Annotated in this window: 103 protein-coding genes and 6 pseudogenes (2 of these 109 running past the window's edge); 48 read left to right on the top strand and 61 right to left on the bottom strand. The window is 61.4% G+C overall.

What is annotated here, in order from left to right; genetic code table 11:
• The 13 genes from ASD95_RS24765 to paaF all read right to left on the bottom strand — a co-directional run.
• Window positions 1-276 carry the 5' end (the start) of a cation acetate symporter gene (locus tag ASD95_RS24765; protein WP_056722557.1) on the bottom strand. 1,371 nt of this gene lie to the left of the window's left edge, so the window shows 276 of its 1,647 coding nt (coding positions 1-276); its start codon is at window positions 274-276; its stop codon lies beyond the left edge, outside the window.
• The gene (locus ASD95_RS24760) at window positions 273-581 is read right to left on the bottom strand and encodes a DUF485 domain-containing protein (protein ID WP_046042846.1); all 309 of its coding nucleotides are present in this window, start codon (window positions 579-581) and stop codon (window positions 273-275) included. Before ASD95_RS24760 ends, ASD95_RS24765 begins: the two co-directional genes overlap by 4 nt.
• A 126-nt stretch (window positions 582-707) precedes the next feature.
• The gene (gene paaE / locus ASD95_RS24755; protein WP_056722555.1) at window positions 708-1,784 is read right to left on the bottom strand and encodes a 1,2-phenylacetyl-CoA epoxidase subunit PaaE; all 1,077 of its coding nucleotides are present in this window, start codon (window positions 1,782-1,784) and stop codon (window positions 708-710) included.
• 34 nt (window positions 1,785-1,818) lie between these two features.
• Window positions 1,819-2,352 (bottom strand): 1,2-phenylacetyl-CoA epoxidase subunit PaaD, encoded by a 534-nt coding sequence (gene paaD / locus ASD95_RS24750; protein ID WP_056722553.1) that lies wholly within the window; start codon window positions 2,350-2,352, stop codon window positions 1,819-1,821.
• On the bottom strand, window positions 2,339-3,100 hold the full coding sequence (gene paaC / locus ASD95_RS24745) for a 1,2-phenylacetyl-CoA epoxidase subunit PaaC (RefSeq protein ID WP_056722551.1): 762 nt from the start codon (window positions 3,098-3,100) through the stop codon (window positions 2,339-2,341). Before paaC ends, paaD begins: the two co-directional genes overlap by 14 nt.
• 8 nt (window positions 3,101-3,108) lie before the next feature.
• The gene (paaB, locus tag ASD95_RS24740) at window positions 3,109-3,390 is read right to left on the bottom strand and encodes a 1,2-phenylacetyl-CoA epoxidase subunit PaaB (RefSeq protein ID WP_007943393.1); all 282 of its coding nucleotides are present in this window, start codon (window positions 3,388-3,390) and stop codon (window positions 3,109-3,111) included.
• Between the two features lie 132 nt (window positions 3,391-3,522).
• Window positions 3,523-4,512 (bottom strand): 1,2-phenylacetyl-CoA epoxidase subunit PaaA, encoded by a 990-nt coding sequence (gene paaA, locus ASD95_RS24735; protein ID WP_056722549.1) that lies wholly within the window; start codon window positions 4,510-4,512, stop codon window positions 3,523-3,525.
• 1,148 nt (window positions 4,513-5,660) lie between these two features.
• Entirely contained in the window at window positions 5,661-6,986 is a 1,326-nt protein-coding gene (paaK, locus tag ASD95_RS24730; RefSeq protein WP_056722547.1) for a phenylacetate--CoA ligase PaaK, read from the bottom strand.
• Between the two features lie 99 nt (window positions 6,987-7,085).
• Complete coding sequence (pcaF, locus tag ASD95_RS24725) at window positions 7,086-8,297, bottom strand: 3-oxoadipyl-CoA thiolase (protein WP_056722545.1); 1,212 nt, start codon at window positions 8,295-8,297, stop codon at window positions 7,086-7,088.
• On the bottom strand, window positions 8,290-8,739 hold the full coding sequence (gene paaI / locus ASD95_RS24720; RefSeq protein WP_046042837.1) for a hydroxyphenylacetyl-CoA thioesterase PaaI: 450 nt from the start codon (window positions 8,737-8,739) through the stop codon (window positions 8,290-8,292). Before paaI ends, pcaF begins: the two co-directional genes overlap by 8 nt.
• Window positions 8,732-10,249, bottom strand: coding sequence for a 3-hydroxyacyl-CoA dehydrogenase PaaH (gene paaH, locus ASD95_RS24715; RefSeq protein ID WP_056722543.1), 1,518 nt, complete (start codon window positions 10,247-10,249; stop codon window positions 8,732-8,734). The genes paaI and paaH overlap by 8 nt, the downstream gene beginning before the upstream one ends.
• 3 nt (window positions 10,250-10,252) lie before the next feature.
• Complete coding sequence (gene paaG, locus ASD95_RS24710) at window positions 10,253-11,044, bottom strand: 2-(1,2-epoxy-1,2-dihydrophenyl)acetyl-CoA isomerase PaaG (RefSeq protein ID WP_056722541.1); 792 nt, start codon at window positions 11,042-11,044, stop codon at window positions 10,253-10,255.
• A gap of 51 nt (window positions 11,045-11,095) precedes the next feature.
• Window positions 11,096-11,869, bottom strand: a complete 774-nt coding sequence (paaF, locus tag ASD95_RS24705; protein ID WP_056722539.1) for a 2,3-dehydroadipyl-CoA hydratase PaaF — start codon at window positions 11,867-11,869, stop codon at window positions 11,096-11,098.
• Between the two features lie 349 nt (window positions 11,870-12,218).
• Between paaF and paaY the strand changes: the two genes are divergently transcribed.
• The 3 genes from paaY to feaR all read left to right on the top strand — a co-directional run bounded on the left by paaY (window position 12,219) and on the right by feaR (window position 14,894).
• The gene (gene paaY / locus ASD95_RS24700) at window positions 12,219-12,815 is read left to right on the top strand and encodes a phenylacetic acid degradation protein PaaY (RefSeq protein ID WP_056722537.1); all 597 of its coding nucleotides are present in this window, start codon (window positions 12,219-12,221) and stop codon (window positions 12,813-12,815) included.
• A 139-nt stretch (window positions 12,816-12,954) separates the two neighbouring features.
• Window positions 12,955-13,878: a phenylacetic acid degradation operon negative regulatory protein PaaX gene (paaX, locus tag ASD95_RS24695; protein WP_008003007.1), complete on the top strand. Its 924-nt coding sequence runs from the start codon at window positions 12,955-12,957 to the stop codon at window positions 13,876-13,878.
• A 101-nt stretch (window positions 13,879-13,979) separates the two neighbouring features.
• Window positions 13,980-14,894 (top strand): transcriptional regulator FeaR, encoded by a 915-nt coding sequence (gene feaR, locus ASD95_RS24690; protein ID WP_056722536.1) that lies wholly within the window; start codon window positions 13,980-13,982, stop codon window positions 14,892-14,894.
• Between the two features lie 218 nt (window positions 14,895-15,112).
• Here the strand turns inward: feaR and ASD95_RS30010 are convergent.
• From ASD95_RS30010 to ASD95_RS30005, 5 genes and pseudogenes are all read right to left on the bottom strand, one after another.
• Window positions 15,113-15,340: pseudogene (locus ASD95_RS30010) on the bottom strand (DUF6124 family protein); the annotation flags it as partial.
• Window positions 15,341-15,960: 620 nt separating this feature from the next.
• Entirely contained in the window at window positions 15,961-16,344 is a 384-nt protein-coding gene (locus tag ASD95_RS29290) for a hypothetical protein (protein ID WP_156385722.1), read from the bottom strand.
• Between the two features lie 65 nt (window positions 16,345-16,409).
• On the bottom strand, window positions 16,410-17,186 hold the full coding sequence (locus tag ASD95_RS24680; RefSeq protein ID WP_201783873.1) for a hypothetical protein: 777 nt from the start codon (window positions 17,184-17,186) through the stop codon (window positions 16,410-16,412).
• Between the two features lie 2 nt (window positions 17,187-17,188).
• A pseudogene (locus tag ASD95_RS24675) lies at window positions 17,189-19,175 on the bottom strand (DUF2345 domain-containing protein); the annotation flags it as partial.
• A 1-nt stretch (window position 19,176) separates the two neighbouring features.
• A partial coding sequence (locus tag ASD95_RS30005; RefSeq protein ID WP_236709761.1) for a type VI secretion system Vgr family protein occupies window positions 19,177-20,024 on the bottom strand: 848 nt, incomplete at its 3' end.
• A 595-nt stretch (window positions 20,025-20,619) separates the two neighbouring features.
• On the opposite strand from ASD95_RS30005, the gene ASD95_RS24665 reads away from it, so the two are divergent.
• Window positions 20,620-20,967 (top strand): DUF6124 family protein, encoded by a 348-nt coding sequence (locus ASD95_RS24665; RefSeq protein WP_056722534.1) that lies wholly within the window; start codon window positions 20,620-20,622, stop codon window positions 20,965-20,967.
• Between the two features lie 172 nt (window positions 20,968-21,139).
• Here ASD95_RS24665 and tynA read toward each other — a convergent pair whose 3' ends face one another.
• On the bottom strand, window positions 21,140-23,428 hold the full coding sequence (gene tynA, locus ASD95_RS24660) for a primary-amine oxidase (RefSeq protein WP_056722532.1): 2,289 nt from the start codon (window positions 23,426-23,428) through the stop codon (window positions 21,140-21,142).
• A 232-nt stretch (window positions 23,429-23,660) separates the two neighbouring features.
• Between tynA and ASD95_RS24655 the strand changes: the two genes are divergently transcribed.
• The 3 genes from ASD95_RS24655 (at window position 23,661) to ASD95_RS24645 (ending at window position 27,812) form a co-directional block, all read left to right on the top strand.
• The gene (locus ASD95_RS24655; protein ID WP_056722530.1) at window positions 23,661-24,161 is read left to right on the top strand and encodes a sigma-70 family RNA polymerase sigma factor; all 501 of its coding nucleotides are present in this window, start codon (window positions 23,661-23,663) and stop codon (window positions 24,159-24,161) included.
• Window positions 24,162-24,306: 145 nt separating this feature from the next.
• Window positions 24,307-25,290, top strand: coding sequence for a FecR family protein (locus tag ASD95_RS24650; RefSeq protein WP_056722528.1), 984 nt, complete (start codon window positions 24,307-24,309; stop codon window positions 25,288-25,290).
• A gap of 98 nt (window positions 25,291-25,388) precedes the next feature.
• A complete protein-coding gene (locus tag ASD95_RS24645; protein ID WP_056722525.1) occupies window positions 25,389-27,812 on the top strand; it encodes a TonB-dependent siderophore receptor in 2,424 nt (807 codons plus the stop codon).
• Between the two features lie 83 nt (window positions 27,813-27,895).
• Here ASD95_RS24645 and ASD95_RS24640 read toward each other — a convergent pair whose 3' ends face one another.
• Entirely contained in the window at window positions 27,896-29,047 is a 1,152-nt protein-coding gene (locus tag ASD95_RS24640; protein WP_056722522.1) for an MFS transporter, read from the bottom strand.
• Between the two features lie 165 nt (window positions 29,048-29,212).
• Between ASD95_RS24640 and ASD95_RS24635 the strand changes: the two genes are divergently transcribed.
• Complete coding sequence (locus ASD95_RS24635; protein ID WP_056722521.1) at window positions 29,213-30,205, top strand: diaminopimelate epimerase; 993 nt, start codon at window positions 29,213-29,215, stop codon at window positions 30,203-30,205.
• A gap of 131 nt (window positions 30,206-30,336) precedes the next feature.
• On the opposite strand, the gene codA is transcribed toward ASD95_RS24635, so the two are convergent.
• The 4 genes from codA to ASD95_RS24615 all read right to left on the bottom strand — a co-directional run bounded on the left by codA (window position 30,337) and on the right by ASD95_RS24615 (window position 33,753).
• Entirely contained in the window at window positions 30,337-31,581 is a 1,245-nt protein-coding gene (gene codA / locus ASD95_RS24630; RefSeq protein ID WP_056722519.1) for a cytosine deaminase, read from the bottom strand.
• A gap of 95 nt (window positions 31,582-31,676) precedes the next feature.
• A complete protein-coding gene (locus ASD95_RS24625) occupies window positions 31,677-32,033 on the bottom strand; it encodes an alpha/beta fold hydrolase (protein ID WP_056722517.1) in 357 nt (118 codons plus the stop codon).
• Window positions 32,034-32,241: 208 nt separating this feature from the next.
• Entirely contained in the window at window positions 32,242-32,598 is a 357-nt protein-coding gene (queD, locus tag ASD95_RS24620) for a 6-carboxytetrahydropterin synthase QueD (protein WP_046042818.1), read from the bottom strand.
• 75 nt (window positions 32,599-32,673) lie between these two features.
• On the bottom strand, window positions 32,674-33,753 hold the full coding sequence (locus tag ASD95_RS24615) for a hypothetical protein (RefSeq protein ID WP_056722515.1): 1,080 nt from the start codon (window positions 33,751-33,753) through the stop codon (window positions 32,674-32,676).
• A gap of 307 nt (window positions 33,754-34,060) precedes the next feature.
• On the opposite strand from ASD95_RS24615, the gene ASD95_RS24610 reads away from it, so the two are divergent.
• From ASD95_RS24610 to ASD95_RS24600, 3 genes are read left to right on the top strand one after another with little or no spacing between them, the layout of a single operon-like run.
• Window positions 34,061-34,381, top strand: a complete 321-nt coding sequence (locus ASD95_RS24610) for a PepSY domain-containing protein (protein WP_056722513.1) — start codon at window positions 34,061-34,063, stop codon at window positions 34,379-34,381.
• 3 nt (window positions 34,382-34,384) lie between these two features.
• Window positions 34,385-35,053 carry a response regulator transcription factor gene (locus tag ASD95_RS24605; protein WP_056722511.1) on the top strand — a complete coding sequence of 223 codons (669 nt, stop codon included), beginning with the start codon at window positions 34,385-34,387 and terminating at the stop codon, window positions 35,051-35,053.
• Window positions 35,050-36,363, top strand: coding sequence for a sensor histidine kinase (locus tag ASD95_RS24600; RefSeq protein WP_056722509.1), 1,314 nt, complete (start codon window positions 35,050-35,052; stop codon window positions 36,361-36,363). Before ASD95_RS24605 ends, ASD95_RS24600 begins: the two co-directional genes overlap by 4 nt.
• Before the next feature lie 51 nt (window positions 36,364-36,414).
• Here ASD95_RS24600 and ASD95_RS24595 read toward each other — a convergent pair whose 3' ends face one another.
• The 3 genes and pseudogenes from ASD95_RS24595 to ASD95_RS30450 form a co-directional block, all read right to left on the bottom strand.
• Window positions 36,415-38,091: an MFS transporter gene (locus tag ASD95_RS24595; RefSeq protein WP_056722507.1), complete on the bottom strand. Its 1,677-nt coding sequence runs from the start codon at window positions 38,089-38,091 to the stop codon at window positions 36,415-36,417.
• A 337-nt stretch (window positions 38,092-38,428) separates the two neighbouring features.
• Window positions 38,429-39,022: pseudogene (locus ASD95_RS30455) on the bottom strand (methyl-accepting chemotaxis protein); the annotation flags it as partial.
• Between the two features lie 264 nt (window positions 39,023-39,286).
• Window positions 39,287-40,357, bottom strand: a pseudogene (locus ASD95_RS30450) (HAMP domain-containing protein); the annotation flags it as partial.
• A 442-nt stretch (window positions 40,358-40,799) separates the two neighbouring features.
• Here ASD95_RS30450 and ASD95_RS24585 point away from each other — a divergent pair.
• The 5 genes and pseudogenes from ASD95_RS24585 to ASD95_RS28915 all read left to right on the top strand — a co-directional run bounded on the left by ASD95_RS24585 (window position 40,800) and on the right by ASD95_RS28915 (window position 45,128).
• Complete coding sequence (locus tag ASD95_RS24585; protein WP_056722503.1) at window positions 40,800-42,116, top strand: Na+/H+ antiporter family protein; 1,317 nt, start codon at window positions 40,800-40,802, stop codon at window positions 42,114-42,116.
• 169 nt (window positions 42,117-42,285) lie between these two features.
• Window positions 42,286-43,110 (top strand): annotated as a pseudogene (locus ASD95_RS30445) (cache domain-containing protein); the annotation flags it as partial.
• Between the two features lie 36 nt (window positions 43,111-43,146).
• Window positions 43,147-43,968: a methyl-accepting chemotaxis protein gene (locus tag ASD95_RS30440; RefSeq protein ID WP_409078902.1), complete on the top strand. Its 822-nt coding sequence runs from the start codon at window positions 43,147-43,149 to the stop codon at window positions 43,966-43,968.
• Window positions 43,969-44,122: 154 nt separating this feature from the next.
• The gene (locus ASD95_RS24575; protein ID WP_056722500.1) at window positions 44,123-44,869 is read left to right on the top strand and encodes a C1 family peptidase; all 747 of its coding nucleotides are present in this window, start codon (window positions 44,123-44,125) and stop codon (window positions 44,867-44,869) included.
• Between the two features lie 103 nt (window positions 44,870-44,972).
• Window positions 44,973-45,128, top strand: coding sequence for a metallothionein (locus ASD95_RS28915; protein ID WP_079246731.1), 156 nt, complete (start codon window positions 44,973-44,975; stop codon window positions 45,126-45,128).
• A 27-nt stretch (window positions 45,129-45,155) separates the two neighbouring features.
• On the opposite strand, the gene ASD95_RS24570 is transcribed toward ASD95_RS28915, so the two are convergent.
• A complete protein-coding gene (locus ASD95_RS24570; protein ID WP_056722498.1) occupies window positions 45,156-45,434 on the bottom strand; it encodes a hypothetical protein in 279 nt (92 codons plus the stop codon).
• A gap of 33 nt (window positions 45,435-45,467) precedes the next feature.
• A complete protein-coding gene (locus ASD95_RS24565; RefSeq protein WP_056722497.1) occupies window positions 45,468-45,695 on the bottom strand; it encodes a DUF6555 family protein in 228 nt (75 codons plus the stop codon).
• 94 nt (window positions 45,696-45,789) lie between these two features.
• Between ASD95_RS24565 and ASD95_RS29285 the strand changes: the two are divergent.
• From ASD95_RS29285 to mnmH, 3 genes and pseudogenes are all read left to right on the top strand, one after another.
• A pseudogene (locus tag ASD95_RS29285) lies at window positions 45,790-45,891 on the top strand (quinone oxidoreductase family protein); the annotation flags it as partial.
• A gap of 99 nt (window positions 45,892-45,990) precedes the next feature.
• Window positions 45,991-47,025: a selenide, water dikinase SelD gene (selD, locus tag ASD95_RS24560; protein WP_056722495.1), complete on the top strand. Its 1,035-nt coding sequence runs from the start codon at window positions 45,991-45,993 to the stop codon at window positions 47,023-47,025.
• Entirely contained in the window at window positions 47,025-48,128 is a 1,104-nt protein-coding gene (gene mnmH / locus ASD95_RS24555; protein WP_056722493.1) for a tRNA 2-selenouridine(34) synthase MnmH, read from the top strand. Before selD ends, mnmH begins: the two co-directional genes overlap by 1 nt.
• A 137-nt stretch (window positions 48,129-48,265) precedes the next feature.
• Here the strand turns inward: mnmH and ASD95_RS24550 are convergent, their stop codons facing one another.
• Complete coding sequence (locus ASD95_RS24550) at window positions 48,266-48,937, bottom strand: hypothetical protein (protein ID WP_056722491.1); 672 nt, start codon at window positions 48,935-48,937, stop codon at window positions 48,266-48,268.
• 367 nt (window positions 48,938-49,304) lie between these two features.
• Here ASD95_RS24550 and ASD95_RS24545 point away from each other — a divergent pair, with 367 nt between their 5' ends.
• Window positions 49,305-50,015, top strand: a complete 711-nt coding sequence (locus ASD95_RS24545) for a glutathione S-transferase family protein (protein WP_056722490.1) — start codon at window positions 49,305-49,307, stop codon at window positions 50,013-50,015.
• 117 nt (window positions 50,016-50,132) lie between these two features.
• Here ASD95_RS24545 and ASD95_RS24540 read toward each other — a convergent pair whose 3' ends face one another.
• A complete protein-coding gene (locus ASD95_RS24540) occupies window positions 50,133-51,668 on the bottom strand; it encodes an FAD-dependent oxidoreductase (protein WP_056722488.1) in 1,536 nt (511 codons plus the stop codon).
• 137 nt (window positions 51,669-51,805) lie between these two features.
• On the opposite strand from ASD95_RS24540, the gene ASD95_RS24535 reads away from it, so the two are divergent.
• Window positions 51,806-52,897, top strand: coding sequence for a DUF1615 domain-containing protein (locus tag ASD95_RS24535; RefSeq protein WP_056722487.1), 1,092 nt, complete (start codon window positions 51,806-51,808; stop codon window positions 52,895-52,897).
• 78 nt (window positions 52,898-52,975) lie between these two features.
• On the opposite strand, the gene ASD95_RS24530 is transcribed toward ASD95_RS24535, so the two are convergent.
• On the bottom strand, window positions 52,976-53,140 hold the full coding sequence (locus ASD95_RS24530; RefSeq protein WP_442965838.1) for a hypothetical protein: 165 nt from the start codon (window positions 53,138-53,140) through the stop codon (window positions 52,976-52,978).
• 314 nt (window positions 53,141-53,454) lie between these two features.
• Here ASD95_RS24530 and ASD95_RS24525 point away from each other — a divergent pair, with 314 nt between their 5' ends.
• On the top strand, window positions 53,455-54,078 hold the full coding sequence (locus ASD95_RS24525) for a glutathione S-transferase family protein (RefSeq protein WP_056722483.1): 624 nt from the start codon (window positions 53,455-53,457) through the stop codon (window positions 54,076-54,078).
• 59 nt (window positions 54,079-54,137) lie between these two features.
• Here the strand turns inward: ASD95_RS24525 and ASD95_RS24520 are convergent, their stop codons facing one another.
• On the bottom strand, window positions 54,138-54,578 hold the full coding sequence (locus ASD95_RS24520; protein ID WP_056722481.1) for a CBS domain-containing protein: 441 nt from the start codon (window positions 54,576-54,578) through the stop codon (window positions 54,138-54,140).
• Window positions 54,579-54,908: 330 nt separating this feature from the next.
• Between ASD95_RS24520 and ASD95_RS24515 the strand changes: the two genes are divergently transcribed.
• The gene (locus tag ASD95_RS24515) at window positions 54,909-57,269 is read left to right on the top strand and encodes a DNA polymerase II (RefSeq protein ID WP_162252409.1); all 2,361 of its coding nucleotides are present in this window, start codon (window positions 54,909-54,911) and stop codon (window positions 57,267-57,269) included.
• Here ASD95_RS24515 and ASD95_RS24510 read toward each other — a convergent pair.
• Both ASD95_RS24510 and ASD95_RS24505 read right to left on the bottom strand, forming a co-directional pair.
• Window positions 57,234-57,704 (bottom strand): DUF1810 domain-containing protein, encoded by a 471-nt coding sequence (locus ASD95_RS24510; protein WP_056722477.1) that lies wholly within the window; start codon window positions 57,702-57,704, stop codon window positions 57,234-57,236. The two genes, ASD95_RS24515 and ASD95_RS24510, sit on opposite strands and share 36 nt — an antisense overlap.
• Before the next feature lie 25 nt (window positions 57,705-57,729).
• Entirely contained in the window at window positions 57,730-58,551 is an 822-nt protein-coding gene (locus ASD95_RS24505) for an aldo/keto reductase (protein ID WP_056722475.1), read from the bottom strand.
• A 279-nt stretch (window positions 58,552-58,830) separates the two neighbouring features.
• Here ASD95_RS24505 and ASD95_RS24500 point away from each other — a divergent pair, with 279 nt between their 5' ends.
• The 3 genes from ASD95_RS24500 (at window position 58,831) to ASD95_RS24490 (ending at window position 61,481) form a co-directional block, all read left to right on the top strand.
• Window positions 58,831-59,580, top strand: a complete 750-nt coding sequence (locus ASD95_RS24500) for a hypothetical protein (RefSeq protein ID WP_056722473.1) — start codon at window positions 58,831-58,833, stop codon at window positions 59,578-59,580.
• Window positions 59,581-59,708: 128 nt separating this feature from the next.
• A complete protein-coding gene (locus ASD95_RS24495) occupies window positions 59,709-60,494 on the top strand; it encodes a sulfite exporter TauE/SafE family protein (protein ID WP_056722471.1) in 786 nt (261 codons plus the stop codon).
• Window positions 60,495-60,929: 435 nt separating this feature from the next.
• Entirely contained in the window at window positions 60,930-61,481 is a 552-nt protein-coding gene (locus ASD95_RS24490) for a DUF4174 domain-containing protein (RefSeq protein WP_056722469.1), read from the top strand.
• A 4-nt stretch (window positions 61,482-61,485) separates the two neighbouring features.
• Here the strand turns inward: ASD95_RS24490 and ASD95_RS24485 are convergent, their stop codons facing one another.
• The 5 genes from ASD95_RS24485 to ASD95_RS24465 all read right to left on the bottom strand — a co-directional run bounded on the left by ASD95_RS24485 (window position 61,486) and on the right by ASD95_RS24465 (window position 69,818).
• Window positions 61,486-65,079: an ATP-binding protein gene (locus ASD95_RS24485; protein ID WP_156385720.1), complete on the bottom strand. Its 3,594-nt coding sequence runs from the start codon at window positions 65,077-65,079 to the stop codon at window positions 61,486-61,488.
• A gap of 3 nt (window positions 65,080-65,082) precedes the next feature.
• On the bottom strand, window positions 65,083-65,706 hold the full coding sequence (locus ASD95_RS24480) for a response regulator transcription factor (protein ID WP_056722467.1): 624 nt from the start codon (window positions 65,704-65,706) through the stop codon (window positions 65,083-65,085).
• A gap of 139 nt (window positions 65,707-65,845) precedes the next feature.
• A complete protein-coding gene (ampC, locus tag ASD95_RS24475; RefSeq protein WP_442965734.1) occupies window positions 65,846-66,955 on the bottom strand; it encodes a class C beta-lactamase in 1,110 nt (369 codons plus the stop codon).
• Window positions 66,956-67,115: 160 nt separating this feature from the next.
• Window positions 67,116-68,459, bottom strand: a complete 1,344-nt coding sequence (gudD, locus tag ASD95_RS24470) for a glucarate dehydratase (protein WP_056722463.1) — start codon at window positions 68,457-68,459, stop codon at window positions 67,116-67,118.
• Between the two features lie 12 nt (window positions 68,460-68,471).
• Entirely contained in the window at window positions 68,472-69,818 is a 1,347-nt protein-coding gene (locus tag ASD95_RS24465; RefSeq protein WP_056722461.1) for an MFS transporter, read from the bottom strand.
• Window positions 69,819-70,098: 280 nt separating this feature from the next.
• Here ASD95_RS24465 and ASD95_RS24460 point away from each other — a divergent pair, with 280 nt between their 5' ends.
• Window positions 70,099-70,809 carry a FadR/GntR family transcriptional regulator gene (locus ASD95_RS24460; RefSeq protein WP_056722458.1) on the top strand — a complete coding sequence of 237 codons (711 nt, stop codon included), beginning with the start codon at window positions 70,099-70,101 and terminating at the stop codon, window positions 70,807-70,809.
• A 157-nt stretch (window positions 70,810-70,966) separates the two neighbouring features.
• On the opposite strand, the gene ASD95_RS24455 is transcribed toward ASD95_RS24460, so the two are convergent.
• Window positions 70,967-71,878: a DMT family transporter gene (locus tag ASD95_RS24455; RefSeq protein WP_056722456.1), complete on the bottom strand. Its 912-nt coding sequence runs from the start codon at window positions 71,876-71,878 to the stop codon at window positions 70,967-70,969.
• Window positions 71,879-71,974: 96 nt separating this feature from the next.
• Between ASD95_RS24455 and ASD95_RS24450 the strand changes: the two genes are divergently transcribed.
• Complete coding sequence (locus tag ASD95_RS24450; RefSeq protein WP_056722454.1) at window positions 71,975-72,838, top strand: LysR family transcriptional regulator; 864 nt, start codon at window positions 71,975-71,977, stop codon at window positions 72,836-72,838.
• 102 nt (window positions 72,839-72,940) lie between these two features.
• Here the strand turns inward: ASD95_RS24450 and trhP are convergent, their stop codons facing one another.
• Window positions 72,941-74,266: a prephenate-dependent tRNA uridine(34) hydroxylase TrhP gene (gene trhP / locus ASD95_RS24445; RefSeq protein ID WP_056722452.1), complete on the bottom strand. Its 1,326-nt coding sequence runs from the start codon at window positions 74,264-74,266 to the stop codon at window positions 72,941-72,943.
• A gap of 164 nt (window positions 74,267-74,430) precedes the next feature.
• Between trhP and ASD95_RS24440 the strand changes: the two genes are divergently transcribed.
• A complete protein-coding gene (locus tag ASD95_RS24440) occupies window positions 74,431-75,492 on the top strand; it encodes an AI-2E family transporter (RefSeq protein ID WP_056722450.1) in 1,062 nt (353 codons plus the stop codon).
• Here ASD95_RS24440 and ASD95_RS24435 read toward each other — a convergent pair.
• The 3 genes from ASD95_RS24435 to ASD95_RS24425 form a co-directional block, all read right to left on the bottom strand.
• Window positions 75,489-75,680 carry a hypothetical protein gene (locus ASD95_RS24435; protein ID WP_056722448.1) on the bottom strand — a complete coding sequence of 64 codons (192 nt, stop codon included), beginning with the start codon at window positions 75,678-75,680 and terminating at the stop codon, window positions 75,489-75,491. The two genes, ASD95_RS24440 and ASD95_RS24435, sit on opposite strands and share 4 nt — an antisense overlap.
• 115 nt (window positions 75,681-75,795) lie before the next feature.
• Window positions 75,796-75,990, bottom strand: coding sequence for a hypothetical protein (locus tag ASD95_RS24430; RefSeq protein WP_056722446.1), 195 nt, complete (start codon window positions 75,988-75,990; stop codon window positions 75,796-75,798).
• Between the two features lie 235 nt (window positions 75,991-76,225).
• A complete protein-coding gene (locus tag ASD95_RS24425; protein WP_056722445.1) occupies window positions 76,226-76,600 on the bottom strand; it encodes a hypothetical protein in 375 nt (124 codons plus the stop codon).
• A 246-nt stretch (window positions 76,601-76,846) separates the two neighbouring features.
• Between ASD95_RS24425 and ASD95_RS24420 the strand changes: the two genes are divergently transcribed.
• Window positions 76,847-77,665 (top strand): shikimate 5-dehydrogenase, encoded by an 819-nt coding sequence (locus tag ASD95_RS24420; RefSeq protein WP_056722443.1) that lies wholly within the window; start codon window positions 76,847-76,849, stop codon window positions 77,663-77,665.
• 9 nt (window positions 77,666-77,674) lie between these two features.
• Complete coding sequence (locus tag ASD95_RS24415; protein WP_056722441.1) at window positions 77,675-78,193, top strand: cupin domain-containing protein; 519 nt, start codon at window positions 77,675-77,677, stop codon at window positions 78,191-78,193.
• Window positions 78,194-78,323: 130 nt separating this feature from the next.
• On the opposite strand, the gene ASD95_RS24410 is transcribed toward ASD95_RS24415, so the two are convergent.
• Complete coding sequence (locus tag ASD95_RS24410; RefSeq protein WP_056722439.1) at window positions 78,324-78,968, bottom strand: YceH family protein; 645 nt, start codon at window positions 78,966-78,968, stop codon at window positions 78,324-78,326.
• 172 nt (window positions 78,969-79,140) lie between these two features.
• Between ASD95_RS24410 and ASD95_RS24405 the strand changes: the two genes are divergently transcribed.
• From ASD95_RS24405 to ASD95_RS24375, 7 genes are read left to right on the top strand one after another with little or no spacing between them, the layout of a single operon-like run.
• Entirely contained in the window at window positions 79,141-80,313 is a 1,173-nt protein-coding gene (locus ASD95_RS24405) for an acyl-CoA dehydrogenase family protein (RefSeq protein WP_056722437.1), read from the top strand.
• Window positions 80,310-81,503 carry an acyl-CoA dehydrogenase family protein gene (locus ASD95_RS24400; RefSeq protein ID WP_056722435.1) on the top strand — a complete coding sequence of 398 codons (1,194 nt, stop codon included), beginning with the start codon at window positions 80,310-80,312 and terminating at the stop codon, window positions 81,501-81,503. Before ASD95_RS24405 ends, ASD95_RS24400 begins: the two co-directional genes overlap by 4 nt.
• Before the next feature lie 13 nt (window positions 81,504-81,516).
• Window positions 81,517-82,299, top strand: a complete 783-nt coding sequence (locus ASD95_RS24395) for an SDR family oxidoreductase (RefSeq protein ID WP_056722434.1) — start codon at window positions 81,517-81,519, stop codon at window positions 82,297-82,299.
• A 2-nt stretch (window positions 82,300-82,301) separates the two neighbouring features.
• A complete protein-coding gene (locus ASD95_RS24390; RefSeq protein WP_056722432.1) occupies window positions 82,302-82,760 on the top strand; it encodes a MaoC family dehydratase in 459 nt (152 codons plus the stop codon).
• A gap of 29 nt (window positions 82,761-82,789) precedes the next feature.
• Window positions 82,790-83,992 carry an acetyl-CoA C-acyltransferase gene (locus ASD95_RS24385; RefSeq protein WP_056722430.1) on the top strand — a complete coding sequence of 401 codons (1,203 nt, stop codon included), beginning with the start codon at window positions 82,790-82,792 and terminating at the stop codon, window positions 83,990-83,992.
• The gene (locus ASD95_RS24380; RefSeq protein WP_056722428.1) at window positions 83,993-84,382 is read left to right on the top strand and encodes a steroid Delta-isomerase; all 390 of its coding nucleotides are present in this window, start codon (window positions 83,993-83,995) and stop codon (window positions 84,380-84,382) included.
• On the top strand, window positions 84,379-84,813 hold the full coding sequence (locus tag ASD95_RS24375; protein ID WP_056722426.1) for a nuclear transport factor 2 family protein: 435 nt from the start codon (window positions 84,379-84,381) through the stop codon (window positions 84,811-84,813). The genes ASD95_RS24380 and ASD95_RS24375 overlap by 4 nt, the downstream gene beginning before the upstream one ends.
• Window positions 84,814-85,138: 325 nt before the next feature.
• On the opposite strand, the gene ASD95_RS24370 is transcribed toward ASD95_RS24375, so the two are convergent.
• Window positions 85,139-85,636, bottom strand: a complete 498-nt coding sequence (locus ASD95_RS24370; protein WP_056722424.1) for an SRPBCC family protein — start codon at window positions 85,634-85,636, stop codon at window positions 85,139-85,141.
• Between the two features lie 113 nt (window positions 85,637-85,749).
• The gene (locus ASD95_RS24365) at window positions 85,750-86,520 is read right to left on the bottom strand and encodes an SDR family oxidoreductase (RefSeq protein WP_056722422.1); all 771 of its coding nucleotides are present in this window, start codon (window positions 86,518-86,520) and stop codon (window positions 85,750-85,752) included.
• 158 nt (window positions 86,521-86,678) lie between these two features.
• Between ASD95_RS24365 and ASD95_RS24360 the strand changes: the two genes are divergently transcribed.
• Genes ASD95_RS24360 through dmpG form a run of 4 tightly spaced genes read left to right on the top strand, consistent with a single transcriptional unit; the run spans window position 86,679 to window position 90,285 of the window.
• Entirely contained in the window at window positions 86,679-87,521 is an 843-nt protein-coding gene (locus tag ASD95_RS24360; protein ID WP_056722420.1) for an alpha/beta fold hydrolase, read from the top strand.
• A complete protein-coding gene (locus ASD95_RS24355) occupies window positions 87,518-88,309 on the top strand; it encodes a fumarylacetoacetate hydrolase family protein (RefSeq protein ID WP_056722418.1) in 792 nt (263 codons plus the stop codon). The genes ASD95_RS24360 and ASD95_RS24355 overlap by 4 nt, the downstream gene beginning before the upstream one ends.
• 19 nt (window positions 88,310-88,328) lie before the next feature.
• Complete coding sequence (locus tag ASD95_RS24350; protein ID WP_056722416.1) at window positions 88,329-89,237, top strand: acetaldehyde dehydrogenase (acetylating); 909 nt, start codon at window positions 88,329-88,331, stop codon at window positions 89,235-89,237.
• Window positions 89,238-89,250: 13 nt separating this feature from the next.
• On the top strand, window positions 89,251-90,285 hold the full coding sequence (gene dmpG, locus ASD95_RS24345; protein WP_056722414.1) for a 4-hydroxy-2-oxovalerate aldolase: 1,035 nt from the start codon (window positions 89,251-89,253) through the stop codon (window positions 90,283-90,285).
• A gap of 65 nt (window positions 90,286-90,350) precedes the next feature.
• Here dmpG and ASD95_RS29495 read toward each other — a convergent pair whose 3' ends face one another.
• From ASD95_RS29495 to ASD95_RS24330, 4 genes are all read right to left on the bottom strand, one after another.
• The gene (locus tag ASD95_RS29495) at window positions 90,351-90,518 is read right to left on the bottom strand and encodes a hypothetical protein (RefSeq protein WP_177336459.1); all 168 of its coding nucleotides are present in this window, start codon (window positions 90,516-90,518) and stop codon (window positions 90,351-90,353) included.
• A gap of 203 nt (window positions 90,519-90,721) precedes the next feature.
• The gene (gene nudE / locus ASD95_RS24340) at window positions 90,722-91,270 is read right to left on the bottom strand and encodes an ADP compounds hydrolase NudE (RefSeq protein ID WP_056722412.1); all 549 of its coding nucleotides are present in this window, start codon (window positions 91,268-91,270) and stop codon (window positions 90,722-90,724) included.
• Window positions 91,271-91,357: 87 nt separating this feature from the next.
• Window positions 91,358-92,488 (bottom strand): helix-turn-helix transcriptional regulator, encoded by a 1,131-nt coding sequence (locus ASD95_RS24335; protein ID WP_056722410.1) that lies wholly within the window; start codon window positions 92,486-92,488, stop codon window positions 91,358-91,360.
• Window positions 92,489-92,624: 136 nt separating this feature from the next.
• Complete coding sequence (locus ASD95_RS24330; protein WP_056722408.1) at window positions 92,625-93,668, bottom strand: Rieske 2Fe-2S domain-containing protein; 1,044 nt, start codon at window positions 93,666-93,668, stop codon at window positions 92,625-92,627.
• Between the two features lie 146 nt (window positions 93,669-93,814).
• Here ASD95_RS24330 and ASD95_RS24325 point away from each other — a divergent pair, with 146 nt between their 5' ends.
• From ASD95_RS24325 to ASD95_RS24310, 4 genes are all read left to right on the top strand, one after another.
• Window positions 93,815-94,654 carry an SDR family NAD(P)-dependent oxidoreductase gene (locus tag ASD95_RS24325; RefSeq protein ID WP_056722406.1) on the top strand — a complete coding sequence of 280 codons (840 nt, stop codon included), beginning with the start codon at window positions 93,815-93,817 and terminating at the stop codon, window positions 94,652-94,654.
• A complete protein-coding gene (locus ASD95_RS24320) occupies window positions 94,641-95,567 on the top strand; it encodes an alpha/beta hydrolase (protein ID WP_056722404.1) in 927 nt (308 codons plus the stop codon). Before ASD95_RS24325 ends, ASD95_RS24320 begins: the two co-directional genes overlap by 14 nt.
• A complete protein-coding gene (locus tag ASD95_RS24315; protein ID WP_056722402.1) occupies window positions 95,564-96,679 on the top strand; it encodes a 3,4-dihydroxy-2-butanone-4-phosphate synthase in 1,116 nt (371 codons plus the stop codon). Before ASD95_RS24320 ends, ASD95_RS24315 begins: the two co-directional genes overlap by 4 nt.
• A gap of 242 nt (window positions 96,680-96,921) precedes the next feature.
• The gene (locus ASD95_RS24310) at window positions 96,922-97,380 is read left to right on the top strand and encodes an REP-associated tyrosine transposase (protein ID WP_056722400.1); all 459 of its coding nucleotides are present in this window, start codon (window positions 96,922-96,924) and stop codon (window positions 97,378-97,380) included.
• A gap of 239 nt (window positions 97,381-97,619) precedes the next feature.
• On the opposite strand, the gene surE is transcribed toward ASD95_RS24310, so the two are convergent.
• From surE to ASD95_RS24280, 7 genes are all read right to left on the bottom strand, one after another.
• A complete protein-coding gene (gene surE / locus ASD95_RS24305) occupies window positions 97,620-98,597 on the bottom strand; it encodes a 5'/3'-nucleotidase SurE (RefSeq protein WP_056722398.1) in 978 nt (325 codons plus the stop codon).
• 78 nt (window positions 98,598-98,675) lie between these two features.
• Window positions 98,676-100,013, bottom strand: coding sequence for a DUF1329 domain-containing protein (locus ASD95_RS24300; RefSeq protein ID WP_236709765.1), 1,338 nt, complete (start codon window positions 100,011-100,013; stop codon window positions 98,676-98,678).
• On the bottom strand, window positions 99,904-100,254 hold the full coding sequence (locus ASD95_RS30000; RefSeq protein ID WP_223541592.1) for a DUF1302 family protein: 351 nt from the start codon (window positions 100,252-100,254) through the stop codon (window positions 99,904-99,906). The genes ASD95_RS24300 and ASD95_RS30000 overlap by 110 nt, the downstream gene beginning before the upstream one ends.
• A 187-nt stretch (window positions 100,255-100,441) precedes the next feature.
• Window positions 100,442-102,730, bottom strand: a complete 2,289-nt coding sequence (locus ASD95_RS24295) for a cytochrome c3 family protein (protein ID WP_056722395.1) — start codon at window positions 102,728-102,730, stop codon at window positions 100,442-100,444.
• 186 nt (window positions 102,731-102,916) lie between these two features.
• Window positions 102,917-105,196 carry an arylsulfatase gene (locus ASD95_RS24290; RefSeq protein WP_056722392.1) on the bottom strand — a complete coding sequence of 760 codons (2,280 nt, stop codon included), beginning with the start codon at window positions 105,194-105,196 and terminating at the stop codon, window positions 102,917-102,919.
• A 263-nt stretch (window positions 105,197-105,459) separates the two neighbouring features.
• A complete protein-coding gene (locus ASD95_RS24285; protein WP_056722390.1) occupies window positions 105,460-106,839 on the bottom strand; it encodes a DUF1329 domain-containing protein in 1,380 nt (459 codons plus the stop codon).
• Between the two features lie 23 nt (window positions 106,840-106,862).
• Entirely contained in the window at window positions 106,863-108,440 is a 1,578-nt protein-coding gene (locus tag ASD95_RS24280; protein ID WP_056722389.1) for a DUF1302 domain-containing protein, read from the bottom strand.
• Between the two features lie 266 nt (window positions 108,441-108,706).
• Between ASD95_RS24280 and ASD95_RS24275 the strand changes: the two genes are divergently transcribed.
• Both ASD95_RS24275 and ASD95_RS24270 read left to right on the top strand, forming a co-directional pair.
• Window positions 108,707-110,449: an FAD-binding protein gene (locus tag ASD95_RS24275; RefSeq protein WP_056722386.1), complete on the top strand. Its 1,743-nt coding sequence runs from the start codon at window positions 108,707-108,709 to the stop codon at window positions 110,447-110,449.
• Window positions 110,446-111,324 (top strand): SDR family NAD(P)-dependent oxidoreductase, encoded by an 879-nt coding sequence (locus tag ASD95_RS24270; RefSeq protein WP_056722385.1) that lies wholly within the window; start codon window positions 110,446-110,448, stop codon window positions 111,322-111,324. The genes ASD95_RS24275 and ASD95_RS24270 overlap by 4 nt, the downstream gene beginning before the upstream one ends.
• 97 nt (window positions 111,325-111,421) lie before the next feature.
• Here ASD95_RS24270 and ASD95_RS24265 read toward each other — a convergent pair whose 3' ends face one another.
• Complete coding sequence (locus tag ASD95_RS24265; protein WP_056722382.1) at window positions 111,422-113,002, bottom strand: FadD3 family acyl-CoA ligase; 1,581 nt, start codon at window positions 113,000-113,002, stop codon at window positions 111,422-111,424.
• 72 nt (window positions 113,003-113,074) lie between these two features.
• Window positions 113,075-113,421, bottom strand: partial view of an SDR family NAD(P)-dependent oxidoreductase gene (locus ASD95_RS24260; protein ID WP_056722380.1) — the final stretch only. Its footprint extends 400 nt past the window's final position; 347 of the gene's 747 nt are visible here — the last part of the coding sequence; its start codon lies beyond the right edge, outside the window; the stop codon is at window positions 113,075-113,077.

Here is a 113,421-nt window from a genome sequence, read left to right as displayed (position 1 = left end):
CGCGGAGATGCCGAGGAACGAGGCTGCCGAGATCATGTCGCCGGCAATCGCCAGGCCGTTCTGGAAACCGGTCATGCCGCCGCCAGCGGTGTAAAAGTCGCTGGTTGAGCGGGTGCGAAGTGCCGCCCAGCGAGTGACGCCAAGGGTGAACAGTACGAACACCAGGAACATGCCGATGGCGTTCCAGTTCAGCGGACGGGACGCGCCGTCGGCGGCCATCGCAACATCAGTGACAGCCGCCAGCGGCAGCAGGAACAGCGCGAGAAGGCGGTTCATCGGGCGCACTCCTGCTTGAGTTTTTCATTCAGCGGGTCGATCACGTTGTTGGCGCGATAGACATAGAACCCGGTCAGCGCAAAGGCCAGCCCGACGATGACGACACCCACCAGCATGCCCACGGTGGTCACGCCGCCGCTCAAGGATTGGCCGAGGGTAGAAGGGGAGAAAGCCACCAGCAGCACGAAGCCGTAGTAAATCACCAGCATGGCCAGGCTCAGTGACCAGTACAGCTTCTGTTTACGGCGAACCAGCTGGATGAAATCCGGGTGCTGGCGAATGAGTTCTACTTCCTGGGGTGTCATGACGCGCGCTCCTTTGTTGTTTTTGTTTTGGGTGAAACGGTTGAAAAGATCGCAGCCTGCGGCAGCTCCTACACAGGCATCCGGGCAAGCACATCCCCTGTAGGAGCTGCCGAAGGCTGCGATCTTTCAGAGCTGATCGAAATCCAGCACCACCTTGTCGCTGATCGGGAAGGCCTGGCACGACAGCACGTAGCCGGCGGCCACTTCGTAGTCTTCCAGGGCGTGGTTGCTGTCCATTTCCACTTCGCCTTCGATGACCTTGCACTTGCAGGTCGAGCACACGCCGGCCTTGCACGAGTAGGGCAGCTCCGCACCTTGCTCGTTGCCCGCTTCGAGGATGCTCATGCTGTTGCGCGGCAGGTCGAAGGCCAGGGCGCGGCCGTCGCTGATCACGGTGATCTGGCTGACCGCCGCATCCACTTGCCGGGCGGCTTCGCGGGCGGCGCGTTTTTGCTCGCTGCCGGCGGCGGCGAACAGTTCGAAATGGATGCGCTCAGGTTGCATGCCCTTGGCCTTGAGGCTGTCGCGCACGGTCTCGGTCATTTCCTGCGGGCCACAGATGAATGCCGCGTCGAGGGCTTTGACGTCGAGCCAGCGGCTGAACAGTTGCTCGCACTTGTCGGCGTTGATCCGGCCGTTGTACAGGTCGACATCCTGCTGCTCGCGGCTGAACACGAAGATCAGGTTCAGGCGTTGCAGGTAGCGGTTTTTCAGGTCTTCGAGCTGCTCGCGGAACAGCGCGCCGGAGCTGGAGCGGTTGCCGTACAGCAGGGTGACGCGGCTGTGGGGCTCGGTTTGCAGGGTGGTCTTGATGATCGACAGGATCGGCGTGATGCCGCTGCCTGCGGCCACGGCCAGGTAGTTGCCATGGCGTGCCGGGTCGAGTTCGACGCAGAAGTGCCCGGCCGGTGGCATCACTTCCAGGGTGTGTCCGGCTTTCAGCTGTTCGTTGGCAAACGCCGAGAAGCGTCCGCCGGTGACACGTTTGACGGCAATGCGCAGTTCACCGTCGTTGACCCCGGTGCAGATCGAATAGGAGCGGCGTACTTCTTCGCCGTCCAGTTGGGTGCGCATCACCAGGTGCTGGCCCTGGGTGAAGTGGAAGCTGTCCTGCAAGTGCTGCGGAATCTCGAAGGCGATGGACACCGCGTCACGGGTCTCGGCGCGCACGTCCTTGATGGTCAGGCTGTGAAATTTGCTCATTGTTGTTCTCCAGCTGGGACGGCCGATTCGCCGCTCAGATGCACTTGAAATAGTCGAACGGTTCCCGGCAATCGACGCAGCGGTACAGCGCCTTGCAGGCAGTGGAGCCGAACTGGCTGAGGACCTCGGTGTGGGCGCTGCCGCATTGCGGGCACACAACCTGCGGGCTTTCGCCGAGCAGGCTGCGTTTGCTGGTGCTGCCCTCGGGCGGTGCGATGCCGTAGGCGCGCAGGCGTTCGCGACCGCTGGCGCTGATCCAGTCGGTGGTCCAGGCCGGGGTCAACTTGCGCTCCAATTGCGGCGCCTTGAATCCGGCGAGTTCCAGCGCTTCGCGGATGTCGCTCTCGATCACTTCGGTGGCGGGGCAACCGGAGTAGGTCGGCGTGACCACCACGTGCAGGTGGCCGGCCTGCCAGTCCAGGTCCCGGACGATGCCCAGGTCGACCACGCTGACCACGGGCACTTCCGGGTCCATGACCTCTGCCAGAATCGCCCACGCGGCAGCCAGGTCGGTCGGTTGAGCCGGCCGGGCACCGAGGTCGCTGGCGATCAGCTCACCAGGTTGCATCGGGGTACGCTCGTGGCAGGAACTGCATTTCGGCCAGCAGGATGCCCAGGTGTTCGGTGTGCAGGCCCTTGCGTGCATTCAGGTAGAAGTAGTTCGGCGCCGCAGGAACGGGCAGGGTAGCGCTGGTGAAAATCTGCTCGACCTTGGCTTGCCACTGGGCGGCCACGCTGGCGATGTCCGGGGTGATGCCGGCTTCGCACAAGTGCTGCTCGCTGGCATCAAAGGCGATCAGTTCGACGGTGAAGCGCCAGACTTCGGGGATGGCCGCGAGCATGCGCTTGTGGCTTTCCTCGGTGCCGTCACCCATACGCTCGATCCACTCGCCGGAGCGGCGCAGGTGGTAAGTCACTTCCTTCACCGCCTTGGCGGCGATCCCGGCAATGCGTTCGTCGCTGGACTGGCTCAGGCCCTGCAGCACCGGCAGATGCCAGGCGTCATACAGGAACTGTTTGAGCATGGTCACCGCGAAGTCCCCGTTGGGTTGTTCCACCAGCAGCAGGTTGCGATAAGCGCGCTCGTCACGACGGAACGCCAGGTGATCGGCATCGTGGCCGTCGTCCAGCAGTTCAGCGGCGTATTCCAGCCAGTTGCGCGCCTGGCCCACCAGGTCGAGGCCGACGTTCATCAGCGCCAGCTCTTCTTCCAGCGCCGGGGCCTTGCCGCACCATTGGCACAGGCGCTGGCCCTGGATCAGGGCGCTGTCGCCGAGGCGCAGCAGGTATTCGATCAGATCAGTCTTGTTGTCCATGGTCGACCTCACATGTGCCCGACTTCGGCCGGCAGCTCGTAGAAGCTGGCGTGGCGGTAGACCTTGTCGTCCGACGGATCGAACAGCGGGTCTTTTTCGTCTGGCGACGAGGCGGTGATCAATGCCGAAGGCACCACCCACAGGCTCACGCCTTCACTGCGACGGGTGTAGAGCTCGCGCGCGTTCTCGATGGCCATGGTGGTGTCGGCGGCATGTACGCTGCCGACGTGCTTGTGGTTGAGGCCGTGCTTGCTGCGCACGAAGACTTCGAAGAGGGTCCACTCGGACATTTCAGTTACTCCACATCGATTGCTTCTGTAGGAGCTGCCGCAGGCTGCGATCTTTTGGCGGCTTCGAAACCGCTGAAGATCAAGATCAAAAGATCGCAGCCTGCGGCAGCTCCTACAGGGGGGCGGATTGCCTTATGCGGCGTTCTTGTTTTGTTTTTTGCGGGCGTGGGCGACGGCGGCTTCACGGACCCAGGCACCGTCTTCAATCGCCTTGCGGCGGGTGGCGACGCGTTCCTGGTTGCACGGGCCGTTGCCCTTGAGCACTTCGTAGAATTCGTTCCACTGGATTTCGCCGAAGTCGTAATGACCGCGTTCGGCGTTCCATTTCAGGTCCGGGTCGGGGCAGGTGCAGCCCAGCAGCTCCAGTTGCGGGATGGTCTGGTCGATGAAGCGCTGGCGCAGTTCGTCGTTGCTCTGGCGCTTGATTTTCCAGGCCATGGACTGGGCGCTGTTCGGCGAGTGTTCGTCGCTCGGGCCAAACATCATCAGCGACGGCCACCACAGGCGGTTGATCGCGTCCTGGACCATGTCTTTTTGCGCCTGGTTGCCGTGGCGCATCATGGTCAGGAGGATTTCGTAGCCCTGGCGCTGGTGGAAGCTCTCTTCCTTGCAGATGCGGATCATCGCCCGGGAGTACGGGCCGTAGGAGGTGCGCTGCAGCACCACCTGGTTGACGATCGCCGCGCCATCCACCAGCCAGCCCACCGCGCCCATGTCGGCCCAGTTCAGCGTCGGGTAATTGAAGATGCTCGAGTACTTGGCCTTGCCGCTGTGCAGCTTGGCGACTTCTTCGTCGCGGTCGGCGCCCAGGGTTTCCATGGCGCTGTACAGGTACAGGCCGTGGCCGGCTTCGTCCTGGATCTTGGCCATCAGTTGCAGTTTGCGTTTGAGCGACGGCGCGCGGGTGACCCAGTTGCCTTCGGGCAGCATGCCGACGATTTCGGAGTGGGCGTGCTGGGAAATCTGCCGGACCAGGGTCTGGCGATAGGCATCTGGCATCCAGTTCTTGGCTTCGATCTTGATTTCTGAATCGATTTTTTCCTGGAAGGCGCGTTCCTGTTCGGACATCTCCGAGAGGTCCTTGATGCGCTTGACGCCTGTTTCTACGAGCTGTGCGTACATTTTTGAGTTCCCGCCTTGAATCTGTTCTGGGGCATGGGGGACTTTATAAGCGATACAGAATTTAATATCAAACACAAAATGACGTGTCGTATTTGTTTTTTGTATCGCTTTGGGGGGGTGGTTCTTTGGGAGGGGGTACATATCCGTTTCTTGGGTAGCGGCGGCTGGCGGTTTCGCCCTTACGGCGACTTACTTTTTTTACAAGCGCCTAAAAAAAGTAAGCAAAAAAACGCTCGCCCCGAACGTACGGCCCCTCGCTAAGGCTCGGGGTTCCTTCGCTCCGGCATTCATCCGGGGGCATCGCCTCCGGTCGGCTTCGCTCGACCTCCTCTCGATGTGTTCGGCTGCGCCGAACGGCGNTCCTTCGCTCCGGCATTCATCCGGGGGCATCGCCTCCGGTCGGCTTCGCTCGACCTCCTCTCGATGTGTTCGGCTGCGCCGAACGGCGCTGCGCGCCCATCCCCGGATGAACGCCTCCGCTCAGCCTGCCGAGGGGGCGGGTGGATCAAGATCAAGAGCTGCAGGCGAGCTAACGCTCGGCCTGATGAGTGGTGAGAAGCGGCGCGGTGTGAGCTGCTCTGCTTTTGCTCTTCTGTGGGAGCGAGCTTGGTCCGGGCGGCGTTCCGACGATGGCGGCCTGCCAGCCGACCTGGTTTTGCTGCTGCATACGGTCCAATTGTCGGAGCGGGCTTGCTCGCGAAGACGGCCTGCCAGCCGACCGAAATCTTGCTGATGTACTGAGTACCTGCGGGAGTGAGCTTGGTCCGGGCGGCGTTCCGACGATAGCGGTCTACCGGCTGACCAGGTACCTCCCAGACGAACGACCCCAGCAAACAGGCCGGCCGGTAGGCCACCTCGGACGCTGTTGCGGTGTACGCCCCCTCGTGAGGCCGAATGTCAGGGGCAAGAGCCCTTGGTTACTTGGGGCCGGGCGGCGTTCCGCTTTTCCAAGTGACTCGCTGTAAGAGCGAAACCCTAAGTGGCCGTTACCGCAGCAACGGATATGTACACCCACAAAACAATCATCGACTGACACAAAGCCATCGCGAGCAAGCTCGCTCCCACAGGGATTGCGCTCGGCTCCAGAGCCAGTAAAGCCCCGGCAAAAAAAAGCCCCGCAAAAAGCGGGGCCATAAAGGGTGCAGCAGTCATGCTTTAGGACGTTTATCCAGCACGTGGCAAGCCTTGCCCTCCGACCGCTTGATCGAATGAAACGGCTGCAAAACAATCCGCGAACTGATCCCGATGTACGTCTTGATGTGCTTGCTCAACTCCCCGCAAACAGCCTTCTGCTGTTCATCGGTCAGGTGCTGGTGCTCAGCCTTGAGCTCGACATGCACATCCACGCTGTCCAGGTTGCCATTGCGATACAGATGGATCTCATAGCACTCGGCAAGTTGTTTGACTTTCAGAACCTGTTCCTCGATCTGCGTCGGAAACACGTTGACCCCGCGGATGATCAGCATGTCATCGCTGCGCCCTGTGATCTTGTCGATGCGTCGCATCGGCCGTGCGGTGCCCGGCAGCAGGCGCGTCAGGTCGCGGGTGCGGTAGCGGATCATCGGCAGGGCTTCTTTGCTCAGGGAGGTGAACACCAGTTCGCCCATCTGCCCGTCCGGCAGCACTTCGCCGGTGACCGGGTCGATGATTTCCGGGTAGAAGTGGTCTTCCCAGATGGTCGGGCCGTCCTTGGTTTCCGCGCATTCCATGGCGACACCTGGCCCCATGATTTCCGACAGGCCGTAGATGTCCAGGGCGGTGATGCCCAGGCGTTGTTCGATGGCGCTGCGCAGTTCGGCGGTCCACGGCTCGGCGCCGAAGATGCCCAGGCGCAGGGCCAGTTTGTGCGGGTCGATGCCCTGGCGCTCGATTTCATCGGCGATGTTGAGCATGTAGGACGGCGTGACCATGATGATGTCCGGCTGGAAATCCTTGATCAGTTGCACCTGTTTTTCGGTCTGGCCACCGGACATCGGAATTACCGTGCAACCCAGGCGTTCGGCGCCGTAGTGCGCGCCGAGGCCGCCGGTGAACAGGCCGTAGCCATAGGAAATGTGCACCTTGTCGCCACGTCGGCCACCGCCAGCGCGGATCGAGCGCGCCACCACGTTGGCCCAGGTGTCGATGTCATTCTGGGTGTAGCCGACCACGGTGGGTTTGCCGGTGGTGCCGCTGGAGGCGTGCAGGCGCACGATGTCGTGCATCGGCACGGCAAACATGCCATAGGGGTAGTTGTCCCGCAGGTCGGACTTGGTGGTGAAAGGGAATTTCGCCAGGTCGTCCAGGGACTTGATGTCGTCCGGGTGCACGCCCAACGCATCGAAACGCTGACGGTACAGCGGCACGTTGTTGTAGGCGTGGTTCAGGCTCCAGCGCAGGCGCTCCAGCTGATGCTGGCGCAACTCGTCGATGCTGGCGGTTTCCAGCGGGTCCAGCACAGGATCCAGCACGGCTTTGGCTATTGGCATGTTCATGTGTTCACTCGAATTGTTTTTGTGTTCCAGCCCTTTTGCACAAGGGCTTTGAGTGCATGCCCCAAGGATACCTCTCGGCTCCTTGGGAATCGCGATTCTTTAGTGGGATAGACGCTCGATGATCAGCGCGATCCCCTGGCCTACACCGATGCACATGGTGCACAGGCCGTAGCGGCCGTTACGTTCTTCCAGTTCGTGCAGGGCAGTAGTGACCAAACGTGCGCCGCTCATGCCCAGTGGATGGCCCAGGGCGATGGCGCCGCCGTTGGGGTTGACCCGTGGATCGGTGTCGCTCAGGCCCAGCTCGCGCAGCACCGCCAGGCCTTGTGCGGCGAAGGCTTCGTTGAGTTCGATCACGTCCATGTCGGCCAGGCTCAGGTTGGCCACCTCCAGCACCTTGCGGGTGGCCGGCACCGGGCCGATGCCCATGATCCGTGGTTCAACGCCGGCAGTGGCCATGGCCACGACCCGGCCACGGGCGGTCAGGCCGTGGCGTTTGGCGACTTCCGGGCTGGCCAGCAGCAGGGCGCAGGCCCCGTCGTTGACTCCGGAGGCGTTGCCGGCGGTGATGCTGCCGCCTTCGCGGAACGGCGTGCCGAGTTTGGCCAACTGTTCAAGGGTGGTGTCGCCACGCGGGTGTTCGTCGTGCTCGACCACTTTGGCCGGGCCTTTGCGCTGTGGGATTTCCACCGCGACGATTTCCCTGGCCAGACGTCCGTTGGCCTGGGCGGCAGCAGCGCGTTGCTGGCTACGCAGGGCGAACGCATCCTGATCGGCCCGGGAGATGTTGAACTGTTCGGCGACGTTCTCTGCCGTTTCCGGCATGGAGTCGATGCCGTAGGCCTTTTTCATCAGCGGATTGACGAAACGCCAGCCGATGGTGGTATCGAAGATCTCCGCTGCACGGGAAAACGCTTGCTCGGCCTTGCCCATCACCAGCGGCGCGCGGGACATGGATTCGACGCCACCGACCAGCATCAGCCCGGTTTCGCCGCTGCGAATGGCCCGGGCGGCGGTGCCGATGGCATCGAGTCCGGAGCCGCACAGGCGATTGAGGGTGGTGCCCGGCACGCTGACCGGCAACCCGGCCAGCAACGCCGACATGCGCGCGACGTTGCGGTTGTCTTCGCCGGCCTGGTTGGCGCAGCCGTAGATCACATCATCGACCGTGTTCCAGTCCACTTGTGGGTGACGGCGCAGCAGTTCGCGCAGGGGCACCGCACCGAGGTCGTCGGCGCGCACGCTGCTCAGGACGCCGGCGTAACGGCCAATCGGGGTCCGGACTGCGTCGATGATCAAGGCGTCATTCATTGGGGGTCTCCTGCGTCAGCACCGGGCCGCGCACTTTGTAGGATTTGCCGTGGAACAGGGCGATCAACTGGCCCTGCTGGTTTTCGATGCGCACGTCATAGTTGCCGGTGCGACCGGAACGGCTCTGCTCGATGCAGTCGGCGTTCAGCGTGTCACCCAGGCGTGCCGGGGCGATGTAGTCGATGCTGCAACCGATGGCCACGGTGGCTTCGTTGTAGCTGTTGCAGGCAAAGGCGAACGCCGAATCAGCCAGCGCGAACAGGTAGCCGCCGTGGCAGGTGCCGTGGCCCTGGACCATGTCGGCGCGCACGGTCATGCCCACTCGCGAGCAACCGGGCCCGGCCGAGAGCAGGCGCATGCCCATGCCCTGGCTGGCGGCGTCGCGCTGGAACAGCGATTGCGCGCATTCACTGGCCAGGGTCATGGATTCATGGTTAGTCATGGAATGTTCTCCCTTCGGCGACGCGACGGCGCAGCAGCAGCGACGGCCGGTAGCGTTCTTCGCCATAACTGGCTTGCAGGTTTTCCAGCGTTTCAAGAATGTGCGACAGGCCAATGGCATCGGCCCAGGCCAGCGGCCCTTGCGGATAATTGACCCCGGCGCGCATAGCCAGGTCGATGTCGGCGGCCGAGGCCACGCCTTGCAGCAGGGCGTCGGCGGCCTCGTTGGCGAGCATCGCCACGGTGCGCAGGACGGCGAGGGCCGGGCTGTCGCTGAGCAGGCTGACCTTGAGGCCGGCCCGTTGCAGCAGGGCAACGCCTTGTTCGAGGGCCTGCGGATCAATGCCTGCCGCATGGCTGATGGCGATGCGTTTGGCATTGCCGTAATCGAACGCCAGGTCCAGCAGGATCAGGTTGCGCAGCCCGTCTTCGCGAGCCCGCTGGCAGGCCGTGCGCCCGTCGCTCAAGGCCAGCACGGCATCACCGACCCGCAGCAAGCCTTGGCCGTCGCGCTGGACGATCTCGACGCCTTGTTCATGCAAGCGTGGGAGCAAGCCTTTGGCGATACCGAGGTCGCCTTCCACGGCACAAACCCCGACCTTTGCAGCGCTGCTGATTTCAGTGGCGTGCGGGCGCTCCGCGCCTTGGGCGTAGCTGTAGAAACCCTGGCCGCTCTTGCGTCCCAGGCGCCCGCCGTCCACCAGTTCTTTCTGGATCAGCGACGGCAGGAAGCGCGTGTCCTGGTAATAGGCGTCGAACACCGAGCAGGTCACGGCGTAGTTGACGTCGTGGCCGATCAAATCCGTCAGTTCGAACGCGCCCATGGCAAAACCACCGGCTTCGCGCATCAGCGCATCCAGGGTCGGGCAATCGGCCGCGCCTTCCTGCAACAGACGCAGACTTTCGGCATAGAACGGCCGGGCCACGCGGTTGACGATAAAGCCCGGCGTGGAGCGGGTGTGCACCGGTTTTTTGCCCCAGGCCCTGGTGGTGTCGTACAGGCACTCGGCGAGCGCCGGATCGCTGGCCAGGCCGCAGACCACTTCCACCAGCGCCATGACCGGTGCCGGGTTGAAGAAGTGCAGGCCGAGCAGGCGTTGTGGATGTTCAAGCTGCGCGGCGATGCTGGTGATCGACAGCGACGAGGTGTTGCTGGCGAGGATGCAATGCTCGCCGCAGATGCCTTCGAGCTGGCGGAACAGCGCGCGCTTGACCTCGAGGTTCTCGACGATGGCTTCGATGATCAGGTCGCAGTCGGCCAGGACTTCGATGGCTTCCACCGCTTGCAGGCGGGCAATCGTCGCGCTGCGCGATTCGGCGGACAGCTTGCCGCTCTCGACTCGCTTGCCCAGTTGCCGATCAATGCCTTCAATCGCTTGAGCAGCAGCGCCGGGACGATTGTCCAGCAGCAATACCGGATGGCCGGCCTGGGCCGCGATCTGGGCGATACCGGCACCCATGGCCCCGGCGCCGATCACGGCGATGCGTGCGTTGGTGTTCAGTGCGCTCATGACTCAGCGCCCCTTGAAACTTGGGGCGCGTTTTTCCATGAAGGCACCGACGCCTTCACGGTAGTCCTCGCTGCGCCCGGCCAGGCGTTGCAGGTCTTTTTCCAGCTCAAGCTGTTCGTCGAAGCTGTTGCTCAGGCTGGCGTTGAGGCTGCGCTTGATCAGCGCCAGGCCGTAGGTCGGCTGGGTCGCCAGGTGGCGGGCCAGTTTCAGCGCTTCGTCGCGCAAATCGGCGTCGTCCACACACTGGTAGATCAAGCCCCATTGCTCGGCTTGTTCGGCGCTAAGGCGATTGCCCAGCAGTGTCAAAGCCTTGGCCCGAGCCATGCCGACAAGACGCGGCAGGGTCCAGGTGCCGCCGGAGTCCGGGATCAGGCCGATCTTGCAGAACGCCTGGATGAAACTGGCCGAACGTGCCGCCAGTACCAGATCGCAGGCCAGCGGAATGTTGGCGCCAGCCCCGGCCGCCACACCGTTGACCGCGCAGATCACCGGCAGCGGCAGGTCGCGCAACTGGCGGATCAACGGGTTGTAGAACTTCTCGATGGACTCGCCCAGGTCCGGCACGGCGCTGCCCGGCGCGACATTGCGGTCGCTCAGGTCTTGCCCGGCACAGAAGCCGCGCCCTTCACCGGTCAGCAGCAGTACGCGCACGTCCGGGTTCTGCCGCACTTGCTTGAGCGCTTCCTTCACTTCGCCGTGCATCTGGGTGTTGAAGCTATTGAGCTGTTCCGGCCGATTGAGGCTGAGCAGCGCGACGCCGGCGTCGATGGAAAACAGGATGTGTTCGAAGTTCATGGTCTTGGCGTTCTCTTGGCAGTCGTTCGAATTCGGATGTCAGTGGCCGCTTTATTGCCCGGTGTAAGTCGGGCTGCGTTTTTCCTGGAAGGCTGCAATGCCCTCGTCGCGGTCGCGGGTGCCGGCCAGCACGGTGAAGGCGTGGCGCTCGAAACGCAGACCGCTGGCCAGGTCGGTGTCCATGGCCTTGAGCAGTGCTTCCTTGGCCAGGCGCACCGCCAACGGTGCCTTGGCCGCAATGCTGCGGGCGATGTGCAGGGCGCGCTCGACGGTGAATTCCGGCTGGGTGACTTCGCTGACCAGGCCGGCGCGCTGGGCCTGGCGGGCGTCGATCGGCTCGCCGGTCAGCACCATTTGCATGGCCATGGATTTGCCGACGGCACGCAGCAGGCGTTGGGTGCCACCGGCGCCGGGCATGATTCCGAGGTTGATTTCCGGCTGGCCGAAGCGGGCGTCTTCACCGGCAATGATGATGTCGGCGTGCATCGCCAGTTCGCAGCCACCACCGAGGGCGAAGCCGTTGACCGCGGCGATCAGCGGTTTGCTGAAGCAGGTGATGGTTTGCCACGAAGCCTGGCGCGGGTCGTCGAGGATGCCGACCAGGTTGCGCTCGGCCATTTCCTTGATGTCGGCACCGGCGGCGAAGGCCTTGCGGCTGCCGGTAAGGACCACGGCCCGGGTGTCGGGGTCGGCTTGGGCGATGTTCAGTTCAGCGGCCAGCTCGCCCAGCAACTCGGTGGTCAGGGCGTTCAGGGCTTGCGGGCGCTGCAGGGTAATCAGGCGGACGCCAGGCTCGATCAATTCGACGGCAAGGGTCAGAGGCATGGCGGATGCTCTCACGGTGCACGCTCGGCGTGGTGCCGGCTCGTTATTGGATCGGCCGCAGGGGGCCGGTTTTGCCCAAGTATAGCTATAACGTGATACGTAAATGCAATACAAAAATAGATTTAATGTGTCTTATTGGTGGTGGTTTTGATTTTAAGGCTTTCTGCTTAAAGGTGGTGGATAGCGGGTTTTACCCAGAAAACATTGGGTTTTATGGCGATTTTAGGGGCGCACGGGTATTCGTCGGAAAGGTGCGTTTCAAGTGATACGGTTTTTAGTCTTTGTGCTGTTAAAAGTGATGTGATACAAGATGAGTCATTATTTGCATCGCTTTGTGAAGGAAGCTTCCATGACCTGCTACAGCCTTGATGGCCTGACTCCGGTGGTTGATCCGAGCGCTTATGTGCACCCGTCCGCCGTATTGATCGGTGACGTGATCATCGGCCCCCATTGCTATGTCGGTCCGCTGGCCAGTCTGCGCGGTGACTTCGGGCGGATCGTGCTGGAGGAGGGCGCCAACCTGCAGGACACCTGCGTGATGCACGGTTTTCCCGACAGCGACACCGTGGTCGAACGCAACGGCCACATCGGCCACGGCGCGGTGCTGCACGGTTGCCGGATCGGCGCCGATGCGCTGGTGGGCATGAATGCGGTGGTGATGGACAACGCCCGGATCGGCTCGCGTTCATTCGTTTCGGCGGCGGCGTTCGTCAAGGCCGGTTTCGAATGCCCGGAGCAGTCGCTGGTCATGGGCGCACCGGCCAGCATCAAGCGCAGCCTCAGCGATCAGGAAGTGGCATGGAAACAGGCCGGCACCCGGGAATATCAGCAACTGGCCCAGCGTTGCCTGACGCAGATGCAGGTCTGCGAACCGCTGAGCGAACCGGAGCCTGATCGCCCGCGGATCAGTGACAGTGGGTTGCGGCCAAAGGACAGTACCTCATGAACACCACCCCTGTAGGAGCTGCCGAAGGCTGCGATCTTTTGATCTTGATCTTTCAAAAAACAAAATCAAAAGATCGCAGCCTTCGGCAGCTCCTACGGAGTTTCGGTATATTCCTTTTCTTTTTTCCCACGGAACGCCCATGTCGTCCCTGACTCCCTTGAACCATCTGATTACCCGCTTCCAGGAGCAGACGCCGATCCGCGCCAGTTCCTTGATCATCACGTTGTACGGGGATGCCATCGAACCCCATGGCGGCACTGTGTGGCTGGGCAGCCTGATTCAGTTACTCGAGCCCATCGGCATCAACGAGCGGCTGATCCGCACCTCTATTTTTCGCCTGACCAAGGAAGGCTGGCTGACCGCCGAGAAAGTCGGTCGTCGCAGTTACTACAGCCTGACCGGCACCGGTCGCCGGCGTTTCGACAAGGCCTTCAAGCGGGTCTACAGCACCACGATGCCGGCCTGGGACGGTTCCTGGTGCCTGGTGATGCTCTCGCAGCTGACCCAGGACAAACGCAAACAGGTGCGCGAGGAGCTGGAGTGGCAGGGCTTCGGCGCGATTTCGCCGGTGGTGCTGGCCTGTCCGCGCAGCGACCGTTCCGACGTCAACGCGACCCTGCTCGACCTCGGCGTCCAGGAGGACACCATCGTCTTCGAAACCACCGCCCAGGACGTACTGGCCTCCAAGGCGCTGCGCCTGCAGGTGCGCGAGAGCTGGAACATCGAGGAACTGGCCGCGCACTACAGCGAGTTCATCCAGTTGTTCCGACCGCTATGGCAAGCCCTGCGCGAGCAGGAAAACCTGCAACCGGCCGACTGTTTCCTGGCGCGGGTGCTGTTGATTCACGAGTACCGCAAGCTGCTGCTGCGCGACCCGCAACTGCCGGATGAGTTGCTGCCCGGCGATTGGGAAGGCCGCGCCGCCCGCCAGTTGTGCCGCAACATTTACCGTTTGATCTATGCCAAGGCCGAAGAATGGCTGAACGCCGCGCTGGAAACGGCCGACGGCCCGTTGCCGGATGTGGGTGAAAGCTTCTATCGGCGTTTTGGCGGACTGAAATAGCACGTCATTGTTCAGGGAATGGTGCGGTTCAGGAGATTCGAAGCATCCGATGTCGTGTGGATTGACGTAGACAATAAAAATAAGCCTGCGTGAGGCCTGACATGATTTCTACAACAGCACAGCGCCATGATGGGTTCGACCAGTGGATCCATCAGATCAACCAGATCTGTGGCGCCTTCAACGCACAACCCCTGGGCAGCGAATTTGCCGGGCGCATCCGCGAATACCAGAGCGACGCGCTCAAGCTCAGTTTCGTCGACGCGTGCCAGGCGCGTTTGTACCGTACGCCCCAGGAGGTCGCGGCGGGCGAGGGCGGCAAGTATTTCGCGGTGTTCCAGCTCGAAGGCACAGCGGGCATGGCCCAGGGCAACGACAAGGTCTTGCTGTCCCCCGGCGACATCACGCTGATCGATGCCGCGCGGCCCAGCGACTTCACCTACGGCGAAAACTCCCGGCAGTTGTCGCTGATCCTGCCGTATCAACTGGTCGAGCAAACCCTGCGCTTCAATCAGGTCAAGTGCGGCCACCGGATCGCCGCCACATCGCCCATTGCAATGCTCTCGCACCGGCTGATCCTCGATGCCACCCGCCAGCAGCACCTGACCCGCCAGGAAAGCGAAGCGACCCTGGAAGCGATCGTCAGCCTGCTGCGCCCGGCGATCAGCCAGACCGACGACAGCAGCGATGCCCATGAGCGGATCTTCCGCAAGACGCTGACCTGCATCGACGACAACATTCGCTCCGAAGACCTGTGCCCGGAATGGCTGGCGCGGGAAGTCGGCATGTCCACCCGTGGCCTGTACCGGATGTTTGCCAAGAAAGGATTGGTGGTGGCGCGCTACATCAAGAACCGACGCCTGGATTTGTGCGCCGAATCCCTGCGCCGGTCAGGCAAGGAGGAGAAGTTGTCGGTGCTGGGGTATTCGTGGGGGTTTTCCGATTCGAGCTACTTTTCCACTGCGTTCAAATCGCGCTTCGGCATTGCGCCGGGGGAGTATCGCAAGCGGCATGGTTGATGGGCTTCGGATCACCGAATACCCCCTGTGGGAGCTTCATCCTATACTGGACAAAGTGAAGGCCCGACTTCCTTTCCGTTTTGATCGTATATGTATTGCAGATAAAAAAGTCCATCATCATGCTTCTGAACTACACAAAAAAACGCGTCGTAAAACAAGACACTTTGCCCTGTTGGATTCGTAACGTTTATATCGACTCTCGCGTAATAAACGTGCCTGATCACCTGCTGGATACCCAACAACATGCTGCGTTGAGTGCCATCCACGAACGTGGCGAAATCGGTGGCCATGATGCTGGCGGATGCCAGGGATTCGCAGGCGTGGGCCAGCAGGTCTTCAGTACTGATGTCCGAGGCAATGACGAACATTGTGCTGGGGTTGTGGGGGGCGCAGGTGTTGAGGATGGCGGGTTTTAGGTGGAGATTGGCGGCAGGGTTGTCGGATATTGATTCGGGGGGATTGGGTGTGGGTTTGGGCGTGGTGGAGCTCCTGTAGACATTGGAACCACCAAGACCTGTCGCTAAACAAGTAAGGGTGGCGACTGTACGAAGGTTAGCGAACCGGTTACAGGCAAACCCGGCAGACCCAAAGGTCTCCGACGCACAGCCGCCATAATCAGATTGCAGACATAAATACGTATGCAATCAAGACTGTAGTGCTGATGCCCCTGTAACTGTTCGGGTCGCTAAATTAGCAGCGACACGGAAACGATAAAGACCAGGGCCAAGGCGCACAAGCCGGCGGATTCTGGCGTAGTTGTAGGCAGCGACGCAGGGCGGTGTAGCCTTGCTCCTGATCCTACAGTCATGTCCGACAAGCACATAATTGTGATCAATTGTCATCCAGTACCCCGGACCCGACTCTAACGGCTCTTTTTGAAACTCGAACTTAGGCACACCCGGTAGCACGGTATTTATCTCCAGGTATGTATATCGCCACCGGCCAACCCCTTGAACACCTGCCCCTGCTGGTTGGTAGTTCGGTAGCCGACAAGCAACTTTCTCTGAATAATTTCTGTTTCGATGCTGTCTTCTTGGAAAGTCACTTAGCCGTCCGGCTGGTTTTCTCATGCAACCGACCTCCTAAAAATCTCAGCACCAATGAATACCGCAAAAAGGCATATTACGCCCGAATAAACGAGCACTACCGCCCACTTCATACGGCATTTTATTGAGACTGGTAATCGAGCCAACTCTTCAGGGTCAAGCGTGCCATTTCGTATATGCCTGCTGGGCCAAAGCACACCACCTGACACAATAGATGCCAATATACAGCGTGAAAAAAATGAACGTCCGCCACCCCCGAATGAAGTTATTACATGACTATTTTTAAAATTACCCAGCACCACATCCAAGTCGCGAAATGCGATATAACAATTAATAGCAACACCCGTTAAAGCCAGCATCAAAGGCCCAAAAAACAAAGACAATTTTAAAACAGTAAAAGTCAATTGATCACCCTCTGCCCCTTTATACTATTTTTCAGTTCGCAGCCCCAACAAATCTGACGCCAACATTAGTTAATCTGCCACTTGGTGAACTCATCTAATTCCTCATCGAAAAAATTCACCGTACTTGATGCAAGCCAGCTAAATGAAGTGCCCCCGGCAAGCAGTAGTGCAATTGTGCATACCGGTGCCCCTGGCCCACACACTGCAATAACGGCACTGCCTGCCAAAATAGTCCCCACCACACCCCCTCCAATTACAGCCCCTTGTTTGATCACTTCTTTCGATTTATTTTCCGCGTTCGCGATTTCGTATGCAGCATAGGTAATAGTAACAACAATCAACACCTTACCAGCGACCCTTAACACCTTATTTCGCGTATTGTACTGAGCATTCGGCCGCGCCGAAGACTCAATAATCTCATAGTGAATTGATGTTTTTTGACGAAGTTCCAGATCAACGAACTTTTTGCCAAATTTGTCAATTGCCTTACTATCCAACAGATCCTCTAAGGTTTTAGAAATCATTTTTTTACGTTCTGCGATGGATAATCCATGCGAAGAGGTTTTCGCTCGGACCTCAATCATAATTTTGTTTCGCATCTCGTAGCAGAACTCTGCCGCCTCCTTGACCGAGACTTTGCCGGACTTCACCTGGGTTAGAACTTCAGCTTTAACCCTGCTTACATTTCGATTGTAATTATCACGCTGCCTTGCGTCACTTATAAAATCTGCAGAAAACTTTAGGGCCGCCCCCTCAAAGCTTTCAATAGCTTTTTCTAGAGTGTCATCATCAATTTCGTGTATTTTTCCAGCAAGATAGTGGCGATAAAAAGAATCCATCATAGTTACTCCGCAAGTTCCTTTAGCAATTTTTCAGTGCCACTGATGATCGTGTTTTCTTGCTTGTTCGGGCACTCCACTTCAAATTTGACGCAAGATTTTCCAGAAAAAGAATAAAAGTTCACCTTATTATCGCTATCAAATTCACCTTGCAGAGTCGCCCCGTCATCCATGGTGGCTGTGCACTTTATGCCCTGGTAGTTCAATTCAGGCGGGGCAGAAAAACTGATCCATTTTGTTGACTGCGGAAACTCAATCTTCAGCCCGCCCGGCAACAAGGTATGAGCGCTCATGGTTCGCCCTTCCTTGTCGGTTACACCGGTAAACACCTCGCCCTGTTCAGTAGTGATCCGGTAGCGTGTAAATGCTGCCGGTTCCTGAGCCTCATCTTTCAGGACGTATTCCCCGGAGTAGCCTCCGGGTAGCGGTGTTGTTGGTGTATCCAGACTGGCAGGTCCGAGCTTTTGCACATGCTTGGCACGGTGATAGATATTGCCGGGGGCGCCCTGGTCGAGGTCGCCGTCCTTCAAGCGGACAAAGACCCCTCCGCATTCCAATATCAGCTCTTTCTCAGCGCGGATGTGCACTCGGCCATCCACGCTCTCGATCCTGATATCGCCCTTCGCCAGGGCGTTCAGAAGGCCCTCAAGAGCATGCAAATCGAGGTTGCCCTTGGTCGCCTTGAGCTGCATGTCCGCACTGTGCGCGAGCAGGCTGATTCCATCCTCGGCAGTGGCGGTGATGTTCTGGCCGGCGCTGAGATCGACGTTGTGCGCGGCAACGATGGCCACGCTTTCGCTACCCGAGGACAGGCACACCGCCTCAGGGCTGAGCAGACCTATACCGGCCGGGGCATGCAGCAACAGGCCCGGTTCGGCCAAGCCATTGAGGGCCTGGGTCAGCCGCTGTTGGCTGGCGGTGTCGCCGGGGGTGACCTTGGCCCCGCGGGCCGCCTCGGCCAGGGATCGCGCCAGCGACAATGCACTTTCCAGCTGCGTTATGGCGGCGTCCATGTCGAGTTGCACGCCCTGAGCCTTCTCCTGTTTGTCCGCGCTGATGAAAATGCCCTTGCCCGCCCGAATCGCCCCCCAGGCATCGGTGCGCAACTCAAACCCCTCGCCACGCTTCTGCCGCTCGGCATCCACCACATGCCCGAGGTTGAGCTGGCTCTTTCCGCTGTGGTCGGTGCTGAGCTTGATGTGCTCCTGACCACGGGTGTCGTCCAGCCGCAGCTTGTTGTTGGCCGGGGTGCGCAGCACGTTGCGCTTTTCGTTGTACATGGTGACGTGGTCGGGGTGCTGGCTGTCGTGCAGGGCGTGGGCGATATAGGGGCGGTCGGGGTCGCCCTGTTCGAAGGCCACCGCCACTTCGGTGCCGGCGATCAGCGGCAGGTGCAGGCCGTGGGTGTCGCCCGCGTACGCCCGGGCCAGGCGCAGCCAGGTGCTTTCGCGACCGGCGTCCCAGGTGTCGCGGTCGAACAGGAACTGCACCCGGTAGCGGCCCTCGGCGTCGGTATCGGCGTAGGGGTTGTGGGCCTGCGCGCTGGTCACCCGCGCCGGCACGGTGCCGGCGATCAAGGGTTTGGGCGGCACCTCAGGGCGGAAGCACACCGTCTTCGCGTAGGGGATGGCCTGGAAGCTGCACTCGAAACTGCGGTCGCGGGCGGCGCCGGCCTTGAGCCCGATGATCACCGCCCGCGGCGCGAAGGCCTGGGGCGCGCCGTCGGTGACTTCCAGTACCTGGCCTGGCGCCAGGCGGGCGCTGCTGCTCATGCCGCTGAGGCGAGTGCGGCGGTTGAGGTAACGCTCGTGGCGCAGGCGCGCATAGAAGTAGCCGCTTTCGCACTGCACGTCTTCGGGGAAGGCATGGCGGTCGCCGAGTGCGGTGTAGGGCTCGGCGTAGTGATAGGCCTCGCCGTAGGTGCCCTTGGCGCCGCGCGTCTGGTCGATGTCGCCGTCGAGGTACGCGCGGGCGTCACGGTGGTGGTAGGCGNTCGGCGTAGTGATAGGCCTCGCCGTAGGTGCCCTTGGCGCCGCGCGTCTGGTCGATGTCGCCGTCGAGGTACGCGCGGGCGTCACGGTGGTGGTAGGCGCGGATGTTCACGTGCTGCTCCACCACCTGGTGTTCCGACTGCAGGGCCCAGACGCTGTCCACACCGCTGCTGTTCAGCCCGGAGAGCGGCCGCAGCGGCAACTCGACGTCGAACTGGTAGGCGCGCGGGGAGTCGTGGAACTCGACGACGTCGATACTCAGGCGTTCGTCGCTGGTGAAGCGGTACCAGATGCCGACTTCGGCCAGCAGGCGGGCAATAAAGGCCAGATCGCTTTCGCCGTATTGCATCACCTGCTCGCGCCGGGGGTATTCGCGGTGCAGGTGGAAGAGGAAGTCCTGGCCCCTGAAAGCGTGGCGGCCGCGCAGGATGTGCTCGACGATTTCCGGCACCGAGCGGTGCTGGTAGATCCGGTATTGCCGGCCCCGCGCGAGCAGCGCCAGACGCGGTTGCAGGGTGACTTCGTAGCGCGCCTCGTCGACGGAACCGGACAGGCGTTTGAAGCCTCCGATCACCCCGTGCAAGGTGCGCAGCGGCTTGACCTCGGACGGCTCGAAGATCAGCGACGAGACCTTTTCCGGTAGCGCGTGCAGGCTGAAGCTGGCGGGTTGGCCGAGCATGAGTTCAGCGTCGATGTCGAGCTGGCTGGAGGTGAACTCGATGTGGTAGCTGAAGGGTTGGCTGAGGTGTTCTTCGCCGTGGAAGGCCAGGACGTCGAGGGGGGCGTCTACCTCTCGGACCCAGAGTGTGTGGCGGCTGTGGTCGAAGAAAACGGGCAATACGGGGTGCATGTTGCAGACCTCCCTAGTCTATCGATGCAGGCGGGGAGGCTTCGTTGCCGCCCGCGTTCAAGCGCTCGACAGCTTTCAGGAAGGTAAAAAAGGTTGATATAGGAAGGTTCCGACGCTCGCGTAGGATGCATCCGAGTGTTGATGCTGCGTACCTGTAGGACCGTTCGCGATTTTGTCGGCGCCAGGTGCAGCGGCTGCTTTTCGACAGGGTTGAACCGTTCGGATCGAACGCTACTGCAGAGCGCAAAGCCTGCTTGTTTAAAAGCCCTCAAGGTTACTTCGTGAAAGCCACAGCGCCTTGCGTCGTTGCCTACAGTTACCCCAGAATCCGCCGGCTTGTGCGCTTTGGGACCGCTCGGTAACTTGCTCCGCGTCACTGATTGTCAGTGATCGGGTTTAGTCGCCCGGCTAGTTTTCCTCGGTTGTACCAGTGTCATCCAGTCAGGCATCCGCCTGCACTTGATGGTGGCTGTGCGCATGGCGTCTTCGGGCGCGCCGGGTTTTGGGAAACTTTACCGGTCGACTAACTTGCGCACGGCCACCACCCTTTTGTTTAGTCGCGAGATGGTTGTGGCCCTTACTGGAGAAAATTCCCATGTTCAAGGTCACACCGAATCCGCCGGACACCGGTCCGACATCCTCATCAGTAGAATTCGACTCAAACACCCCCCACGAACCCGCCGACCGCATCCCCTCAGCCGCCGACATCCGAGCCACTCCACGCAAACTGTGCGCGATGTTTTTCGTCAACCCGGAACTCGATACCGCAACCCTGCTGGCCCATGCCTGCGAGTCACTGGCATCGGCCAATGTCATGACCATGGATCTGGCGGATCGAACGGATGGGACAAGTCGCAATACCCTGCTGGGCATCGCGCAAGTCATCCTGTTGGGGGAGTTGGCGGTGAACCGGGCGCTGGACCGGATCGATGCGGTTGGGTAGAGGATCAGCGATCGGGATGTTGCGGGACACACTGATGGAATTGCCTGAATACTGATGGACCCTTGTGGGAGCGAGCCTGCTCGCGAAAGCGGAGTGTCAGTCGACATCATTGTCATCTGATACACCGCCTTCGCGAGCAAGCTCGCTCCCACAGGTATTGCATACGACCTGTTTACTTCGGCGAGCTGAGGTTCAACGTCGGCGTTTCATCGAAGAAGTTCCACGGCTTGAGCAGCACATGCACCCACTCGGTCGGCATGATCGGCCACTCTTCGGCGCGGGCGATGTGGGTAGTGCCGGTGGTCAGCCAGACCACATCGTCGGTGTTCTCGATGGAGTGGTTGTCCTGGGTGAACTGCCCCAGGCCCGAGTCCTTGTCCGAGCGGTTCGGGTACTTGCCTTCCGGGTATTTTTCTTCCGGGTTGTATTGCGTCACCCACAGCTGCTTGTCCATGAAGCTGAGGCGGTGGTAGAGCCATTCGTCCTTGCCGAAGTTGGCACCCTTGGCCACGGGGTGGGTGCCGCCGGCATACGGAATCAACTGATAGGAAACCGGGTTGCCGACCTTGTTCTCCTTGCTGAAGTTGGTCAGCAGGCGCACGGTCGACGGGTCGAATTTCTGCGCCGCCTGTTGCTCGGTTGTGACGACTTTGGTTTCGGTCTGCATGGTGCTGGTGCGCGGGCCGCCACGGTCGTTCGGCAACACCACCGGGTTCACTTCCACCAGTGAGTTCTGCTCGCCGTCCACGTCCATGTCGAGGCGGAAGTTGTAGATGTGCTGGTGCGTGGTGCCGACGATGTTGTGGTCCAGCAGGGTGCCGTAGCGCGTGTCTTCCCTGGCGGTGTCTTCGTGCATGGTTTTGGACTTCACGCCCTTGACCGCTTCGATGCCGGTGGCGCCGGCGTCGATGCCGATAGTGCCGTTCTGCTGGAACACCCAGTCGAAGATGTAGTCGTAGTTGCCCACGGTGCTGATCCAGCGCACCACCAGTTCACGGCGCTCGGTGCTGAGGTTGGGCTGGCCCATTTCCTGGTGTTTGTATTCGGGGCCGGCGTAGCGCTCGAACACCGCCATGGCGCGCGGGATCGCGGTCGGTGCGCCGGTGTAGTCGGCGATGGTCGCGTCCAGCAGCACGGCGTTTTGCGGCGCGTCTTTGCCACGGGCAATCGGTGACGTCAGGGTGCCCATGCCGTAGTCGCCGGAGTCGAGGTAGGCCTTGAAGTACCAGCCGACGTCCGGGTCGCCGTAAGGCACGATCATGCCGCCCAGCGAACCTTCGTACATGATCTTGCGTTTCTTGCCCTTGTCGTCGTAGGTGACGGTGGACAGGATCGGGCCGACCCGCGAATCGAGGCGAACGTGGAAGTCCCAGTTCTGCCAGTGAATGCTGTTGCCGCTGATGGTGTAGTTCTTGCCCTCGGGCTCGATGATTTCCAGCGGTTTGACTGCCACGCCCTGGCGTCCGCGCCCGTCATAAGGCGTGGGTTTCATCGGCACCGGAATGAGCGCTTCGTCTTCGATCTTGATCAGCTTTTTCTGTTCCAGGTCGACAATCGCCACCAGGCCCTCGATCGGGTGCGCCCAGTAGTTGCCGTCACCGGTATTGAGGTAGCTGACGATTTTCAGCAGGCGCTTGTCCTGCGCCAGGCCGTCCTTGCCGTCGAAGTAGCCGACGGTCAACGGCGTGGCTACGACCTTCTTCACGTCGTCGATGCCGCGCTTGGCCAGGGCCTGTGCATATTCCGGGCTGGTCTCGACGGCGGTTTGCACCGTTGCGAAATCGTCCAGCAGCACCATGCCGTGGGCGCCCTCGATCGGTTTCCAGGATTTGAGTTCTTTCTTGTCGAGGTCGACCAGGGCTTCGATCACGTGCTTGCCGTCGAGCACCACGATTGAGGCCTCACGCGCCTGGGCGACGTTCTGCCCGGTGAAGACGAAGTTCCACACCTGATCCTTCGGCGGCTCCTTGACCGAGACTTCGGTGAAGCGGAAACCGGGCTTGTAGTTTTCCGATTTCCTGACGATGTCCACGGCCGTGTTGATTTCGGCTGCACTCAGGGGATTGAGCGGGTTGGGGCGGGTCTCGACGACGAAGGTCTTGTCCAGCCCGGACTGGAACACCTGGTTGATAAAGTCCTTGGACATGAACGCCGTATGGTCCTTGAACACCACCGGCACCGTCAGCTCGATACGCTTGCCGTTGAGCATCGCCACTTTGCTGTCGGGCTTGACCTTGAGGTAGACCCCGTCCTTGGCAATGGTGAACAGATTGGCGTAATCGTCCCATTTCACCGTGGCGCCAAACTCCTCAAGGCCCGCTTGCAGCGGCACCATTTCTGCTTGACCGCCGTGGGCCTGGGCAGTGTTCGCCCAGAAAGGCAGGCCGAGGGTGCTCAGGGTGATGGCCAGGGCCAGGCGGGCAAGCGGTGTTCTTTTGGGCGACGCTTTGGGGCTGAACATGGGTGAATTCCTGGGGAAAAGCCGGGTACGGGCATTCCTGCACTTTGTTACAACCCGTCAATGGCTGCATTTGAATGCCTGCCAGATTTCTTTGGTTGCGTGCCGCAATTGAGCATTCCTGACGGAAGGCAGATTGGCAAGCGGACAAAGTACCCGTCCACGGGGCCGCAAACCATTGCTTCAAGTTAATAGGAAGCATTACTATTAACGCCCGTCTCCACAGCACGCCGCAATGACCCTCAAGCTGCCCCGCAGACACGGCTTTTTCGAGCATTACGAAGAGTTGGTTGGCACCTGGACCCGTCGCCTGAGGAATCGTCAGCAGGCCGAGGACCTGGCCCACGACACCTTCGTGCGGGTGCTTGAGTCCGATTCGGCGGTGGTGCAACAGCCCCGGGCGTATTTGCACCAGACCGCGCGCAATATTGCCGTGGATGGTTATCGGCGTGAGGACCGGCGGGGTGCCATGGAGTCGGAGGCGATTGATCTCAGTGAGTCGCCGACCGGCGACCCGGAGCATTTCATGCATGCGATCCAGCTGGCTGATTCCATCGAGCAGGCGCTCACCGAGTTGCCGGTCAACTGCCGCAAGGTGTTTGTCTGGCAGAAAATCGAGGGCCTGACCCAGGCAGAAATCGCCGAACGCCTGGGACTGTCCAGGAACATGGTGGAAAAGTATATGATCCGCACGCTTCGGCACCTGCGTGATCGCCTTGAAGGACTGCAATCATGATGTGTGGTGGCTTGCGTAGGAGCTGCCGAAGGCTGCGATCTTTTGATCTTCAGCGGTCTCAAAGCAGCCAAAAGATCGCAGCCTGCGGCAGCTCCTACACCAGGATGCGGCGTGAATTCTCCTCCCCAGCCAAACAGGAACTTCCATGATGGATACTCGTGATTGTGCGTGCGGGCAGACAGCGGTTCGCGATGACGCGGCGCAGTGGTTTGTGCGTTTGCAGGAGCCTGTTGTGGATGTCGAAGTGCGGCACCGGTTTGAGCTCTGGCTGGACCAACACCCCCAGCACCGCAACGAATTCGAAGTGCTCCAGGGCTTGTGGAGTGCCGCCGACCTGGTGCCGGCCGCGCGTTTGCAGGCCCTGTGTGAATCTCCGCCGGTGCTGAAAAAACCTCGTCCGGTGCTGCGCTATGCGGTGGCCGCCAGCGTGCTGGCCGTGGCGCTCGGCCTGGGCTTGTTCAGCGGCCTGAATTATCCGGTGCCTTACACCGCCGAGTTTTCAACAGCCCTGAATGAGCGCCGCCATGTGGCGTTGCCGGACGGCTCGGTGGTCGACCTGGACAGCCGCAGCCGGATCCAGGTGCGCTTTGAAAAGGATCGCCGCAACGTCGAATTGACTGCAGGCGAAGCGATGTTCAGCGTCGAGCATGACACCAGCCGACCCTTTGTTGTCGCGGCGGGCAGCGGCAAGGTCACGGTCACCGGCACCCGCTTCGACGTGCGCCATGGCGCCCGCGAAACCCGGGTGGTGGTGGAGCAGGGCACCGTCAAGGTTCAAGGGCACGACGCGGGCGATAACGATTTCATCAATCTGACGGCGGGCCTTGGCACCCACGTCGATGCCCAGGGCAGAGTTGCCGCCGCTTATGCCGTCAACCCGACGGAAATGACCGCGTGGCGCAGCGGCAAACTGGTGTTCAACAACGCCAGCCTCGCCGATGTCGCCGAGCAGGTCTCGCGCTATCGCGAGAAGCCGCTCAAGGTCGCCAGCGCAGCGGTGGGCGATCTGCGCCTGACCAGCGTGTTCAAATCCGACAACACCGATGCGCTGCTCAAGGCCTTGCCGAGCATCCTGCCGGTGGCCGTGCGCACCCTTGGCGATGGCAGCCAGGAAATAATTTCAAAATAAAATTCAGGTTTTTTTCGAGTTCATCGTCTTCCTGTTCAACTGCAACTGGTTTGCATTAACAAACGCACACTCTTGCGATCCACAGGATTACGTTCGACGTGAAAATCTCCACCGCTAAAAACAACAAACTCCCCTGGTTGCCGCTGGCCCTTGCGCTCGCGGTCAATATTGCGCTGCCCCAGGCCTTTGCCGCCGACGGCATCCGTATCCCGGCGCAACCTCTGGGACAAGCCCTGAGTCAGTTGGGCCAGCAAACCTCGCTTCAGGTGTTCTTCAGCCCTGAACTGGTTGCCGGCAAGCAGGCCCCGGCGGTGGATGGCAACCTTTCCCCGGAAGATGCGTTGCGCCAGTTGCTGCAAGGCAGCGGCCTGCAATACCAGATTGATGAAGGTTCGGTGACCTTGATGCCGGCGCCCGCTTCGGCGGCCAACGGCCCACTGGAACTGGGCGTGACTGACATCAAGGTGGTCGGCGACTGGCTCGGCGACGCCGATGCCGCCGTGGTGCAGAACCACCCCGGCGCACGCACCGTGGTGCGCCGCGAAGCCATGGTCGAGCAGGGCGCGATGAACGTCGGCGACGTACTCAAACGTGTCCCGGGCGTGCAAGTGCAGGATGCCAACGGTACCGGTGGCAGCGACATTTCCCTGAACGTCGGCGTGCGCGGCCTGACTTCGCGCCTGTCGCCACGCTCCACCGTGCTGATCGACGGCATCCCGGCGGCGTTCGCGCCTTACGGCCAGCCGCAACTGTCCATGGCGCCGATTTCCTCCGGCAACCTCGACAGCATCGACGTGGTGCGCGGTGCCGGTTCCGTACGCTACGGGCCGCAAAACGTCGGTGGCGTGATCAATTTCGTGACCCGCGCGATCCCGGAGCAAGCCTCGGCGGAAATCGGCACCACCCTGGAAACTTCCCGGCACGGTGGCTGGAAGCACATCGACACCGCGTTCATGGGTGGTACCGCCGACAACGGCATGGGCGTGGCGTTGTTGTACTCCGGGGTGAACGGCAACGGTTACCGTGAAAGCAACAACGGCAACGACATCGACGACGTGATCCTCAAGACCCATTGGGCGCCGACCGATGTCGACGATTTCAGCCTCAACTTCCACTACTACGATGCCAAGGCCGACATGCCCGGCGGCCTGAACCAGGCGCAGTACGACGCCGACCCGTTCCAGTCGGTACGCGACTACGACAGCTTCAGCGGCCGGCGCAAGGATGTGTCGTTCAAGTGGGCGCGGCAGATCGACGATCGCACCCAGGCCGAAGTGCTGACCTATTACACCGACAGCTTTCGTGGCAGCACCATTGCCTCGCGGGACCTGAACACACTCAACTCCTATCCGCGCAGCTACTACACCTACGGTATCGAACCACGGGTGTCCCATGTGTTTGATGTGGGCCCGACCACCCAGGAAGTCAGTGTCGGTTATCGCTACCTGAAAGAGGCCATGCACGAAGAGGCCAGCCGAGTGGCGCTGGTCGACAACCAGCCAGTGGTGCGTCCGGGGGCGGACGGCCATGTCTATCAGGACCGCACCGGTGGCACCGAGGCCAATTCGGTCTACGTCGACAACAAGATCGACGTTGGCAACTGGACCGTCACCCCGGGTATTCGCTTCGAGCACATCAGCACCGACTGGCACGACCGCCCGGTGCTGGATAACGCCGGTAAGCGGGTGCCGGAGAAAAAACGCAGCATCGAAAGCAACGAACCGCTGCCGGCCCTGAGCGTGATGTATCACATGTCCGATGCCTGGAAACTGTTCGCCAACTACGAAACCTCATTCGGCGCGCTGCAGTATTTCCAGCTGGGGCAGGGCGGTATCGGTGATGAGCCCGCCAACGGCCTGGAGCCGGAAAAGGCCAAGACCTACGAGATCGGTACGCGCTACAACGATGACGTGTGGGGCGGTGAGGTGACGCTGTTCTACATCGACTTCGACGACGAACTGCAATACATCAGCAATGACGTGGGCTGGACCAACCTCGGCGCGACCAAGCACCAGGGGATCGAAGCCTCGGTGCACTACGACATGGCCGCGCTGAACCCGATGCTCGACGGCTTGACCGCCAACGCCGGTTTCACCTACACCCGTGCCACCTACGAAGGTGAGATCCCGGGCTTCAAGGGCCGTGACCTGCCGTTCTACTCTCGCCAGGTGGCCACCGCCGGCCTGCGTTACGACGTCAACCGCTGGACTTACAACCTCGATGCGTTCGCCCAGTCCAAGCAGCGCTCGCCGGGCACCGGCGTGAACGCCGATGGCAGCTTCAACGGCAACTACATCACCGAAGGCACCGCTGACGGCCAGTTCGGTGATATCCCGGGTTACGTGCTCTGGAACGCACGTGCCGGCTATGACTTCGGTCCGCAGGTGTCGAACCTGAAACTGGGGGCGGGGGTGAAGAACATCTTCGACAAGCAGTATTTCACCCGTTCCAGCGACAACAACTCGGGCATGTACGTCGGTGCGCCGCGCACGTTCTTTGTGCAGGCCAGTGTCGGGTTCTGATAGACCGAGGTGTACCAAGAACCCTGTGGGATCGCCGCACCGCCGATCCCACATTGGGTACGGGGCTTACCGGTGGAAGCTTTTCAGACCTTCAACACTTTCCCGCCAACGGCCACCGCCACCAGCAACAGCGCCATCAAGGCAAAGGCAAAGCTCAAGCTGCTGCCATGGGCGACGAAGCCGATGACGGCGGGGCCTGCCAGGATGCCCGCATAACCCAGGGTGGTAATGGCCGGCACGGCGATGCTTTCGGGCATGACCGTCTGTTTGCCGACCGCGGTGTACAGCACCGGCACAATGTTCGAGCAACCGGCACCCAGCAGCGCATAACCCGCCAGCGCCGCCTCCCAGCTCGGTGCGAATGTCGCCAGAAACAAGCCTGCAGCAGCTGTCAGCCCGCCGAACACAATCACCTGCGTCGCGCCCAGGCGCCGCACGATTTTGTCACCGGTCAAGCGCCCGGCCGTCATGGTCAGGGCAAACGCGGCATAACCGAGCCCCGCATACGCCGTGTCGATGCCACGCTCCTGCGTCAGGAACACCGCACTCCAGTCCAGCGCCGCGCCTTCGGCGAGGAACACGATGAAGCACATGCCGCCGATGAACAGAACGATGCCATGGGGCACCGCAAACGCCGGCCCCGAACTCTCGCTGCCGTAGGGCAGCAGATGCGGCACGGCCCTGGCCAGTGCGATCAGCAGCAACACGATCACCACCAGCGTCGCCCCCAGGGGTGAAATTCCCAGGCCAAGCAACCCGCTGACACCCGCCGCACCGACAATCCCGCCCAGGCTGAACAAGCCATGGAACCCCGACATCATGTTCTTGCCGCTGGCGCGCTCGACGATCACCGCTTGCAGGTTGACCGTCGAATCCACGGTGCCGAGCCCCGCGCCGAACATGAACAACGCGGCGATCAGCGCCGGAATCGACGACACCGTCGCCAGCAGCGGCAGGGCGGCACAGATCAGCAGGGTCCCGCCGGCCGTCACCCGCCGGCAGCCGAAACGTGTGGCCAGGATCCCGGCCAACGGCATCGCCAGTATCGAACCCACCCCCAGGCACAGCAGCAACAATCCCAAAGTGCCTTCATCCAGTCCGGCCCGTGCCTTGGCATAGGGCACCAGCGGCGCCCACGCGGCGATGCCGACCCCGGCGATGAAAAATCCGATGCGCGTGGACATCTGTTCCAGGCGGCCGGGAACGAAGGTGGTCTGGCTGTTGAGGCTGGTCATAACAATCCTTGGCAAAAAGCGTCGCGTCCTCAACGGACAGTGATCGACCTGGGAGGGTTCGATCATTGCCCGGAAAGTTTTACGGTCAAACAGGGCGACATGGTTGCACAGCGCCGTTGTTTTTCGCGATATGTTGAGCCATTCCAATGACTCGCGGAGGGCGCCATGGCGCAGCGGTACGATGCACGGGGCAACATTTACATCGTGGTAGCGCCCGAAGAACTGCGCCGCCAGGGTATCGACCTGCCCGATCAGGCCAGCCAGGCAGCGCAAACCCTCGAAGCCTGGGCGCTAGCCGCGATCGAGGCTTGTTGCAGCTGGGCTCCAGGCACTCAACCGCCCGGCAGCAAGGATCATCGCAGCGACGGTTTGCTGGTCGGACCATTTCAGGCGTCGCCACCCTTTGATCTGTTGATCGTCAACACCGACGGTACCCTGGCCGAGCGCAGCGGCAACGGGCTGACGATTTTTTCCCAGGCCCTCAGCGATCAAGGGCTATTGCCGCAGAGCGAAGCCTGTCTGCTCAGGGTTCACCACGACAAGGCTGATACGCCTTCGCCGGGGCAGACTTCAGTGAGAACTGCAGAGGTCGAGGGCGTGAAGGGGTTCTGGCTCGATCTGGGCCAGCCGCGGTTCGGGCCGTCGGCGGTCAGTGCTCACGGGGTTGAAGCAGTGGAGCTCAACGGTCGTGAACTCAGCCACGTTAAACAGTTGTCGGCACTCAATAGCGCATGGTTGCGCAGTCAGTTCGCGCGGGTCGGCAATCCCCATTGCGTGACGCTGGTGGAAAGTGCCGGGGACCTGCCGAGCAACGAGCAGATGCGCGAGCCGGCGCTGGGTGATGGGCTGACGCGGATTGCCTACGCCATGCCGGTCGGTGCAGGCAAACCTTGTCCGGCGGGAATCAACCTGCAATGGGCCATGCGTTTGTCCGAAGGGCACATCGCCGCGCGGGTATTCGAGCGGGGCGAGGGGCCGACGGCGTCGTCGGGGACCAGTGCCAGCGCGGTGGCCTGTGCGGCTTGGCGGGTAGGTTGGGTGACTGCTGGTGAAGTGAAGGTGACGATGCCGGGTGGCACGGCGCCGATCTTGCTGGAAGAGGATTTGGGGGAATTGAGTCGGGTCAGTCTGTTTGGTACGGCTCGAATGATCGATTGATTTTTAGATTGCCATCGCGAGCAAGCTCGCTCCCACACTGGATCTTTGTCGTACACAGACTCTGTATTCACTGAAGATCAACTGTGGGAGCGAGCTTGCTCGCGAAGAGGCCAGCTCGGTCAACACCAGACTCAGCTCAGCCCACTGAACTCCACCACCGGCATCGTCCGCTTCATCAGCACCTTGCCATCGCGCACCGAGTACAGCGGCAACCCCTGGCTGCGGATCACCTCGTAATCGCTCTCCGCCGACAGAATCAGCAGGTTCGCCGGCCGCCCGCGCTCCAGGCCATAACGATCGCCGAGGTTCATGGCTTTGGCGCTATTGTCCGTCACCAGGTCCAGCGCACTTTGCAGGTTGCGATAACCGAGCATGTGGCAGATGTGCAGGCCGGCTTCGAGCACCCGCAGAATGTTGCCGTTGCCCAGCGGATACCACGGATCGACGATCGAGTCCTGGCCGAAGCACACGTTCATGCCCGCTTCCAGCAACTCGTTGACCCGGGTCACACCCCGGCGTTTCGGGAAACTGTCGAAGCGACCTTGCAGGTGGATGCTTTCGGTGGGGCAGGAGACAAAGCTGATCCCCGAATGCCCGAGCAAGCGAAACAGTTTGGCGCAGTAGGCGTTGTCGTAAGAGCCCATGGCCGTGGTGTGGCTGGCCGTGACCCGCGAACCCATGTCGCGGCTGCGGGCCTCTTCGGCGAGCACCTCGAGAAAACGTGAGTGCGGGTCGTCGGTTTCGTCGCAATGCACGTCCACCAGGCAACCGCTGCGTTCGGCCAGGTCCATGAGGAACTTTACCGAGCTGACGCCCTGATCGCGGGTGTATTCAAAATGCGGAATGCCGCCCACCACGTCCGCGCCCATGCGGATGGCTTCTTCCATCAGTTCGCGACCATTGCGGTAGGACTCGATGCCTTCCTGGGGAAAGGCGACGATTTGCAGGTCGACCAGGTGCCGGCTTTCCTCGCGCACTTCGAGCATGGCCTTGAGCGCGGTCAGTTGCGGGTCGGTGACGTCGACGTGGGTGCGCACATGCTGGATGCCGTGGGCGGCGAGGGCCTGGATGGTTTTCTTGGCCCGGGCCTTGGTGTCTTCCTCGGTGATGGTGGCCTTGCGTTCGCCCCAGCATTCGATGCCTTCGAACAGCGTGCCGCTCATGTTCCAGCGCGGTTCGCCGGCGGTCAGGGTGGCGTCGAGGTGGATGTGCGGCTCGACAAAGGGGGGCACCACCAGATTGCCACCGGCGTCCAGATCGTCAGGGCCCAGGGTCGGGGCTTCGATCTGGCGGCCGATGCTGCTGATCAGGCCGTTTTCCAGGTTCAACTCATGCAGGCCTTCCTGGTTGCGCAGACGGGCGTTGATGATGTGCATCGGGCAGATCCTTTTGGCGAATCGTTCAGGCGATACCCTTACGTTAGCTCGCCAGCGGCGAATCCCGCCAGTTCAAAATGTGGGAGCGGGTTTGTTCAGGAGGATTGTTGCAGGGGTAAAAATCCCATAAGAGCGGCGACGACCGCCTCGGGCGCATCTTCCTGAACCAGATGACCGGCGTTGGGTATCGGATAAAACAGCGATCCGGGAATCATCCGATGCAGCGCCTGCCCGCGTTCAATGGGAATCCATTGGTCGTCTTCACCCCAGAGAATCTGCACCGGGCAGCGAATCCGGTGAGTCGTCGTGAAATACGGCGCGATCCGGTGCCACACGAAAGAAGAAAACGGCGTGCCATGCACGAACACCAGCGGCGGGCCGTCGCCGCGCACGGCATGGCGCACCTGATGTCCGTTGAACTCGAAGACCTGATCCAGTGGCCAGTCAGTCATGGGCTTGTCCTCTTGGCGGGGGAAGAGGCAAAAAGCATAGGCATAAAAAAACCACCTATGAAGGTGGCTTGCTTGATCGACTGACGAAACGCATTCCCTTGTGGGAGCGAGCTTGCTCGCGATAGCGGTGGGTCAGGCACATCGATGTTGGATGTGCCGCCGTCATCGCGAGCAAGCTCGCTCCCACAGGTTACTTGTAATGTCTGGCTTACTCGCCGCGATAGATGCAACCGCTGGTGCAGGTCTCGTGGATCCGAATCGCGCTCAGTTCCGGCAGCAGAGGCTTCAATTCCTGCCAGATAAACTTGGCCAACACTTCGCTGGTCGGGTTTTCCAGGCCGGGAATGTCGTTCAGGTAGTTGTGGTCCAGGCGCTCGTACAGCGGCTTGAAGATCGCCTTGATTTCCGAGAAGTCACGGATCCAGCCGGTGTGCGGGTCGAGGTCGCCGCTCAGGTGGATGGCCACTTTGAACGAGTGACCGTGCAGGCGCCCGCACTTGTGGCCGTCCGGGACGTGGGGCAGGCGATGGGCGGATTCGAAAGTAAATTCCTTGAAGATTTCCACAGTGTTTTCAGCTCTGTTCAGGTGGCGTTCGCCGCAGCGATTCGGGCAGGCGGCGAGTTTAGCAGTTTGTCCTGACTAAAGGGTCAGCAAGCGCTCGCCGAGGCGACCGTTGGCGGCCAGTTCGAGGAACTCGTCCCCCAGGCGGCGACTTTCGTCCATGGTCGTGCGCCAATATTTCTGCCGGCTCGGGGCATCGCCCATGAAGCGCTTGAAGTCGTTTCGGTCCGGCAGTTTGCCGTAGGGCAGGCGCGCCAGGTATTCCTTCGATGGTGCCAGCAACAGCACGTTCTGCAAGCGAGCCGGGCAGGCGCGGCGCCACGGCAGGGTCTTGTCGAACCAGCCCGGGATCACCCGGTCGGTGAAGTGCGGGTACAGCACGATGTCGTTGCCGCTGTAGGGCAGGTCCAGGTGGTAATCCAGCAGACCACCGTCGCGGAAGGTCCCGGCGCCGGCGCCCGGCAGGTCGCGCACGCCTTGCATCACCATCGGGATCGAGCCCGAGGCCAGCAGGGCCTGGCGCAAATTACCGGCATTGAGGGCGACGAAGCGCGACGGGAAGTCATTCAAGGCATCGACCGGCGGCGCCAGGCGCGGGTCGTGGATGATCAGGCGTTCGAAGTGTCGTGCCAGCCGCGCCCGGCCACGCAGGTTGTCGGTGATGACCGATGACAGGCCCAGTCCCAGGCGGCCGCGATGATCGTCGGCCAGCAAACCGTGGCTTTTGACCACCATGATGTTCAGGCGGTAATGGCTGTTACTGAGGATCGAGGCATCGCGACCGTCGAGCAGGTCATTGAGCATGCGCTGTGAGCTCTGGCTGATCTGCGCCATGGTCACGCCCTTGGCAAAGTGTTGCTCGGTGTACAGCTGCCCGAGACGCCGGATGCCTTCGGCGGCGTCCGGCAGGCAGGCGCTGGCGAAGCGCCAGGAACCCACCGATGCGCCAATCAGCGAGCGTTCCCGCGGTGCCGCCGGCAGCCACTCGCCGAACAGCGCCAGGTCCAGACCCTGAATCCCCAGCGCCTTCGGCCCGCCAGCCGCGCCCGGCAAGGTGCCGACGTCGGCGGCGTTCAAGCCGTTGTCCCGGATGCGCGCAAAGGCTTGTGGGCCGGCTTTGAGGGTCAGGGACGGGAACTTGATGTGGATGGCGGTCATTGCGCTCTCGAAGTGTGTAGGAGCTGCCGAAGGCTGCGATCTTTAGGTCTTTTGCCTGGCGACTCAAGTGAAAGTGAGAAAGGATCGCAGCCTTCGGCAGCTCCTGCGGGGTTGTGGTGTCAGCAATGATGGCAATTCAGTTTCAATTAAGTTCAGCGGGTTAAGGTGGCTCGCCTGGACCCGACGCAACGCTGGGATAGCGCATCGCTGGTACCATTGTGGCTTTCGAGACGCTCACACCACTCGCACCGGGCATGGAATTAGACCCGGTCAGCGGGCAGTGACTCAAGGATCATCAGGATTGGTAATGAAGGTGTTTCTACTCAATCGATGTGTCGCACGCAGAATGGCGCTGCTGCTTCTGGCATTTTGCTCGGCAGTGATGGCCCGCGACCTGGATCAGGATGAAGCCCTGCGCCTGCGTCAACAGGGCGTGATCCTGCCGCTGGAGCAACTGCTGCAGCAAGCGATGGATCGCTACCCCGGCGCAAAACTGCTGGAAGCCGAACTCGAAGAGAAGCACAACATCTACCTTTATGATGTCGAATTGCTGACCCCCGAAGGCGTGGTCCGTGAGCTGCACATCGATGCGACTGACGGCCGATTATTGAAAGACGAGGAAGACTGATCCATGCGTTTGCTCCTGGTGGAAGACCATGTGCCCCTGGCCGACGAACTGCTGGCCGGCCTCAACCGCCAGGGCTATGCGGTGGACTGGCTGGCCGATGGTCGCGATGCTGTGCATCAGGGCAGCACCGAGCCTTATGACCTGATCATCCTCGACCTCGGTCTGCCGGGCGTGCCGGGGCTTGAAGTGCTGGCGCAATGGCGGGCGGCGGGGCTGGCCACGCCGGTGCTGATCCTGACGGCCCGGGACTCCTGGGCCGAACGCATCGAAGGCCTCAAGGCCGGCGCCGACGATTACCTGACCAAGCCATTTCATCCCGAAGAGCTGTTTTTGCGCATCCAGGCGTTGCTGCGCCGCTCCCATGGCCAGGTCAACCAGCCAACGCTCAAGGCTGCCGGGCTGCATCTGGACGAAGGTCGCCAGTGCGTTGTGCGCGACGGTGCGGACATTCAGCTGACCGCCGCGGAGTTTCGCCTGTTGCGTTATTTCATGCTGCACCCCGAGCAGATCCTCTCCAAAGGCCACCTTGCCGAACACCTCTACGACGGTGAAACCGAGCGCGATTCCAATGTGCTGGAAGTCCACGTCAACCACTTGCGCCGCAAACTCGGCAAAAGTGTGATTGAAACCCGTCGCGGCCAGGGTTACCTGTTCGGCGGGCAAGCCCGGTGAGATCGATCCAGCGCCGCTTGAGCCTGGGCCTGATCAGCGTGATGGTGGTCGTTGGCCTGGTGCTGGCGCAAACCAGCCTGTGGTTGTTCGAAATGGGGTTGCAGCGTTACCTCGAAGCCGGGTTGCGCAATGACAGCGAGAACCTGCTGGCGGCGCTGGTGCGCGGGCCGCAAGGTTTGCAGCTGGATGAGCGGCGCCTGTCACCGGCCTATCAGCGGCCATTCTCCGGGCATTATTTCCGCATCGATTTCACCGATGGCCATTGGCGTTCCCGTTCCCTTTGGGATCAGGAACTGCCGGTGCTCGATCAACCCGGTCTGCATGGCAACCTGCAACTGGGGCCGGAAGGGCAACAGTTACTGGTGCTGCGCACGGACTATCGACGTTCGGGGGTGCCGATCTCCATCAGTGTCGCCGAGGATTACACGCCGATACGCGAAAGCTTCCGGCGCATGCAACAGCTCGGGTTTGGCCTCGGTTTGACAGCGCTGTTGCTGATTCTGCTGCTGCAACGGATTACCGTGCGCCGGGCCTTGCGTCCGCTGGAGCAGGCCCGTGAGCAGATTGCGCAGCTGCAACAGGGCCAGCGCTCGCAACTCGACGATCGGGTGCCGGTGGAACTGGAGCCACTGGTGGCGCAGATCAACCATTTGCTGGCCCACACCGAGGACAGCCTCAAGCGCTCACGCAATGCCCTGGGCAACCTCGGCCACGCCTTGAAAACCCCGCTGGCGGTGCTGTTGAGCCTGGCTTCAAGCGAGCAACTCGACGCGCACCCACAATTGCGCAAGACCCTCAAGGAACAACTGGAACAAGTCCAGCAGCGACTCAATCGGGAACTCAATCGTGCGCGGTTGTCCGGCGATGCGTTGCCGGGCGCCCTGTTTGATTGCGATGCCGAGCTCCCCGGCTTGCTGGCCACGCTGAACATGATCCATGGCGACCACCTGGCACTGAGCTACCGCGCACCCGCCGGCCTGCAATTGCCCTGGGATCGCGAAGATCTGCTGGAACTGTTGGGCAACCTGCTGGATAACGCCTGCAAGTGGGCCGATGCCGAGGTTCGCCTGAGTGTGGCCGAGACTGCAGAGGGCTTTGAACTCGGCGTGGAAGATGACGGCCCGGGGATTCCCGAAGAGCGTCGCGATCAGGTGTTCGGCCGAGGCACGCGCCTGGACGAGCAAACCCATGGGCATGGTTTGGGGCTGGGTATCGTGCGCGACATCGTCGATAGCTGGGGCGGCAGACTGTCGTTGCTGGAAAGCGAGTGGTGCGGGTTGAAGGTCGTCATCGAATTGCCCAGACACTGAGGTCCATTGTGGGAGCGGGCTTGCTCGCTCCCACATAGAACCTCCCCCTGCTCAGGTGTGATGAATCTCCCGATCCTTGGTTTCCGGCATGAAGAAAATACCCAGCACCGCCGTCATCACCGCGATGACGATCGGATACCACAGCCCGTAGTAGATATCCCCCGTGGCCGCCACCATGGCGAACGCCACCGTCGGCAGGAAGCCACCGAACCAGCCATTGCCGATGTGGTAGGGCAGCGACATCGAGGTGTAGCGGATGCGCGCCGGGAACAGTTCCACCAGCCAGGCGGCAATCGGCCCGTAGACCATGGTCACGTAGATCACCAGGATCGTCAGCAGCAGCAACACCATCGGGTAGTTGGTCTTGGCCGGGTCGGCCTTCTCTGGGTAACCGGCGTCCTTGAGGGCGGTGGCGAGGGTGGCGGTAAAGGCGTCGTTCCTGGCCTTGAAATCGGCGGCCGGCATGCCGGTGCCCTCGAAGCTCTCGATCACTTTATCGCCAATGCGCACCTGCGCAACGGCGCCCGGTTCGGCGTCCACGTTCTTGTAGGGGATGGCCCTTTTGGCCAGTACGGTCTTGGCCAGGTCACAGGAACTGGTGAATTTGGCCTTGCCCACCGGGTCGAACTGGAACGAGCACTGGGCGGGATTGGCGACGACCGTGACCGGATTCTTCTCCTGCGCAATGAACACGTCGGGGTTACCGTATTGGGTCAGCGCATGGAATATCGGGAAGTAAGTCAGGGCCGCGAGGATGCAGCCAGCCATGATGATGCCCTTGCGCCCGATGCGGTCGGACAGGCTGCCGAAAATGACGAAGAACGGCGTGCCGATCAGCAATGAGCCGGCAATCAGCAGGTTCGCGGTCTGCGGGTCGATCTTCAGCGTCTGCAGCAGGAAGAACAGTGCATAGAATTGCCCGGTGTACCAGACCACCGCCTGGCCGGCGGTACCGCCGAGCAGGGCCATGATTACGATCTTCAGGTTCTCCCAGCGGGCGAAGGATTCAGTCAACGGTGCCTTGGAGGATTTGCCTTCGGCCTTCATTTTCATGAAAACCGGCGACTCGCTGAGCTGCAGGCGGATGTACACCGAGACGATCAACAACAGGATCGACAGCAGGAACGGAATCCGCCAGCCCCAGGCTTCGAAGGCTTCGGTGCCCAGGAGGGTACGGCAGGCGAGGATCACCAGCAGTGAAAGAAACAGGCCGAGGGTTGCCGTGGTCTGGATCCACGAGGTGAAGAAGCCGCGTTTGCCCTTGGGCGCATGTTCGGCCACGTAGGTCGCGGCGCCGCCGTACTCACCCCCCAGCGCCAGGCCTTGCAGCAGGCGCAGGCTGATCAGGATGATCGGCGCGGCGACGCCGATGGTCGCATAGCCGGGCAGCAAACCCACCACGGCCGTGGAGATACCCATGATCACGATGGTGATGAGAAACGTATGCTTGCGCCCGATCATGTCGCCCAACCGACCGAACACGATGGCGCCGAAGGGGCGCACGGCGAAGCCGGCGGCGAAGGCGAGCAGGGCGAAGATGAAGGACGTCGTTTCGTTGACACCGGCGAAGAAGTGCTTGGCGATGATCGCCGCGAGGGAGCCGTACAGGTAGAAGTCGTACCACTCGAACACGGTGCCCAGGGACGAGGCGAAGATGACCTTGCGCTCCTCCCGGGTGAGCCCGCGGTTGGGCGCGCTGCCCGTGGTTGTATTGTCGATTGCTGCCATGAGTATTCTCCGTCTTGCTCTTGTTGTAGGCCGGAGTTCCCACCAACACTTACCGTACCCAGGCCCTGGGGCTGAAGTCATCGGATTACGTGGCTTGCATTCAGGTTGACGCCAGAAAACGCTGCAAGGTTCCATGAAGCATAATCAAGGTCTGGCAGATATCCACTCGCCATCATTTGGTTGAGTCGGGCACAGAAAAAACTGTGGGAGCGGCGGTGCGGCGATCCGACTTGCTCGCGAAGGCGGCGACACATTCAACATCAATGTGTCTGATATACCGCTTTCGTCGAAACGCCGCCCGGAGCAAGCCCGCTCCCACTGGGGGATTTTGCGGGGCTTAAACGCGGAACTGATCCATCAGGCTCTGCTGCTGGTTCGCCAGGCTGTTGAGCGACTGGCTGACCCGCGCCGATTCATTGGCCTGGCCCGACAGCGACTCGGTCACGTCGCGGATGGTCGCCACGTTGTTGTTGATCTCCTCGGCCACCGCGCTTTGCTCTTCGGCGGCACTGGCGATCTGCATGTTCATGTCGTTGATCACGGTCACCGCGTCGCCGATCTGGCGTAACGCCGTTACCGCCTGGCCAACCTGCTCGACACTGCCCTGGGCCTGACGATGGCTGTTGCTCATCGAGCCCACCACTTCCTGGGTGCCGTTTTGCAGTTGTTCGATCACCAGACGGGTTTCTTCGACGGATTCCTGGGTACGCCGCGCCAGATTGCGCACTTCATCGGCCACCACGGCAAACCCGCGTCCGGCCTCACCGGCACGAGCCGCTTCGATCGCAGCGTTAAGGGCCAGCAGGTTGGTCTGTTCGGCAATCGCGCGGATCACTTCCAGTACCGTGCCGATCTTCTCGCTGTTGGCAGCCAGGCCTTCGACCTGGACCATGGCCGCGCTCATGTCGGCGGCGAGATTGTCGATGCTGGCGGTGGTGCGGTCGATCACGGTCAGGCCCTGACGGGTCGCCTGATCGGCATCCCTCGCGGCATGGGCCGCTTGCGCGGCGCTGCGGGCGACGTCCTGGGCGGTGGCGCTCATTTCGTGGGAGGCGGTCGCGACCTGATCCACCTGGCGGTACTGCTGTTCCATGCCGGCGCTGGTCTGGGTGGCGATGGCGGACGACTGGTCCGCGGTACTGCGAGCGTCCTGCACCGAACGTTTCACTTCGGCAATGATCGGTTGCAGCTTGTCGAGGAAACGGTTGAACCAGCCAGCCAACTGGCCCAGCTCATCCTGCTTGTCGTAGGCCAGGCGGCGGGTCAGGTCACCTTCGCCGCTGGCGATGTCTTCGAGCATGTGCGCCACGCCGAGGATCGGACGGGTGACGCTGCGGGCCATCAGCCACACCAGCACCAGGCCGAGCAGCGCGGCGAGCACGCCCAGGCCGAGTTCAACCAGCGTACCGGCGGTGTTACTGTCATCGAGTTGCTTTTTCAGGGCTTCGGCGGGGCCGACCAGGACTTTTTCCGGCACGTCGAGCAGCACGCCCCAGGATTTACCGCCAGGGATCGGCTGGAAGGGCGCCAGCACTTTCAGTTGCTGCTGGCTGTACAGGCTGGCGGTTTTGCTGCTGGCGGCGAGCATGCGCAGCAGTTCGGCGCCGCTGGCCTGGTCCACGGCGTCCAGGCGCTGGCTGAGTTTGCCGGCGTCCGGGCTGTAGCCGGCGAGCAGGCCGGCCGGGCTGATGATGCTGACGCTGGTCTGGCCATCATAGAGCTTCTTGCTCGCGCCCAGGCTGACCGCTTGCAGGCTGTTGAGGTTGATGTCCACCGAGAGCGAGGCGATGACCTTGCCATTGACCATCAGCGGGAAAACGATGCTGGTCATCAGCACGTTCTGACCGTCGATCTCATAGAAGTAGGGTTCGATCACGCACGGTTTGAGGGTGGTGCGCGGGCAGGTGAACCAGGCGTTGGCCGCTTCGCCGCTGGGACCGGTGCTGGTGTCGGCCATGTCCTTTTCCGGCAGCGCCATGGACGTCAACTTGCCCGGCGTCGGCTGCGACCAGTAGAGGGCGAAACGGCCCTTGTCGTTGCTGCCAAGCTCGGCCTGACCGGCGAACAGTTCGTCCTTGCCGTCCAGTCCATTGGGTTCGAACACCAGGGACAGGCCGAGCAGGTCCGGGTTGGCTTGCAGGGCCGACTTGACCTGGCGGGTCAGGTCTTCGCGCAGGTCGAAGGCATCGAGAAAACGCTTCTCGGCCTGGTCACGCAGGAACAGCACCTGCCGCGAGAAGCCGTGGCCGTACTGATAGGCGTCCATGAACTGCTGGCGAATCCCCAGTGCCTGGTTTTCGCCCTGGGACTCGATCCGCGCCTGGGCCGCTTCGGTCAGCATCTCCATGCTCGAGGCTTTCACCAACTCGGAACTGTGCTCCATGCGATACAGCGAAAGACCCACCAGCAGGGTCACGATGCCCGCCAGGCAGAGCCCGGCCAGCAGGGTGATTTTCCATTGAATGGAAAGTTGTCTGAGCGACATGGAGACGTCCTTATTCGATAAATATCTGAGACTTTGCACTGTAGCGGCCGGGATTGGGCTTTCTTTAAGCCGGGCCAATGAATATCGAATACCCCGGGTTGGCTTTGACAAGGCGACAGCGGTCCGGCAAAGTGCGCGCCCTCTAATAAAACCCATTTTTTATCCGCTGGCGGCTCTCGCAGACTGTCGGCCGGACTCTTTTTGCTTGCCCAGAGGTATGACAATGAATGCAGTAATTGCCGCGGTCGGCATCATGCTGATCCTCAGCCTGTCCCGCGTGCATGTGGTGATCGCCCTGATCGTCGGCGCGCTGGTCGGTGGCTTGACCGGTGGCCTGGGGATCGAAGCGACGCTCAAGGCTTTCAACAGCGGCCTCGGCGGCGGGGCGACGGTGGCGTTGTCCTACGCCTTGCTCGGTGCTTTCGCCGTGGCCATTGCCAAGTCCGGCATGGCCCATGCGCTGGCCGACAAGGCCCTGGCCATGGTCGATCGCCAGCACGCCAGCGGCGGTGGCCAGGTCAAATGGCTGCTGATCGGCCTGCTCTGGGTCGTGGCCATCGCCTCGCAGAACATCTTGCCGATACATATCGCGTTTATTCCGTTGCTGGTGCCGCCGCTTCTTTATGTGCTGACCAAGCTGCAACTGGACCGTCGCCTGATCGCCTGCGTCATGACTTTTGGCCTGATCACGCCCTACATGTTCCTGCCGGTGGGCTTTGGCAACATCTTCCTCAATGAGATCCTGCTGGCCAACGTTGCCCGCAGCGGCGTGGACATCAGCGGCATCAATGTGACCCACGCCATGGGCATTCCGGCCCTGGGCATGGTGGCGGGCCTGCTGATCGCGTTTGTCAGCTACCGCAAGAAGCGTGTCTACGACCTGGCGAAGATTGAACAGGTCGAACAAGTGGCGGTGCAATACAACCCGCTGAGCCTGATGGTGGCCGGCGTGGCCATCGCGGCGGCGTTCATTATTCAGTTGTTGCTCGATTCGATGATCATTGGTGCGCTGGTCGGCTTCCTGATCTTCTCGGTGTCGGGCATCGTCAAATGGCGCGACACCGACGACCTGTTCACCGAAGGCATGAAAATGATGGCAATGATCGGCTTCATCATGATCGCCGCCTCCGGGTTTGCCGAAGTGATGAAGGCCACCGGTGAGGTGCAGACGCTGGTCGAGTCGTCGGCGTCGTACATCGATCACAGCAAGGGCATTGGCGCCTTGCTGATGTTGCTGGTGGGGTTGCTGGTGACCATGGGCATCGGCTCGTCGTTCTCCACGGTGCCGATCCTGGCGGCGATCTTCGTGCCGCTGTGCGTGCAACTGGGCTTCAGCCCGTTGGCGATCGTGTGCATCGTCGGCACGGCCGGTGCCCTGGGCGACGCCGGTTCGCCGGCTTCGGACTCGACCCTGGGGCCGACCTCCGGCCTGAACATCGACGGCCAGCACCATCACATCTGGGACACCGTGGTCCCGACCTTCCTGCACTACAACCTGCCGTTGCTGGCGTTTGGCTGGGTAGCGGCGATGGTTCTGTGATCTAACAAGCAAAAGATCAAAAGATCGCAGCCTTCGGCAGCTCCTACATGGGAAGGGTGTTCATCTGTAGGAGCTGCCGAAGGCTGCGATCTTTTTGGGGCGTTCAACTTTTGACCCGGCGTGCCGTTAAAGCTTTAACCACGACAACAAAATCAAAAGAGTGAACGTCATGCGCATGAGCCTCAAGGCCAAAGTCCTGTCCCTTGCCGTCCTCCCGGTGTTGCTGTTTGCGCTGGTCATCAGCCTGACCACGCTGTTCATTCTGCAGGATCAGGCGCGCAAGGAAGTCGAGCAGACCCGCGAGCGCCTGCTCAGCGATGCCAAGGCGACCCTGCAAAGCTACGTGGCCGTGGCCATGACCACGATCAAACCGCTCTACGACGCGGCCGCCCCTGGCGATGAGGCGGCGCGGGCGCAGGTGATAAAGCTGCTGTCGAGCATCAGCTATGGCAAGGACGGCTACTTCTTCGGCTACGACTCCAGCACCGTGCGCCTGTTCAAGGCCAACAGCCCCGAAGGCGTGGGCCAGAGCTTCAAGGACAACCGCGACCCGAACGGTGTCTACGTCAACCGCGACCTGGTGAAAGTCGCCAGGGACGGTACCCATTACCTGCAATACAGCTCGCCATTGCCCGGCAACACCCAGGTGCTGGTGCCCAAGCTCGGCTACACCGAATACCTGCCGAAGTGGGACATGGCGGTCGGCACCTCGGTCAACCTCGATGGCATCGAAGCACAGGTGGCCGTGGTCGAAGCCAAGGTCCAGGCGCGCATGCAAGGCATGGTGCTGAGCATCGTCGGCGTGGCGGTCGTGGTGCTGCTGGTGATCGCTGCCGTCGGGATGCTGCTGGCCAACACCATTGTGCGTCCGCTGCATTTGATGAAAGCCAACCTCGATGACATCGCGGCAGGCGAGGGCGACCTGACCCGCCGCCTGACCATCACCAGCCAGGACGAACTCGGTGAACTGGCCGGCTCGTTCAACCGTTTCGTCGACAAGATCCACGGCCTGGTACGGCAGATCACTGAAATGACCTCGCAACTGACCGGACTGGTGACTCAGGTGTCCGACCAGGCCAATCGCTCGGATCAGGCCATGGAGCGCCAGCGTCACGAAACCGATCAGGTGGCCACGGCGATCAACGAAATGTCGGCGGCCGCCCAGGAAGTGGCCAAGAGCGCGCAGAACGCCGCGGTCGCCGCCCAGCAGACCGACGAAGAAGGGCAGGCCGCCAAGCGCGTGGTGGCCGGCAGCATCGAGAAGATCCATGCCCTGGTGGACGATATCCGCAGCAGCGGCGTGTCTCTGGACAGCCTGCAAAAGGATGTGTCGTCGATAGTCAGCGTGCTCGGAGTGATCCGCTCGATTGCCGAGCAGACCAACCTGCTGGCGCTCAATGCGGCCATCGAAGCCGCCCGCGCCGGCGAGGCCGGGCGCGGCTTTGCGGTGGTGGCCGATGAAGTGCGGGCGCTGGCCAGCCGCACGCAAATCAGCACCCAGGAAATCCAGGGCATGATCGACCGTTTGCAGGCCGGCACCCAGTCGGCGGTGGAGGCGATGCGCCGCTCCAGCGAGGCCGGCGACGGCACCTCGGCCCAGGCCAATGAGGCGGGGGCTTCGCTGGACACCATGGCCCAACTGATCGCGACCATCAATTCGATGAACGCGCAGATCGCCAGTGCCGCCGAAGAACAGACCGCCGTGGCCGAAGAGATCAATCGCAGCGTGCACCAGATTGCCGTGGCCGTGGACAGCGTCGCCGATGAAACCCAACTCGGCGCGCAGACTTCACGCAGCCTGGCCGACCTCGGCCAGCGCCTGGGCAGTCTGGTCGGGCAGTTCCGTATTTGACAGTTATGGTTAACAACGCGAAATGGTGTGGTTTTTATAACTAAACAGTATTGAGTAACTGTCATATTTGACAGTTGTTGCCGTTGGCTTATTGGTCTTTCATTTCAATGACATAGCGAGGTAACTGCAAACCATATGGAAACAGGGGCTAAGTATGAGATTTTGGCAACTCTCATGTTTCATCCTGGTTGGCGGCTGTGTCGTGACGGCGCAGGCTCTGGAGATACCAAGCTCAGTGGACTGGCGTACCCAGGGAGCTGTTACCAGAGTCAAGCAATTGGGGACTTGTGGCTCCGGTTATGCTTTTTCAGCGGTGGGTGCCCTGGAGGGCGCATTGTTTTTGCAAACCGAAAGACTGGTCGAGCTTTCCGAGCAGCAGATTCTTGATTGCAGCAGTGAGCAAGGTAATCAAGGATGTGATGGGGGGCTGATGGATTACACCTATGACTACGTCAAGCAAAACGGTATTCAGTCAGAAGAATATTACCCTTACACAGGCGGCGGGGGACGCTGTAATGCAGGCATGATCAAGGCTGTCGCCGCCAATACGGTGACCTATACCAATATTCCTCGTGGCGACGAGGAGGCACTGCGCCAGGCCGTAGCCAAAGGGCCGGTATCGGCGGCGATTGACGCTTCCGACAACTTTGAAAAATACTCCGGCGGGGTATTGGATGATGAAAGTTGCGATGAAGATGATTTGAATTACGCCGTGCTTATTGTTGGTTATGGCACCGAAGATGGTGAGGATTATTGGCTGGTGAAAAATAGCAGGGGGCCGGAGTGGGGGGAGGCCGGATATATAAGGATGTCCAGAAACAAAGATAATCAGTGTGGCATCGCCTCTTACGCGTCATTTCCTGTCCTCGCGAAACGGATAATTCATCAAGGACTCAAGTAGTGCGCCATACGCGGTGTTGCGGTGTTGCAGTCGACCCCTACACTGAAAAGCACGGGTTGTTTTCATCTCCCCCCGACGACCACCACCCACAGGAGTCAAACCCATGACTGAGCGTATATGCGATTGTCCGAAGTGTTCCTGCAAACTCGGCGAACACCCGATCGTGCGTCACGGCAAGCACTATTGCTGTGAAGCCTGCGCCAAGCATCACGAGCACGGTGAGGAGTGCGCCTCCCAAGGCTGCAAGTGTGCCCACTGAACCCCGCGGCGCACGCAAAAGTGGAGCCTAATCCGGCTCCACTACCAGCCTCAGGCTGTCATCCTCCAGGCGCTCGCTGTGGCGAACCGTGCCTTGCAAGCGCCGCCCTTCGACCCGCAGCACCAGGGTCCTGGCCTGCTCCAGATCTTCCGGCAGTGGCGCCGGGACGCGTATGGCGAAGCAGAAGGGGTCATTTTCGACCTGCTCCAGCCCGATCCGGCACTCGGCGCTCCTGGTGATGCGGCCGGTCGGCGTGTCCAGGCCGTAGTCCAGCTGCGCAGGGCTGTTGACGGATGTTGCGCTCATATCCCTTCCCCCGGACCTGATGGTCAACGGATATTAGTTCGCCGGCCGCCACTTGACGTTTTCCACGCCGAATTTTTCAGCCATCGGCTTGCTGGTCTTTTGCACCTTCTCGCGTCCGAATCGAGGGATTCGCCCCACCCCCGCGTCACAGCTCGCCCAATGCCAGGCTTCTGCGTTATCCATTTTTTCCAGGCGGATGATGAATGACTTCGCAGCGCCATGGAGGGTGTACTCAATGACGAATAATTTTGCACTGTTCATAAAGCCCCGGTTCCTCCCTGTTGTACATAGAAGGATCGCGCGCCATCAGGAAAATTCACTCGGATTGTCGAACGGCGGCGGTTGCTGGCGACAGCCCCTGCCACAAGGATTGTTCGAATCGCCATTGGCCGAAGGCCTGGAGCGTTATGCCGAGGTGAGTCAGGGCAGCGGTGACAAGGTGATTTTGCTGCCATAACCATACCCCCACAGAGGCACTGCTCACCACCGCATCTCCTGCAAAGAAAAAGGCTCATTTGCTGTAGGATTAGTTACCTAGACTCCAAGAGGTAACCCCATGAGCGAGCCGATTCGCCTGACCCAATACAGCCACGGCGCCGGTTGCGGCTGCAAGATCTCCCCCCAGGTGCTGGAAGTGATCCTGGCCGGTAGCGGGGCGCAGAACCTCGATCCGAAGCTTTGGGTCGGCAATGCATCGCGCGATGACGCGGCGGTGTATGCCATCGATGAAGAACGCGGTGTGGTCTCGACCACTGACTTTTTCATGCCGATCGTCGACGATCCCTTCGATTTCGGCCGAATTGCCGCCACCAATGCCATCAGCGACATCTATGCGATGGGCGGCGATCCGTTGATGGCGATTGCGATCCTGGGCTGGCCGGTGAACGTGCTGGCGCCGGAAGTCGCCCGGGAAGTGATACGCGGCGGTCGTTCAGTGTGTGACGAGGCGGGCATCCCGCTGGCAGGCGGGCACTCCATCGATGCGCCAGAACCGATCTTCGGCCTGGCCGTCACCGGTCTGGTGGAAAAACGCCACATGAAGCGCAACGACACCGCCACCGCCGGTTGCCTGCTGTATCTCACCAAGCCCCTGGGGATCGGCATCCTGACGACGGCCGAGAAAAAGGGCAAATTGCGCAACGCCGACATTGGCCTGGCCCGGGACTGGATGTGCACCCTGAACAAACCCGGCAGCCGTTTCGGCAAGCTCGACGGCGTGACCGCGATGACCGACGTCACCGGTTTCGGCCTGCTCGGGCACCTGGTGGAAATGGCCGACGGCAGCCAGCTCACGGCGCGCATTGAATATGACCGCGTACCGCGCCTGCCGGGGGTCGAGTATTACCTGGAACAGGGTTGCGTACCGGGTGGGACGCTGCGCAATTTCGACAGCTACGCCAGCAAGCTCGGACGCCTTCAGGAACTGCACAAACGCGTGCTCTGCGACCCGCAGACCAGCGGCGGCCTGCTGATTGCCGTGACGCCGCAAGGCAACGAGCAATTCCTTTCGGTGGCCGCCGAGCTGGGCCTGAGCCTGGAGCCGATCGGTGAACTGGTCGAGCGACAGAGCAACGCAGTCGAGGTGTTTTGATGTTCGTCGACTGCACTGATTACCGCGACATCTTCCTCAACGACCGGCCAATGATGGATGCCCGCGCGCCGGTCGAATTCAACAAGGGCGCGTTTCCCGGCGTGATCAACCTGCCGTTGATGAACGACCATGAACGCCAGCGGGTCGGCACCTGCTACAAACAGCACGGCCAGCAAGCGGCCGTCGTGCTGGGGCATCAACTGGTGTCGGGCGCGGTCAAGGCCGAACGCATCCAGGCCTGGGCCGATTTTGCCCGGGCGCATCCGGATGGCTTGCTGTACTGCTTTCGCGGCGGCCTGCGTTCGCAGATCGTCCAGCAATGGCTCAAGGATGAGGCCGGCATCGACTATCCACGGGTGGGCGGCGGCTACAAGGCCATGCGTACCTTCCTGCTGGACACCCTTGATCAAGCCGTGACCCAGTGCGATTTCGTCCTGTTGGGCGGGATGACCGGCACCGGCAAGACCGAGGTGCTCACGCAACTGGGCAACGCCGTGGACCTTGAAGGTCATGCCAACCACCGCGGCTCCAGTTTCGGCAAGCGCGCCACGGGCCAACCCTCGAATATCGATTTCGAAAACCGCTTGGCCGTGGACGTGCTGAAAAAGCGCGCCCGGGGCATCGAGCAGTTCGTACTGGAAGACGAAAGCCGCGCGGTGGGCAGTTGTGCGCTGCCGTTGCCGCTGTACCAAGGCATGCAGCAGTTCCCGATGGTGTGGCTGGAAGACAGCCTGGAAGGGCGGGTAGAGCGGATCCTGCGCGATTACGTGGTGGATCTGTGCGCCGAATTCATCGACGTGCATGGCGAGGAGGGCTTTGCGTTGTTTTCCGAGCGCTTGCTGGCAAGCCTGAACAATGTGCAGAAGCGCCTGGGTGGCGAACGTCATCGACGCATGCTGGTCTTGATGGAGGATGCGTTGGCCGAGCAGGCCCGCAGTGGCGCGGTGGATCTGCACCGCGGCTGGATCGAAGGGCTGCTGTGCGAGTATTACGATCCGATGTATGCGTTTCAGCGAGAGAAGAAAGACCCGCGGATCGAGTTTGCCGGGGAGCGGGGGGCGGTTCTCGAGTATCTGCGCGAGCGGGTGAATCAGAAGGGTTGAGGGTGCTTTTGCCGGCCTCATCGCGAGCAAGCCCGCTCCCACATTGGATCTGCGTCGTACACAAAATCTGTGTTCACTGAAGATCTACTGTGGGAGCGGGCTTGCTCGCGAAGGCGCCCGCTCAGACAACGCATGCCTCAAGTCGGGCAGGTTTCAGCACCGTTATCCAGACCTTGCTTGTACACATGGCTCTGTAAACTGGCCTTGCCGTCGTGCCAGGTCAGGGTGAGTACGTACAGCGAGTCATAGTCGCTGGACTCCCAGTCATCCGTGATGGTCATTTTCTTGCCGGTGGCGTCGCCGGCCACCTTGTTGATCAGTTCCGGCAGGTAGCCGTGGGACCAAGCCGTGTAGATGATCGAGTTGTGGTACTTGTCGTGGAGCAGTTCATCGGCCAGGTCACTGGTGTCATTGGCGGAAAAGTTGATGTTTACCGGCAGGCCGAGCTTGATGGCGCTGGGGCTGATGGTCATCAGGGGGCGGATGTAACTGTAGGAATTGTCGAGCTCGCCTTCTTCGACGTTACGGGTCGGGTTCGCCGCGAACACATAGTTGGCCTTGCCGAACTTTTCCGGCAGCAACGTGGCCAGGTCGATGGCGCGGTTCAGTCCCTGGCAATTGAGCTGGCCCAGGCCACCGTCGGGTTTTTCCCCGTGGCGCAGGAAAACCAGCGTCTGGGTGCCATCCATCGGTTGGGCGCGACTCAGGCCGGACTCCAGCGACAGAAACACGGCGGTGACCACCAACAAGGCGGGCAACAAAAGGTAAGCGCGATGTTTGAAGCGGTTGGCAAAATTGAACAGGTTCATGAGTAAAGGTTCTTCAGCGCAATTCGGTTAAGGCTGACAAACCTTTACACCTCGATTGTCCTGCGTCGGGTGTTTTCCATGTCATTGCAGTCGGTCCGTTATCCAAGGGGTGGTGCTCAGAGTCCCCTGAACCCGATTGGTTCGATTCCGGCCGAATGCGCGGCAATGTACCGGTAACCTTCACAGGTTTGCAGCGAAGGTTATCGACAGGATGTTGCACAATTGTGGACACGCTACACCTAATGACGTTGAAACGGTCGTGATCTCTTTTGATCTCGGCTATCAGTGAGATCGATGGCTTCAAGGGATCGCTGAGCCGATATCTACATTATGATCGTCACTCTCAGTGTCTTCGTGGATCCCGCCCATGACCGATTTGTCCGCATTCCCCATCACCCGCAAATGGCCTGCCCAGTATCCGGAGTGGATTCAGCTGTACTCCCTGCCGACCCCCAACGGCGTCAAGGTCTCGATCATGCTCGAGGAGATCGGCCTGCCGTATGAGCCTCACCGGGTAGGCTTCGACACCAACGACCAGATGTCCCCGGAATTTCTTTCCCTGAATCCCAACAACAAGATTCCGGCGATCCTCGACCCCCACGGTCCGGACGACCAGCCACTGGCGCTGTTCGAATCGGGCGCGATTCTGATCTACCTGGCCGACAAGAGCGGACAACTGCTGGCCCAGGAATCGGCAGCGCGCTATGAAACGATCCAGTGGCTGATGTTCCAGATGGGCGGTATTGGTCCGATGTTCGGCCAGCTCGGGTTTTTCAACAAATTCGCCGGTAAGGACTACGAAGACAAGCGTCCCCGTGACCGCTACGTCGAGGAAAGCAAACGCCTGCTCAAGGTGCTGGACGGCCGTCTGCAAGGGCGTGACTGGATCATGGGCGAGCGCTACACCATCGCCGACATCGCCACCTTCCCATGGGTGCGCAACCTGATCGGTTTCTATGAAGCGGGCGATCTGGTGGGCATCCAGAACTTCCCTAACGTCACGCGGGTACTGGAACGTTTCCTGGCGCGGCCGGCGGTGGTGCGCGGGTTGCAGATTCCGAGCCCCGTTTCAGGTTGAACCCCATCCCCTGTGGGAGCGGGCTTGCTCGCGAAAGCGGAGTGTCAGTGACAGATGTATTGACTGACACACTGCATTCGCGAGCAAGCCCGCTCCCACATTTTGATCTGTGTTGAATCAGGTCGTGCCAAAAAACGGCCGGATCCCGTGATCGCGGAAATACCGTTCGATCACTTTCGGGTCCGAGCAGGTTTCGGCAATCGCCACATAGGTATCGGGCCGCAACAGATAAAAGCCGTTGCGCCCAAGGCCCGCCGCTTCGAACGCCGGTCGCCAGTCAAACACGTGTAGCGGCAGATGGTGCTCGTGGCACCAGGCGATCATCTCGTCGCTGGTGTCGCCATAGACATGCACCTGCCAGGTCAGGCACTTGAGCGACTCAAAATTATCCCCCTCACCGTCATGGGCCCAGGGCAGGCGATCGCCGCCATGCACGTGCCCGGCAACGCCGGTACTCAGCGGCATTGCGCGATAATTCAGGGTGATCTGCGACACCGTGCGAAACAGGAACTGGCGGGAGGTTTCGAACGATGTCATTTTTGGTAACAAGAACGGGGCCAGGCGCGTACGCAGCAAATCGGCAATCGGCCCGTCGGCGGTGACGAACGTGAAGACCCGGTCGGTGGTCGCCACCAGTTTGCGCGCAAAGGCAATGCGCTCGGTTTCATAGGTGTCGAGCAGCCTGGCCTCGGCACCACCGCTCAACACGGCCGCCAGTTTCCAGGCCAGGTTGATGGCATCGCCAATCCCGGTGTTCATGCCCTGGCCGCCCGCCGGGCTGTGCACATGGGCGGCATCACCCAGCAAAAACGCCCGGTCCTTGCGGAAGTGATCCGCCACCCGATGGTGCACGCGGTAGGTCGAAAACCAGTTCAGTTGCTCGATCTGAACTTTCATATGTTCGATGGCCCGGCTGCTGACGTCCTCGAAGCGCAGGGTCTCGGCGTGTTCGGCGCGCTCGTCGCGCACTGTGCCGATCAGGCGGGCACGACCACTGTCGGCCAGCGGGAACACGGCGAGGAAGTCCGCCTCGTCGAGATCCACATGCAGTTCGCCGTTGAATGTCGGGCCGCTGGCCTGCACGTCGGCGACGTAGAAAATCTGCTGGTAAGTCCCGCCGGGAAACCCGGTATCGAGGGTCTTGCGCACAATCGACCGGGCACCGTCGCACCCGGCCAGGTAACAGGCCTGGCAGGTTTCCTGCTGGCCGTCGGGCAGGAGCAGCGTGGCCGTGATGCCGTCTGCGGTTTGCTCGAAGCCTGCCAGTTCGGTGTTGCGTTCCACCGTGATGCCGAAGGTTTCCAGGCGCTCGATCAGCAGCCGTTCGTGTTCGTCCTGGGGGAAGATCTCGAGAAACGAGTAGGGGGTCAGGCCCTCACCAATCCGGGACAGGGGCAGGCGCGCCACGAGCTCACCCTTGACCCAGAAGTTGCCGGCCTTTACTTGATGGCCGTGTTGCACCACGGCGGTGTCCAGTCCGAGCTGACGATACAACTCCAGCGTCCGTGCCTGGACGGCCAGCGCCCGGGACGTGGTGCCGGGGGCCGAGGTTTTGTCGACGATCCGCACGCGCACGCCGAGTTTGCTCAGCCACAACGCCAGGACCAACCCGGTGGGGCCGGCGCCGATGATCAACACGTCGCTGCGGTGCATGAGCCTGTCCTCTTCGCTGTGTGAATCAAGTATGGTCCAGTCGGGGAGGGCGACAACCGTCGGGCTGCCACGGACGTAGCCGCTGACCTGCCATTGGTCGTATGGTTGGCCCGGACAAACGGATTAGATGGAACGACATGCAAATCAGATTGATCACAAGCGTCGCCGTGTTGCTGATATTGGCCGGTTGCGGCAGCCAGCGGACCCAGGAACCGGCGGCCCGCAGCCCGGCCGAAGTAAAGGCCGAGATTGTACGTTTACTGCCGGCCAAGGCCGCCGATCCCCAGGGTTGGGCCACGGATATCCAGGTGGCGTTTACCGCGCAAGACATCTCGCCGACCACGCAAAACCTGTGCTCGGTGCTGGCCGTGACCGAACAGGAGTCGACCTTTCAGGTCGACCCGAGCGTACCGGGCCTGGGCAAGATCGCCCGCGAAGAGATCGACCGCCGTGCCGCCAAGGCGCACATTCCCGGCCTGCTGGTGAGCGGTGCGTTAATGCTCGATTCGCCGAATGGCAAAAGCTACAGCAGTCGCCTGAATGCCGCGCGCAGTGAAAAGGAACTGAGCGCTGTTTTCGACGACTTCATCGGCATGGTGCCAATGGGCAAGAAGTTGTTCGGCGGCTTCAACCCGGTGCATACCGGCGGACCGATGCAAGTCAGCATTGATTTTGCCGAACAGCAGGCCAAGGGCTATCCGTACCCGGTGAAGAGCTCTATTCGTCATGAAGTGTTCACCCGGCGCGGCGGCATGTATTTCGGCATCGCGCATCTGCTCGGCTATCCGGTGAGTTACCCACTGCCGTTGTACCGTTTTGCGGACTTCAACGCGGGTTGGTACGCCAGCCGTAACGCTGCGTTCCAGAACGCGGTGAGCCGGGCTTCCGGTATCCCGTTGGCGCTGGATGGCGACCTGGTGCGCTACGGTTCGATCATGCCCGGCACCACGGAGCTGGCCGTGCGTACCCTTGGCAAGCAACTGGACATGCGCAATCCGACGATCCGCGACCAACTGGAAGAGGGGAATACCCTGGCGTTCGAAGACAGCAAGCTCTATCGGCGGGTTTTCGAACTGGCCGAACGGGCCGAGGGCCGGCCGTTACCCCGCGAAGTGTTGCCCGGGATCGTGCTACAAAGCCCGAAAATCACCCGCAAGCTCACCACTGCGTGGTTTGCCAAGCGAGTCGATGAACGCTACCAGCGCTGCATGGCACGGGCAGTGCAGTAATCGCGCCGTATCAAAGAGAATAAAAAACCCGGCGGATGAGGCCGGGTTTTCATTGAGTCCTGCGTTCAGGCACTGCATTCAGACAGCGCGGCTTTCGATCAGGCGGTCCGAACCACCTTCGGCGACGCGGTTTTGCAGGAGCTTGTCCGAACCACCTTCAGCGACGCGGTTTTCCAGCAGGCGATCCGAACCACCTTCAGCCACGCGATTCTCGATCAGGCGATCGGAACCACCCTCGGCCACACGGCTTTTGCGAAAACCGAGAAAGCGATGCTGAGGAGGGTCTGGCGTTTCATGATGGTGTGCTCCGGGGTGCTTATGGGTTGGTATGGAGCAGATGTTACGCCGGGGATTTTTTAAGAGAACTTCATTGAAGTGATGGTGAACATCGACGGCAATGATAGGACTTGCGGCACACCCCTGGTGAGCGTGATGGTGCGATCGTCGGATGATCGCTGTGTGGTGGGTGGTGGCTTCTACACTGGTTAGCTGGCGCGTTCCTCTGCCGCGACGGTCGATGTGGCCCGGCAGAGGTCACGGTATGCAAGGAGACGTGTATGTACCAGCTCTACGGCCATCAGAACTCTGGCGCAGCGGCCATCGAGGCTGCACTTGAACTCTGCGATGTTCCTTATCGCTTCATCGATGTCGAGTCGTCCGCGGAGGCGGCCCAGGCGCTGCAGAAGCTCAACCCGCTCAAACAGATTCCAACCTTGCAGTTGCCCGATGGCGCTGTCCTGACCGAGAGCGCGGCGATCCTGATCCACCTCGGGCTGACCTTTCCCGCATCGGGGTTGTTACCGCAGGATCCAGCCGAGCGAGGCCAGGCCATTCGCGGCATGGCGTACATCGTCAGCAATTGTTATGCGGCCATCGGCATCATTGATTACCCCGAGCGCTGGCTGGCCGAGGCGGATGAGTTGTCCAGGCAGAACCTCATGGAGGGCGCCCGCCGGCGCCTGCACTGGAGTTGGGAGGTGTTTGCCGATCAGTTCTCGGGCGAGTTGTACCTGGGCAGCGAGAAGCCAGGAGCCCTGGATGTGCTGGCGGCGGTGATCTCACGGTGGGCGGGCAGTCGTGAGCATTTGCGCAACGCCCGGCCGGGGTTTTTCGCCTGGCTGGAACGAATCGACCGCCACCCGGCACTGGCACCGGTGTTCGCCCGGCATTGGCCGGCCTGAACTCCCAAAACCCAATGTGGGAGCATGCCTGCTCCCACAAGGGATCCTCGGCGTGTCGACTATTCCCCGCGAATGTACTGTTCCAGCTGCTTGATCAGTTCAGCCTGTTCGGCGATCGCTTCCTTGACCAGGTCACCGATCGACAGCAGGCCGATCAATTTGCCACCTTCGACCACCGGCAAGTGACGCAGGCGCTTATCGGACATGATGCCCAGGCAGGTCTCCACGGTTTGGTGGGTGTCAACGGTAATCACCGGAGACACCATGATGTCGCGCACCGGCGTGCCCACCGAAGAGCGGCCGTGCAGCACCAGTTTGCGCGCATAGTCCCGTTCGCTGATGATGCCCAGCACTTCTTCATTCTCTACCACCAGCAAGGCGCCGACGTTTTTCTCGGCCATCTTCATTAGCGCTTCGAGCACCATGTGGTCGGGTTTGATCTGGTGGACTTCCTGATTCTTCTGATCTTTGAGCTTGAGCAGCTGGGCGACGGTTTTCATGGTGGTTACTCGGGTGTTGTCGTTGTTCTTGAAGAATCGTAGACGCGAGCGTTCAGGGCAAGGGCGAATGCGGCAGATAACACGCAAAAAACGTCATTTGCCGGATTTTCTTTGGCAAACCTCACATTTCGGGCCAGCACCTTACCTGTGGGAGCGGGCTTGCTCGCGAAGCGGACTGTCAGCCAACAAAGATGTTGAATGTTATGGCCCCTTCGCGAGCAAGCCCGCTCCCACAGGGTCGGTGTCTGCCTGGTAGACCGGCGGCAAACGCGCTATCGCGACGGATGACGGGTAGAATCACCCTCTGAATCAGTTTCGAGGTTTGCAGTGGTGGATCTACAGCAGGGCTTCGTCCTGACCCGGCATTGGCGCGACACCCCTGCCGGTACGGAAGTCGAATTCTGGCTGGCGACCGACAGCGGTCCCCGGCGTATCCGCCTGCCTCATCAACCGTCGGTGGCGTTCATCCCCGCTGCGCAGCGCGAGCCCGCCGAACGCATTTTGCATGACGAGAAGAACGTCGAGCTCAGGCCCCTGGCCCTGCAGGATTTCGAACATCGCCCGGTCCTCGGTCTCTATTGCCAGCAACACGGCCAGTTGATGCGCCTGGAAACCGCGCTGCGCCGGGCTGGGGTCGAGGTGTTCGAAGCCGATGTGCGCCCGCCGGAACGCTACATGATGGAACGCTTCATTACCGCGCCGGTGCGTTTCAGTGGCACGGCGAATGCCGAGGGCCTGCTGCTCGATGCGCAGATGAAAGCCGATCCCGATTACCGGCCGAACCTCAAACTGGTGTCCCTGGACATCGAGACCACCGCCCAGGGCGAGTTGTATTCCATCGCCCTGGAAGGCTGCGGCGAGCGTCAGGTGTACATGCTCGGTCCGCCCAATGGCGATGCCAGCCAGGTGGATTTCCAGCTCGAATACTGCGATTCGCGAACCCTGCTGCTGAAAAAACTCAACGACTGGTTTGCCCGGTTCGACCCCGACGCGATCATCGGCTGGAACGTCGTGCAGTTCGACTTGCGGGTGCTCCACGAACACGCCCGGCGCCTGGCGGTGCCGTTGAAGCTGGGGCGTGGCGGCGAGGAAATGCAGTGGCGTGAACACGGCAGCGGAAACCATTACTTCGCTTCAGCCGCTGGCCGCTTGATCATCGACGGTATCGAGGCCCTGCGTTCGGCGACCTGGAGTTTTCCCTCGTTCAGCCTGGAAAACGTCGCGCAAACCTTGCTCGGCGAAGGCAAGTCCATCGACAACCCGTACCAGCGCATGGACGAAATCAATCGCATGTTCGCCGAGGACAAACCGGCGCTGGCCACATACAACCTCAAGGACTGCGAACTGGTCACACGGATTTTCGCCAGGACCGAGTTGCTCACCTTCCTGCTGGAGCGGGCCAGCGTCACTGGTTTACCGGCCGATCGCATGGGCGGTTCGGTGGCGGCGTTCACGCACCTGTACATGCCGCTGATGCACCGTCAGGGTTTCGTGGCGCCGAACCTCGGTGGCAAGCCACCGCAAGCCAGCCCCGGCGGTTTTGTCATGGATTCGCAGCCGGGGCTGTACGAATCGGTGCTGGTGCTCGACTACAAAAGCCTTTATCCGTCGATCATCCGCACCTTCCTGATTGATCCCGTGGGGCTGATTGAAGGGCTCAAGCACCCGGACGACAGCGAGTCGGTGCCGGGTTTTCGTGGTGCGCGCTTTTCCCGCACCCGACATTGCCTGCCATCCATCGTCGCCCGGGTGGCCGAAGGCCGGGAAACCGCCAAGCGCGAACACAACGCGCCGCTGTCCCAGGCGCTGAAAATCATCATGAACGCCTTCTACGGCGTACTCGGCTCCAGCGGTTGTCGCTTCTTCGACACGCGCCTGGCGTCGTCCATCACCTTGCGCGGGCACGAAATCATGCTGCGCACCCGCCAGTTGATCGAAGCCCAGGGGCATGCGGTGATTTACGGCGACACCGACTCGACCTTCGTCTGGCTACGTCGCGCCCATGGCCAGCAGGAAGCGGCGCAGATCGGCCACGCGCTGGTGGCGCACGTCAATCAGTGGTGGCGCGAGCACGTGCAGCAGGAGTACGGCCTGCAAAGCGTTCTGGAATTGCAGTACGAAACCCACTACAAGCGCTTTTTGATGCCGACCATTCGCGGCGCCGAAGAAGGCAGCAAGAAGCGCTACGCCGGGCTGGTCACCCGTGACGACGGCAGCGACGAAATGGTCTACAAAGGCCTGGAAACCGTGCGCACCGACTGGTCGCTGCTGGCCCGGCAATTCCAGCAGGAGCTGTATTCGCGGATTTTCCTGCGCAAGCCCTACCAGGATTATGTGCGTGACTACGTGCGCAAGACCCTGGCCGGTGAATTCGATGACCGGCTGATCTACCGCAAACGCCTGCGCCGTACCCTCGATGACTATCAGCGCAACGTACCGCCTCATGTGCGCGCGGCGCGCCTGGCCGACGAGTACAACGACCGGCAGGGGCGCCCGCGCCAGTACCAGAACGGTGGCTGGATCAGCTACGTGATCACCGTCGCCGGTCCTGAACCGCTGGAAGTGCGCAGCGCGCCCATTGATTACGACCACTACATCACCCGGCAGCTGCAACCGGTGGCGGACGCGATACTGCCGTTTGTCGACGACGACTTCTCAACCCTGATTGGTGGGCAACTGGGCCTGTTTTGAGTCCATCAGCGACAGGGTCCAGTCATCCAGGATGCCATGGAAGTACTGGTTCAAGGCCTGCTGGAAAAGGCTATCGGCGTCGGCGACCTGGGCGAACAGGGTCATCGAGGAATGAAACTTCAGGTCGTCGGGATGACCGAAAATCCCCGCTACCGAGCGTTCCCGGATGTTCAGTACTTCCTGGGTGCAGGTGCGTAGCCGGGCGCCCAGCAACGGGTGCTCAAGGTAGGCCAAGGCTTCCTCCCGCGAGCGGATGGCAAAGCGGCGCGACATCTCGCTGCCGCCGAGCCCGGCAAACTGGGGAAAAATGAACCACATCCAGTGACTGCGCTTGTGTCCGTTGTTCAGCTCGTTTTGAACCCGGTCGAATACCGGGTCCTGAGCCTGGAGAAAGCGTTGCAGATCGAACGGGTCCAGGTGGTCGGTGCTTCTCATGGCGAAGCTCTCTGACTGCGGTGGTTCAGACCATGGCCAGCCGCTGTTTGCGTTGTGGCGCGTGAAACGCTTGGTCCAGCGCCTCCAGGTCCCCGGGCTCAAGCTGTAACGTGGCGGCTTGGGCGTTGAGGCGTACATGTTCGGGTCGGACCGCCTTGGGGATGGCGATCACGCCTTCCTGACGCAGTATCCAGGCCAGCGCCACCTGTGCCGTTGTGGCGCTGTGCCGTGCGGCCACCTGCTTGAGCGTGGCGTCGAAGAGCATTTTACCGCCCTGGCCAATCGGGCAGTAAGCCATGACCGGCAACCGCCGTTGCTGGCCCCATGGCAGTAAATCAAATTCTATGCCCCGTTGTTCCAGGTTGTAGAGCACCTGATTGGTGGCACAAGACGGGGCGTCCAGTTCCAGGAGGTCGTCGAGGTCGAAGTTGGACACGCCCCAACGGCCGATTTTGCCGGCTTCGCGCAGGCGCTCGAAGGCGTCGACGGTTTCTTCCAGGGGATACTGGCCGCGCCAATGCAGCAGATACAGATCGATGTACTCGGTGCCTAGCCTGCGCAGGCTGCGCTCGCAAGCCTGGGGAATGCCCTGGCGACTGGCGTTGTGCGGGTACACCTTGCTGACCAGAAAGACGCTGTCGCGCTGGCCGGCGATGGCATCGCGGACCACTTTCTCGGCGCCGCCTTCGGCGTACATTTCCGCAGTGTCGATCAAGGTCATGCCCAGTTCGATGCCCAGGCGCAGTGCCGCGACTTCCTCCGTGTGCCGTGAACGGTCTTCTCCCATCTGCCAGGTCCCCTGGCCGATGACCGGGACCCTGGTGCCTGCCAGTTCAAGCGTGCGCATGCAAACCTCCTGTGTGTACTCGGTGAATAGTGTAGGAGCTGCCGCAGGCTGCGATCTTTTGACTTTGATTGTTCAAGATCGAAAGATCGCAGCCTGCGGCAGCTCCTACACGGCGTGTGCACCGACCTGATGATTTTCTGATCCGTTTTTTCTTTGAACATTCCCCTGCCAGTGATCGATTGGTGCCACCCGATACTGCACTTTTTCGAAATGTCCGGCTCTATCCATGGCAGCCCGCGGCGATCCCCACCGCCGGCCCATGCCCAAGTCCAAGAACCCATGGCTCGAGTTTCACCCGCAATCACTACTAAAATCCGCCGTCATTGCCTGCTCCTGGCAGGTTTGTCGATGTCCTTCGTCACCGGTTGCAGCCAGCAACAGGGCGGCGACATCATTGACCAGATGCGCGAAGGCAAACCCCAGGAGTTCCTGCAGACCAGCGTCGATCGCATGGCCACCCTGACCATGCGCGACAACCTCGACAGCCTTTACCTGCTGATGAGCAAGCTTTACCTGCGTAACCCCGATGAACTGAAAAAATCCGGTTTCCTCGATGCCCGCACCGCCGGCAAGCAAGTGCGCATGGCCATCGAACTGCAGCAACCACTACCGACCCTGGGCGGCAAAAAGGACCTCGCGGCCCTGCGTTTTGCCATGAGTCCGGAGTTTCTCGGTGACCGGGTCGGGGCGTTCATCTATGCCATCGGCAGCATGCTGGTGACCGCCCATGGCAATCGCCTCGAGTTCTACATGACCGATACGATCAACCCGGTATTCGTCAGCAATGCCGCGCGCAACATCGAGATCGCCACCTGGATCCTCAGTCAGCGACAGAACAAAGAAGGCCAGCCCTTGCTGTTCTCCAACGAAATCTCGGAGGAGGGCAGCAACCTGAGCTTTGCCGTGGAGTTCGGCAAAATCGTCGCCCGGCTGGACCTGCTGACCCAGATGCTCGACGAACGCTACCGGCGCATCGGCCTGAACTATGCGCAGAGCCTGCTGTTCCTGAATTTCCTGCCGGTGCAGTGAGCACGACACATATTCCTTGTGGGAATTGAGTTCATGGTATAAAGATAGATCGTATCGATATAACTGGTTATAAGAAATATCGCTATGCTGCGGGCCAGATTTCCCCTGCGATCTTTGTGGAAGTATTCATGGATTTAGTGAACATCGGGTTGGTCGTTGCCGGGCTGGTTGTCGGCTTCATCGTCGGCATGACTGGCGTAGGTGGCGGGTCGCTCATGACCCCGATCCTGCTTTGGTTCGGCATCAACCCGGCGACGGCGGTCGGTACCGATCTGCTGTACGCCGCCATCACCAAATCCAGCGGTGTACTGGTTCACCGCAAGAACAACAACATCGACTGGGCGATTACCGGCTGGCTGACCTTGGGCAGCGTGCCCGCGGTGGCGTTGACGCTGTGGTTCCTCAGCACCCTGCACAGCGCCCCCGAGGCGATGAACGCGATCATCAAGCAGGCCCTCGGTTTTGTGTTGTTTGCCACGGCACTGGCGATCCTGTTCAAGAAGCGCCTGCTCGACTTCGCCCACAAACGTGCGGGCGGCAACTACAACCCCAGCGGACTGCGCTTGAACGTGATGACCGTCATCACCGGACTCGTCCTTGGCACGATGGTCGCGCTGACGTCCATCGGCGCCGGCGCACTGGGCACCGTGGCACTGTTCATTCTCTATCCGATGCTGCCGACCCGCCGTCTGGTGGGGACTGAAATTGCCCACGCGGTGCCGCTGACCCTGGTCGCGGGCCTTGGCCATGCCAGCATGGGCAACATGGATTGGCACGTCCTGGGTTACTTGCTGGTGGGCTCGTTGCCGGGGATTTACCTGGGCAGCCACCTGACCGGGCGCATCTCCGACGAACTGCTGCGCCCTTGCCTGGCGACCATGCTGTTGTTGATCGGCTACAAACTGGCGTTTTAACTCCTGCCCGCAATGCCCTGTGGGAGCTCTGGATCGGTTACCCGTTTGGCGGGATGAACCGGATCCTGTAGGAGCTGCCGCAGGCTGCGATCTTGTTGCGGATCATGCGGTGTGTGCAGAAATGTCAGATCAAGATCAAAAGATCGCAGCCTGCGGCAGCTCCTACCTGGATGTTGGCGGTATTCGGCAGGTTGATGTTCAGCTCCCAGGCACACCCGCCGTCCTCCCGCCTGATCATTGGCCTGCCTGGCGCTCGCCAGGCTCGGCCCACCACGGATCGGCGGGTTGTCATGAGTCTTCAGATTAGCCCAGCCTGTTGCGCAATGACCGCCCTGACCTAAGCTTGGGGCAAGGCGAAAAATATTGCGGTACGTCACCCGGAACGATCGCCGCGATGCGCAATCATTAGAGCGTGGATATCAAAAGGAGATGCGCATGCTCATCAGGTCACTGACCCTGGCTACCTTGCTGGCGATTGCTGGCACCTCGTTCGCCGCCGATGGCGACTCACCGCTGGACATGGACAAGGGCAGGGCCCGACCACTGATTGTCATCGCTCCAAGCACCGTTGATCCGGCCTGGACCAGCCTGAAGAAGTCCCTGGATGAGCCGGCCAACCGCAAGGGTTTCACCGACCGCAACATGGTGCTCTACACCGTACTCAACCTGATGGGCCAGCGCGACGGCAAGGACCTGGGGCCACAGGACACGGCGGCGCTGATCCGCTCGCTCAAACTGGGTGCCGGCGCCAAGACCAAGGTGATTCTGGTCGGCAAGGACGGCGAAAAGAAACTTGAGCAATCGGACGCCTTCAAGCTGGACGAGATTTTCAGCGCTGTCGATCAGTTGCCGGCGGCCGAGAAAGAGTTTACAGCGACCGTGGCGGCTCCCGTCACTGAAGCCGAGCCGGCGGCCAAAGGCGCCAAGCCCGGAAAAACCAGCAAGCCGGCCAAGCCCGCCAAACCGCCTGAAATGCCGGATGATTGATGTCCTACACGCTATCGCTGTCGATGACGCACTGAGTGTGCGTCTGCAGACGCTTCATCTGGCGAGCAAAGGCCTCGAACAAACGATGCACTTCCTGTTGGGTGGTCGTTGCCTCACAACCTGACTCCAGCTGTTCGCAGGCCCTGATCAACGGCGTTGCATGGATGATCCGCGCGCTGCCAAGGATTTTGTGGCAACGCCGGCCCATGGCCCGGAAGTCGCCCGCGCGAAACAGTTCCTGCATGGCGTCGAAATCTTCCTGGTTGGTACGCAGCACGGTCGTCAACAACTGGCGGCTCATCAGCGCATCGCCAGCGGTAATGTCGGTGACCCTGGACAGGTCGAAGCACGGCTCGCTGGCCTGGCGCGTCCGTTCGGACTCGTGCAGGTAACGTTCCAGCGCGCTACGCGTGAGCGGCTTGAACAGGCAAGCGTTCATCCCGGCTTCGAGGCAACGCTGGATTTCCTCTGGCTGGGCATTGGCGGTCAGCCCCACCACATGGGTCGGCGTGCGACCTTCGGCCACTTCGATGGCGCGCAACTGGCGGGTCATCTTGTCGCCGTTGAGCAGCGGCATGCTGCAGTCGGTGATCAGGTAATCGAACCTGTCCTGGCGCCAGAGATTGAAGCCTTCCAGGCCGTTTTCGGCGCAGGTGACACGCAGCCCCAGGGATTCGAGCTGGCGTTGCAATACCACGCGATTGAACTCGTGATCCTCGACAATCAGCACGTAGAGCGGCGGTAGCGGTGGTAATGGCGCGGTATCGATGGGCGAGGGTGCGTCGCCTTCGCTGACGGGTGTCACCTGCAGCGTCAGCGTAAAGCACGAGCCCTGGCCCGGGGTGCTGGTGCAGTCCAGGCGGCCACCCATCAGTTGGGTCAGTTGTTGACAGATGGCCAGGCCCAGACCGGTACCGGTCTGCAATTCGCAGTCCTGGTCGGCGAACTGGGTGTAGGGTTGGAACAGGCGCTGGCGTTGCTGTTCGTCCATGCCGATACCGGTGTCTCGCACCACCAGTTGCAGGTGGGCGAACGGCGTATCGCTGCTCAGACTCAGCTCGACGGTCACCGTACCCTGTGTTGTGAATTTGATGGCATTGCTCACCAGGTTGGACAGGATTTGCCGAAAGCGCAGCGCGTCAAGTTGCACCGTGAGGTCCGGGCCATGACTGACAAACTCCAGTGCGAGGTTTTTCTGTTGGGCGAGGCTGGCGAAACTCTGCAACACCGTGCGCGCCAGGCGTTGCGGGTAGCTGCTGGTGCTGCGCAACTCAAACTGCCCCGACTCGATTTTCGACAGGTCGAGAATCTCGCCAATCAACTCCATCATGCCGTTGGCGGATTTCTGCGCGATGTCGATCAGTCCTGCATCGGCATTCTGTTCGGGCTGATTTTCGCGCAGCAATTCAAGCACGCTCACCAGTGCACTCATGGGCGTGCGAATCTCGTGGCTCATGACCGCCAGGAAATGGCTTTTGCCGCGATTGGCCGATTCGGCCTGTTTCCTGGCCTGGATCAGCGCGTGTTGCAGGTGGTGTTGCTCGGTCAGGTCGATCCAGCCGCCAATGACGCCGGTCATGGTGCCATTGGAATCGCGGTACGGCAGTGCCCAGTGGTAGACGTGGCACTTCTGGCCCTTGACTGTCATGGTGAAGTTGTCGAAGGACGGCTCCCCGCTCTCAAGGGTCGTACGGTGAATCCGCTTGTAATTGTGGGCGTCGTCGAGGGGCAGGATATCGGCTTCGATCAAGCCTTTGTTCAGCACCTGATCCAACTCGACCTGCATCGTTTGCACGTAGGCACGATTGCAGGTCAGCAGCAGGCCTCTGCGGTCGCGGACATAGATCGGGTGCGGTGTGCCGTCCACCAGTACCTTCATGAATTCCAGTTGGTCGTTCAAGGCTTTTTGCGCCTTGAGGCGTTCGGCGATTTGCCGGCGAAGTCCGAAGTTCCAGGCAAGCACCACCAACAGCACCAGCACCATCCCCAGTACTGCCCGAAAGAACCAGTTCTTGTAGGCGCTCCAGCCTCCGTGGCTTTGCTGCGGGTTCTGCCAGCGGCTCGCCAGGCCACTCAATTCATCGGGCGAGATGTCGAGCAACGCCTTGTCGAGGATCGATACCAGTTCGGCGTTCTGTTTGCCGCTGGCAAAGGCGATCAGCGCCGGTTGCGCGCCGAGCACCGAATCGATCTGCAACTGGCCACGGAAGAACCGGTCGATCAGGTAGCCGGCGCCCAGTTGTGGCTGAATCACGCCATCGACCTGACCTTCGGCGAGTAATTCGTAAGTCTCGATCGGTGTATCGACTTCGACCACCTTGATGTCGGGCCATTCGCGCTCCAGCCAGTTGGCCGCCGCGGAATCCTTGATGATCGCCACGGACTGCCCCTTGAGTCGGACCAGGCCCTCATGTTCAGGCTGCACCCGGGTGACCAGCACGAACGGGTTGATCATATAGGGCCGGGAGAACGCCAGCCGTTCCTCGCGCCGGTCACTGTAGGTCAGTGCCGCAATCAGAGCGGGCGGGTCGCGTTCGGTGCGGCGGATCATGGCTTGCACCGAAGAAATCTTGCGCGGGCGGAACACCAGGCCGGTACGATTGTTGATCATCTCCAGCAGATCCGCCGCCATGCCGCGCATCTGATCGTGGGAATCAAACAGGCTGAAGGGCGAATACAGGTCGTTGGCCAGCACTTCGATCTGCGGATGGTCCTTGATCCATTGCTGCTCGGTGGCGGTCAACTGCAAGCGCTTGTAGCCGAGCCCCGGGTTGGCGCCAATGCCCCAGTGGCGGGCAATGACCACGCGTTCCTGGGGCGACAGGGTTGCCAGCGCGCTGTTGAGCAGGGTCAGTAGCCGGGTGTTCTGGCGCTGCATGGCAAAACTGAAGCCCAGGCCTTCGGAATCGCGCTGGACAGTCTGTTTCAGGCTCTGCTGGTAACTGCGTTCGAGCAGGTACTGTGCGGAAATCGCGTCGGTGAGCAGCACCATGCCTTCGCCATAGGCCACCATGCCGAGGCCGTGCTGGGTCGAATCGACGGTTTGCACCGGGTGGTCGGGAAACAGCGAGATTACCCGATCCTGCTGGATCCAGTCCGGATCGAACAGCACCGTGGTTCCCGGCGGCAGTTCATTGTTCATCCAGTGCGTGCCGAAACGGCTGACCAGCACGGCCTGGTCGTAGGCATAGGGTGCGCTCAGGCGCAGGTCGCTGTACTGCGTTTCCAGGTGATTGATCCGCGGCACCAGGTCGATTTCGCCCCGTTGCAAAGCACTCAACGCATCGGCCTGACTGGCATAGCGTTCGACGCGTACACGTACGCCCAAGGCTCGCGCCAGCCAGTCGAGGTAGTCGGCTGAAAGACCTTCGTAGTCCTTTTGGTTGGCAGTGATGTCCAGTGGCGGACGGTCCGGCAGATAAACGCCGGCGCGCAAGACGTCCTTCTGCTCCAGCCACTGACGCTGCGCCGTGTTGAGCGACAGGCTCATGTCGCTCGTGGGCGCACGGCTGAGCAGCGTCAGGGGATCGGCGCAGGCGTTCAGGGCCACCAGTATCAGACCGAGCACTCCCGACAGCCGCAGGACCAGTCGATTCATGGGTCAGGCCAGGTCGTTGCGTTTGGCGAACTCGATCAACTCAAGCAAATTACTGGCATTCAACTTTTGCATCAGGCGGGTCTTGTAGGTACTGATTGTCTTGTTGCTCAACAACATATCGTCGGCGATCTGCTTGTTGCTCAGGCCTTGGGCCAGGCCGTGCAACACCTTGAGTTCGCGCCGGGTAATGCCGCTGAGCAGTTGCACATCGTTGCGGGCGAAATCGCTGTGGCGCACCGACTTGAGCGTACCGACCGGGAACCAGGATTTGCCATTGGCTAGCGCCTTGAGTGCCGTCACGATCTCCACCGGGTCATCGGCCTTCGACAGAAAGCCTGCTGCACCGGCCCGCATGCATTGCGCGGCGTACGACTGGCTTTTCAGCCCCGTGTGAACCAGGACATGAGCCGGACTGCCGCCGATGCGCAGGCGATCGATCACCGCCATGCCATCGAGTTGCGGGATATCCAGGTCGAGCACTATTGCATCGGGTTTGAGCTCGAAGGCCTTGCTCAACGCGTCCACACCGTTGTCGCACTCGCCGACGATGACATGGCCTTCACGGGCCAGAATTATTCCGATCGCCATGCGCACGACAGCGTGGTCATCGACCAACAGCACCTTCATGGATCAATCCTCATGTCCTGTTTCAGCATAGTCCCGCCACCCCCCCAAAGGATTCGGCAGACCTGATGCGTGGCCAGGTGACGCAAAAAAGAGGCGCGAATCCTACTTGGTTTATGTGGGTATGCAAGGCGGGGCGGTCTTACCGGGTAAGGGCGCTCAGAATCTGATGAGCAATCCTGACCCGTTCTGCATTGGGATAATTCTTGTTGGCCAGCATCACAATGCCAATGTCCTTCGATGGCACGTACGCCACGTAAGCCCCAAAACCACCGGTTGAGCCTGTCTTGTTGATCAGCGCGTCCTGCGGCTGTGCTTGTGGCGGGTTCAGCCACTGCACTTCATGGGCCTGCATGGCCATTGGCGTAGAGTTGCCGTCCAGCAGGCGATCCAGTGTGATCGGGTAGCGATACATCTCCCAACCGAGGCCCTGGGTCATACCGCCAACGGTGTAGTAACCGCTATGGGTCAAGGCGATGGCTTGCTGCAATGGTTTTTCCAGAGACGTCGGCTTCATGTTCGCGCCGACGTAGGCCAGCAAGTCAGCGGCACTGGTTTTCACCCCGTACGCCTCGGAATCCAGCGCCCCCGGAGTAACCCGTACCGGTTGGCCGTCCTTGTTGTAGCCCTGGGCGTACAGCGCCATCTGAGCCTGCGGCACGTGCACATAGGTGTGCTTGAGGCCGAGTTTTGGCAGCAGGGTTTTCTCCATCAGGTCATCAAACGGTTGGCCCATGCTTTGCGCGGCGAGGTAGCCGAACAGGCCGAGGCTGGGGTTCGAATACAGTCGGTGGCTGCCGGGAACGTAGAGCGGTTTCCATTGCTTGTAGTAGCTGAGCATTTTGTCGGCCGAATCATATTCAGCGGGGAATTGCAGCGGCAGGCCGCCAGCGCTGTAGGTGCCCAGTTGCAGCACGCTGATCTGGTCGAACGCACTGCCGCGCAAGGCTGGCAGGACCTGGCTGGCCTTGTCCGACAGCGACAGCTTGCCCGTGGCCTGGGCGTAGGCGGCGAGGGTGGCGGTGAAGGTTTTGCTGACGGAGCCGATTTCGAAGAGGGTGTCTTGGGTGACGGGGTTGCCGGCTTCTTTCGAGGCGACGCCATAGTTGAAGTAATGCGCCTGGCCGTTGACGGTGATCGCCACGGCCATGCCGTGAATTCCCTCGGCTTGCATCACCGGCTGTACAGCGGCGTTCACCACTGTCTCGATTTGATCCTGCGCAACGCATTGGCCCGCGGCGAATATCGCCATGCAAGCGGCGATGTTTTTCAGCCTGTCCATGTTGGTTTCATCCGTCGTTGATTCAGTTGCGCGTCATTTTAGGGCGTGAAGCGCCATGCTCCGAGCGCTTTTTAAAATTGGCCGCCAACAGGCGGCCACGCGCAACCTTCGATTCAACGCACTTGCCGATTCAACGCACCAGGCACGGACGCTTGTTATCGAACTTCCAGCCGGGAATCAAAAACTGCATCGCCACGCTGTCATCCCGGGCCCCCAGGCCCATGCCTTTGTACAGTTCATGGGCCTTGGCGACCTGATCCATGTCCAGTTCGACCCCCAGCCCCGGTTTCTGCGGCACCTGCACGCAGCCGTCGACGATTTGCAGCGGGGCCTTGGTCAGGCGTTGGCCGTCCTGCCAGATCCAGTGGGTGTCGATGGCGGTGATCTCGCCCGGCGCGGCTGCCGCGACATGGGTGAACATTGCCAGGGAAATGTCGAAGTGGTTGTTGGAGTGCGAACCCCAGGTCAGGCCCCATTCGTGGCACATCTGCGCCACGCGCACCGAGCCCTGCATGGTCCAGAAGTGCGGGTCGGCCAGGGGAATGTCGACCGACTGCAACTGGATCGCGTGGCCCATCTCCCGCCAGTCGGTGGCGATCATGTTGGTCGCGGTCTTCAGGCCCGTGGCCCGGCGGAACTCGGCCATGACTTCGCGTCCCGAGTAGCCGTTTTCCGCCCCGCACGGGTCTTCGGCATAGGCCAGCACGTGGTGCTGATCGCGGCACAGGCGGATGGCTTCTTTCAGTGACCAGGCGCCATTCGGGTCGAGGGTGATGCGCGCATCGGGGAAGCGCTCGGCGAGGGCCGTGACCGCTTCGATTTCGGCGTCGCCGCTGAGCACACCGCCCTTGAGCTTGAAGTCCTTGAAGCCATATTTGGCGTGAGCCGCCTCAGCCAGGCGCACCACCGCGTCGGCGGTCATGGCTTTCTCGTGCCGCACGCGGAACCAGTCGTTGTCGGCGTCCGGTTCGCTGCGGTAGGCGAGGTCGGTTTCGTTGCGATCGCCGACATAAAACAGATAGCCGAGCATCTTCACTTCATCACGCTGCTGGCCTTCGCCGAGCAGGGCGGCCACCGGTACGTCCAGGTGCTGGCCGAGCAAGTCGAGCAATGCGGCTTCCAGGCCGGTGACGGCGTGAATGGTGATGCGCAGGTCGAAGGTCTGCAAGCCGCGACCACCGGCATCGCGGTCGGCGAAGGTCTGGCGAACCTGATTGAGGATCTTCTGGTAGGTGCCGATTGGGCTGCCGACTACCAGGCTGCGTGCGTCTTCGAGGGTCTGGCGGATGCGCTCGCCCCCCGGCACTTCGCCGACGCCGGTATGGCCGGCGTTGTCCTTGAGGATCACGATGTTGCGAGTGAAAAACGGGCCGTGGGCGCCGCTCAGGTTGAGCAGCATGCCATCGTGGCCGGCCACCGGAACAATCTGCATGCTGGTGATGATCGGGGCCTTGGCGATTTCTTGTGCAGTCATTTTCTTATCCTTTCAGGCGTGACGTGGCGCAGCTTTGGCCGATTCGACGGCAGGCGCGGATTTGGGTTTGTTGCGGGCGGCAAACACGATGATGGCGGCGATGATCGAGGTCGCGGCCAGGCCGTACAGCCCGCCCTGAATGGAGCCGGTGCGTTCTTCCAGCAGGCCGAAAGTGGTCGGCGCAACGAAGCCGCCGAGGTTGCCCACCGAGTTGATCAGTGCGATGACGCCAGCGGCAATGCGCGCATCCAGATAGGCTTGGGGAATCGGCCAGAACAGCGACGAGGCCGATTTGAAGCCCAGTGCGGCAAAGCAGATCGCAACGAAGGCGAAGACCGGCCCGCCGGTGGTGGACATGAACATCCCGGCCGCGGCGATCAGCAGGGCGGTGGCGACCCAGGCTTGCTGGTGTTTCCATTTGGCCGAAAACGAAGCGAAGGCGTACATGCCGACAATCGACAGCAACCACGGAATCGAGTTGAACAGCCCGACTTGGACATCGCTCAGGTCGCCCATCTTCTTGATGATGCTCGGCAGCCAGAAGGTCGCGGCGTAGATGGTCAGCTGGATAAAGAAGTAGATCAGGCAGAACAGGATGATCTGGCGATCCTTGAGCAACTTGCCCAGCGACGGCTTGATCGGCGTGGCGGCTTCCCGGGCCAATTGTTCATCGTCGATGGCCTTGACCAGCGCGTCCTGCTCTTCGCGACTCAGCCATTTGGCGTCATGGGGTCTGGAGTCCAGCCAGAACCAGACGAACACGCACAACCCCACCGAAAACATGCCCTCGATGAAGTACATCCATTGCCAGCCGTGCATGCCCAGGCCGCTGATTTGCAGGAGCAGCCCGGACAGCGGGCCGGAGATCAGCGAAGCAATCGCCGAGCCACTGAGGAAAATCGCAATCGCCTTGCCTCGCTCCACGCCGGGCAACCAGCGGGTGAAGTAGTAGATCACCCCGGGAAAGAACCCGGCTTCGGCCACGCCTAGCAGAAAGCGCAGAATGTAGAAGTGGGTTTCGTTCTGGATGAACGCCATGCCCGCGGCGACCAGGCCCCAGGTCAGCATGATCCGGGTCAGCCAGATACGCGCGCCGACTTTCTGCAGAAGGATGTTGGAGGGCACCTCGAACAGTGCATAACCGATGAAGAACAGACCGGCACCCAGGCCGTAGGCGGCCGCGCCAATGCCCAGGTCGTGTTCCATGTGGGCGCGGACGAAACCGATGTTCACGCGATCAATGTAATTGACGATGAACATGATGACGAACAGCGGCAAGACGTGACGTTTGACTTTGGCGATGGCGGACTTCAGCGCTGGATTGGCGTCGTCGTGCATCCCGGGGATGGATGTATTCACTGCGTTTTCTCCCACTCGTTATTTTTATGCGGGGTGAAGCTGGGTGCTGCGTTGTTGATAGACATCATACAACTAGGTTTTTTCATCTTGCAACCACGTTTATTCAATGAAATGGCGCTTTAGCAGAGGTTTTTTATTCTATTGGTGGTGGCGGATAGCCCTTGAAACGAATCAAAATGGGCTAATTGTTGAGTGTTGTCATACAAGATGGTCGAGATTTTTCAGGATTCCCGTCTGGCGCGGTGCTACGATTCGATAGCCCTGATTTCCGGACACCACCATGCAAGAAGACCTCGAAGTACCCGCTCGCAAGCGCAGCCACAACCTGGCCCATGACCTGGTGGAGAAACTGACCCAGCGCATCCTGCTCGGCCAGATGTTGCCCGGCGACAAGCTACCGTCGGAAAACACCATCGTTCAGGAACACGGGGTCAGTCGCACGGTGGTGCGTGAGGCGATCTCGAAGTTGCAGGCCTCGGGGCTGGTGGAAACCCGGCACGGCATTGGCACGTTCGTGATCGAGCGCGCGCCGGAGCAGGGGCTGCGGCTGAATGTCGATACCGCGTTGGGGGTGCGCAGCATTCTGGAGTTGCGCATGGGTCTGGAAACACAGGCGGCGGCGCTGGCGGCAACGCGCCGTACCGACCTGCAACTGGCGCAGATGCGTGAAGCGCTGGACGACTATCAAAGCCTGCTGGCCAACAACGACAGCTGTGTCGAAGCGGACCGGCGTTTTCATCTGCTGATCGCCGAAGCCACCGGCAACGTTTGCTTCACTGAAATCATGCAGCATCTGGGCAGTGCAATGATCCCGCGCACCCGGGTCAATGCCGCCGAGCGTGGCGCGGTGGACTTGAGCAAGCTCGGCCAGTTGGCCAACCTCGAGCACGAGGCGATTCTCAATGCCATCAAGCGCCAGGACCCGGACGCGGCGCGGGCGGCGATGTGGCTGCACCTGACCAACAGTCGCGACCGGTTTTCGGCTAGCTGAGGTTGTCTGTTCTTCAGTGGCACCGAGTCATCGTTCTTCGCGAGCAAGCCCGCTCCCACAGGGGTTTTATGCATGCCGTAGTGCTTGAGTACGACTCAAAACCTGTGGGAGCGGGCTTGCTCGCGAAGACGTCAGTCCAGGCAGCAAAAAACCTGGATCAGACCCTGACAGCCTTAACAACCAAAGCCCGCCGCTCCAGATTCAGCGCCAGCACACTCGCCGACACCACCAGCCCGCCGACCACGATCATCAATGTCGGCCGCTCACCAAGCGCATAGGATGCAATCACCATCGCCGTCGGCGGCGTCAGATACAGGGTCATCGTCGCCCGGCTCAAATCGACATGCGCCAGCACATAGGCCCAGGCCAGGTACGCCAGGGCGCTGGGGAATATCCCCAGGGCAATCACCGCAAACTGCACGCGCATCGGTGCCAGGGCGACTTGATCTGCCAGGCCGGGCAAGAAAACCAGCAACAGCGCCGTTCCGGACCACACCGTGTAACACACCAGTGTCAGCCCGTCGTAACGTCCGGTGTGATGCTTTTGCAGGGCAAAGTAGAGGCTCCAGGACACCGCCGCCAGCAGGATCAGCAAACCGTGGGCATCAATGCTGCCCAGGCCATGATCGCCCGCCACCACAATCACCACGCCCAACAACCCGAGCAGCACGCATCCCCAGCGCCACAGGCTCACCTGATCCTTGAACACGAAGCGCGCGATCAGCGTGCTGAACAGCGGCGTGGTCTGGGCCAGGACGCTCGAAGCGCCAGCACTGACACCTTGTTGCCCGAAGTTGATCGCCACGTGGTGCAGGCTCACCGCGAAGAAACCCAGACCGAACATCAGCGGCAGATCGCGCAGGCTCGGCAGGCGAATGCCCTTGAACATCGCGACCACCGCCATGAACACAGAAGCCAGCAGGAAGCGCAGGAGCGCCAGGTGCACGGGGTCGTAGGCCTGCAAGCCGATATGGATGCCGGTCGGGGAATAGCCCCAGCACGCCACGACAAACGCCATGGCCAGGATGATTTTCCAGGGGGAAACGGGGGAGGGTGTGAGCGGCTTCATGGTCGTGCACCTGTGGGCGGATGCACCGAGTATCAGAAAGCGGATCGTTCGCCACAACTGACTTATACTGCGCTAATCGTTCACTGTGGGTGATGTATGGAGCTGGCACAGATTCGCATGTTCAAGACCGTGGCCGATGTCGGCAGCATCGCCCGCGCGGCCGAATTACTGCATTGCGTGCCGTCGAACATCACGGCACGGATCAAGGCCCTTGAGGCCGAACTGGGTGTCGCGCTGTTTCTGCGTGAGGGCCGAGGGCTGCGCATCAGCCCGTCGGGGCAAACCTTCCTGGCCTACGCCTCGAAAATTCTTGCCCTCACCGCCGAGGCCAAGCGCGCGGTCGACCCGTCGGCCGAGCCCTCGGGGCCGTTGCGCATCGGTGCCATCGAGTCGTCGGCCACCGGGCGATTGCCGCGCCTGCTGGCGAAATTCCACAAGCGTTTCCCGCAGGTGGCGCTGGAGCTGACCACCGGCTCCTGGGGGCAGTTGCTCGACGACACGCTCAATCACAAGCTCGACGGCGCCATCGTGGCGGTGGATGTCGAGCGTTCACACCTCAAGCGCACGCCGATGTACCGCGAAGAGCTGCTACTGATCGCCTCGACCTCCCTGGGGCCGCTGCGGGACGTCAGCGATCTGCAAGACCAGACCGTGTTCATGTGGCCCCAGGGTTGCCCATACCGGGCGGCGCTGGAGCATTGGTTGTTGCGACAGGGCCAGGCGCTGCCGATTGTCAGCCTGGCCAGTTATGGTGCGATTGTCGGTTGCGTCAGTGCCGGGGCCGGCGTGGCACTGGTGCCCAAGGGCGTGTTCGACCAATACGCCAAAGGCGCCGGCTGTGTGGGGTTTGAATTCCCCGAACTGACCGCCGTCGACAACCTGTTCTACTGGCACGAAAACGCCGGGGTGCACCCGGCGCGTGAAGCGTTTGTGGCGATGCTGCGCGAGGAGTTTGCCTAGGTTCAGGATCAGCCAATGTAGGAGCTGCCGAAGGCCGCGATCTTTTGATCTTGAAAGGCAACGTCAAAAGATCGCAGCCTTCGGCAGCTCCTACAGGGGGGGTTACGGTGTGCCGATATCTCGCATTAGCAGGCCAAAACCCAGATCCACTGCATCCGGTATCGGCAAGTACACCGTATGCCCATCCCCCGGCGCTACCTCGATCCCTTCGCCCCTGGCGTTTTGCAACTGATGCAGATCGAAGTGGAAGTTGCCCTTGGGCGTCATCAGCTCCATGTGATCGCCCAGGCCGAAACGGTTCTTCACCTTGACCTCGGCCAGGCGATCCCGCCGCTGCCCGGTCAGTTCACCGACAAACTGCTGGCGCTCCGAGACCGAGCTGCCGTTCTGGTAGTTCTGGTACTCGTCATGCACATGCCGGCGCAGAAAGCCTTCGGTGTAGCCGCGCTGGGCGAGGGATTCCAGGTCGGTCATCAGGCCGCGGTCGAAGGCCCGGCCCGCCAGCGCATCGTCGATGGCGCGGCGATAAACCTGGGTGGTGCGCGCGCAATAAAAGTGCGATTTGGTCCGGCCTTCGATTTTCAGGGAGTGCACGCCCATGTGGGCCAGGCGTTCGACGTGCTGCACGGCGCGCAGGTCCTTGGCGTTCATGATGTAAGTGCCATGTTCGTCTTCGAAGGCCGGCATCTGTTCGCCGGGACGGTTGGCTTCCTGCAACAGGAACACCTGCCCGGTGGGCGCCCCGATGCCCAGGGTGGGTTCCGGTTGATACTGCTGCACGATCTCGCCGAGAGTGTTTTCTGTGGCCGGTTGCGCCGAATATTTCCAGCGACAGGCATTGGTGCAACTGCCCTGATTGGCGTCACGCTTGTTCATATAGCCCGACAGCAGGCAGCGCCCGGAATAGGCCATGCACAACGCGCCGTGCACGAACACTTCCAGTTCCATGGCCGGCACTTGCTTGCGGATCTCGGCGATTTCTTCCAGGGACAGCTCCCGGGACAGGATGATCCGGCTCAGGCCTTGCTGCTGCCAGAACTCGACGCTCGCCCAGTTCACCGTATTGGCCTGCACCGAAAGGTGGACCGGCATTTGCGGGTAGTGCCGGCGCACCAGCATGATCAGGCCAGGGTCGGACATGATCAGCGCATCCGGGGCCATGGCGATCACCGGTTCAAGGTCCTTGAGGAAGGTCTTGAGCTTGGCGTTGTGCGGCGCGATGTTCACCACCACGTAGAAGCGCTTGCCCTGGGCCTGTGCCTCGCGAATGCCGAGGGCCAGGTTGGCGTGGTCGAATTCATTGTTGCGCACCCGCAGGCTGTAGCGCGGCTGGCCGGCGTACACGGCATCGGCGCCGTAGGCGAAGGCGTAACGCATGTTTTTCAAGGTGCCGGCGGGGGCGAGCAGTTCAGGCGCGGTGAGGTTCATGGCAGTGTCGGTCGCAAAAGCCGCACAGGGTAAATGCCCTGTGCCACGGCTTTATTGACCTGGATCTATGCCTGATCAATAAACTGATGGCACTCGCGCGAGCCGTGGCGGACTAAACATCAAGGCGAAAGTTTTTCGTCCTGACTGACTGGCACGGATCGGACATGAACGAAACGACACTGCAAGACAAATCGCTGACGGTTTTGCTGGTGCTGGTGAGTGCTGCCTTCATCTGGATCCTGCTGCCGTTTTACGGCGCGGTGTTCTGGGCGGTGATCCTCAGCATCGTCTTTGCGCCACTGCAGAGCCGACTGCAACTGAAGTTCGGCTGGCAACGCAACCTCACGACGCTGTGCACATTGAGCATTTGCCTGGTGATCGCGATTCTACCGGTGATCATCATCAGCACCTTGCTGGTCCAGGAGGGGGCGGTACTCTACAAACGCGTCGAGAGCGGTGAACTCGATATCGCCGGGTACGTGTCGCAGCTCAAGCACAGCCTGCCACCGTATTTCCAGTATCTGCTGGATCGCTTCGGCTTGGGCGAGTTGAGCGGGCTGCGGGAGAAAATCGTCAAGAGCGCAATGACCGGTGGGCAGGTGCTGGCCTCCCAGGCGTTCAGTTTCGGCCAGGGCACGTTCGAGTTCATCGTCAGTATCTTCATCATGCTGTACCTGCTGTTTTTCTTCCTGCGCGACGGTGCGGAACTCGCGCGAAAGGTGCGCCAGGCGGTGCCGTTGCAGGAGCAGCAGAAACGCCGATTGCAGCTCAAGTTCAATCGTGTGGTGCGGGCCACTGTGAAAGGCAACCTGTTGGTGGCGATCACCCAAGGCGCGCTGGGCGGTCTGATCTTCTGGTTCCTGGGCATTCCCAGCGTATTGCTCTGGGCGGTGTTGATGGCGTTTCTGTCGCTGCTGCCGGCGGTGGGAGCGGGAATAGTCTGGGTGCCGGTGGCGGTGTTTTTCCTGTTTACCGGGGCGATCTGGAAGGGCGTGGTGCTGGTATTGTTCGGGGTCTTCGTGATCGGGCTGGTGGACAACCTGCTCCGGCCGTTACTGGTGGGCAAGGACACCAGGATGCCGGACTACATGATCCTGATCTCGACCCTCGGCGGCCTGGCGATTTTCGGACTGAACGGCTTTGTCATCGGCCCGTTGATCGCGGCCCTGTTCATGTCGAGCTGGGCCATTTTCATTGAAACCAAACCGCGGGTGCAGCTGCCTTAAGCGCTCAGCCTGCCGGACTGGCCAGTGCCGATGCGTTGCGACAGCTCCTTTGCCGCGGGCAGCGAAGTGAGCGGGCCGCTGATCTGCACGCCGTCCTGCACCAGATACCAGCAGGCGAGCATGCCCAGTTCCCTGAGCTGTGCGGGGACGGCGCTGCCGATAACGGACATGATCTGAACCTTGGACATGACAAGTACCTCCATCAATCTGTGGAGTTACTTTAAGGTCCGGGTGCCTTGAGGGGTAATCAACGCTTTCGATAGTGGTCATTGATGCCGGATGGGGCAAACGACCGTTGGTCGGTCAGTCGACCACCTGATCGAGCATATGAACCACTTCCTGCTCGTTGAGCAGGCCCTTGCGCACCAGGCTTTGCGCCAGCAGCGAGAGAAACTTGGCGCTGCGATGACCTTCCAGGTGCTTGAGTTCGGTCAGTGCGTTGTACACCTTGCCGGAGGTGCACAGACCGACGATGCGGTGCGGGTTTTGCGTGGGCATGTGGTCGTCCTTGTTGTTATCAACCTGTTTTCGACGGACAGCACCGAGCTTGCGGAACTGTCATGACAAAAATATGACCGTTTTTTGCCGCACGGCAGAAAACGGGTCGAGTCCATCTTGCCAACTTCTGCCACGGGCACTGTCCCGATAGCGACCTTGGCGAGATTTATCCAGACCTGTACCGACAAACGGGGATAAAAAAGCCCCGCTGGTTCAGCGGGGCTTGAAGCGTTCGTTACCAGCGACCATGGCCGTGGCCGTAGTAGCCCCGTGGTGGGCCATAGTAACCGCGGGGTGGACCGTAGTAGCCACGGGGTGGGCCGTAGTACACCGGGGCCGGACGGTAGTAGATCGGTTGCTGCACGTAGACCGGGGCCGGCTGGTAGTAAACCGGAGGCGGTGGCGCGTAATAAACCGGCGCGGGCTGGTAGTAGACCGGTTGCGGTGCGACATAGACCGGGCGGTTGGCGTTGATCAGAGCCGAGCCGACGATGGCAGTACCGACGATCGCTCCAAATACCGCGGCGTCATTACCATGACCGGCTTGCGCCTGTCCTGCGATAGCGAGGGTGCCGATCAGCAAGGCTACTGTGGGGACTTTACGGATCATGATAGTTCCTCGGTTCTTCAACCCGGCGCCTGTGTCTGCAATAGACCCAGGGATTGTCGCGGGGATACTTCTAAGACAGCTTTTTTTCGAAAAACAGCACGGCCGCGAGGTAAATTTTGTGTAAGGTCTGTAGCGACTTTTTTACCGACCCGTGTAAGGCCGCGATAACACACTTAAATGATCGATCAGAACCCGATGGAGGGCTAATCCCGTCCATCCGAAAAGTGCATTTGAAGGAGCTTGCCCATGCAGATGAACCCCAACAAAGACACCCAGCTGTGCATGTCCCTTTCAGCACGCCCCGGGAACTTTGGTCTGCGTTTTCACAATCATCTGTATGAACAACTGGGCCTGAATTTTTACTACAAGGCCTTTGCCAGCCAGGACCTGACGGGGGCCGTTGCCGGCATTCGCGCCCTGCGGATTCGTGGCTGTGGCGTGTCGATGCCATTCAAGGAAGCCTGCATTGCCTTGGTGGATGAACTCGACGCGTCTGCCGCCGCCATTCAATCGATCAACACCATCGTCAACACCGACGGTCATCTCAAGGCCTACAACACCGACTACATTGCCGTTGCCCAGTTACTGGAAAAACACCAGGTGCCCAAGGACTCGACCTTTGCCTTGCGCGGCAGTGGAGGCATGGCCAAGGCCGTAGCGAGCGCCTTGCGCGATGGCGGCTATGAAAACGGCGTGATCGTGGCCCGCAACGAGCGCGCCGGACAAGCGCTGGCGCAGTCATTGGGATATGAGTGGCAGGCCGAGCTGGGGAGCCGTCGCCCGCAGATGCTGGTCAACGTTACCCCGATCGGCATGACGGGAGGACCGGAGGCCGAGCAACTGGCTTTTGAGCCTGAAGTGATCGAAAAAGCAGAAACTGTCTTCGATGTGGTGGCGATCCCATCGGAAACACCGCTGATCGTGCGTGCTCGCGCCGAAGGCAAGCGGGTCATCACCGGGCTTGAAGTGATCGCGATCCAGGCGCTGGAGCAATTTGTGCTCTATACCGGTGTACGGCCGACAGACGAGCAATTCCAGAAGGCCGTGGCGTTTGCCCGCAGCTAGGAGGTGTCCATGCATCCCCCCATTCTCAATCTGGACTCAGTCGAACTTGAACCGCTGCCCGAAGCGTTTGCGCCGGGCGGTGAAACCGCCGGGCGCTATCAACAGCGCCTGGCCCGAGTCGGTCAGCAATTGGGGGCGCAAAAGCTGGGTTATCGCCTGTATGCGCTGGAGCCAGGCATGCGCGGCAGCCCGTTCCACAGTCATCGGGTCAATGAGGAAATGTTCTACGTTGTGGCCGGGGAGGGAGAGGTCCGCCTGGGAACCGAACGTTTTCCGATCCGCACCGGTGATGTGATCGCCTGTCCACCGGGCGGGCCTGAAAAGGCGCACCAGATCATCAATACCAGCAACGGCGAGTTGCGGTACCTGGCCGTCAGCACCCAGCAATCACCGGAGATCTGTGAGTACCCGGATTCCGGCAAGTATGCCGTGATGGATGACTTCAAGGTGGATGCCGAGGGTAATGCGTCAGGCTTTGTTGCCGTTGCCCGGCAAGCCGATGGGGTGGATTACTGGGACGGCGAATAGGCGCGAACACCGCCAAACCCCTGTGGGAGCGGGCTTGCTCGCGAAAGCGTCGGCCCATCCGGCATTGATGTGACTGACAGTCCGCCATCGCGAGCAGGCTCGCTCCCACATCGGGATCTCTGTAGCCTGATTACTCGAGCCGAGCCAGCCTTTCTTCCAGGGCAGCAATCCGCGCTTCCAGTTCTTCGATCCGTTCAACCGAAACCCCGCTGCCACCCCGTTCGGTCGGGTTTTGCCGTGCCGCCATGATCGCTTCGATATCCGCCGGGTCGCCCAGGGCGTGTGTATAGCGGTCTTCGCGCTGGCCGGCCTGACGCGCAATCAATACGGCCAGACCACGGGCAATCAGGCGTTCGAGTTGATGCACCACCTGTTCAGTGTCTTCGAATTCATGCATGCGGCCACTGCGGGTCAGCAGTTCATTGACGGTCTGCGGGCCGCGCAGAAACATCAGCCCGGTCAGGATGACCTGTGCCGGTACCAGCTCCAGGGCCTTGTCCACCTTGTGTTCCCAGCGGTCGGCGCGGCTGCCCATCACCAGTCTGGTGAAGCCGCGTCCTTCGAGGGCGCGCAGGCTCTGGCCGACCTGGCCAGGCGTCAGGTTCATCACCGGCTCGCGGCTGGTTTTCTGGTTGCAGGCAATCACCAGGGCATTGAGGGTCAGGGGATAGGTTTCCGGGCTGGTGGCCTGTTTCTCGATCAGCGAACCCAGAATGCGGATTTCCGTACTGTTGAGCCGCGGCTCGTCGAAAGTCGTCTCTTGCTCAGTGCTCATGGTTCTGCATCCTTAGCCGATTCATGTTTTTCACTTGCGTGGGCGCACTTTGACATCGCCCGTTCGGACTAGGCAAGGCTAACGATTCTGCCGCCTCCTGCTGGCGCCAAACTTCATGCTCAAAGGGGTGTTGCGCCACGCGTGCCCCGCCAAACGAGCAGAAGGCGCCGCGATGGAGTTTGCATTCAGCGACGAACAGGAAATGATCCGCGCATCGGCCGAGGGCTTCCTCGCCGATGTCTCGGATTCTGCCGCCGTACGCGCGGCGATGGTCAGTGAACGGGGTTTCGACGAAGCCCTCTGGCAGCGTCTGTGTCAGGAAATGTACTGGCCGGCCATTCATATCCCCGAAACCTATGGTGGCCTGGGCCTCGGCTTTGTCGAGCTGACGATCCTGCTGGAACAGATGGGCCGCCGTTTGCTGTGCTCGCCGTTTTTCGCCACCGCTTGCATGGCCACCCCTGCGCTATTGCTGGCGGCCAATGATGAACAGAAGCAGCGCTGGTTGCCGTCGATTGCCGACGGCAGCGTGACCGCGACCCTGGCGTTCAGCAGTGCCAACGGCTGGTCGGCCGATGATGTCCAGGCAACGGTGGTGGCTGAAGGCGACGGGTTCGTCCTCGACGGTACCCTCAAGCATGTGCTCGACGGCCATGGTGCCGACCTGTTGATCATTGCCGCCCGCCAACCCGCAACCACTGGCGAAACGGGCATCAGCCTGTTTGCCGTGAACGCCGCACGCGCAGGCATCGAACGGCAAATGTTGCCGACCATGGACCAGACTCGGCGTCAGGCGCGGATCCAGCTCAAGGGCCTGTACCTTGAAGCCGACTGCCTGCTGGGTGAACTCGGCAATGGCTGGCCGCACCTTGAACGAGTCCTGCAACTGGCCTGTATCGGCCTGGCTGCCGAGCAGACCGGCGGCGCGCAGCAAGTACTCGACCTCAGCGTGGCCTACATGCTGGAACGCCAGCAGTTCGGTCGCCCGATTGCCAGTTTCCAGGCCCTCAAACACCGCGCCGCCGACATGATGCTGCAAGTCGAATGTGCCCGTTCGGCCAGTTATTACGCCGCATGCGTGGCCCAGGAAGTCCTCGATCCCCAGGGTGATCCCCAAGTCGCGGCCGAACTGCCGCTGGCGGCTGCGCTGGCCAAGGCGCAGTGCTCCGAGACTTACTTCTCTTGTGCGTCCGAATCGATCCAGTTGCATGGCGGCGTCGGTTTCACCTGGGAATACGACCCGCACCTCTACTTCAAGCGCGCCCGTGCCAGCGAGAGTTTCCTCGGGCTGCCGGCCTGGCATCGCGAGCGCATTGCTTCGGTGATTCTGGGAGAGCAGCCATGAAAATCAGTTTCAGCGAGCAGGACGAGTGCTTCCGCCGGGAAGTGGCCGACTGGATGAGCGCCAACCTCTGCGGCGAGTTCGAAGCCCTGCGTTTTCGCGGCGGACCGGGCGACGAGCACATGTTTCCCGAAGAACGAAAAGCTTGGGAGCGCAAGCTCGCCGAAGGCGGCTGGACCTGCGTCGGCTGGGCGCCGGAACATGGCGGGCGTGGCTTGTCGATCACCCAGCAGGTGATCTTCAATGAGGAGTACGCCCGCGCCGGCGGCCCCGGCCGCATGGGCCATATCGGCGAAGGCCTGGCCGGGCCGACCATCGCCGCGTTCGGCACGGTCGAGCAGCAACAGCGCTTTTTGCCGGGGATCGTCAGCGGTACGTCGTTCTGGTGCCAGGGCTATTCAGAGCCGGGCGCCGGTTCCGACCTGGCCAACGTCAAGACCCGCGCAACGCTGGATGAAACCTCCGGCAGCTGGATCATCAATGGCCAGAAAGTCTGGACCTCCCTGGCCCACGAGTCGGACTGGTGTTTTGTCATCGCCCGCACCGAACCAGGCAGCATCGGCCATCGCGGTCTGTCGTTCCTGCTGGTGCCGATGGCCCAGACGGAAATCACCGTACGCCCCATCGAGCAACTGACCGGCACCTCGGAATTCAACGAAGTGTTCTTCGATGATGCCCGCACCGACGCCACCAACATCATCGGCGAGCCGGGCGAAGGCTGGAAGATCGCCATGGCGCTGCTGGGGTTCGAGCGCGGCGTCTCGACCCTCGGCCAGCAGATGCAGTTCCAGAACGAACTCAACGAAATCATCGCCAAGGCCCGCGCCAACGGCGCCGACCGCGACCCGATCCTGCGTCAGCGCCTGGCCGAAGCCTGGAGCGGGCTGCGGATCATGCGCTACAACTCGCTGCGCATGCTCTCGGGTAGCCAGGACGGTTCACTGCGCAAAGAGGCGACCATCTACAAGCTGTTCTGGTCGACCTGGCACGCCAGCCTCGGCAAGTTGGCGATGGACGTCCTCGGCGCCGAGGCGGAATTGCTCGAAGCCGGACCTTACCAACTCACCCGTTTGCAGTCGCTGTACCTGTTCAGCCGCGCCGACACCCTCTACGGCGGCAGCAACGAAATCCAGCGCAACATCATTGCCGAGCGTGCCTTGGGCATGCCCAAAGAGCCGCGTCCGCGCGCCTGAAAGGAGAGAGTTCATGTCTGTACCTCAATATGTTGAAGGTCGCGGCCTGCTGCGCGGCAAGTCGGTACTGATCACCGCCGCCGCAGGTGCCGGGATCGGTTTTTCCGCCGCCGTGCGCGCTGCCGAAGAAGGCTGCCGTGCGTTGATGATCAGCGATATCCACGAAGGCCGGTTGGTCGAGGCGGTGCTGAAGATCCGCGAAACCACCGGGCTGCAACAGGTGTTCGGCCAGGTCTGCAACGTCGCCGACGAAGCCCAGGTGCAGCAGTTGGTCGCCTGCGCCGAGCGTGACCTGCAAGGCGTCGATGTGCTGATCAACAACGCCGGGCTTGGCGGCTCGCGCTTGCTGGTGGACATGGCCGACGAAGAGTGGAATCGGGTCATCGACGTGACGCTCACTGGCACCATGCGCATGACCCGCGCCATGCTGCCGAAAATGATGGAGCGGCGTGCCGGGGTGATCGTCAACAACGCCTCGGTACTGGGCTGGCGCGCGCAGAAAGAACAGGCGCACTACGCCGCCGCCAAGGCCGGGGTGATGGCGCTGACCCGCTGCGCAGCGGTCGAGGCCGCCGACTACGGCATCCGCATCAACGCGGTCAGCCCGAGCATCGCCCTGCACGATTTCCTGCGCAAATCCGCGCCCCAGGCGGTGCTCGATCAACTGGCGGCCAACGAAGCGTTCGGCCGCGCCGCCGAAGTCTGGGAAGTGGCCAACGTGATGATGTTCCTGGCCAGCGACTACAGCTCCTACATGACCGGCGAAGTGTTGTCGGTGTCCAGCCAGAGGGCGTGACCATGCCACGTATTTTCGACACACCGATGGCCTTGTTCGACGCCGTGGGCGAATCACTCGGCGCCAGTGACTGGCTGTTGCTGGAACAGGACCGAATCAACCAGTTCGCCGATGCCACCGGCGATCACCAGTGGATTCACGTCGATCCGCTCAAGGCCGCCAGCGGCCCGTTTGGTACCTGCATCGCCCACGGCTACCTGAGCCTGGCGCTGGTCAATCTGTTCTTGCCGCAGATCGTTGAGGTCCGCGGCCTGGCCATGGGCGTCAATTACGGTTGTGAGCGGGTGCGCTTCCCCTCGGTGGTGCGCGTCGGCTCGCGGGTGCGCGGCAGTGCGCAACTGATCGCGGTCGAGGAAGTGAAAGGCGGCGTGCAGGCGACCATCCGTGTCAGCGTCGAAATCGACGGCGAGGAACGTCCAGGCGTCGTGGTCGACACCATCAGTCGCTATTACCCGGCCTGACCTTCAACAGCATTTTCGAGGAATCCAGCATGAAAGAAGCCGTCATCGTTTCCACCGCCCGCACTCCGATCGGCAAAGCCTTTCGCGGTGCGTTCAATGACACCGAAGCGCCGCAACTGGGCGGCCACGTGGTGCGCGAAGCCGTGCGCCGTGCCGGCATCGAGCCGGGTGAAGTGGACGACGTGATCATCGGCGCCGCGGCGCAGCAGGGTACGCAGTCCTATAACCTGGGCCGCCTGTGCGCGATTGCCGGCGGCTTGCCGGCGTCGGTTGCCGGGATGGCCGTCGAGCGCCAGTGTTCGTCGGGCCTGATGAGTATCGCCATGGCCGCCAAAGGCATCATGTGCGACGAAATCGACATCGCCGTGGCCGGTGGCCTGGAGTCGATTTCCCTGGTGCAGAACAAGCACAAGAACCTGTATCGCAACCAGTCGGCTTCGGTGATTGAGCTGGACCCGCACGCCTATATCCCGATGATCGAAACCGCCGAGATCGTCTCCGCGCGCTACGGCATCTCCCGCGACGAGCAGGACGAATACAGCTATCAGAGCCAGCTGCGCACCGCACAGGCCCAGAGCGCCGGGCGCTTCGACCGCGAGCTGGCGCCGCTGACCAGCCGCAAGGCCCTGTTCGACAAGGCCACCGGCGAAACCCGTTATGAAACCGTCACCTTGCTGCGCGACGAGTGCAACCGCATCGACACCAGTCTCCAGAGCCTGAAAGCGCTGGAGCCGGTATGGCCGGGCGGGCAGTGGAGCGAAAAGGGGCGTTTCATCACCGCCGGCAATGCCTCGCAGTTGTCCGATGGCGCGTCGGCTTCGGTGTTGATGAGCGCGAAAATGGCCGAGAAACGTGGCCTGGAACCGCTGGGGATCTATCGCGGCATGGCTGTCGCCGGCTGCAATTCCGACGAGATGGGCATCGGCCCGGTGTACGCCATCCCCAAGCTGCTCAAGCGCCACGGCCTGACCATGGACCACATCGGCCTCTGGGAGTTGAACGAAGCGTTCGCCTGTCAGGTGCTGTACTGCCGCGACACCCTGGGCATTCCGGCCGAGCGCCTGAACGTCAACGGCGGGGCGATCTCCATCGGCCATCCGTTTGGCATGTCCGGTGCGCGGATGGTTGGTCACGCGTTGGTCGAAGGCCAGCGTCGCGGCTTGCGTTACGTGGTGGTGAGCATGTGCATCGGTGGCGGCATGGGCGCTGCTGCTCTGTTCGAGGTGGTCTGAATGATCAGCGCACAACATATCCAGGCGACCATGGCTCGCTATGTGGAACTGGTGGATGCCAGCGACATCGAGGGCATCCTCGCGCTCTACGCCAAAGACGCCACCGTTGAAGACCCGGTCGGCCAGGCGCCGTTGCAGGGCATCGACGCCATCGCGCGCTTTTACCGTGAAGGACTGGGTGCGATGAAAGTCTCCGCAACCCGCACCGGCCCGGTGCGCGCGACACTCAACGGTTGCGGCGCGATGCCGTTCCGGGTCGACATGGAGTGGGGCGAGCAACCGTGCTCGCTGCATGTGATCGATGTGATGGAGTTCGACGCCGACGGTAAGATCCGCTCGATGAAAGCCTACTGGAGTGAAGTTAACGTCACCGCGCGAGGTGCAGCATGAATCTGGAACAGCGGATCGCCCGCCTGGAAGCGCTGGAGGATATCCGCCAGCTCAAGCATCGCTATCTCAACGCCTGCGACCTCAAGCAGGTCGAGGTGATTGCCGATTGCTTTGCCGAAGGTGCAGTGCTGATCGATTATGGGCCGTTGGGAATCTTCCGCGAGCGCGACAGTTTTGTCGCGCTGTACCGCGAACTGGCTTGCCATGAGCGGGTGATCGACCTGCATCACGGCGCCAACCCGGAAATCGAAGTGCTGAGCGAGGATCAGGCCCAGGGCCGTTGGGCCCTGTGGTATTTCAACCTGGATGGCGAGAGCGGGGCGACGCGGCAATTGGGTGGGTTCTATCAGGACCGTTACCAGCGTATCGCCGGCCAATGGAAGATCGTCGCCACCCGTTTTACCGCTCACTCGGAAGTGGCGCGTTCCTGAAGGCGGCTCACTCCCGAGGTGGCCCCTGTGAGAGCGAGCTTGCTCGCGAAGGCGGCATGTCAGGCAACATCAATGTTGAATGTGCCGGCCTCATCGCGAGCAAGCTCGCTCCCACAGTTTTTGGTGGTGACGCCGGCATTGCGAGTATCCCCAATCCCCTGTGGGAGCGAGCGTGCTCGCGATGGCGGCATGTCAGGTAACATCAATGTTGGATGTGCCGGCCTCATCGCGAGCAAGCTCGCTCCCACAGTTTTTGGTGGTGACGCCGGCATTACGGGCAAGCCCAATTCCCTGTGGGAGCGAGCTTGCTCGCGATGGCGGCATGTCAGGCGACATCAATGTTGGATGCGCTGACAGCCATATCCGGATTCTGCGTTCGGCCGGTTTCGTAGTAAGCCTTGAGGTTCTCGGCAATCTGCTGCACGACCTTGTTGAAGGACTTGGCCAGCAACCTTTCAAACAGCCTGCCACCGCGCAGGCTGTAATTCATTTGCAGGGTGATGCGGGTCGCGTTGCCATCGGCTTGCAAGGCATAACTGAAACTCGCCTGGCGAAAAGGAAAGGGCGAGTCATTGCCGCCCTTGTGCAACCGCAACACGAACCCCGTGCCTTCCTGCCACTGCACCACGCTTTCATCCAGATACTGACCGCCCTTGCGCAACACCCGGCGACTGGTGCCGAGGCCTTCCGTTGCGCCTGGATGAAACTGGCAACCGGTCAGTCCCGGCACGTAGTGCGGGGCGAGGCTCAGGTCGCGCAGTTTGGCCCAGACGGCTTGAGGTGGGAGATCGAGCAAAACACTGTGGCTGGCGATTGCGGGCATGTCGGAATTCCTCTTGTTATTTGAATGCTTGAAAGATCGCAGCCTCGTTTTACTCGACAGCTCCTACAGAGATTGAGGTTCAATTGTAGGAGCTGCCGAAGGCTGCGATCACTTCAGGATTGAGCCGCGTCGAGAAACGCCGGGCGTTCGCCCGCGCCATGCACCGCGATGTCCGCGCCGCTGACGTAACGGGCCAGCTTCGAGGCCAGGTACAGGCAGGTGTCGCCAATGTCTTCCGGGGTCGCCAGTCGTTGCAATGGAATGGTCGCCGCCACCCGGGCAATGCCCGCGTCGTCACCATAATGCATGGCCGCCTGCTCGGTGAGAATCAGCCCGGCGGTGACCGCATTGACCCGCACCTTCGGTGCCCATTCCACCGCCAGCGAGGTGGTCAGGTTCAGCAGTCCGGCCTTGGCCGCGCCATAGGCGGCGGTGCCGGGGGAAGGGCGGGTGGCGCTGACGCTGCAGATGTTGATGATCGCACCGCCGTCGGCCTGGGCCTGCATCACCTCGTTGGCCTGCTGGCACAGGTTCAGCGGTGCGATCAGGTTCAAACGGATGATTGCCTCGCTGAAACGCGGCGAGGCGGTGGCCGCGTCGGCACTCGGCGAACCCCCGGCGTTGTTGACCAGCACATCGAGGCGACCGAAACGCTCGACGATTTGTGCGATCAAGCGCCCGGACTGTTCGACGTCGCGCAGGTCGCAGGGCACGAACAGCGCCTCACGCCCGGCACTGGCAGGCAGGGTTGGCGGGGCTTCGCGACCGCAAATCACCACTTCGGCGCCACAGTCCAGAAAGCGCTGAGTAATGCCGCGTCCGACACCTTTACCACCGCCGGTGACCAGTACCACTTTGCCGCGAAAGTCCATCGGATCAAGCATGGGAGTTCTCTTTTTGTCGCTCGGGAATGCCGTCGATGCTAGGTCCGCAGCCTTGTGCAGGCCAACGTCCAAAGGGACTAGGTAGTCTTGTCGGACGATGTTGACCACCCGGCCCCTCGGAATAATCCCGCTACAACAACAGGCCGGGAGGACACCTTATGGGCGCTTCAGCGCAAGGGCACTTCGTTACGCTGCCGGATGGTTTGCAGCTGCACTATAAAGACATCGGCGGGCAAGACACCGGCAACGGCGAGCCGGTGATTTTCATCCATGGCAGCGGGCCGGGCGCCAGCGGTCACAGCAACTTCAAGCAGAACTACCCGGTGTTCGCCGAGGCCGGTTACCGGGTGATCGTCCCGGATCTGCCGGGCTACGGCGCTTCGGACAAGCCTGACACCCTTTACACCCTGGACTTCTTCGTCGCGGCCCTGAGCGGCTTGCTCGACGCCCTGGATATCCAGCGTTGCGCGCTCATCGGCAACTCATTGGGCGGCGCGATCGCGATCAAACTGGCCCTCGACCAACCGCAGCGTGTCAGCCGTCTGGTGCTGATGGCGCCCGGTGGCCTGATGGAAAAGGAACAGTATTACCTGCAGATGGAAGGCATCCAGAAAATGGGTGCGGCCTTCGCCAAAGGTGAGCTGAACGACGCCGCGGGCATGCGTCGCCTGTTGGCCCTGCAACTGTTCGATGAAAGCCTGATCAGCGACGAAACGGTCAACGAACGGGTGGCGGTGGTGCAACAGCAACCGGTGTGTGTGCTGTCGACCATGCAGGTGCCGAACATGACGTCGCGCCTGGGTGAATTGCAGTGCCCGATCCTCGGTTTCTGGGGCATGAACGACAAGTTCTGCCCGTCCTCCGGTGCCCAGACCATGCTTGAAAACTGCACCGGCATCCGTTTCGTGATGCTCAGCGAGTGCGGGCATTGGGTCCAGGTCGAGCACCGTGACTTGTTCAACCGCCAGTGCCTGGCGTTTCTTCAGGAGGCCCGCGGATGAGCGTGCAATTGCGCCGTGAGTTCGGCGAAGAGCTTTATCAGGCGCTGCTCAGCGGCTCCACCCTGGCGCCGCTGACCGAGCGTTGGCCGTCGATCAGCATCGAAGACGCCTATCACATTTCCCTGTACGCGATAGAGCGTCGGGTGGCGGCCGGTGACCAGATCGTCGGCAAGAAAATCGGCGTGACCTCGGCGGCGGTGCAGCAAATGCTCAACGTGCATCAGCCGGATTTCGGCTTCATCACGCGGCAGATGTCGTTCGATGACGATGCCCGGATTTCCCTGTCCGCCAACAAACTGATCCAGCCCCGTGCCGAGGGCGAGATCGCCTTCAAGCTCAAGCATGACCTGGTCGGCCCCGGCATCACCGAAGCCGACGTGCTGGCCGCCACCGAATACGTGATGCCGTGCTTCGAGATCGTCGACTCGCGGATTCACGACTGGCGCATCCGCATCCAGGACACGGTCGCTGACAACGCCTCATGCGGCGTATTCGTGCTGGGCGACAGCAAGGTCGACCCGCGCGAGCTGGACCTGCCGAATTTGCGCATGCGCGTGTTCAAGAACGGTGAGCCCCTGAGCGAAGGCCTGGGTTCGGCGGTGCAAGGCAATCCGCTGACCGCCGTGGCCTGGCTGGCCAACACCCTGGGTGCCTTCGGCATTCCGTTCAAGGCCGGGGAAATCATCCTGTCCGGTTCTCTGGTACCGCTGGAACCAGCCCGTGCCGGTGACCGTTTTGAACTGACCATTGATGGCCTGGGCAGTGCCCGGGTGTCTTTCTGCGCCTGACTTTTGGAGTTTTAACCTAATGAGCAAAAAACTCAGAGCGGCCATTATCGGCCCGGGCAATATCGGCACCGATCTGCTGATGAAAATGTGCCGATCGCAATGGATCGAGCCGGTGTGGATGGTGGGTGTCGACCCTGAATCCGAGGGCCTGAAACGTGCTCGGGAAATGGGCATCAAAACCACCGCCGGCGGTGTCGACGGCTTGCTGCCCCACGTCCTCGACGATGACATTCGCATCGCCTTCGATGCCACCTCGGCCTACGTGCATGCGGAGAACAGCCGCAAGCTCAATGAACTGGGCGTGATCATGATCGACCTCACGCCAGCAGCCATCGGCCCGTACTGCGTGCCGCCGGTCAACCTCAAGGAGCACGCGTCGAGCCTGGCGATGAACGTCAACATGGTCACCTGCGGTGGTCAGGCGACCATCCCGATGGTGGCGGCGGTGTCGCGGGTGCAGCCGGTGAGCTACGGCGAAATCGTCGCGACGGTCTCTTCCGGTTCGGTCGGCCCGGGCACGCGGCAGAACATCGACGAGTTCACCCGCACCACGGCCGGTGCGGTGGAGAAGATCGGCGGCGCCCGACGCGGCAAGGCGATCATCGTGATCAACCCGGCCGAGCCGCCGTTGATGATGCGCGACACCATACACTGCCTGACCGATGACGAACCGAACCAGGACGCGATCCGCACCTCGGTGCTGGAGATGGTCCGCGAAGTGCAGCGCTATGTGCCCGGCTACAAGCTGATTAACGGGCCGGTGTTCGATGGGCGAAAGGTGTCGATTTTCATCGAGGTCGAAGGCCTCGGCGATTTCCTGCCCAAGTCCGCCGGCAACCTCGACATCATGACCGCCGCCGGATTGCGCACGGCCGAGATGTTCGCCGAAGAAGCCCACAAGGGCACCCTGCAACTGCCCGTCCGTTGAGTGGAGAATCCCGATGAATTTGCAAGGTAAGAGCGTCCGTCTGCACGACATGAGCCTGCGCGACGGCATGCACGCCAAACAGCACCAGATCAGTATTGAGCAAATGGTTTCGGTGGCCACCGGTCTCGATGCGGCCGGTGTGCCGCTGATCGAAATCACCCACGGCGATGGCCTGGGCGGTGCGTCGCTGAACTATGGCTTCCCGGCTCACAGCGACGAGGAGTATTTCTCCGCGGTGATCCCGCAGATGAAACAGGCCAAGGTCTCGGCCCTGTTGCTGCCGGGGATCGGTACCCTCGATCACCTGAAGATGGCCCATGAACACGGCGTGTCGACCATTCGTGTCGCCACCCACTGCACCGAGGCGGACGTGTCCGGCCAGCACATCGGCATGTCGGCGAAGATGGGCCTGGACACCGTCGGCTTCCTGATGATGGCGCACATGGTCAGCCCGGAGAAGTTGCTGGAGCAGGCGCGCCTGATGGAGAGCTACGGTGCCAACTGCATCTACTGCACCGACTCGGCCGGCTACATGCTGCCCGATGAAGTCACACAAAAAATCGGGGCCCTGCGTGCCGGCCTGAACGCCGGGACCGAAGTCGGTTTCCACGGCCATCACAACATGGGCATGGCCATCGCTAACTCCCTGGCCGCCATCGAGGCCGGTGCCGCGCGCATCGACGGCTCGGTCGCGGGCCTTGGCGCGGGGGCGGGCAATACGCCGCTGGAAGTGTTCGTCGCGGTGCTGGAGCGGATGGGCGTCAATAGTGGCGTGGATCTGTACAAGATCATGGACGTGGCCGAAGACCTGGTGGTGCCGATGATGGACCAGCCGATCCGCCTCGACCGCGACGCACTGACGCTGGGTTACGCCGGGGTCTACAGCTCGTTCCTGTTGTTCGCCAAGCGCGCCGAGCAGAAGTACGGGATTGCTGCTCGCGAGCTGCTGGTGGAACTGGGGCGGCGCGGAACCGTAGGTGGTCAGGAAGACATGATCGAAGACCTGGCGCTGACCCTGTCGCGGGCCAGGGGTGTACTGCCGACCTGATTATTGCGGCAACGAAAAAACCACCGATGATTCGGTGGTTTTTTTATGGCCGGTGGAAACCGTGTTCAAGGCAGCAGATTGCGCACCACGGGCGGATAGCAATTGATCGCCGTGCTCGAACAGCTGAAGTAGGCGGTGGTCGGTCGGTAGGCTTCGTTCTTGAACAGCTGGCACAGACTGGTGGAAGCACCCGCACAGAGGATGATGAACAGAGCACAAGTAGATTTGCGCATGATGGGTCTCGACACGGTTTTATTGTTGTAGAGACAGGTTATGGCGGTGGAGGGCGAGCGGCTTCGTCTGAATGGACTAGGGATCTGTGCCTGGCCAAAATCCCCTGTAGGAGCTGCCGAGTGCAACGAGGCTGCGATCTTTTGATTTTTAGAGCAAGGTCAAGAGATCGCAGCCTGCGGCAGCTCCTACAAAAAATTGAGCATCAGCCACGGCGTGCTATGGCGCCCATGGCCATGAACAGCGCCGCAATCGCCCGGGCTTCATGCAGGTCGCCACGGGCCACCAGTTCGGGAATCTGTGCCAGGGGTACACGCAGGCATTCCAGGGGTTCGGGTTCGTCACCTTGCAGTTGGCAGGGGCTCAGTTGTTCGGCCAGTACCACCCGGTAGCGATGGCACAAATGCCCCGGTGCCAGTGTCAGCTCGCCCAACTCGGTGAGGCGGGCGGCGCGCATGCCGACTTCTTCGCTGAGCTCGCGCTGCGCCGCCTGCAGATAGTCTTCGTCGGGCTCGGCGCCACCCTTGGGCAGGCCGAGGATGGTTTTTTCCACACCGACCGCGTATTCACGCACCAGCAGCACATGCGCAGGATCGGGCATCGCCACCAGCATCACCGAGCGATAACCGGTGCCGCGCAGGCGTTCGTAGACCCGCTGCTGGCCGTTGCTGAATTGCAGGTGCAGGGCTTCGATCTGAAAGTGGCCGCTTTGCGCCAGCAGTTCAGTCTTGAGGATGGTTGGGCAGTTGCGCATGGGGCAGTCCCCTGTTTGGGATAAAGACACTGTGCGCTGTACAACGGGAGCCGCCATCGTCCGAGCGGACGAGGGCAGCAATGAGGGTCAGCCGAGGGTCGCCACGCTGCGCAGGATCAGGCGCACCAGCATGGTCTGGCGGGTCACGCCGGTCTTGGAGAAGGTCGAGCGCAGGTGCGCCCGGGAGGTGTTGCGGCTGATGCCCAGCTCTTCCGAGGCTTCATCGAGGGTCAAGCCGTTCGCCAATAACATGGCAAGCTGGGTTTCCGCCGGGGTGAAGTCGAACAGTGCGCGGACTATATCCTGGGGCGCGGTGGACTGCTGCTCCGGGTCGCTGATGAAAATCACCACGGTGGGGCACTGCTTGCCTTCGCTCCAGTCGCTCAAGGGCACCGAGCGCACGATGATCCCCAGATCCGCTTTGCCGGACGGTCGCTGTACGCGCAGGGCCTCAACCACTGATGGATTGCCGCTCTTTTGCGACAGCAGCGACTGCTTGACCAGTCGGCGGAACTCCTGGGTGTCCCGGGCGGTACCGACCTGCAGGCCATCGTTGACCAGTTTGATGCCGTCCTTTTCCTGGATCAGCCGGTCGGCAACCTGGTTGGTCTGCAGCACCTTGCCGGACTCGTCGAGGATGATCGTGCCGACCGCCATCTGGTTCACCGCGCCGGCGTACAGGTTGCGCTCGGCTTCGATACGGTTGAGTTGCATGTGGATCTTGATCGAGCGTTCCAGGTGCGGGATGAAATGCGTGAGCATGGCCTTTTCTTCATTGCCGAAAGGCTTGTCGTCACGCCCGCGACTGATGCGAATGCGGCACTGGGCGCCGTCGACAGTGTTGATGTCGGCACCGAGGATGTGGAACACGTCCACCGGTTCAAGGAAGTTCTTGTAGAACTCGGAGTTCTGCCAGTCGTCGTTGGAGACGAACTCGGCGAGGGTCACGACCTGGCGGTTGGGCAGGTCGACAAACGGATCGAGGCTGAAAAAGTGCTTGTTATACGACGCGGTCGCCTCGGTCGAGGTACCGGTGGTGTTGACCATCAGGCCATCCACATGGGCGCTGGGCGGACGCAGGATGAAGGTCACGTACTTGCTGTTCAGATGCACATTGAGCTGGTTGAGAAAAGTCGCCCAGGGAATGGTTTCCAGCGGCCCCTGATAGAGGTTGCCGAGCAAATCACTGAACGTATCGAGGCTGAGGCTCTGCTGCATGGGGAAAAACCGTTTTTATTATTAGCGTTGGCGGTGGCCGAGAATAAGCGCCGGTATCGACTCCTTGCAACGCTCGGGCTCAGGGCCTGACCGGCGGCTGCCGCTCAGGCCCGGGGCGGGCGAAAAGCCGCTGATGTCAGACCCGTTCGCTGGCGCGCACGACAAACTTCTTGTGTTCGGCAACGTCCGCCGACAGCGCCTGGACGTCGGTGTAGAACTGCTCGTACCAACGGCGCAACTGATAGACCGGACCGTCGCCGTCACACAGCAGCGGGTTGTCGACGCGGGTCTTGCTGTGCCAGATGGCCACGTCTTCGTAGAAGGCTGCCTGCGCTTGCGCCACGTAGGCCTTGGCCATTGCCTGGTTCTGCTCTTCGCTGAGCCCCGGGATCTTCTTCACCAGCACGCCATAGCGCAGGGTGAAGCTGTCGAGGTCAATCGGCACGTGACAGTTGAGCAGGATCGAATGGATTGGCTGGCCGTTCATGGCGCCGTTCATTTCGGTGATCTGATAGGCCGGGCCGAAATAGGTGGCTTCGGTGGTCAGCACGCTATCGCCGGACAGGCGCTCACTGCGGGCGCGCATGATCTGGGTGGCCAGGTGGCCCTGGAAAATGTTGATGAACTCGTCGACCGGCGCGCCATGGACGGTGCCGAAGTGCGCCATGTCGGCGATGTTGTCGATCAGTTCGCGGCAGTTGGTGCCAATCTGCAGTTCGGCGACTTCCCACTCCGCCCATTCGTCGCTGTAGCAGGCGTCGATGCGCGGAATGCGTTGTTCCGGCAGCGGCGGGTTGCCTTCGGGGTCGTTCCAGACGAACAGCAGTTGGTTCTCTTCCATGATCGGCCAGCTCTTGATCCTGGCCCGTGGCGGGATGCGCTTGGCATAAGGGATGTCATCGCACACGCCATCGGCGCCCCAGCGCCAGGCGTGGAAGGGGCAGCGGATCGAGTTGCCTTCAACGCAACCGGTGCTCAGGTCGGCGCCCATGTGCGGGCAGTAGCCATCAAGAATATGCAGATCGCCGTCTTCACCCTGGAACGCCACCAGACGGGTGCCGAACACCTCCAGGCGGTGGGCCTTGCCGTCGCGGTATTGCGCGGCCAGGCCCAGGCAATGCCAGCCACGGGCGTAGCGGTCTTCCAGCAGTTTGGCTTCGATGCGGTGCAGGGTACTCATCTTATTATTCTCCCAAGGGATCACGGGTTTGGCGCATGTAACGGATTCTGCCGCCCCTGTAAAAGCGGGCATCGTCTGAATGGACGATGGCTGCTTTAAGTAGGCCCGCTCTACTGGCGCCATTAGACCCATGGCAGGAGTTGGCGATGAGTAATGAACAAGGGCCGGTAGCGGTGATTACCGGGGCCGCCAGTGGTATTGGCCGTGGCCTGGCCGAACACGCGGCGTCGCTGGGCATGCGCCTGGTGCTGGCGGATCGGGATGCGGCGGGCCTGCAAGCCCTGTGCGAGGAATTGAAATCCAGCGGTGTGCAGGCGATTGCCTGCGTCACCGATGTCGGTGATGTAACGCAGGTCGAGCGCTTGCGTGACCGGGCTGTCGAGCACTTTGGCGGGGTCGACCTGCTGTTCAACAACGCCGGGGTGATGCAAACCGGCTTCAGCTGGGAAATCACCGAGGCGCAATGGCAGCGCATGCTCGACGTCAACCTCAACGGCGTGATCAACGGCATTCGCAGCTTTGTGCCGCTGCTGCTCAGTCAGGGCCGGGCAGCCCATGTGATCAACACGGCATCCCTTGCAGGGCTGGTCAGCAGCCCGCTGATGGCGCCGTACAACGTGACCAAGCAGGCGGTGGTCGCGCTCTCGGAAACCCTGCATTACGAACTCGCCATGATCGGTGCGCCGGTGTCGGTGTCGGTGCTGTGTCCGGGGCCGGTGGCCAGTGAAATCATGGCGTCGAACCAGGAAGTGGGCACCGCCGGGTCCGACTTCAGTCAACTGCTCGACAGCACCGTTCGCCAGGGCATGACCCCGGCGGAACTGGCCGCGCAAGTGTTCGCCGCCGTCGCGCAAAAGCGTTTCTGGATCCTGCCCCACAAGAGTTTCAAACCGGCCCTTGAACGCCGTCTGCAAAGCATCCTGGGAGAAACCAATCCGCAGTTTCAAATGACTGACGTAGAGGACGATGCCCATGCCGCTCGATAAGCAGATCGCTGGAGTACTCCAGCAGTTTCGCGACATCCCGGAGCCCGATTTCAGTCATATCGATGCCGCTCAGTACCGGCAGTTCTCCGACAACCTGCTGCCGGCCATCCCCGGCGAACCGATGAGCGAGGTGTGCGACCTGCGGGTGGCCGGCGCGGACGGTGAACTGGACGCACGGCTGTACCGGCCATCGGAAGAGAGCGACCTGCCATTGCTGGTGTTTTTCCATGGCGGCGGATTTGTCATGGGCAACCTCGATACCCACGACAATCTCTGCCGCTCGCTGGCCCGCCAGACCGAGGCGGTGGTGGTGTCAGTCGCCTACCGACTGGCGCCGGAAAGCAAGTTCCCGGCTGCACCGCTCGATTGTTATGCGGCCACCTGCTGGCTGGTCGAACACGCGGCTGAACTGCGCGTCGATGGCAGCAGGCTGGCTGTGGCCGGGGACAGCGCCGGGGGCAATCTGGCGCTGGCGGTCAGTCAGTTGGCGGCACGACGCCAGGGGCCGAAGATCAGTTATCAGTGCCTGTTTTATCCGGTCACTGACGCCGGTTGCGACAGTCAGTCCTTCGAAGACTTTGCCCAGAGCTATCTGCTTTCCGCCGGGATGATGCGCTGGTTCTGGCAGCAGTACCTGCAAGACGTCGGGCAGGCGGAGGACCCATTGGCCTCGCCGTTGCGCGCCGAGAGCCTGGCGGGATTGCCGCCAACGACCCTGATTACCGCCGAATTCGATCCGTTGCGCGATGAAGGCGAGGCAATGGCCGAGTGCTTGCGCGAGGCCAGCGTACCTGTGCGCGTACAGCGTTGTGACGGCATGATCCACGGCTTTATCAGCATGGCGGCATTCGTCGAAGGGGCGGCACAGGCTTTGTCCGATGCGGCGACCGACCTGCGCGGGGCACTCAAATGAACGACCTGGCTTTCAACACGGTGCCGCAACTGATCGAGGCCATCGGAGCCGGTCGGATGGTGGTGATCACCGACGATGAACACAACGGCGAAGGCTCGTTGCTGATGGCCGCCGAACAGGCCGGGGCCGAGGCTGTCACCTTCATGGCGGTGCAGGCACGCGGGCTGATTTGCCTGGCCCTGACCGAGCAGCGCTGCCGCGCACTGGGCCTGGACCTGATGGTGCCCAACTCCCGGGCGCAACATGGCGTGGGTTTTACCCGCTCGATCGAAGCCGCCACCGGAGTGTCCACGGGCATCTCGGCAGCGGACCGGGCGCGGTCGATCCAGGTGGCGGTCGACCCGGCCAGCGTTCCGACGGACCTGGTGCAACCGGGGCATATCTTCCCGGTGCAAGCCTTGCCCGGTGGCGTGATGCAGCGGGCCGGCCATGTCGAGGCCGCTTGCGACCTGACGCGACTGGCGGGGCTGCAACCGGCGGCAACCCTGGTGGGCATCCTCAACGAGGACGGCGAACTGGCCCGTGGTGCCGAGCTGCATGACTTCGCCCAACGCCATGGTTTGCGGATCGGCACCATTGCCGACCTGATTCACTATCGCATCCTGCATGAAGGCACGATCGAACGCGGCGGCGAATATCCGTTGCAAACCCGCCACGGCGAGTTCCAGGTGACCACCTATCAGGACACCTACCAGGGCTCGTTGCACATGGCGTTGGTCAAGGGCCGGATCGACAGCACGCAACCGGTGCTGGTGCGGGTGCAAAGCATCGAGACGTTGCGTGACGTACTGGGGTGTGAAAGCGCAGGCGGGCCGCAACAGTGGACCCTGGAGCGTTCGCTGGCCGGTATCGCGGCGGCCGGTAGCGGTGTGCTGGTGCTGCTGGCGCAAAAGGAATCCGCCGAGGGCGTGCTCGAACAACTGCGTCAGCGCAGTGGAGGCAAGCACCGGGCACCACAGTTTCCGCAACGGACCCTGGGCATCGGCGCGCAGATCCTGCGGGACCAGAACGTGCGCAAAATGCGCCTGATGAGCTCGCCGGTGCCGTACACCGCTGTTTCCGGGTTTGATCTGGAAGTGACGGAGTTTGTGCCGTTCCAGCCGGCAAACTGAAGCAAACGAAACCGAGCGCAACCTCTATGCCGGCGCGGTAGATCAGATGGCGGTTGGCACGATCATTCTCGCCCACAGGGTTAATGGGTGTATGCAATATCTGCGAGCAGCCGAAATCATTGTGGGAGCGAGCTTGCTCGCGATAGCTATCGATTGGTCACATCCAGTCAAAAGCTGACCCAACGCTCAAGCATCCACCGGTCTAGCCTTCCTCCTGAATTCACCATGGAGAGGGCAAAGGAATGCCTGAATTACCCGCCTCGCATCGCCTGCGCACAGGCCGCTATCCTGAACCCAACAGGATTTACCTGCTGACGAGCAACACGCTGGACCGAGAACCGGTTTTCAAGGATTTCGGTCTGGGCAGGCTGGTCGTCAAGCAATTTCAATATGCACAGGAACAATATTGGGCGAACTCGTTAGCCTGGGTTGTCATGCCCGATCATTTTCATTGGTTGATCGAGTTGCAGCAGTGCTCACTCAGTCAGCTGATGCAAAAAACCAAATCATTGAGTACGCGGGCCGTGAACATGTCCGTCGGACGTAAAGGCAGTCTTTGGCAGCAGGGCTATCACGATCGGGCACTGCGGCGGGATGAAGACTTGGTGAAGCTTGCTCGATATGTCGTCGCCAACCCGTTGCGGGCTGGGTTGGTTGAGAAGCTTGGTGACTATCCGTTGTGGGATGCGATCTGGGTTTGATCTGGAACCGTGTTGCCTCAATCGCGAGCAAGCTCGCTCCCACAGTGAATTTGGTTGTTCGCAGATATTGCGTACACCTGATAACCCTGTGGGAGCGAGCTTGCTCCGGGCGGCGTTCCGACGATGGCGGTCTGTCAGGCGACATTGATGTTGAATGGGCCGGCCTCATCGCGAGCAAGCTCGCTCCCACAGTGATTTGGGTGGTTCACAGAAGTTGCGTACACCCCATCTGCATTGGCTTAAGGCTTGATCCCGCGCAACATCTTCTTCGCCTGATCCTGCATCGCCTGCGGCGCGGTCATGTTGCCGTCGATCACGGTGATCACCGCGTGGCCTTGCCACAGTTGATAGGCATCGGCCTTTTGCTGGGCGTCGGTTGGTGTCGACGGTGGGGCCAGGTTGACGTGGACCACGCCGTCGGCGCCGCGCTGTGAGGTGAAGTTCACCCGATCCCAGTTGCCGATCGGGGCAAAGCTCACGCCTTTGACTTCTTCGGGTTTCAGGGGCGGGTAGTTGAGGTTCAAGCCGCTGATACCCGGCAGGCCGAGCACGTTCAAATCACACTGATGTTTGTTCTTGGTGCAGGCCTGTTTAGCTTCGGTACCGGCCAGGCTCGCCTGTTCAATGACCTTCACGGCAAACCGCGCCGTGTCGTCCATGGCGCCAAGGGTTTTGCGGTAGCCGGCCTGCTGGTCGCGGATGATCAGGTCCATGTCGATGGCCGTTGACACCGCTACTGCCGGAACACCTTTGAACATCGCGCGTACCGCAGCGTTCAGGGTGCCGGACATCTGCGTCAACGGGCCGACGTTTTCGCCGAAGTTGGTGCCGGATACCACCAGGTCTGGCGGCGAATCCTTGAGGATCACATCGAGGCCGACGTTGACCGCATCCACTGGCGTGCCGATGGCAGAGGTCTTGCCGGCAGGCGGGGTGTAGCCCTCCGGCGGCCCGACGCAAAATTTGCCCGGCGCCAGTTCGGTCACCGCCAGGGCCTGGCCGGGCACGACCACGCTGGCGGCGCTGATGCCGCTGCTGTCGTTCAATGGGCCGACCAGGGTGACCTTGTGCCCGGCGGCGGTCAGGGCGCGGTACATCGCATCGATACCGGGTGCGCGGCAACCGTCGTCGTTGGTCAGCAGGATGTTCAGGGCATTGGCGTGCATCGACAGGCCAACGCTGGCCATTGCGATGACGCCGGTGAGGAGTTTATTCATGAGCAGTCTTCCGTGAAATCTACAGAATTGGAAAAGCATAACGCCCCGACCGAATGAGTCGGTCGGGGCACTGAGGTTTTAGCGGGTGCCGAGTTTGCGCAGGTTGCCAGGGGTGAATTCGTCTTCGGTGAAGGCGGTGGCGTTGAGCTTCGCCGGTTTCTGATCGATCAGCATCCGGTCAACCAGATACGAGCCGGCAATCAGGTCGTGATAGATCCCGAGGCGAGCGTGGTAGCGCTGCATTTCGTAGGCGTAGATCGAGGTCTGCATGTTGGTGCGCCACAACTGGCCACGGCTGTCGTAGTTGTCGGCCAGGGTCGCGGCCCAAGTGTCCTCGTCCAGGTACATCACACGCTTGGCGTACACGTGGCGGGCACCTTCCTTGAGGGTGGCTTGCAGCACCCAGACGCGGTGTTTTTCATAGCGCATGTACTGCGGATCGATATGACCGGTGGTGGCCAGAATCTGATCGGTGCTCACGCTCGGATCATCGATCTTGTAGTTGTGATAAGGAATGTAGATTTCTTTTTTGCCGACGATGGTCCAGTTGTAGCGGTCCGGTGCACCGTTGAACAAACGGTCTTCGTCGTACACGCGAAAACCTCCCGCGCCGGTCGGCGAGTCGTAGCCTACGGTCGGCGCGCGACGCACCCGGCGCTGACCGGGGCTGTACTGCCAGGCCTGGCGCGGGGAGGAGGTCGGGTTGATGAACTCGTGGCCGACGACGATTTCGCCTTTCTTGCGCACCGGTTCCAGCGTGGTGATCAGGAAGTTGGTGAGGATGCCGTTGGCCGTCTCCAGAGATTTGTCCGGACTGGACCAGATCGAGAAGATCTTGTAGTTGACCTCTTCGAGCACCTTTTCCTTGTTGGCGTACACCACCGCCTGGCCGTAGTTGGCCTCTTCAGTGTTGGCGCGCGACTGCAAGGTATGGTTGAACATCAACTCGCTGCCGTTCTTCGGGATCGGGAACGGAGAAGCACCCCAGGCGTTTTTCGTGTCGTTGTTGTCATTGTCGAGTTCGGCAGTGACGGCGTTTTTCTTGATCAGGTCTTCCATGCGCTGATCGAGGCGGAAGTCGCGGTGGCTCGGGTACACCGGGATCTTGAAGGTATCAGGGTAACGCTTGAGCAACGCTTTCTGGCCATCGGTCAGGTTGTCGGCGTACTTGTCCATGTTCTTCGAATCGATCACGAACAGTGGTTTTTCCGCGGCGTACGGGTCCGGATACGGGGTGCCGGGGCCGGCGTACTTTAGACCCGGTGGCAGACCGCGCCATTTGCCGGACCAGGCCGGGATGCTGCCGTCAGCGTTGCCGGCCTTTTCGGCGCCTATCGGGGTCAGGTCCTGGCCCAGGCGGGCGGCTTCCTCGGGGCTGACCTTGGCGTAAGCCAGGCCACTGCCGAGCAGAGCCACGGTCAATGCCGTGCTCAATAAGGTTTGGGTGAATCTGGACATGCTGTGCTCCTCCGACAGGGGAATCAGAACCGGTTCTTGAAGCTGAGCGCGACGTTGTCGCGGTCGGCCAATGGGCTCTGGGCCGCGGAAAACCCGGGTAGAGCAGGCTCTCACCCCAGCTCACCACCTGGTTGCCCAGGCGCGCGTTGAGGGCGTGACCACTCACGTCCCAGGTGCCATAGGCGTAGTAATCGAGCATGCGCAGCGGTCAGGCCGGCCCGACCTGCAGTTCAGGGGTGGGAAGTGAAGCTGGGGCGACTATGGAGTCACGCTTGCAATGCAACATCGTCCAACCGGACTAAGCGATATCGGGTTGCTCCTCGATTCCACCCTGCGACCCTGGCATTCCGGGCAGGGCTTGCACCACCTACGGGTGCAACGCCAGGCTAATGCAAGCCCATCTGTCGCTTGAGCTGCGCCAGGCGCGGATCGCCAGGCGCGGCCTGCTCCAGGCGCCGGAGGTACTGCACCGCCTGTTCGCGCTGGCCGCCCGTACCGTGCTGATAAATCAGCGCGTAAAGCAGATCGGGATCTTGCGGGGATTGCGCCAGACCGGCTTCCAGCGCCGTGCGCGCAGCATCGCGGCGCCGCATTTGTAGCAGGAGCAGCCCCTGGTTGTAGCGAATCCGCGAGTTGTCGGGCAAGGCGATAGCGGCCTGCTCCATCCACTGCAAACCTTCCTCGGCCTTACCGCGCTCGACCAGCAACAGCGCCAGCATGTACGCCAGGTTGCCCCGATCGCTCGCTGGCATCTCGTTGAGTGCCACGCCCTCGCGCAGGACCTGCTCGGCTTCGTCCTGGCGCAAGACGCCGTTTGCCAGCGTCACCAGGTTGATCCGCGCCGGCGAGAAATAGGGATCAAGTTTGAGCGCCTGGCGGTACTGCTCCAGCGCTTCCAACTGCAGAGCCTTGCGCTCCAGCAGCACGGCCAGATTGAGGCGGCTGCCGGGCAGGTCGGCATTACCGCGCAGGCGCCGCTCGTAGTCGTCGAGGGCCGCGGTGAAGCCTTCGCGCCGCTCTTTGGGCAGGGCAATCAGGGGAATACCCGCCAGCGCACGCAGTGCCTCGTCGCGCACCGCGCGTTGCGGGTCGTCCAGCAACGGCAGCAGACGCTTGACCCGCTCCACTGGCGCCAGCTCGGTAAAGGCAGGAATCGCGTAGGCACGCACCAGCGGACTCTGGTCTTTGAGCGCCTGAGTCAAGCTCGGCAAGGCCGGCTCGCCCAGCGCCGCCAGTTGTTCGGCAGCGGTAGCGCGGACGATCGCCGGCTTGCCCAAGTCGCCAATCACTGCCGCCAGTTGCGGCAACGCATCGGCGCTACCCTGGCGGGCGCCATGCAGCGTTTCGCCGTAGTGCGGCGGCCGCTGTGGCTTGCCGAACCAGCCTTCGATGGACTTGGCCGCCCACGCCGGCTCCTTGTCCTTATGGCATGCAGTGCAGGCATCCGGGCTGCCGGTCCTGGCGGCCAGATCCGGGCGCGGCAGGCGCAGGCTATGGTCGCGACGCGGGTCAACGACCATGTAGGTCTGCTCCGGCATATGACAATTGACGCACTGCGCGCCGGCAGAGCCCGCCGCGTGGTGATGATGCTCGGGACTGTCGTAGTTCTTCGCCTGCAAGCTGGGGAAACGCGCAGGTGGCGCCTGGGTGTGACACTGCTGACAGAGGTCGTTGCCTTCGATCTTGACCTTGGCGGTGTGCGGATCGTGGCAATCTGTACAGGTCACCCCTGCGGCGTACATTTTGCTCTGGGCGAAAGAGCCATAGACGTACACCTCGCCCTGGATCTGCCCATCGGCATGGTAGAGATCGGGCCGTAGAGTGGCTGGCAACGCCGCATCAAGCAGCGGCTTACCCGGCTGCTGGCCGATGCCCAGGCTCTGCCGGCGACTGTGACAGTAGGCGCATTGCTCCATCAGACCCTGGCTGCCGAGCGCCTTGAAATCCACCGGCAGGCCCACATCCCTGGCTTCGCTCTCGGGTTTGTCCTTGGCTTTTTCGGCCCATTCGACGTGTTTCTGTGCCGGGCCGTGGCACCCCTGGCAGCCGACGTTTGGCTCGTGCCAAGTGGTGGAGAAGCTGTCGGTTTTATCGTCGTAATTCTTCAGCAGGTTGCTCGAATGGCAATCCGCGCACATTGCATTCCAATTCTGGTAGCGCCCGGTCCAGTGCAATGGGTCATTCGGCGCAAAACGCTGACCAGGGTAAAGCGAGAACCAGCGCTGTCCACCTTCGGCCTTCGGTCGTGTATCCCAGGCAATGGTCAGGCTCTGCAGGCGGCCACCGGGAAACTCCACCAGGTACTGCTGCAGCGGTTTGTAGCCAAAGGTGTAGCGAATAAGGAAGTCCGCCGGTTTGCCATCCGCGCCTTCGATGTTGACGAAGAACTTCTCGCCGCGGCGGAAAAACTTCGCCTGCACACCGCCATCCTTGAACCGCGCATCCTTGAAATTGCCCAGCATATTGGCTGGAGTCGCCTCACGCATCGCCCAGTCGTGATCGGAATTTTTCCAGTCCCTGGCCTGCTTGGCATGACAACCGAGGCAACTGGCGGCGTCGGCATAGCCGGCGGGGTCTTTCGCCAAGTGCGGCGATGCGGCCTCCTGTGCATGCACCGGGAGGTTGAGCAGCAGCAAGGAGCACAGCCCCAGGAACAGGTTCTTGGCGGTCGACAAGCAATGATCCTCGAATTTAAGGCTTAATTTTATTTGGCATTTTATTCGCTGACCGGGCCTGTCGAAACTCGACGGCAGCAGCACCGAGATCGACCCGGGCATAATCCCACGCCTCAACAAGCCTGGGTCGGGAAGAGCGCGCACAGCATGAGTCGACGAGGCTAATGCCCTGAACTCCCTTGCGACCTACCGCAGTTCGATTGATACCTCCTCGATCCGACCTCCTGTAAAGGTATAGCCGGGCGCGGATTCCTCGGGATAGTCACCTGCGCAGGAGCCGTGGTCGATCCCGACGTCAAAGGTTTCTTCGATCGTGAAGAAAGCCGGCGGGCTTGCGGGTAAATGGTCCTTGCCGATCAATACGCCATCGACCAGCAATTGGATCGCTGCGCCCTTGGCATAACCTCCGCCGTCGTAGTCGAAATCGAAACGAAGTTCGTGACGGCCAGGTTTGAGTGGCTCGGCCCCGCGGAACGTCACCGTCTTCAGATCGAAAAGGCGGTAAGTGAACATCGGATGCTGTTCGGCGTCGAGATAGAGCGACCATCCGGCACTGTTGCCGCCCACCGTCGCAACCACTCCGTGCGCTTGCGCGCCGACGTCGACGATTCCAGTCACACTCCATGAACGGTTGTATGTCTTGGGCAGCGCCGATTCAGGGATGCCGACGGCACCTTCGTGGAAAGTCATGCGAGTGCGACCTTCGTGGAGCGCGGGAAGTCCTTTGGAGCCCGACATGGCGAGGTCGGCGAGCGGAAGCACCTGGTTACGCCCTGCCTCCTGCATGAACAGATCCTTCAACGCAGCGAGTCGTGCCGGCTCTTGCTGTGCCAGATCATTGCCTTGCGAATAGTCTTTTTTCAGGTCGTACAGCTCCCATTGATCTTCCTCGAACTTCTTCGTTGTGAAACCACTGATGGTTGACCAGGGGAGCCTGCGATGAAACGCCGATGCGATCCAGCCGTCATGGTAGATTGCGCGGTTCCCGAAGACCTCGAAGTACTGAGTGGTGTGGCGCTCGGGCGCTTTCGCGTCAGCAAAGCTGTAGATCAAGCTCGTCCCATCCATGGGCTTCTGCGCGATGCCATTGACCGTGGTTGGCTCTTTGATATGCGCCGCGTTCAGGATGGTCGGCACAATATCGTTGACGTGGCTGAACTGGCTGCGCAATCCGCCGCGATCCATGATTCCCTTCGGCCATGTGATCACCATCGGGTTGCGCGTGCCGCCGAGATGCGATGCAACGGTCTTCGTCCATTGGAACGGTGTGTCCATCGCCCACGCCCAGCCAGCCGGATAGTGCGCGTGCGTGCCAGGTCCGCCGAGTTTATCCAGCTGCGCGAGTTTGCTCGTGTCGCTTTCCGGCAATCCTTGTATGGGGCCGAAATAGTTCGCGCTGCCGAGCAAACCACCTTCGGTGCTCGCTCCATTGTCGCCGACGATGTAGATGAACATCGTGTTGTCGAACTGGCCATTGGCCTTGAGTGTATCGATCAACTTGCCGACCTGGACGTCGGTATGTTCCAGGAAGCCGGCGTAAACCTCCATCAATCGCGAAGCGATGCGCTTCTGATCCGGTGTCAGCGTGTCCCATGCTGGCATCCGTGGGTCTCGTGACGTGAGTACGGTGTCAGCCGGGATGATGCCAAGCTTTTTCTGCCGGGCGAAGGTCTCCTCGCGCAGCTTGTCCCACCCCTGGTCAAACTGGCCACGATACTTTTCGATCCACTCCTTCGGTGCCTGCAGCGGAGCATGGGTCGCGCCCGGCGCGAAGTACAGGAACACCGGCTTGTTCGGCGTGACCGAGTGCTGTACGCGCAACCATTCGATCGCGTGGTTGGCGAGATCTTCGGTCAGGTGATAGTTGCTGCCTGGCGGCCGCATGATCGGCGTCGTACCGTCGTAAAGCGACGGATCATATTGATCGGTTTCTCCGCCCATGAAGCCGTAGAAACGTTCGAAACCCTCACCAGTCGGCCATCGGTCGAAGGGGCCGCTCGGCGAAACTTCCCAGTCGGGCGTCTGATGCCATTTGCCAAAGGCGGCAGTGTTGTAGCCATTCTGGCGCAGGATTTCCGCTATGGTCGCAGTATCCTTGGTGTGGAAGCCGCTGTAACCCGGGCGATCGTCAGGCACGTTCTCTACCGTGCCGATCCCGACCGCATGCGGGTTGCGACCGGTCAGTAGTGACGCGCGCGTCGGTGAGCAAATCGAGGTGGTATGAAAACTGTTGTAACGCAGCCCTTCATGCGCCAGTGTGTCGAGCACCGGTGTCTGGCCGGGCCCGCCAAAAGTTGACGATGCGCCGAAGCCAACATCGTCGAGCATCACGATCACCACATTGGGCGCACCTTTTGGTGCACTTACCTGGTACTCGGGGTGAGGCACAGGTGGGGTTTCCTGTGCGCGAATGGACGCTGCGAAGAGCCCGAGACACAGGACGAGCCATTGACGGTAACAACGCATCGAGTATCTCCAGAATTTTTCTTGTTATAAGAACGAGCGCCGTCGCACTACGCCTTGTCTGATCAGGGCTTGAACCGCCCAGGGTCTCCCGCGCCTCACCAGGCGTCGTCATTCTGCCATCAGTTACCGTGATCACGGAATTCTTGCCACAGCTGATAGGCATCGGTTTTGCTGTTCTGCCGTCGGGGTTGGTGGCGCGACCAGTTTGGCACGCACGATGCCGTCGCCGCCCCGGCTGAACGCGTCGGCCGGGGCGGCGAGGTTTAGCGGGTGCCGAGCTTGCGCAGGTTGCCGGGGGTGAATTCTTCGTCGACGAAATTGCTGGCATTGAGCTTGGCAGGCTTTTGATCGACCAGCATGCGGTCAACCAGGTAGGAGCCTGCGATCAGGTCGTGGTAGATGCCCAGACGGGAGTGGAAACGCTCGATGTGATAGGCGTAGATCGAGGTTTGCATGTTTGTGCGCCACAGTTGTCCACGGCTGTCGTAGTTGTCTGCCAGGGCGGCCTGCCAGCTATCCTCGTCCAGATAGAGCACACGCTTGGCATAGAGATGCCGTGCGTTTGGCTTGAGCGTGGCCTGCACGATCCACACGCGGTGTTTCTCGTAGCGCATGATATCCGGGTTGATGTGACCGGTGGTGGACAGGATCTGTTCGATGTTTACGTCAGGTTGGTCGATCTTGTAGTTGTTGTACGGAATGTAGATCTCTTTTTTACCGACGATGGACCAGTTGTAGCGATCCGGGGCGCCGTTGAACAAGCGATCTTCATCATAGACCCGGAAGCCGCCCGCACCGCTAGGTGAGTCGTAGCCGACGGTCGGCGCGCGGCGCACGCGGCGTTGACCCGGGGAGTATTGCCAGGCTTGCCGTGGTTCGGCGGTGGCATTGATGAACTCGTGACCGACGACGATCTCACCCTTCTTGCGCACGGGTTCCAAGGTGGTGAGCAAAAAGTGCGTGAGGATGCCACCGGATGTGTCCAGGGTCTTTTTGGGGTCGGCCCACACCGAAAAGATCTTGTAGTCGACCTTCTCCGTCACCCGATTTTTGTCGGGATAGATCACTGCCTGTTGGTAGACGGCCTCTTCGGTGAAGGACCGCCCTGACATGGTGTGGTTGAGGATCAGTTCGTTGCCGTTCTTCGGAATCGGGAAAGGCGAGGCACCGAAGGCATTGCTGGTGTCGTTGCCGTCGTTGGAGAGCTCCGCGTTCAGGGCGTTTTTCTTGATGTCGTCTTCGGTGAGCTGATCGACACGGAAGTCGCGATGGCTCGGGTACACCGGCATCTTGAAAGAGTCCGGGTAGCGCTTGAACAAAGCTTTCTGGCCGTCGGTCAGGTTGGCGGCGTACTGGTCCATGTTCTGCGCGGTGATGGTGAACAAGGGTTTTTCAGACGCATAGGGGTCCGGGTACGGCGTGCCTGCACCACCGAACGTGAGACCCGGTGGCAGACCGCGCCATTTGCCGGTCCAGGCCGGGATGCTGCCGTCGGCGTTGCCGGCCTTTTCGGCGCCCATCGGGGTCAGGTCCTGGCCAAGGCGGGCGGCTTCCTCGGGGCTGACCTTGGCGTAAGCCAGGCCACTGCCGAGCAGACCGACGGTCAATGCCGTGCTCAATAAGGTTTGGGTGAATCTGGACATGCTGTGCTCCTCCGACAGGGGAATCAGAACCGGTACTTGAAGTTGAGCGCGACGTTGTCGCGGTCGGCCAACGGGCTGTTGTTGGCGTTGCCGAGGTAGGCGTTGTAGCGGGCCTCGACGGTGAAGTTGCCGAGGTAGCGCCACGAACTGCCGATGCTGGCGCGGTTATCGTTCTGGCCGGCGTTGATCGAGCCGACCATCGAGCTGTCGCCGTGGGCGGCGGCGCTGAAGGTGACAGGCACCGTCATGTCCCATCCGCTGAACACGTTGTTGTAGTCAAAGTTCGCTTGTACCGTGTAGCCCCAGGCATCGCGGTCATAGACCAGGCTGTCGGTTCCCGGCAGCGCGAAGCCAGGGGCCAGGGTCACTGGCTGCGACTTGTCGTTGCTGACCACGGTGTTGTAGACCACCTCGCCGGTCAGGCTGGTGTTGTCGGCGAAGGACGTCGGGCCAAGCACGTAGATCATCGACGTTTGCGCTTGTATTGTCTTGCCGCGCACGGGGCTGGAGAAACCGTTGTTGACCATCACCGGCGTACCGTCGCGGTAGCTGACTTCACCGGCCCAACTGACGTCGCCCAGCACGGTGGCGAAGCTCGCGCCGAACAGGTCGATGTTGTCGAAGTAGCGCACCTGATAGCGGCCCAGGGTCGATGCGAAGTCCAGTGATGGGGTCTTGTCGTGATAACGCGAGTAGTAGATGCCGAACTCGGTGTTTTTCAGCGACTCGGCGGCGTAGGTGAAGGCCAGACCGTACTGGCCACTGTCGCTCGGTTTGTCGTCCTTCAGACGGGTGACAAAACCGGAGGCGTCGTTGAAGCCGCCCTCGTCGATGAAGTCGGTGGTGGAGAAGTAGCTACCCACGCCGAACAGCTCGGTCTTTTCCCACTTGTATTGGTAGTAGGCCTGGATACCCAGGCTTTCGGTCAGGGCGAACTGGGTGAACAGTTGGCCGACCGGCAGCAGGATTTCCTTGACCTCGACGCCCGGGGTGGTCGCCTTGGTCGCGTCCACCGGGCTCTGGGCCGCGGAAATGCCCGGATAGAACAGGCTCTCACCCCAGCTCACCACCTGGTTACCCAGGCGCGCGTTGAAGGCATGGCCGCTCAGGTCCCATGTGCCATAGGCGTAGTAATCGAGCATGCGCAGTTCATTGCGGTGCTGGTCGATGGTGTCCTGGGAGAAGCGGTCAGGCTTGCTGCAATGGCCGCCGGCGAAGCAGTTGGAAGTGCCGGTGGTGTTGTCGTTGTCCTGATCGTAGACGTTGTCGTAGAAGCCCGTCGCCCGCACGAACACGCCGTAGTCGTCTTGCCACTTGATGTTGGCTTCGGTGAGAAAGCCGCTGCGGTTGTTGATCAGGCTGCCTTTGTCGAACGCGTTATCGCCATCGTTGCCGTTAGCGTTCGCGGTCAGTTTGTGATCGCGAGCCTCGGTCCGCCAGGCGAGGCTGTACGTCAGTGTAGTGTCCCAGTCGATGCTCAAGTCTTCGCTTGGCTGAAAGCTCATGGCGTTAACGTGAGCGCTAAGTCCGCCAGCCAGCATCAATAGAACAAGCTGTGTGCGAGTGTGCTGTGTTGGTGGGGCGATTATTGTTTTTATCATGTCGTCCTCATGGCCCAGGTCAGACCTGCCCGACCTGCATTTCAGGGGGGTGATTGGTGCTGTGGGCGACTATGGAGTCACCAATTGCGCGCAACATCGTCCAAGCGGACTAAGCGATTTGTACGGGGTGGCAGCAGGCCTGGCCTTAGTCTTATCGGACGATGAACACCCGGCGCGCGCGGCGAACAATCCCGAGACCGACTGCACCGGGCGAAGATCCGGCGGTGGCGGTTTCTGCCTGATGGGCGCTGAACAAGGGTGATCGCATGAACGCTGCCGGGATCAAATGGGACGAGTGCTGTGATGTGTTGGTGATTGGCTCTGGGGCCGGAGGCATGACCGCTGCGCTGCGCGCCCACGACCTGGGCCTCAATGCGCTGCTGATCGAAAAGAGCGGCGAGTACGGCGGCACCTCGGCGGTGTCCGGCGGCGGCATCTGGATCCCCAACAATCACCGGATCAATGCGATCGGCGGCAGTGATTCGGCGGCCGAAGCGATTGCCTACATCCGCGCGGTGACCCATGGCGAGATCGACGACGGGCGCATCGAAGCCTATGTCGAGCATGGCCGGGAGATGGTCGAGTACCTGGAACAACACACCCGCGTGCGCTTCGAGGCGCAACCGCGCTATGCCGATTACTACCCGGAAGTCGAGGGCGGAAAACCGGGCTATCGCTCGATGGATCCACAACCGTTCGATGCCGCCGAACTCGGAGAAGAATTCTTGCGCATGCGCGCACCGTCCCCTGGCACCCTGATGATGGGGCGCATGGCGATGACCATGAAAGAGGCGCAAGTGCTGCTGTGCCGTGGCCCCGGCTGGTTGCGCCTGACCCTGCGGGTGATGTGGCGTTATTGGAAGGACCGCGAAGGCCGGCGCTTGTCCCGCCGCGATCGTTTCCTGACCTTGGGCAATGCCTTGATCGGTGCCTTGCGCTGTTCGTTGCAGGATCGCGGCAAGTCGCTGTGGCTCAACTGTGCGCTGGAAGAGTTGCTGCTGGTCGGTGACCGGGTTGGTGGGGCGCGGGTCAATCGCAACGGTCAGTTGCTCAACGTCAAGGCACGCTATGGGGTGATCATCGCCGCCGGTGGTTTCGAGCGGAACCAGGCGATGCGCGAGCAGTACCTGCCGCAGCCGTCCCGGGCGAACTGGAGTGCCACGCCGCCCAACAATACCGGCGACGGCATCCGCGCCGGCCAGGCCCTTGGTGCGCGGACCGCGTTGATGGAGCACAGCTGGTGGGCGCCGACCACCTACGTCAAGGGTGAAGAAAAACAGCGTGCGCTGTTCGTTGAACGCACTCTTCCGGGGTGCGTGATGGTCAACGCGGCGGGGGAGCGTTTCGTCAACGAAGCCGCGCCCTATACCGATATCGTTTACGCGATGTACGCCAACAACCGCGAAGGCGCCGCGAGCGTGCCGTGCTGGATGGTGTTCGACGCCGAGTTCCGCCGCAAATACCCGTGTGGCGCCTTGTTGCCGGGCTATGCCCAGCGCGATTGGCAGTTGCCCGAGCATTTGCGTGATTACTTCCACAAGGCGTCGAGCCTGGAAGAACTGGCGACGAAAATCGGCGTCGACGCTGGGGGGCTGATGCGCACCGTGCAGCGTTTCAACGGCATGGCCGTGCAGGGCGTCGACGAGGATTTCCACAAGGGCGAATCGCTGTTCGACCGCTACTACGGCGACCCGAACGTGCAACCCAATCCGTGCCTGGCGCCGTTGCTCAAAGAGCCGTTCTACGCCGTGCGCATCGACGCCGGCGACATCGGTACCAAGGGTGGCCTGCTGACCGATGTGCACGCCCGCGTGTTGCATGAAGACGGCGAACCGATCAACGGCCTGTACGCCATCGGCAACAGCGCAGCCTCGATGATGGGCCGCACCTATCCGGGTGCCGGTTCGACCATCGGCCCGGCCATGACCTTCGGTTACCTGGCCGCCAATCACATCAAGCGCCAGAGCGAAACCGCTTCGGCGAAAACCTTGTTCGGGAGTGTCGAATGAACAACCAGCATCCACGGATCGCCGTAGTGACCGGTGCCAGTCGCGGAGTCGGGCAGGGCATTGCCCTGGCCCTCGGGGCGGCGGGCATGACGGTGTATGTCACCGGTCGTGCCCCGGCGCAGGGCGGATCGAATTTGTACGGGCATGCCTTGCGCGGTTCGCTTGCGGACACCGCCGCGGCGATCACCGCCGCCGGTGGGCGCGGTATCGCGGTGGTCTGTGATCACGCCGATGACGCGCAGGTTCAGGCGCTGTTTAGCCGCGTGGAAAATGAGTGCGGACATCTGGATTTGCTGGTGAACAACGCCGCGTTCATCCATGACCGGTTGATCGAGCCGGGGCCGTTCTGGGCCAAGCCGCTGGACCTGGTGCGCATTCTCGACGTCGGTCTGCGTTCGGCCTACATCGCCAGTTTCTACGCCGCGCCGTTGTTGCTGAAAAGTGCCCAGGGGCTGATCTGCTTTACCTCGTCATTCGGCGCCGGCTGCTACATGCATGGCCCGGCGTACGGCGCGCAAAAGGCCGGGGTCGACAAGCTGGCAGCGGACATGGCCATCGATTTTGAGGGGCAGGGCGTGGCGGCGTTGTCGCTGTGGCTCGGCCCGCAACTGACCGAACGCACGAAGATTGCCGGCGAGCAGCATGGAGAGCAGTACCAGGCATTCCTGGCCCACGCCGAAACCCCGCAATTCAACGGGCGGGTGATTCATGCCTTGCTCAATGATCCGCAATTGATGGCGTTGTCCGGGCAGACCCTGATCACCGCCGAAATCGCCCCTGGCTACGGCATCAGCGAAGCCGAAGGCCGCCAGCCACCATCCCATCGCGCCATGCTCGGCGACCCGCGCCAGCAGCATCCAGCGCGGGTGGTCTGAAACAAGCAAAAGATCGCAGCCTTCGGCAGCTCCTACAGGGATCGGTGTACACCAGTAGGAGCTGCCGAAGGCTGCGATCTTTTTTGAGGCCCCGGTCTTAATTGACTGGCTGAAGTGCCCACTCGCGCAACACATTCTTGGTCACTTTGCCCGCCGCATTGATCGGCATGCTCTGCAGCACTTGCACCCGGCGCGGCACCTTGTAGTTGGCCATCTGCTCACGGCACCAGGCGAGGAACCGCACCTGTTCGATTTCCATCCCGGGAGCAGGCAGCAGGAACGCCATCGCCACTTCACCCATGCGCTCGTCAGGAATACCGATCACCGCTGCCTGGGCCACGCCCGGATAGGTCAGCAGGCACTGTTCGATCTCCGCCGGGTACACATTGAAGCCGCCGGTGATGAACATGTCCTTGAGGCGGTCGGTGATGCGCAGGTAACCCTGTTCGTCGAGCATGCCGATGTCACCGGTGTGCAGCCAGCCGTCGGCGTCGAGAATCTCCTGGCTGGCTTCGGGGTTGTTCAGATAACCCTGCATCAGGTTGTAGCCGCGAATCTGCACTTCACCGGGAATGTTCGCCGGCTGGCTGCGACCGTTGTTGCCGACACAGCGTACTTCTACCCCCGGCATCGCCCGGCCACTGGTGTTGGCGACCCGTTCCGCGGAGTCGCCGGCGCGACAGATCGTGGCGAAACCGCAGACTTCCGTCAGGCCATAGGCGGTGACGATGGTCGCGAAGCCCAGTTCGTCGCGCATGCGGTGGATCATCTCCACGGGGATCGCCGCTGCCCCGGTTACCGCCACGCGCAAGGAACTCAGGTCGAAGGCACTGCGTTGCGGATGGGCCAGCAACGATTGATACAACGTCGGCGGCCCGGGCAACACGGTGATGCGTTCGCGCTGCACGCATTCGAGCACGGCCTGCACGTCGAACACTTGCTGCGGCAGGAGGGTGCAGCCACGCATCAAGGCGGCCAGCCAACCGGCCTTGTAGCCGAAGGAGTGGAAGAACGGATTGACGATCAAGTAGCGATCGCTCTCGCGCAAGCCGACGATATCGCTCCAGTCGCGCACGATGCGCAGGTTCTGGCCGTGGCTGGTCATTACGCCTTTGGGTTTGCCGGTGGTGCCTGAGGTGAACAGCACGTCGGACAAGGCCTGTGGGCCAACGCTCTGTTCGCGGGTGCGCAGGGCCAGGTGTGGCACGTCGGCCGCCAGATCCATAAACCGTTCCCAAGCCAGGGTGCCCGGATTGGCACTGCGCAGGCTGACAATGTGGCGCAGCTCAGGCAGGTCTTCCGACGCCAGCATGCCGGGGTAGTCCGCGCCAAGGAATTCGCCGATGGCAAACAGCACGCAGGTGCCGCTTTCGCGCAGGATGTAGCCGGCCTCACTACCCTTCATTCGGGTGTTGAGTGGCACCAGGGCGGCGCCGACACTTTGCAGGGCGCCGGCGGCGACGATCCATTCCCACACGTTGGGCGCCCAGATCGCCACGCGGTCCCCGACCTGTACGTCGAGGGCCAGCAGTGCGCGGGCAGCCTGGCGACGCAGTTGGTCCAGTTGTCGGTAGCTGATGACGTGGCCCGCGTCCTCGATGGCCGGGCGGTCGCCGTAGGCCTGGGCAGCGTTGGCGAACAGTTGAGCGATGGTCAGTGCGGTGGCGACAGGCGGCATGGGGCCTCCCCGGTTAGAAGACAGTTGCGAAAAAGGGAGTAGGCCGGGCAGGGCGCCCGGCCGGATAACGAATTACTGGGCGGGCGGGGCGAAACGGCGACCGGCGGAGAAACCACCGTCCACGGCGATCATCTGGCCGCTGACAAAGGACGCTTCGTCCGAGGCCAGGAACAGCGCGACGTTGGCCACTTCTTCCGGTTGCCCGGAGCGGCTGAGCATGTGTTGCGAAGCGAAAAACGCGTGGAACGCGTCATTGTCACGGACCATGCTGGTCATCGGCGTTTCGATCAGGCCCGGGCACAAACCGTTGACGCGAATGTTGGCGTAGCCGTAGTCGATGGCCATCGAGCGGGTCAGCTGGTTGATGCCGCCCTTGGACACGTTATAGGCGACGTTGCCGTCGCAGCCTTGCAGGCCGA

It is taken from the genome of Pseudomonas sp. Root71, assembly GCF_001429045.1.
Taxonomy (GTDB): domain Bacteria; phylum Pseudomonadota; class Gammaproteobacteria; order Pseudomonadales; family Pseudomonadaceae; genus Aquipseudomonas; species Aquipseudomonas monachiensis.
This window is presented reverse-complemented; position numbering and strand designations above follow the sequence as displayed.

Bases quoted from the DNA above. Each gene is read 5' to 3' on its own strand.
- ASD95_RS24760 (WP_046042846.1), bottom strand. From the start codon at position 581: ATGACACCCCAGGAAGTAGAACTCATTCGCCAGCACCCGGATTTCATC.
- paaE (WP_056722555.1), bottom strand. From the start codon at position 1,784: ATGAGCAAATTTCACAGCCTGACCATCAAGGACGTGCGCGCCGAGACC.
- paaD (WP_056722553.1), bottom strand. From the start codon at position 2,352: ATGCAACCTGGTGAGCTGATCGCCAGCGACCTCGGTGCCCGGCCGGCT.
- paaC (WP_056722551.1), bottom strand. From the start codon at position 3,100: ATGGACAACAAGACTGATCTGATCGAATACCTGCTGCGCCTCGGCGAC.
- paaB (WP_007943393.1), bottom strand. From the start codon at position 3,390: ATGTCCGAGTGGACCCTCTTCGAAGTCTTCGTGCGCAGCAAGCACGGC.
- paaA (WP_056722549.1), bottom strand. From the start codon at position 4,512: ATGTACGCACAGCTCGTAGAAACAGGCGTCAAGCGCATCAAGGACCTC.
- paaK (WP_056722547.1), bottom strand. From the start codon at position 6,986: ATGAACATGCCAATAGCCAAAGCCGTGCTGGATCCTGTGCTGGACCCG.
- pcaF (WP_056722545.1), bottom strand. From the start codon at position 8,297: ATGAATGACGCCTTGATCATCGACGCAGTCCGGACCCCGATTGGCCGT.
- paaI (WP_046042837.1), bottom strand. From the start codon at position 8,739: ATGACTAACCATGAATCCATGACCCTGGCCAGTGAATGCGCGCAATCG.
- paaH (WP_056722543.1), bottom strand. From the start codon at position 10,249: ATGAGCGCACTGAACACCAACGCACGCATCGCCGTGATCGGCGCCGGG.
- paaG (WP_056722541.1), bottom strand. From the start codon at position 11,044: ATGAACTTCGAACACATCCTGTTTTCCATCGACGCCGGCGTCGCGCTG.
- paaF (WP_056722539.1), bottom strand. From the start codon at position 11,869: ATGCCTCTGACCCTTGCCGTCGAATTGATCGAGCCTGGCGTCCGCCTG.
- paaY (WP_056722537.1), top strand. From the start codon at position 12,219: ATGACCTGCTACAGCCTTGATGGCCTGACTCCGGTGGTTGATCCGAGC.
- paaX (WP_008003007.1), top strand. From the start codon at position 12,955: ATGTCGTCCCTGACTCCCTTGAACCATCTGATTACCCGCTTCCAGGAG.
- feaR (WP_056722536.1), top strand. From the start codon at position 13,980: ATGATTTCTACAACAGCACAGCGCCATGATGGGTTCGACCAGTGGATC.
- ASD95_RS24680 (WP_201783873.1), bottom strand. From the start codon at position 17,186: ATGATGGATTCTTTTTATCGCCACTATCTTGCTGGAAAAATACACGAA.
- ASD95_RS24665 (WP_056722534.1), top strand. From the start codon at position 20,620: ATGTTCAAGGTCACACCGAATCCGCCGGACACCGGTCCGACATCCTCA.
- tynA (WP_056722532.1), bottom strand. From the start codon at position 23,428: ATGTTCAGCCCCAAAGCGTCGCCCAAAAGAACACCGCTTGCCCGCCTG.
- ASD95_RS24655 (WP_056722530.1), top strand. From the start codon at position 23,661: ATGACCCTCAAGCTGCCCCGCAGACACGGCTTTTTCGAGCATTACGAA.
- ASD95_RS24650 (WP_056722528.1), top strand. From the start codon at position 24,307: ATGATGGATACTCGTGATTGTGCGTGCGGGCAGACAGCGGTTCGCGAT.
- ASD95_RS24640 (WP_056722522.1), bottom strand. From the start codon at position 29,047: ATGACCAGCCTCAACAGCCAGACCACCTTCGTTCCCGGCCGCCTGGAA.
- ASD95_RS24635 (WP_056722521.1), top strand. From the start codon at position 29,213: ATGGCGCAGCGGTACGATGCACGGGGCAACATTTACATCGTGGTAGCG.
- codA (WP_056722519.1), bottom strand. From the start codon at position 31,581: ATGCACATCATCAACGCCCGTCTGCGCAACCAGGAAGGCCTGCATGAG.
- ASD95_RS24625 (WP_056722517.1), bottom strand. From the start codon at position 32,033: ATGACTGACTGGCCACTGGATCAGGTCTTCGAGTTCAACGGACATCAG.
- ASD95_RS24615 (WP_056722515.1), bottom strand. From the start codon at position 33,753: ATGACCGCCATCCACATCAAGTTCCCGTCCCTGACCCTCAAAGCCGGC.
- ASD95_RS24610 (WP_056722513.1), top strand. From the start codon at position 34,061: ATGAAGGTGTTTCTACTCAATCGATGTGTCGCACGCAGAATGGCGCTG.
- ASD95_RS24605 (WP_056722511.1), top strand. From the start codon at position 34,385: ATGCGTTTGCTCCTGGTGGAAGACCATGTGCCCCTGGCCGACGAACTG.
- ASD95_RS24595 (WP_056722507.1), bottom strand. From the start codon at position 38,091: ATGGCAGCAATCGACAATACAACCACGGGCAGCGCGCCCAACCGCGGG.
- ASD95_RS24585 (WP_056722503.1), top strand. From the start codon at position 40,800: ATGAATGCAGTAATTGCCGCGGTCGGCATCATGCTGATCCTCAGCCTG.
- ASD95_RS30440 (WP_409078902.1), top strand. From the start codon at position 43,147: ATGACCTCGCAACTGACCGGACTGGTGACTCAGGTGTCCGACCAGGCC.
- ASD95_RS24575 (WP_056722500.1), top strand. From the start codon at position 44,123: ATGAGATTTTGGCAACTCTCATGTTTCATCCTGGTTGGCGGCTGTGTC.
- ASD95_RS28915 (WP_079246731.1), top strand. From the start codon at position 44,973: ATGACTGAGCGTATATGCGATTGTCCGAAGTGTTCCTGCAAACTCGGC.
- ASD95_RS24570 (WP_056722498.1), bottom strand. From the start codon at position 45,434: ATGAGCGCAACATCCGTCAACAGCCCTGCGCAGCTGGACTACGGCCTG.
- ASD95_RS24565 (WP_056722497.1), bottom strand. From the start codon at position 45,695: ATGAACAGTGCAAAATTATTCGTCATTGAGTACACCCTCCATGGCGCT.
- selD (WP_056722495.1), top strand. From the start codon at position 45,991: ATGAGCGAGCCGATTCGCCTGACCCAATACAGCCACGGCGCCGGTTGC.
- mnmH (WP_056722493.1), top strand. From the start codon at position 47,025: ATGTTCGTCGACTGCACTGATTACCGCGACATCTTCCTCAACGACCGG.
- ASD95_RS24550 (WP_056722491.1), bottom strand. From the start codon at position 48,937: ATGAACCTGTTCAATTTTGCCAACCGCTTCAAACATCGCGCTTACCTT.
- ASD95_RS24545 (WP_056722490.1), top strand. From the start codon at position 49,305: ATGACCGATTTGTCCGCATTCCCCATCACCCGCAAATGGCCTGCCCAG.
- ASD95_RS24540 (WP_056722488.1), bottom strand. From the start codon at position 51,668: ATGCACCGCAGCGACGTGTTGATCATCGGCGCCGGCCCCACCGGGTTG.
- ASD95_RS24535 (WP_056722487.1), top strand. From the start codon at position 51,806: ATGCAAATCAGATTGATCACAAGCGTCGCCGTGTTGCTGATATTGGCC.
- ASD95_RS24525 (WP_056722483.1), top strand. From the start codon at position 53,455: ATGTACCAGCTCTACGGCCATCAGAACTCTGGCGCAGCGGCCATCGAG.
- ASD95_RS24520 (WP_056722481.1), bottom strand. From the start codon at position 54,578: ATGAAAACCGTCGCCCAGCTGCTCAAGCTCAAAGATCAGAAGAATCAG.
- ASD95_RS24510 (WP_056722477.1), bottom strand. From the start codon at position 57,704: ATGAGAAGCACCGACCACCTGGACCCGTTCGATCTGCAACGCTTTCTC.
- ASD95_RS24505 (WP_056722475.1), bottom strand. From the start codon at position 58,551: ATGCGCACGCTTGAACTGGCAGGCACCAGGGTCCCGGTCATCGGCCAG.
- ASD95_RS24500 (WP_056722473.1), top strand. From the start codon at position 58,831: ATGGCTCGAGTTTCACCCGCAATCACTACTAAAATCCGCCGTCATTGC.
- ASD95_RS24495 (WP_056722471.1), top strand. From the start codon at position 59,709: ATGGATTTAGTGAACATCGGGTTGGTCGTTGCCGGGCTGGTTGTCGGC.
- ASD95_RS24490 (WP_056722469.1), top strand. From the start codon at position 60,930: ATGCTCATCAGGTCACTGACCCTGGCTACCTTGCTGGCGATTGCTGGC.
- ASD95_RS24485 (WP_156385720.1), bottom strand. From the start codon at position 65,079: ATGAATCGACTGGTCCTGCGGCTGTCGGGAGTGCTCGGTCTGATACTG.
- ASD95_RS24480 (WP_056722467.1), bottom strand. From the start codon at position 65,706: ATGAAGGTGCTGTTGGTCGATGACCACGCTGTCGTGCGCATGGCGATC.
- ampC (WP_442965734.1), bottom strand. From the start codon at position 66,955: ATGGCGATATTCGCCGCGGGCCAATGCGTTGCGCAGGATCAAATCGAG.
- gudD (WP_056722463.1), bottom strand. From the start codon at position 68,459: ATGACTGCACAAGAAATCGCCAAGGCCCCGATCATCACCAGCATGCAG.
- ASD95_RS24460 (WP_056722458.1), top strand. From the start codon at position 70,099: ATGCAAGAAGACCTCGAAGTACCCGCTCGCAAGCGCAGCCACAACCTG.
- ASD95_RS24455 (WP_056722456.1), bottom strand. From the start codon at position 71,878: ATGAAGCCGCTCACACCCTCCCCCGTTTCCCCCTGGAAAATCATCCTG.
- ASD95_RS24450 (WP_056722454.1), top strand. From the start codon at position 71,975: ATGGAGCTGGCACAGATTCGCATGTTCAAGACCGTGGCCGATGTCGGC.
- trhP (WP_056722452.1), bottom strand. From the start codon at position 74,266: ATGAACCTCACCGCGCCTGAACTGCTCGCCCCCGCCGGCACCTTGAAA.
- ASD95_RS24440 (WP_056722450.1), top strand. From the start codon at position 74,431: ATGAACGAAACGACACTGCAAGACAAATCGCTGACGGTTTTGCTGGTG.
- ASD95_RS24435 (WP_056722448.1), bottom strand. From the start codon at position 75,680: ATGTCCAAGGTTCAGATCATGTCCGTTATCGGCAGCGCCGTCCCCGCA.
- ASD95_RS24430 (WP_056722446.1), bottom strand. From the start codon at position 75,990: ATGCCCACGCAAAACCCGCACCGCATCGTCGGTCTGTGCACCTCCGGC.
- ASD95_RS24425 (WP_056722445.1), bottom strand. From the start codon at position 76,600: ATGATCCGTAAAGTCCCCACAGTAGCCTTGCTGATCGGCACCCTCGCT.
- ASD95_RS24420 (WP_056722443.1), top strand. From the start codon at position 76,847: ATGCAGATGAACCCCAACAAAGACACCCAGCTGTGCATGTCCCTTTCA.
- ASD95_RS24415 (WP_056722441.1), top strand. From the start codon at position 77,675: ATGCATCCCCCCATTCTCAATCTGGACTCAGTCGAACTTGAACCGCTG.
- ASD95_RS24410 (WP_056722439.1), bottom strand. From the start codon at position 78,968: ATGAGCACTGAGCAAGAGACGACTTTCGACGAGCCGCGGCTCAACAGT.
- ASD95_RS24405 (WP_056722437.1), top strand. From the start codon at position 79,141: ATGGAGTTTGCATTCAGCGACGAACAGGAAATGATCCGCGCATCGGCC.
- ASD95_RS24400 (WP_056722435.1), top strand. From the start codon at position 80,310: ATGAAAATCAGTTTCAGCGAGCAGGACGAGTGCTTCCGCCGGGAAGTG.
- ASD95_RS24395 (WP_056722434.1), top strand. From the start codon at position 81,517: ATGTCTGTACCTCAATATGTTGAAGGTCGCGGCCTGCTGCGCGGCAAG.
- ASD95_RS24390 (WP_056722432.1), top strand. From the start codon at position 82,302: ATGCCACGTATTTTCGACACACCGATGGCCTTGTTCGACGCCGTGGGC.
- ASD95_RS24385 (WP_056722430.1), top strand. From the start codon at position 82,790: ATGAAAGAAGCCGTCATCGTTTCCACCGCCCGCACTCCGATCGGCAAA.
- ASD95_RS24380 (WP_056722428.1), top strand. From the start codon at position 83,993: ATGATCAGCGCACAACATATCCAGGCGACCATGGCTCGCTATGTGGAA.
- ASD95_RS24375 (WP_056722426.1), top strand. From the start codon at position 84,379: ATGAATCTGGAACAGCGGATCGCCCGCCTGGAAGCGCTGGAGGATATC.
- ASD95_RS24370 (WP_056722424.1), bottom strand. From the start codon at position 85,636: ATGCCCGCAATCGCCAGCCACAGTGTTTTGCTCGATCTCCCACCTCAA.
- ASD95_RS24365 (WP_056722422.1), bottom strand. From the start codon at position 86,520: ATGCTTGATCCGATGGACTTTCGCGGCAAAGTGGTACTGGTCACCGGC.
- ASD95_RS24360 (WP_056722420.1), top strand. From the start codon at position 86,679: ATGGGCGCTTCAGCGCAAGGGCACTTCGTTACGCTGCCGGATGGTTTG.
- ASD95_RS24355 (WP_056722418.1), top strand. From the start codon at position 87,518: ATGAGCGTGCAATTGCGCCGTGAGTTCGGCGAAGAGCTTTATCAGGCG.
- ASD95_RS24350 (WP_056722416.1), top strand. From the start codon at position 88,329: ATGAGCAAAAAACTCAGAGCGGCCATTATCGGCCCGGGCAATATCGGC.
- dmpG (WP_056722414.1), top strand. From the start codon at position 89,251: ATGAATTTGCAAGGTAAGAGCGTCCGTCTGCACGACATGAGCCTGCGC.
- ASD95_RS29495 (WP_177336459.1), bottom strand. From the start codon at position 90,518: ATGCGCAAATCTACTTGTGCTCTGTTCATCATCCTCTGTGCGGGTGCT.
- nudE (WP_056722412.1), bottom strand. From the start codon at position 91,270: ATGCGCAACTGCCCAACCATCCTCAAGACTGAACTGCTGGCGCAAAGC.
- ASD95_RS24335 (WP_056722410.1), bottom strand. From the start codon at position 92,488: ATGCAGCAGAGCCTCAGCCTCGATACGTTCAGTGATTTGCTCGGCAAC.
- ASD95_RS24330 (WP_056722408.1), bottom strand. From the start codon at position 93,668: ATGAGTACCCTGCACCGCATCGAAGCCAAACTGCTGGAAGACCGCTAC.
- ASD95_RS24325 (WP_056722406.1), top strand. From the start codon at position 93,815: ATGAGTAATGAACAAGGGCCGGTAGCGGTGATTACCGGGGCCGCCAGT.
- ASD95_RS24320 (WP_056722404.1), top strand. From the start codon at position 94,641: ATGCCGCTCGATAAGCAGATCGCTGGAGTACTCCAGCAGTTTCGCGAC.
- ASD95_RS24315 (WP_056722402.1), top strand. From the start codon at position 95,564: ATGAACGACCTGGCTTTCAACACGGTGCCGCAACTGATCGAGGCCATC.
- ASD95_RS24310 (WP_056722400.1), top strand. From the start codon at position 96,922: ATGCCTGAATTACCCGCCTCGCATCGCCTGCGCACAGGCCGCTATCCT.
- surE (WP_056722398.1), bottom strand. From the start codon at position 98,597: ATGAATAAACTCCTCACCGGCGTCATCGCAATGGCCAGCGTTGGCCTG.
- ASD95_RS30000 (WP_223541592.1), bottom strand. From the start codon at position 100,254: ATGCTCGATTACTACGCCTATGGCACCTGGGACGTGAGTGGTCACGCC.
- ASD95_RS24290 (WP_056722392.1), bottom strand. From the start codon at position 105,196: ATGCGTTGTTACCGTCAATGGCTCGTCCTGTGTCTCGGGCTCTTCGCA.
- ASD95_RS24285 (WP_056722390.1), bottom strand. From the start codon at position 106,839: ATGTCCAGATTCACCCAAACCTTATTGAGCACGGCATTGACCGTCGGT.
- ASD95_RS24280 (WP_056722389.1), bottom strand. From the start codon at position 108,440: ATGATAAAAACAATAATCGCCCCACCAACACAGCACACTCGCACACAG.
- ASD95_RS24275 (WP_056722386.1), top strand. From the start codon at position 108,707: ATGAACGCTGCCGGGATCAAATGGGACGAGTGCTGTGATGTGTTGGTG.
- ASD95_RS24270 (WP_056722385.1), top strand. From the start codon at position 110,446: ATGAACAACCAGCATCCACGGATCGCCGTAGTGACCGGTGCCAGTCGC.
- ASD95_RS24265 (WP_056722382.1), bottom strand. From the start codon at position 113,002: ATGCCGCCTGTCGCCACCGCACTGACCATCGCTCAACTGTTCGCCAAC.